This window comes from Nitrospiraceae bacterium, from assembly GCA_035623075.1.
Taxonomy (GTDB): domain Bacteria; phylum Nitrospirota; class Nitrospiria; order Nitrospirales; family Nitrospiraceae; genus DASPUC01.
Genome location: DASPUC010000020.1, coordinates 1 through 115,343, shown reverse-complemented (window position 1 = coordinate 115,343; position 115,343 = coordinate 1). Strand labels below are relative to the sequence as shown.

General features: G+C 55.3%; 108 protein-coding genes and 1 pseudogene (1 of these 109 running past the window's edge). 13 read left to right on the top strand and 96 right to left on the bottom strand.

The genetic code is table 11. The annotated features are described in order from the left end of the window. On the top strand, positions 1 to 555 hold the 3' portion of the coding sequence (locus tag VEI50_04350; protein ID HXX74335.1) for a 3-deoxy-7-phosphoheptulonate synthase. The gene continues 504 nt to the left of window position 1, outside the view; 555 of the gene's 1,059 nt are visible here — the last part of the coding sequence; its start codon lies beyond the left edge, outside the window; its stop codon occupies positions 553 to 555. A gap of 49 nt (positions 556 to 604) precedes the next feature. Then, a complete protein-coding gene (locus tag VEI50_04345) occupies positions 605 to 1,384 on the top strand; it encodes a TatD family hydrolase (GenBank protein HXX74334.1) in 780 nt (259 codons plus the stop codon). On the opposite strand, the gene VEI50_04340 is transcribed toward VEI50_04345, so the two are convergent. Then, entirely contained in the window at positions 1,371 to 1,901 is a 531-nt protein-coding gene (locus VEI50_04340; protein HXX74333.1) for an NYN domain-containing protein, read from the bottom strand. The genes VEI50_04345 and VEI50_04340 overlap by 14 nt on opposite strands. Positions 1,902 to 2,026: 125 nt before the next feature. Between VEI50_04340 and VEI50_04335 the strand changes: the two genes are divergently transcribed. From VEI50_04335 to VEI50_04325, 3 genes are all read left to right on the top strand, one after another. Then, the gene (locus VEI50_04335) at positions 2,027 to 3,298 is read left to right on the top strand and encodes an N-acetylmuramoyl-L-alanine amidase (protein ID HXX74332.1); all 1,272 of its coding nucleotides are present in this window, start codon (positions 2,027 to 2,029) and stop codon (positions 3,296 to 3,298) included. A gap of 28 nt (positions 3,299 to 3,326) precedes the next feature. Further along, positions 3,327 to 4,064, top strand: a complete 738-nt coding sequence (gene truA, locus VEI50_04330) for a tRNA pseudouridine(38-40) synthase TruA (GenBank protein HXX74331.1) — start codon at positions 3,327 to 3,329, stop codon at positions 4,062 to 4,064. 91 nt (positions 4,065 to 4,155) lie between these two features. Beyond that, positions 4,156 to 4,470 (top strand): PsiF family protein, encoded by a 315-nt coding sequence (locus VEI50_04325; GenBank protein HXX74330.1) that lies wholly within the window; start codon positions 4,156 to 4,158, stop codon positions 4,468 to 4,470. A 136-nt stretch (positions 4,471 to 4,606) separates the two neighbouring features. On the opposite strand, the gene cysE is transcribed toward VEI50_04325, so the two are convergent. From cysE to VEI50_03920, 81 genes and pseudogenes are all read right to left on the bottom strand, one after another. Next, positions 4,607 to 5,257 carry a serine O-acetyltransferase gene (gene cysE, locus VEI50_04320; protein ID HXX74329.1) on the bottom strand — a complete coding sequence of 217 codons (651 nt, stop codon included), beginning with the start codon at positions 5,255 to 5,257 and terminating at the stop codon, positions 4,607 to 4,609. Positions 5,258 to 5,272: 15 nt separating this feature from the next. After that, positions 5,273 to 5,767, bottom strand: coding sequence for a 2-C-methyl-D-erythritol 2,4-cyclodiphosphate synthase (gene ispF, locus VEI50_04315; protein ID HXX74328.1), 495 nt, complete (start codon positions 5,765 to 5,767; stop codon positions 5,273 to 5,275). Positions 5,768 to 5,769: 2 nt separating this feature from the next. Next, positions 5,770 to 6,483, bottom strand: a complete 714-nt coding sequence (ispD, locus tag VEI50_04310) for a 2-C-methyl-D-erythritol 4-phosphate cytidylyltransferase (protein ID HXX74327.1) — start codon at positions 6,481 to 6,483, stop codon at positions 5,770 to 5,772. Further along, positions 6,476 to 7,501, bottom strand: coding sequence for a PIN domain-containing protein (locus VEI50_04305; GenBank protein ID HXX74326.1), 1,026 nt, complete (start codon positions 7,499 to 7,501; stop codon positions 6,476 to 6,478). The genes ispD and VEI50_04305 overlap by 8 nt, the downstream gene beginning before the upstream one ends. Before the next feature lie 49 nt (positions 7,502 to 7,550). Further along, complete coding sequence (locus tag VEI50_04300; protein HXX74325.1) at positions 7,551 to 9,089, bottom strand: DegQ family serine endoprotease; 1,539 nt, start codon at positions 9,087 to 9,089, stop codon at positions 7,551 to 7,553. 103 nt (positions 9,090 to 9,192) lie between these two features. After that, positions 9,193 to 10,062, bottom strand: a complete 870-nt coding sequence (locus tag VEI50_04295; protein ID HXX74324.1) for a class I fructose-bisphosphate aldolase — start codon at positions 10,060 to 10,062, stop codon at positions 9,193 to 9,195. Between the two features lie 38 nt (positions 10,063 to 10,100). Further along, positions 10,101 to 11,105: a class 1 fructose-bisphosphatase gene (gene fbp, locus VEI50_04290; GenBank protein HXX74323.1), complete on the bottom strand. Its 1,005-nt coding sequence runs from the start codon at positions 11,103 to 11,105 to the stop codon at positions 10,101 to 10,103. A 143-nt stretch (positions 11,106 to 11,248) separates the two neighbouring features. Continuing rightward, a complete protein-coding gene (locus VEI50_04285) occupies positions 11,249 to 12,040 on the bottom strand; it encodes a DUF3108 domain-containing protein (GenBank protein HXX74322.1) in 792 nt (263 codons plus the stop codon). 19 nt (positions 12,041 to 12,059) lie between these two features. Further along, positions 12,060 to 13,460 carry a phosphomannomutase/phosphoglucomutase gene (locus tag VEI50_04280; GenBank protein HXX74321.1) on the bottom strand — a complete coding sequence of 467 codons (1,401 nt, stop codon included), beginning with the start codon at positions 13,458 to 13,460 and terminating at the stop codon, positions 12,060 to 12,062. Between the two features lie 105 nt (positions 13,461 to 13,565). Beyond that, the gene (locus VEI50_04275) at positions 13,566 to 15,077 is read right to left on the bottom strand and encodes a mannose-1-phosphate guanylyltransferase/mannose-6-phosphate isomerase (protein ID HXX74320.1); all 1,512 of its coding nucleotides are present in this window, start codon (positions 15,075 to 15,077) and stop codon (positions 13,566 to 13,568) included. Further along, complete coding sequence (locus VEI50_04270; GenBank protein HXX74319.1) at positions 15,074 to 15,628, bottom strand: HAD hydrolase family protein; 555 nt, start codon at positions 15,626 to 15,628, stop codon at positions 15,074 to 15,076. The genes VEI50_04275 and VEI50_04270 overlap by 4 nt, the downstream gene beginning before the upstream one ends. A gap of 202 nt (positions 15,629 to 15,830) precedes the next feature. Beyond that, positions 15,831 to 17,750 (bottom strand): nucleoside-diphosphate sugar epimerase/dehydratase, encoded by a 1,920-nt coding sequence (locus VEI50_04265; GenBank protein HXX74318.1) that lies wholly within the window; start codon positions 17,748 to 17,750, stop codon positions 15,831 to 15,833. An 84-nt stretch (positions 17,751 to 17,834) separates the two neighbouring features. Further along, positions 17,835 to 18,968 (bottom strand): glycosyltransferase family 9 protein, encoded by a 1,134-nt coding sequence (locus VEI50_04260; protein HXX74317.1) that lies wholly within the window; start codon positions 18,966 to 18,968, stop codon positions 17,835 to 17,837. A 543-nt stretch (positions 18,969 to 19,511) separates the two neighbouring features. Further along, positions 19,512 to 20,114, bottom strand: a complete 603-nt coding sequence (locus VEI50_04255; GenBank protein ID HXX74316.1) for a class I SAM-dependent methyltransferase — start codon at positions 20,112 to 20,114, stop codon at positions 19,512 to 19,514. Further along, positions 20,045 to 20,194 (bottom strand): hypothetical protein, encoded by a 150-nt coding sequence (locus VEI50_04250; protein HXX74315.1) that lies wholly within the window; start codon positions 20,192 to 20,194, stop codon positions 20,045 to 20,047. Before VEI50_04250 ends, VEI50_04255 begins: the two co-directional genes overlap by 70 nt. A gap of 235 nt (positions 20,195 to 20,429) precedes the next feature. Continuing rightward, positions 20,430 to 21,539 (bottom strand): hypothetical protein, encoded by a 1,110-nt coding sequence (locus VEI50_04245; protein ID HXX74314.1) that lies wholly within the window; start codon positions 21,537 to 21,539, stop codon positions 20,430 to 20,432. 78 nt (positions 21,540 to 21,617) lie between these two features. Then, positions 21,618 to 22,409: a glycosyltransferase family 2 protein gene (locus tag VEI50_04240; protein ID HXX74313.1), complete on the bottom strand. Its 792-nt coding sequence runs from the start codon at positions 22,407 to 22,409 to the stop codon at positions 21,618 to 21,620. Positions 22,410 to 22,482: 73 nt separating this feature from the next. Next, positions 22,483 to 23,772 (bottom strand): O-antigen ligase family protein, encoded by a 1,290-nt coding sequence (locus VEI50_04235; protein HXX74312.1) that lies wholly within the window; start codon positions 23,770 to 23,772, stop codon positions 22,483 to 22,485. Beyond that, complete coding sequence (locus VEI50_04230; protein ID HXX74311.1) at positions 23,763 to 24,512, bottom strand: glycosyltransferase family 25 protein; 750 nt, start codon at positions 24,510 to 24,512, stop codon at positions 23,763 to 23,765. The genes VEI50_04235 and VEI50_04230 overlap by 10 nt, the downstream gene beginning before the upstream one ends. Positions 24,513 to 24,598: 86 nt before the next feature. Beyond that, positions 24,599 to 25,666 (bottom strand): glycosyltransferase family 4 protein, encoded by a 1,068-nt coding sequence (locus VEI50_04225; GenBank protein ID HXX74310.1) that lies wholly within the window; start codon positions 25,664 to 25,666, stop codon positions 24,599 to 24,601. Continuing rightward, positions 25,666 to 26,655, bottom strand: coding sequence for an NAD-dependent epimerase/dehydratase family protein (locus VEI50_04220; GenBank protein ID HXX74309.1), 990 nt, complete (start codon positions 26,653 to 26,655; stop codon positions 25,666 to 25,668). Before VEI50_04220 ends, VEI50_04225 begins: the two co-directional genes overlap by 1 nt. Beyond that, positions 26,652 to 27,821, bottom strand: a complete 1,170-nt coding sequence (locus VEI50_04215) for a glycosyltransferase family 4 protein (protein HXX74308.1) — start codon at positions 27,819 to 27,821, stop codon at positions 26,652 to 26,654. Before VEI50_04215 ends, VEI50_04220 begins: the two co-directional genes overlap by 4 nt. Continuing rightward, the gene (gene asnB, locus VEI50_04210; GenBank protein ID HXX74307.1) at positions 27,818 to 29,815 is read right to left on the bottom strand and encodes an asparagine synthase (glutamine-hydrolyzing); all 1,998 of its coding nucleotides are present in this window, start codon (positions 29,813 to 29,815) and stop codon (positions 27,818 to 27,820) included. The genes VEI50_04215 and asnB (VEI50_04210) overlap by 4 nt, the downstream gene beginning before the upstream one ends. Next, on the bottom strand, positions 29,791 to 30,621 hold the full coding sequence (locus VEI50_04205; protein ID HXX74306.1) for a class I SAM-dependent methyltransferase: 831 nt from the start codon (positions 30,619 to 30,621) through the stop codon (positions 29,791 to 29,793). Before VEI50_04205 ends, asnB (VEI50_04210) begins: the two co-directional genes overlap by 25 nt. 111 nt (positions 30,622 to 30,732) lie before the next feature. Then, positions 30,733 to 31,887 carry a glycosyltransferase gene (locus VEI50_04200; protein HXX74305.1) on the bottom strand — a complete coding sequence of 385 codons (1,155 nt, stop codon included), beginning with the start codon at positions 31,885 to 31,887 and terminating at the stop codon, positions 30,733 to 30,735. 16 nt (positions 31,888 to 31,903) lie between these two features. After that, positions 31,904 to 33,820, bottom strand: a complete 1,917-nt coding sequence (asnB, locus tag VEI50_04195; protein HXX74304.1) for an asparagine synthase (glutamine-hydrolyzing) — start codon at positions 33,818 to 33,820, stop codon at positions 31,904 to 31,906. 118 nt (positions 33,821 to 33,938) lie between these two features. After that, a complete protein-coding gene (locus VEI50_04190) occupies positions 33,939 to 34,706 on the bottom strand; it encodes a class I SAM-dependent methyltransferase (GenBank protein HXX74303.1) in 768 nt (255 codons plus the stop codon). Next, positions 34,699 to 35,220, bottom strand: a complete 522-nt coding sequence (locus tag VEI50_04185; GenBank protein ID HXX74302.1) for a hypothetical protein — start codon at positions 35,218 to 35,220, stop codon at positions 34,699 to 34,701. Before VEI50_04185 ends, VEI50_04190 begins: the two co-directional genes overlap by 8 nt. Positions 35,221 to 35,639: 419 nt before the next feature. Then, positions 35,640 to 36,743 (bottom strand): glycosyltransferase family 4 protein, encoded by a 1,104-nt coding sequence (locus VEI50_04180; GenBank protein ID HXX74301.1) that lies wholly within the window; start codon positions 36,741 to 36,743, stop codon positions 35,640 to 35,642. Between the two features lie 86 nt (positions 36,744 to 36,829). Further along, positions 36,830 to 37,882, bottom strand: coding sequence for an acyltransferase (locus VEI50_04175; GenBank protein HXX74300.1), 1,053 nt, complete (start codon positions 37,880 to 37,882; stop codon positions 36,830 to 36,832). A gap of 24 nt (positions 37,883 to 37,906) precedes the next feature. Beyond that, positions 37,907 to 39,667, bottom strand: coding sequence for a carbamoyltransferase C-terminal domain-containing protein (locus VEI50_04170; GenBank protein HXX74299.1), 1,761 nt, complete (start codon positions 39,665 to 39,667; stop codon positions 37,907 to 37,909). After that, a complete protein-coding gene (locus VEI50_04165) occupies positions 39,664 to 41,010 on the bottom strand; it encodes a hypothetical protein (protein ID HXX74298.1) in 1,347 nt (448 codons plus the stop codon). Before VEI50_04165 ends, VEI50_04170 begins: the two co-directional genes overlap by 4 nt. A gap of 49 nt (positions 41,011 to 41,059) precedes the next feature. Next, a complete protein-coding gene (locus VEI50_04160; GenBank protein ID HXX74297.1) occupies positions 41,060 to 41,944 on the bottom strand; it encodes a class I SAM-dependent methyltransferase in 885 nt (294 codons plus the stop codon). Positions 41,945 to 41,951: 7 nt separating this feature from the next. Next, positions 41,952 to 42,569: a class I SAM-dependent methyltransferase gene (locus VEI50_04155; protein ID HXX74296.1), complete on the bottom strand. Its 618-nt coding sequence runs from the start codon at positions 42,567 to 42,569 to the stop codon at positions 41,952 to 41,954. Between the two features lie 199 nt (positions 42,570 to 42,768). Next, positions 42,769 to 43,566, bottom strand: a complete 798-nt coding sequence (locus tag VEI50_04150; protein ID HXX74295.1) for a class I SAM-dependent methyltransferase — start codon at positions 43,564 to 43,566, stop codon at positions 42,769 to 42,771. A 9-nt stretch (positions 43,567 to 43,575) separates the two neighbouring features. Next, positions 43,576 to 45,435, bottom strand: coding sequence for an asparagine synthase (glutamine-hydrolyzing) (asnB, locus tag VEI50_04145; protein ID HXX74294.1), 1,860 nt, complete (start codon positions 45,433 to 45,435; stop codon positions 43,576 to 43,578). 88 nt (positions 45,436 to 45,523) lie between these two features. Further along, a complete protein-coding gene (locus tag VEI50_04140; protein ID HXX74293.1) occupies positions 45,524 to 45,652 on the bottom strand; it encodes a hypothetical protein in 129 nt (42 codons plus the stop codon). A gap of 55 nt (positions 45,653 to 45,707) precedes the next feature. Then, positions 45,708 to 46,574 carry a glycosyltransferase gene (locus VEI50_04135; GenBank protein ID HXX74292.1) on the bottom strand — a complete coding sequence of 289 codons (867 nt, stop codon included), beginning with the start codon at positions 46,572 to 46,574 and terminating at the stop codon, positions 45,708 to 45,710. A 30-nt stretch (positions 46,575 to 46,604) separates the two neighbouring features. Next, the gene (locus VEI50_04130; protein HXX74291.1) at positions 46,605 to 47,810 is read right to left on the bottom strand and encodes a glycosyltransferase; all 1,206 of its coding nucleotides are present in this window, start codon (positions 47,808 to 47,810) and stop codon (positions 46,605 to 46,607) included. Then, the gene (locus tag VEI50_04125; GenBank protein HXX74290.1) at positions 47,807 to 48,562 is read right to left on the bottom strand and encodes a class I SAM-dependent methyltransferase; all 756 of its coding nucleotides are present in this window, start codon (positions 48,560 to 48,562) and stop codon (positions 47,807 to 47,809) included. The genes VEI50_04130 and VEI50_04125 overlap by 4 nt, the downstream gene beginning before the upstream one ends. Further along, positions 48,555 to 49,316 (bottom strand): DUF268 domain-containing protein, encoded by a 762-nt coding sequence (locus VEI50_04120; GenBank protein HXX74289.1) that lies wholly within the window; start codon positions 49,314 to 49,316, stop codon positions 48,555 to 48,557. The genes VEI50_04125 and VEI50_04120 overlap by 8 nt, the downstream gene beginning before the upstream one ends. After that, complete coding sequence (locus VEI50_04115) at positions 49,313 to 50,176, bottom strand: glycosyltransferase family 2 protein (GenBank protein ID HXX74288.1); 864 nt, start codon at positions 50,174 to 50,176, stop codon at positions 49,313 to 49,315. The genes VEI50_04120 and VEI50_04115 overlap by 4 nt, the downstream gene beginning before the upstream one ends. Further along, positions 50,173 to 51,333 carry a glycosyltransferase family 1 protein gene (locus VEI50_04110; protein HXX74287.1) on the bottom strand — a complete coding sequence of 387 codons (1,161 nt, stop codon included), beginning with the start codon at positions 51,331 to 51,333 and terminating at the stop codon, positions 50,173 to 50,175. The genes VEI50_04115 and VEI50_04110 overlap by 4 nt, the downstream gene beginning before the upstream one ends. Beyond that, on the bottom strand, positions 51,330 to 52,250 hold the full coding sequence (locus tag VEI50_04105; protein ID HXX74286.1) for an NAD(P)-dependent oxidoreductase: 921 nt from the start codon (positions 52,248 to 52,250) through the stop codon (positions 51,330 to 51,332). Before VEI50_04105 ends, VEI50_04110 begins: the two co-directional genes overlap by 4 nt. Next, positions 52,247 to 53,131 carry a hypothetical protein gene (locus tag VEI50_04100; GenBank protein HXX74285.1) on the bottom strand — a complete coding sequence of 295 codons (885 nt, stop codon included), beginning with the start codon at positions 53,129 to 53,131 and terminating at the stop codon, positions 52,247 to 52,249. Before VEI50_04100 ends, VEI50_04105 begins: the two co-directional genes overlap by 4 nt. Positions 53,132 to 53,161: 30 nt before the next feature. Next, positions 53,162 to 53,629 carry an acyltransferase gene (locus tag VEI50_04095; protein HXX74284.1) on the bottom strand — a complete coding sequence of 156 codons (468 nt, stop codon included), beginning with the start codon at positions 53,627 to 53,629 and terminating at the stop codon, positions 53,162 to 53,164. Positions 53,630 to 53,776: 147 nt separating this feature from the next. Next, positions 53,777 to 54,466, bottom strand: coding sequence for a class I SAM-dependent methyltransferase (locus VEI50_04090; GenBank protein ID HXX74283.1), 690 nt, complete (start codon positions 54,464 to 54,466; stop codon positions 53,777 to 53,779). Further along, a complete protein-coding gene (locus tag VEI50_04085) occupies positions 54,463 to 55,437 on the bottom strand; it encodes a hypothetical protein (protein HXX74282.1) in 975 nt (324 codons plus the stop codon). The genes VEI50_04090 and VEI50_04085 overlap by 4 nt, the downstream gene beginning before the upstream one ends. Then, the gene (locus VEI50_04080) at positions 55,407 to 56,102 is read right to left on the bottom strand and encodes a class I SAM-dependent methyltransferase (protein HXX74281.1); all 696 of its coding nucleotides are present in this window, start codon (positions 56,100 to 56,102) and stop codon (positions 55,407 to 55,409) included. The genes VEI50_04085 and VEI50_04080 overlap by 31 nt, the downstream gene beginning before the upstream one ends. Before the next feature lie 22 nt (positions 56,103 to 56,124). Next, complete coding sequence (locus VEI50_04075; GenBank protein ID HXX74280.1) at positions 56,125 to 57,102, bottom strand: acyltransferase; 978 nt, start codon at positions 57,100 to 57,102, stop codon at positions 56,125 to 56,127. Positions 57,103 to 57,111: 9 nt separating this feature from the next. Continuing rightward, on the bottom strand, positions 57,112 to 58,137 hold the full coding sequence (locus VEI50_04070; GenBank protein ID HXX74279.1) for a hypothetical protein: 1,026 nt from the start codon (positions 58,135 to 58,137) through the stop codon (positions 57,112 to 57,114). A 755-nt stretch (positions 58,138 to 58,892) separates the two neighbouring features. Further along, positions 58,893 to 60,704, bottom strand: coding sequence for an ABC transporter ATP-binding protein (locus VEI50_04065; protein HXX74278.1), 1,812 nt, complete (start codon positions 60,702 to 60,704; stop codon positions 58,893 to 58,895). 46 nt (positions 60,705 to 60,750) lie between these two features. After that, positions 60,751 to 61,791 carry a hypothetical protein gene (locus VEI50_04060; GenBank protein ID HXX74277.1) on the bottom strand — a complete coding sequence of 347 codons (1,041 nt, stop codon included), beginning with the start codon at positions 61,789 to 61,791 and terminating at the stop codon, positions 60,751 to 60,753. Next, the gene (locus VEI50_04055; GenBank protein ID HXX74276.1) at positions 61,791 to 63,635 is read right to left on the bottom strand and encodes an asparagine synthase-related protein; all 1,845 of its coding nucleotides are present in this window, start codon (positions 63,633 to 63,635) and stop codon (positions 61,791 to 61,793) included. The genes VEI50_04060 and VEI50_04055 overlap by 1 nt, the downstream gene beginning before the upstream one ends. Positions 63,636 to 63,705: 70 nt before the next feature. Next, positions 63,706 to 64,386, bottom strand: coding sequence for a methyltransferase (locus VEI50_04050; GenBank protein HXX74275.1), 681 nt, complete (start codon positions 64,384 to 64,386; stop codon positions 63,706 to 63,708). Then, on the bottom strand, positions 64,383 to 65,297 hold the full coding sequence (locus tag VEI50_04045) for a class I SAM-dependent methyltransferase (GenBank protein HXX74274.1): 915 nt from the start codon (positions 65,295 to 65,297) through the stop codon (positions 64,383 to 64,385). The genes VEI50_04050 and VEI50_04045 overlap by 4 nt, the downstream gene beginning before the upstream one ends. Further along, positions 65,287 to 66,342 carry a class I SAM-dependent methyltransferase gene (locus VEI50_04040; protein ID HXX74273.1) on the bottom strand — a complete coding sequence of 352 codons (1,056 nt, stop codon included), beginning with the start codon at positions 66,340 to 66,342 and terminating at the stop codon, positions 65,287 to 65,289. The genes VEI50_04045 and VEI50_04040 overlap by 11 nt, the downstream gene beginning before the upstream one ends. Further along, a complete protein-coding gene (locus tag VEI50_04035) occupies positions 66,339 to 68,435 on the bottom strand; it encodes an N-acetyl sugar amidotransferase (GenBank protein HXX74272.1) in 2,097 nt (698 codons plus the stop codon). The genes VEI50_04040 and VEI50_04035 overlap by 4 nt, the downstream gene beginning before the upstream one ends. A gap of 10 nt (positions 68,436 to 68,445) precedes the next feature. Continuing rightward, positions 68,446 to 69,078 carry an imidazole glycerol phosphate synthase subunit HisH gene (gene hisH, locus VEI50_04030; GenBank protein ID HXX74271.1) on the bottom strand — a complete coding sequence of 211 codons (633 nt, stop codon included), beginning with the start codon at positions 69,076 to 69,078 and terminating at the stop codon, positions 68,446 to 68,448. Then, positions 69,075 to 70,457, bottom strand: coding sequence for a DUF4910 domain-containing protein (locus tag VEI50_04025; protein ID HXX74270.1), 1,383 nt, complete (start codon positions 70,455 to 70,457; stop codon positions 69,075 to 69,077). The genes hisH and VEI50_04025 overlap by 4 nt, the downstream gene beginning before the upstream one ends. Before the next feature lie 40 nt (positions 70,458 to 70,497). Further along, complete coding sequence (locus tag VEI50_04020; GenBank protein ID HXX74269.1) at positions 70,498 to 71,106, bottom strand: hypothetical protein; 609 nt, start codon at positions 71,104 to 71,106, stop codon at positions 70,498 to 70,500. Beyond that, the gene (locus VEI50_04015; GenBank protein ID HXX74268.1) at positions 71,084 to 71,968 is read right to left on the bottom strand and encodes an AAC(3) family N-acetyltransferase; all 885 of its coding nucleotides are present in this window, start codon (positions 71,966 to 71,968) and stop codon (positions 71,084 to 71,086) included. Before VEI50_04015 ends, VEI50_04020 begins: the two co-directional genes overlap by 23 nt. Before the next feature lie 37 nt (positions 71,969 to 72,005). Continuing rightward, positions 72,006 to 72,254 (bottom strand): hypothetical protein, encoded by a 249-nt coding sequence (locus tag VEI50_04010; protein HXX74267.1) that lies wholly within the window; start codon positions 72,252 to 72,254, stop codon positions 72,006 to 72,008. Positions 72,255 to 72,263: 9 nt separating this feature from the next. After that, positions 72,264 to 73,253: a ketoacyl-ACP synthase III gene (locus tag VEI50_04005; protein HXX74266.1), complete on the bottom strand. Its 990-nt coding sequence runs from the start codon at positions 73,251 to 73,253 to the stop codon at positions 72,264 to 72,266. Further along, positions 73,250 to 74,089, bottom strand: a complete 840-nt coding sequence (locus tag VEI50_04000; protein HXX74265.1) for a class I SAM-dependent methyltransferase — start codon at positions 74,087 to 74,089, stop codon at positions 73,250 to 73,252. The genes VEI50_04005 and VEI50_04000 overlap by 4 nt, the downstream gene beginning before the upstream one ends. 3 nt (positions 74,090 to 74,092) lie before the next feature. Next, a complete protein-coding gene (locus tag VEI50_03995; GenBank protein HXX74264.1) occupies positions 74,093 to 74,473 on the bottom strand; it encodes a hypothetical protein in 381 nt (126 codons plus the stop codon). Next, positions 74,470 to 75,648 carry an N-acetyl sugar amidotransferase gene (locus VEI50_03990; GenBank protein ID HXX74263.1) on the bottom strand — a complete coding sequence of 393 codons (1,179 nt, stop codon included), beginning with the start codon at positions 75,646 to 75,648 and terminating at the stop codon, positions 74,470 to 74,472. The genes VEI50_03995 and VEI50_03990 overlap by 4 nt, the downstream gene beginning before the upstream one ends. Further along, positions 75,645 to 77,474, bottom strand: coding sequence for an asparagine synthase (glutamine-hydrolyzing) (gene asnB, locus VEI50_03985; GenBank protein HXX74262.1), 1,830 nt, complete (start codon positions 77,472 to 77,474; stop codon positions 75,645 to 75,647). The genes VEI50_03990 and asnB (VEI50_03985) overlap by 4 nt, the downstream gene beginning before the upstream one ends. 63 nt (positions 77,475 to 77,537) lie before the next feature. Continuing rightward, complete coding sequence (locus VEI50_03980) at positions 77,538 to 78,296, bottom strand: GNAT family N-acetyltransferase (protein HXX74261.1); 759 nt, start codon at positions 78,294 to 78,296, stop codon at positions 77,538 to 77,540. Continuing rightward, positions 78,289 to 79,293, bottom strand: coding sequence for a Gfo/Idh/MocA family oxidoreductase (locus VEI50_03975; protein HXX74260.1), 1,005 nt, complete (start codon positions 79,291 to 79,293; stop codon positions 78,289 to 78,291). Before VEI50_03975 ends, VEI50_03980 begins: the two co-directional genes overlap by 8 nt. A 10-nt stretch (positions 79,294 to 79,303) precedes the next feature. Next, positions 79,304 to 80,320, bottom strand: a complete 1,017-nt coding sequence (locus VEI50_03970; GenBank protein HXX74259.1) for an N-acetylneuraminate synthase family protein — start codon at positions 80,318 to 80,320, stop codon at positions 79,304 to 79,306. Between the two features lie 18 nt (positions 80,321 to 80,338). Continuing rightward, positions 80,339 to 81,382 carry an NAD(P)-dependent oxidoreductase gene (locus tag VEI50_03965; GenBank protein ID HXX74258.1) on the bottom strand — a complete coding sequence of 348 codons (1,044 nt, stop codon included), beginning with the start codon at positions 81,380 to 81,382 and terminating at the stop codon, positions 80,339 to 80,341. 16 nt (positions 81,383 to 81,398) lie between these two features. Further along, positions 81,399 to 82,556 carry a DegT/DnrJ/EryC1/StrS family aminotransferase gene (locus tag VEI50_03960; GenBank protein HXX74257.1) on the bottom strand — a complete coding sequence of 386 codons (1,158 nt, stop codon included), beginning with the start codon at positions 82,554 to 82,556 and terminating at the stop codon, positions 81,399 to 81,401. A gap of 28 nt (positions 82,557 to 82,584) precedes the next feature. Beyond that, positions 82,585 to 83,262, bottom strand: coding sequence for an NTP transferase domain-containing protein (locus VEI50_03955; GenBank protein ID HXX74256.1), 678 nt, complete (start codon positions 83,260 to 83,262; stop codon positions 82,585 to 82,587). A 402-nt stretch (positions 83,263 to 83,664) separates the two neighbouring features. Further along, on the bottom strand, positions 83,665 to 84,801 hold the full coding sequence (locus VEI50_03950; protein HXX74255.1) for a DegT/DnrJ/EryC1/StrS family aminotransferase: 1,137 nt from the start codon (positions 84,799 to 84,801) through the stop codon (positions 83,665 to 83,667). Between the two features lie 20 nt (positions 84,802 to 84,821). After that, a complete protein-coding gene (locus tag VEI50_03945) occupies positions 84,822 to 86,411 on the bottom strand; it encodes a Gfo/Idh/MocA family oxidoreductase (protein HXX74254.1) in 1,590 nt (529 codons plus the stop codon). A gap of 169 nt (positions 86,412 to 86,580) precedes the next feature. Beyond that, positions 86,581 to 87,102: a UpxY family transcription antiterminator gene (locus VEI50_03940; GenBank protein HXX74253.1), complete on the bottom strand. Its 522-nt coding sequence runs from the start codon at positions 87,100 to 87,102 to the stop codon at positions 86,581 to 86,583. Beyond that, entirely contained in the window at positions 87,099 to 87,491 is a 393-nt protein-coding gene (locus VEI50_03935) for a four helix bundle protein (GenBank protein ID HXX74252.1), read from the bottom strand. The genes VEI50_03940 and VEI50_03935 overlap by 4 nt, the downstream gene beginning before the upstream one ends. 143 nt (positions 87,492 to 87,634) lie before the next feature. Then, positions 87,635 to 88,222, bottom strand: coding sequence for a winged helix-turn-helix transcriptional regulator (locus VEI50_03930; protein HXX74251.1), 588 nt, complete (start codon positions 88,220 to 88,222; stop codon positions 87,635 to 87,637). Between the two features lie 844 nt (positions 88,223 to 89,066). After that, a complete protein-coding gene (locus VEI50_03925; GenBank protein ID HXX74250.1) occupies positions 89,067 to 90,167 on the bottom strand; it encodes an SGNH/GDSL hydrolase family protein in 1,101 nt (366 codons plus the stop codon). 166 nt (positions 90,168 to 90,333) lie between these two features. Then, a pseudogene (locus VEI50_03920) lies at positions 90,334 to 90,522 on the bottom strand (integrase core domain-containing protein). Positions 90,523 to 90,981: 459 nt separating this feature from the next. Here VEI50_03920 and VEI50_03915 point away from each other — a divergent pair. After that, entirely contained in the window at positions 90,982 to 92,082 is a 1,101-nt protein-coding gene (locus VEI50_03915) for a glycosyltransferase family 4 protein (protein ID HXX74249.1), read from the top strand. A 68-nt stretch (positions 92,083 to 92,150) separates the two neighbouring features. On the opposite strand, the gene waaF is transcribed toward VEI50_03915, so the two are convergent. The 13 genes from waaF to bamA form a co-directional block, all read right to left on the bottom strand. Further along, positions 92,151 to 93,845, bottom strand: coding sequence for a lipopolysaccharide heptosyltransferase II (gene waaF / locus VEI50_03910; protein HXX74248.1), 1,695 nt, complete (start codon positions 93,843 to 93,845; stop codon positions 92,151 to 92,153). After that, complete coding sequence (gene lpxK, locus VEI50_03905) at positions 93,829 to 94,911, bottom strand: tetraacyldisaccharide 4'-kinase (protein ID HXX74247.1); 1,083 nt, start codon at positions 94,909 to 94,911, stop codon at positions 93,829 to 93,831. Before lpxK ends, waaF begins: the two co-directional genes overlap by 17 nt. Positions 94,912 to 94,917: 6 nt before the next feature. Then, on the bottom strand, positions 94,918 to 96,327 hold the full coding sequence (locus VEI50_03900; GenBank protein ID HXX74246.1) for a 3-deoxy-D-manno-octulosonic acid transferase: 1,410 nt from the start codon (positions 96,325 to 96,327) through the stop codon (positions 94,918 to 94,920). Positions 96,328 to 96,580: 253 nt separating this feature from the next. Beyond that, the gene (locus VEI50_03895; GenBank protein ID HXX74245.1) at positions 96,581 to 97,237 is read right to left on the bottom strand and encodes a lysophospholipid acyltransferase family protein; all 657 of its coding nucleotides are present in this window, start codon (positions 97,235 to 97,237) and stop codon (positions 96,581 to 96,583) included. After that, a complete protein-coding gene (gene msbA / locus VEI50_03890) occupies positions 97,224 to 98,966 on the bottom strand; it encodes a lipid A export permease/ATP-binding protein MsbA (GenBank protein ID HXX74244.1) in 1,743 nt (580 codons plus the stop codon). The genes VEI50_03895 and msbA overlap by 14 nt, the downstream gene beginning before the upstream one ends. Beyond that, the gene (gene lpxB, locus VEI50_03885; GenBank protein HXX74243.1) at positions 98,954 to 100,183 is read right to left on the bottom strand and encodes a lipid-A-disaccharide synthase; all 1,230 of its coding nucleotides are present in this window, start codon (positions 100,181 to 100,183) and stop codon (positions 98,954 to 98,956) included. The genes msbA and lpxB overlap by 13 nt, the downstream gene beginning before the upstream one ends. Next, positions 100,122 to 101,123 (bottom strand): Gfo/Idh/MocA family oxidoreductase, encoded by a 1,002-nt coding sequence (locus VEI50_03880; GenBank protein HXX74242.1) that lies wholly within the window; start codon positions 101,121 to 101,123, stop codon positions 100,122 to 100,124. Before VEI50_03880 ends, lpxB begins: the two co-directional genes overlap by 62 nt. 10 nt (positions 101,124 to 101,133) lie before the next feature. Continuing rightward, positions 101,134 to 101,985 carry a UDP-2,3-diacylglucosamine diphosphatase LpxI gene (gene lpxI / locus VEI50_03875; protein HXX74241.1) on the bottom strand — a complete coding sequence of 284 codons (852 nt, stop codon included), beginning with the start codon at positions 101,983 to 101,985 and terminating at the stop codon, positions 101,134 to 101,136. Positions 101,986 to 101,990: 5 nt separating this feature from the next. Further along, a complete protein-coding gene (gene lpxA / locus VEI50_03870; GenBank protein ID HXX74240.1) occupies positions 101,991 to 102,827 on the bottom strand; it encodes an acyl-ACP--UDP-N-acetylglucosamine O-acyltransferase in 837 nt (278 codons plus the stop codon). A 56-nt stretch (positions 102,828 to 102,883) separates the two neighbouring features. Next, positions 102,884 to 103,342, bottom strand: a complete 459-nt coding sequence (gene fabZ / locus VEI50_03865) for a 3-hydroxyacyl-ACP dehydratase FabZ (GenBank protein ID HXX74239.1) — start codon at positions 103,340 to 103,342, stop codon at positions 102,884 to 102,886. Between the two features lie 136 nt (positions 103,343 to 103,478). Continuing rightward, complete coding sequence (locus tag VEI50_03860) at positions 103,479 to 104,018, bottom strand: OmpH family outer membrane protein (protein HXX74238.1); 540 nt, start codon at positions 104,016 to 104,018, stop codon at positions 103,479 to 103,481. Positions 104,019 to 104,062: 44 nt separating this feature from the next. Continuing rightward, positions 104,063 to 104,656 (bottom strand): OmpH family outer membrane protein, encoded by a 594-nt coding sequence (locus VEI50_03855; GenBank protein ID HXX74237.1) that lies wholly within the window; start codon positions 104,654 to 104,656, stop codon positions 104,063 to 104,065. Between the two features lies 1 nt (position 104,657). After that, positions 104,658 to 107,150 (bottom strand): outer membrane protein assembly factor BamA, encoded by a 2,493-nt coding sequence (bamA, locus tag VEI50_03850; GenBank protein ID HXX74236.1) that lies wholly within the window; start codon positions 107,148 to 107,150, stop codon positions 104,658 to 104,660. A 173-nt stretch (positions 107,151 to 107,323) separates the two neighbouring features. On the opposite strand from bamA, the gene galU reads away from it, so the two are divergent. The 7 genes from galU to VEI50_03815 all read left to right on the top strand — a co-directional run bounded on the left by galU (position 107,324) and on the right by VEI50_03815 (position 114,343). Further along, on the top strand, positions 107,324 to 108,223 hold the full coding sequence (gene galU, locus VEI50_03845; protein HXX74235.1) for a UTP--glucose-1-phosphate uridylyltransferase GalU: 900 nt from the start codon (positions 107,324 to 107,326) through the stop codon (positions 108,221 to 108,223). Positions 108,224 to 108,307: 84 nt separating this feature from the next. Continuing rightward, the gene (gene lon, locus VEI50_03840) at positions 108,308 to 110,812 is read left to right on the top strand and encodes an endopeptidase La (GenBank protein ID HXX74234.1); all 2,505 of its coding nucleotides are present in this window, start codon (positions 108,308 to 108,310) and stop codon (positions 110,810 to 110,812) included. 37 nt (positions 110,813 to 110,849) lie between these two features. Next, entirely contained in the window at positions 110,850 to 111,869 is a 1,020-nt protein-coding gene (thiL, locus tag VEI50_03835) for a thiamine-phosphate kinase (GenBank protein ID HXX74233.1), read from the top strand. 18 nt (positions 111,870 to 111,887) lie between these two features. Next, entirely contained in the window at positions 111,888 to 112,376 is a 489-nt protein-coding gene (locus tag VEI50_03830) for a DUF2062 domain-containing protein (GenBank protein ID HXX74232.1), read from the top strand. Between the two features lie 5 nt (positions 112,377 to 112,381). Then, a complete protein-coding gene (locus tag VEI50_03825; protein HXX74231.1) occupies positions 112,382 to 113,818 on the top strand; it encodes an HD domain-containing protein in 1,437 nt (478 codons plus the stop codon). A gap of 156 nt (positions 113,819 to 113,974) precedes the next feature. Further along, positions 113,975 to 114,175 carry a hypothetical protein gene (locus VEI50_03820; protein ID HXX74230.1) on the top strand — a complete coding sequence of 67 codons (201 nt, stop codon included), beginning with the start codon at positions 113,975 to 113,977 and terminating at the stop codon, positions 114,173 to 114,175. Positions 114,176 to 114,193: 18 nt separating this feature from the next. Then, positions 114,194 to 114,343, top strand: coding sequence for a hypothetical protein (locus tag VEI50_03815; GenBank protein HXX74229.1), 150 nt, complete (start codon positions 114,194 to 114,196; stop codon positions 114,341 to 114,343). An 11-nt stretch (positions 114,344 to 114,354) separates the two neighbouring features. On the opposite strand, the gene VEI50_03810 is transcribed toward VEI50_03815, so the two are convergent. Beyond that, positions 114,355 to 115,092: an SIMPL domain-containing protein gene (locus VEI50_03810; GenBank protein HXX74228.1), complete on the bottom strand. Its 738-nt coding sequence runs from the start codon at positions 115,090 to 115,092 to the stop codon at positions 114,355 to 114,357. Positions 115,093 to 115,343: the final 251 nt, after the last annotated feature.

The window sequence follows — 115,343 nt, the reverse complement described above, 5'->3', positions numbered from 1 at the left end:
GAGAGTCAGACTCACCGAGAGATGGCGAGCGGCGTATCAATGCCGGTCGCGTTTAAAAACGGCACGGAAGGCAGCCTGCAAGTCGCCGTCAACGCCATGACTGCCGCACGATCTCCTCACCATTTTGTCGGCATCAACGCTGATGGACAGACGTCGATCATTAAAACGATGGGCAACCCGGACCGACATATCGTGCTCCGCGGGGGCGGGGGTAAAACCAACTATGACGAGGAACATGTCGCGCGGGCTGAATCGGCGGTTGCCGGGGAAAACATCGCACGCCCCATTATGATCGATTGTTCCCATGATAATTCCAGCAAGGACCATCGACGCCAGGGCGTCGTCGCTCGTGAAGTCCTTCGCCAATTCCGCGAGGGGCGCCAGTCCATCATGGGTCTGATGCTCGAGAGTAATTTGTCTCCAGGCAAACAAACCTGGCAGCAAGGAAAAGCGCTGGTCCACGGTGTTTCCATCACCGACGCCTGCCTTGGTTGGGATGAAACGCACACCCTCCTCAGCGAATTGGCTGATTTAATCGTCACCAGACCCGCCTAGGCGTTCAGTCTCGCATTATTGGGTTCCGTGGAGTGAGACGCGGTCTCTTATGCTCATCGATACGCACACCCATCTCGATGATGCCCGCTACGACAGCGACCGTGAGGCGATGATCGCACGTGCACGAGAAGCCGGCGTCGAGGCTTTCGTCACGATTGGATGCGACCTCTCCACTAGTCAGGCAGCAATCGCACTGGCTGACCGCTACCCCTTCGTGTACGCATCCGTCGGCGTGCATCCGCACGAAGTGAAACACATGGGCGACGAGTGGTATGACGGGCTCCGACGCCTCGCGACGCACAAGAAGGTGGTAGCCTACGGCGAGATCGGCCTTGATTATCACTACAATCATTCGTCACCGAAAGAGCAGCGTAACCGCTTCCGGGAGCAGGTGGCCCTGGCCCGAGAGCTGAACCTCCCGGTGATTATTCACACTCGGGAGGCTCAGGAAGACACGATGACGATACTACGAGAAGAGAAGGCGTCAGACGTAGGCGGGGTGTTTCACTGCTTCTCGGGAGATGCCTGGCTGGCGAAGGATGCGCTGGATCTGGGATTCTACCTTTCTTTCTCCGGAATCCTGACGTTCCAGAACGCGAGCATGCTTCGCGACATCGCGAAAACTGTGCCCTTGGACCGTCTCTTGATCGAAACCGATTGTCCTTATCTCACTCCGGTTCCACACAGAGGAAAACGAAACGAACCAGCCTTTGTGTCTTTGGTGGCCCGACAGCTGGCACAAATCCTTGCAAGTGACCCCACGCTCTCAACCGACGCAATCGGCCGCATCACGACCGAGAACGCCAAGCGTCTGTTCAAAATTGCCTGAGCTGTCGATTTCGCCGCCTCTGTGCCTTCGGGAGCTTCCGGGGGTTGCCTCGCTTATCCGAGGTCCGTACGGGCTCGGACTCGTCTCCCGTATCGAGCTCTTTGAACGCAACTCGTCTAGTCATCGGCCCTCCACGAAGCTTCTCCGAAAACTCACCCGCCTCGATTGCTAACGCTCCCTGCGCCCTTGCGTAATGTGCGACCTCTCTGTCGGAACTCACGACGGCACAGTCGCTGCCGAATTCAGAAGCCAGGCGTTGAATCACCTGATCCGCCTTTTCGCCGCGTCGGGAATAGATGACCTCGAGGCCGGATCGATGTTCGCGCCGTTCCGTGACGAACCCCTGCTGCCATCCGTCGAACACAACCGTCACGGGGTGGGCTTTCCTGTGGCGATAAGCCGCCAATTCTTGGATCAACGATTCGCGCGCCATGTCGGAGTGAAGCGGAATGCGCCCGCTCGCACGGTCGAGCAACGCCAGAAGATTATAGCCGTCGATGACCAGATGCAGCGCCATAACGAAACCCTACGCTCGGCTGAATACCCTGTCAATTCGTCAGACCCTGTCTGTTCCCGTAATCCCCTTGACAAGCACGAGAACATCTGAGAAAAACTCTTGAACCCTTCAGCTTCTGGAACACCATGCCTTCAGCCCTCGGGCGCATTGTTATAGCCTTCGTTGCGGTCCAGTTTATTGGCCTCCACAGCCTCGTCGCTCCTTGTCTATTCGACAGTCAGGCTTTCGCCGCCTCCAGCGAGGTACGACAGGAGAAACCCAGAAAGACCCGAGGCACTCACGCGAATACATCTTCCGTTTCACTCGTTCCTGCGATCATTCAGAATCTTCGCAGCACGACGTCGCCAGGTTTGAATCGACTCGTACTGGACTTGGACCGAAGAACCCGCGTCAAGAAGCATTACGCTCCAAAACCCAACGGAGTCATCGCCGAAATTCCCAACGCCACCCTGAGCAAATCAGCCCAAACCAAACTTGCACGTGGTTCGATCGCCAAACCGTTTGTGATCACCCAGGTTTCTTCGCATTCCGTGGCCGTTTCCCTCCCGAATGGATCGTTTCAGCGCTATCACCTGCTCAGCCTCACTAACCCTCCGCGCCTTGTCGTGGATGTCGTGCCCTCCAACCAGCTGGGCGTGACGCAACCGACCGAAGCACCAGACCCATCGCTCCCTCCGAGTCCGCCCTCTCAACCGGTACCACCTCCCACGAAATCATTCCGAACGATTGTGGTCGATCCCGGCCACGGCGGGAGAGATCCGGGAGCCAAAGGGTTACGGGGGACAGAGGAAAAAGACATCACCCTCAAGGTGGGACTGAAGCTTCGCGACCTCCTGAAAAGGCAACCAGGGGTGCGTGTCATGATGACGAGGGACCGCGATGTATTTGTCGAGCTCGAGGACCGTGCCAAGTACGCCAACAATCTCGAGGCTGACCTGTTTGTCTCAATCCACGTGAACTCGCATCCCCAACGGACGGTCAAAGGAATCGAGATTTATCACTTCGGAGAAGCCAAGGATCAGCGCGCTCTTGAAGTCGCAGCCCGTGAAAACGGCACCCCGCTCAGCAGCACCGGTGTTGGCTGGGAATATCTCGTCGCCGACCTCCTGACGACGAAGAAAATCGAAGAATCATTGGAACTGGCCTGGACAACAAAAGAAGCCATGGTGGCCCATATGAATGGACACTATGCCACGGTCGATCATGGAGTGAAGACCGCCCCGTTCTATGTCCTGCGCTTCACCAGCATGCCCAGCATTTTGGCAGAAATCGCCTACGTGTCGAATCCCAGTGAAGAAACTCTCCTTCGCACCGACACCTTCGTGAACCGCGTCGCTGAATCACTCAACGACGGTGTCAAAGCGTTCCTCAGCTCGGCCAAGCAGCCGGCTCGATGACCTTCATCCCCGTTGACGCACATTCCCCATGCCGACCTTCAAATTAATGTTGGAGTACGACGGCACCGGCTACGCAGGCTGGCAACGGCAACCCAACCAGCCTACGATTCAAGAAGCGGTTGAGCGGGCCATCGTGCAAGTGAGCCAATCCCCTGTGTCCGTCATCGCAGCCGGTCGCACTGATGCGGGCGTGCACGCGCTGGGCCAAGTGGCGAGTTTTCGAACCGACCGAACATGGGCACCCGCAGACTGGACACGCGCCTTGAATGCCGTGCTCCCCGAAGATATCTCGGTTCGGTCGACCGAGCTCGTGCCCGACGCGTTTCATGCCCAGCATGATGCGCGCGGCAAACTCTACGAGTACCGTATCCTCAACAGACCGGAGCGACCCACGACCGAGCGCCGGTACGTGTGGCATATCTACCGATCCCTCGATGATGCAGCGATGCAGCAAGCTGCGTCCACCCTGATCGGTTTTCACGACTTCTCATCGTTCGAGGGGAGCCTCACGGACAACGATGAGCCTCGATGCAATCTCCAACGGCTGACCCTGACTCGCCGGGGTGATCATCTTTCCATCGAAGCCTACGGCGATCGGTTTCTCAAACACATGGTCCGTTCCATCGTCGGGACTCTGGTTGAAGTGGGGGCCGGGAAACGATCTCCTACGAGCCTGACGAACGTGTTGAATGCCCGCGACCGATCGGCGGCGGGGCAGACCGCTCCGCCGCACGGATTATTTCTTGTCCATGTCGCCTACGAATGAGCCTGGGCTGATAGGCTACAGAGACAACCGCGACAGCTTTTGCTATCATGCTTCCATATCGAATCCTTCCCCTTCACGAAAGGAGGCACATATGAAAAGGACAGCGACCATCCCAGTGATCTGCCTGTTTACGGTCGGTCTGTGCATCGCGCCAATGGCCATCGCTGCACCCGAGCAACAAAATAAGATGAAGGTATGCAACGAGCAGGCGAATGCCAAAGGTCTCGGCGAAGGGAAGGGTGAGGAACGGAAGGCGTTTATGAAGCAATGTCTCTCCGCCAAGCCGGTGAAGACCGGGAAAACGGCTCAGCAGGAGAAGATGAAGGCGTGCAACAAAGAGGCGAGCGAGAAGCAACTGAAGGGCGATGAGCGGAAGAAATTTATGAGCACCTGCTTATCCAACTAATCTCATGCGCTGACGCGGCCCGATCGGGCCGCGTCGCCTCCCACCGGACTTGCCAAGAGTTCCCCGGCAGTCATCGGTGCAACAATTTCCAGTTTCAGAAAGACCGGATTTCGGTTAGAAAAATGGTGCGCCCGACCTAGCGGACGGGATTATCGTCTCGGTTTTCCAGCTTCTTGCGGAGTTCGATCAATTCCTGCTCGAGGGCGGTGAATCGGTCACTGATGGGGTCGGGAATATTGGTATGGTCCATCGTGGCATCGGGCATCCGCTCACCCTCCGTTTTGATGATTCTGGCCGGCACCCCGATGACGGTGGAATTCGGCGGAACTGACTTGAGCACGACCGAGTTGGCGCCGATCTTGACGTTATCCCCGATCTTGATGCCGCCGAGAATCTTGGCTCCCGCGCCCACCACCACATGATTGCCGAGTGTGGGATGCCGTTTACCACGTTCCTTTCCGGTCCCGCCGAGCGTGACACCTTGGAAGAGAGTCACATAGTCGCCGATTTCTGCCGTTTCGCCAATCACGACCCCCATGCCGTGATCGATGAAGAACCCCGTCCCGATCTGGGCGGCTGGATGGATTTCAATCCCTGTCAGCCATCGGGCGAGTTGCGAAATGGCTCGTGGAATGAACGGCACTCGGTGAACTTTCAACCAGTGGGAGACTCGATAGGCCAGCAAGGCATGAAAACCCGCATAGGTCAGAATCACCTCAAACTGGCTGGTCGCGGCCGGATCCCGGTCGAAGACTGCCTGAAGATCCTGTCGTATTGCGTCCAACATGGTACAGGACACATCCTACGATGACGATGCCGACTCAATCAAACAGATGGCATGGGCCATCATTCCCTCTTCCCGACCTACGGCATCCAACCCTTCTCCGCTCTTCACTTTGACGTTGATAAGATCGGGGTCCGTTCCCAGGACCTCTGCTATGCGCTTTTGCATGGCAGCCAGAAAAGTGCTTAATCGAGGCGCCTGCGCCACAATCACCGTGTCGATGTTGACGATGCGATATCCCTTCTTCTTGAGTTTAGCCGCCACATCCTCCAGGAATTTCAGACTGGACATGTTTTTGAACTTCGGATCCGAGCTCGGGAAATGCTGGCCAAGATCTCCTTCTCCCATCGCTCCCAACAGGGCGTCGCACACGGCATGAACGAGGACATCGGAGTCAGAATGACCCAGGAGCCCTTTGGAGTGGGGAATTTCGATCCCACCCAGAATGAGCGCTCGACCTGCGCCGAGTGGATGCACATCGTAACCATATCCAATCCGCATCTTGGTCGCCATATTCAGCTCGCTTGTCGCACTACTGTTCGAGAAGCCAGAATCGCTTCCCCGATTACCATGTCTTCCGGCCTGGTCACTTTAATATTCTCTCCGCTTCCTTCTACGACCATGACCGAATGCCCGAGCCATTCGACGAGGTATGCATCGTCAGTCGCGTGGATCCCTTTGGCATGAGCTTTCCCATGGGCCTCTTGGAGCCACTGTCGTCTGAATGCCTGCGGTGTCTGAGCCAGCCAGAGAGGACAGCGGTCAACAGTACGCTGGATCACGTGATTCGAATCAACCTGCTTGACTGTGTCGCGCACCGGGATGGCGATGATCGCGGCTCCGTGTTTATCGGCCATTGCGATGACCTCGTGGACCATTTGCACGGTAAGAAAAGGCCGGACCGCATCGTGCACCAGTACAATTTCCGTCTCCTCCGTCACATGCCCGAGCGCATGCCGGACAGAATCCTGGCGTTTACTTCCACCGGCAACCACCTTCATGACCTTGGAGAACCCGTGCTGCTTCACCAAATCATTGGTGGCGTAGTCAAGGTCCGCCGAAGGAACAGCAAGGATAATCTCGTCGACGCGGCTGGCTGTTTGAAGAATTCGCAAGGAGTGGACGACAAGTGGTTCGCCGCCCAGGGAAAGAAACTGCTTCGGGACCGAGCCACCCATCCGCAGTCCTCGGCCTGCAGCCGGAACAATCGCGACAACTCGCCTATCCACGGGCGACTTGCAGCTCCTCTCGCTCGGTGTCTTCCTTCAGACGGGTAAAGATCATTCGACCGGCCGTGGTTTGTAACACGCTGGTCACCACGACGTCGACGTTTCGTCCGATACAGCGCCGTGCGTTATCGACAACGATCATCGTTCCGTCATCCAAATAGGCCACGCCCTGCCCGGCTTCCTTGCCTTCTTTCAGCACAAAGACGCGGATTGCCTCACCAGGGAGCACAACCGGCCGGAGCGCATTACAGAGTTCGTTGATGTTCAAGACTCGCACCCCCTGCAATTCGGCGACCTTGTTCAAATTAAGATCGTTTGTGATGATCTTGGCGTGCATCTGTTTCGCCAACACGACCAGTTTCGCGTCCACTTCCTTCACCTGTGGGAAATCTTCTTCGACGATTCGAACATCCACATCCGCCATCTTCTGAATCTTGTTGAGGATATCAAGTCCTCGTCGTCCTCGCGCCCGCTTCAACGAATCGGATGAATCGGCGATGTGTTGAAGCTCGTCCAGGATGAAATGCGGCACAAGGAAAATACCTTCGAGAAATCCGGTTTCGCACAAATCCGCCACACGCCCGTCGATGATGACGCTGGTATCGAGCACCTTCGGGCAGCCTGCTGATCCGTTCACCTCAAAAAACTTCTGTGGGGAACTCGGAAACTTCTCTTTTCCGAACCGTGCGCCTAGAACCAGTCCCAGGTAGGGTAGACCGAGAAGAAAGACGAGCCCTCCGATATGGAACAGGAACGTTTGAACGTCAAAGATTTCGCCTCCAACCCACTCGACCAGACCGGTTAAAAGCAGCCCCACCGCCAACCCTGCTGTCCCACCCACGATGATGCCGAATGAAAGGTTACGCAACGTGTATTCGCCGGCAACGATCAACCCTCCAGTCGCCGCTCCGATCCCAAAACCATACAGCCAATAGGACGAGCTCGCACCGTCAGCTTTGAGAAAGAGCGCCATGCCGGCCAATGCACTGAGAAGGACGAATATGGCTCGCGATACCATACCTTTACCTCCCCTCTAAATCCTGTCGTCCAGACAGGTTGAGTAGCCCCTACGGTCGCAGTGTTAAGTACATCGTTCGGCCCTGTCGCTTCAACAGCAAAAGGACCGCTTGGTCTTTGGCCAATCCAGAGACAAGCCGTTCGTAACTTTTGAGCGACGTCACCGGCTTACGATTCACCTCGAGGACAATGTCGCCTTCGCGCACACCCATCTCTTCAGCGGTACTGCCTGGTTTCACCCGTGTGATGACTACGCCGCGCTCGGTCGATTTCAGCCCATACCGGCCTGCTAATTCTTCGGTTAACTCGCGAACCTCGAGATCAGAGAGCACCCCCGTCGGCGCGGTGACGTCTCCGTTGTCCTCCGAGCCGGCTTGCGCGACTGATTTGGGCTGTTCGGCAATTATCACATCCAGAGTCTTCGGTTTCTTGTCGCGAATGACCTTGAGCGACACTTTCTTGCCGATCGGGGTCTGCGCAACGGCGTTGCGGAGATGCGTCGGTGAATCCATGGGTTTGCCGTCGAATTCCACGATGACATCAGCCCGTTCAACCCCGGCTTTTTTGGCCGGACTGTCGTCCATAATATCGCTCACCAGAACGCCCTTCGTGTCGCTGATGCCAAATTGCGTCGCCAACTCCGGCGTGAGTTCCTGGATCGACACCCCCAACCAACCACGTACCACCTTCCCGGTCTTGACCAGCTGCTCCATCATCGAACGGGCAAGATTGCTCGGCACGGCGAATCCGATTCCCATATTGCCGCCGCTCTGGCTGAAGATTGCGGTATTGATCCCGACCAATTCGCCCCGTATGTTCACTAACGCACCACCGGAATTTCCTGGATTAATCGCCGCATCCGTTTGGATAAAATCCTCATACTCCGCGATACCCATACTGGCCCGTCCGACCGCACTCACAATCCCCATGGTCACGGTTTGAGTAAGGCCGAACGGATTGCCGACCGCAAGGACGAATTCCCCTACTTCCAGCTGATCGGAATCGGCCCAAGGAATAACCGGCAGTCCCGACGCCTCGATTTTCACGATGGCCACGTCCGTCTTGGCATCAGTCCCGATTAATTTGGCTTTGAACTCCCGTTTGTCGGACAAGAACACCCTGATCTCGTCGGCCTTATTCACAACGTGATTGTTCGTGATGATCAATCCGTTGGCGTCCACAATCACGCCGGACCCCTGTCCCCGCTCCTTTCGCTCTTTCGGCGGCTCGCGTTTGAAGAATTCTTCGCCGAAGAATCGACGAAAAAATGGGTCATCGAAGGGTGACCCCTGAAATCCTTCTCCACCACGACCGCTGCGTGTGGCGGCGATGCTCACCACGGTAGGTTTGACCAGTTTGGCAATGTCCACAAAGTTACGTGCGCTTCCACCCGTGATTGGCGATTGCGGCGCTGTGGCAACAGGACGTACCGCCACGCTGGACTTTGGCTCCGGCCCCGCCGTCCCCGAAGGAAGCCAGCCGAGATCGGACGCGACCACAACCCCGATCACGATGCCGATCCCCACGAGCAACCCGGGAACTACCCATGCCCGACGAGAGACAACGGGATTCTGTGACCATTCATTCATTGGTACTCTACATCCTGAGCAAACGATTATCTCGCCCGAACATCACTGAATCTCGCCGGCATAGATCCCCATAATAGTCTGAAGAAATTTAAGTGCCTCGGCTTTAGGCCGCTGGAACGAGTTTCGCCCGATGATGGAACCAAACCCTCCACCGGCACGGATGGCGCGAGCCTCCTCGAACACGTTCTGATCTTCGATCTTCGCTCTTCGCCCCTCCGGAGAAGATGACAATCCGCCGCCCGTCGAAGACGCTTTGGACCACATGCTCGACCCGCTCCGCGAGGGTTTTGATCGGGATTTGCGTCGTCTCATACACTTTTTTCGCCGCGGCCTGTTCAAGATGTGCCGTAGGAAGCTTCACCTTGATGAAATGGGCACCCAGTTGAGCGGCAATCTGCGCGGCATAGGCAACCACATCCATCGCTGTCTCCCCTTCCTTGCTCAATGCCGAACCGCGTGGATACGACCACACGACCACGGCCAGCCCGCTGGCTTTGGCCTCTTCGGCGATGGCTCGCAACTGCTCATACATGGCATTGCAATGAGCTGAGCCTGGATAGATCGTGAACCCCACGACCGAACAGCCGAGCCTGAGCGCCTCGCCTACGCTTCCGGTAACCGACGGCAACGGATCCTTGTCGTCGTGAAGGACGTCATGGTTGTTCAGCTTGAGAATCAGGGGAATCCGTCCTGCAAACTCCGCCGCCCCGGCCTCAAGAAATCCGAGCGGCGCGGCGTAGGCATTGCATCCGGCATCGATCGCCAATTGAAAATGATAGTGCGGATTATAGCCCGGCGGGTTTGGCGCAAAACTTCTCGCCGGGCCATGCTCAAACCCTTGATCCACCGGCAAAATGACCAGTTTCCCGGTCCCAGTCAGCCTGCCTGACCTCAGTAGACGCGCGATGTTGGTTTTGGTCCCTGCATTGTCGCTGCTATACCAACTCAGAATTTCTTGAACTCGATCAGTCATGTGATTCGTCCACAACCGCTCATACCCCCATCTGTAATCTACGCCCTTCCTTGAATACAGGCTTCGGCTTCTTGCACATCCTCGACACTTCCGATGATCAACGGGACCCGCTGATGGAGCATCTTGGCCTCAACATCCATGATACGCATGGTGCCGGTGCTGGCTGCGCCCCCTGCCTGTTCGACCACCATCGCCAGTGGATTCGCCTCATACAATAACCGTAGCTTTCCCTCTGGCTTATCGATCTCTCCCGGGTAGAGATAGACCCCTCCGTTCAGCAACAGACGATGAATATCCGCGACCATACACCCGGAATAGCGCCCACTGTAGGGGCGCCCAGCGGTCTTATCCCGTACTTTCAGTCGGTCGATATACTGCTTCATCCCACTCGTCCATTTCAGATAATTCCCTTCATTCGCCGCATAGACCTTCCCTCTCGTCGGGATCCTGATCGATTTGTGCGACAACAGATAGTCTCCCGTCTCCGGCTCAAGCGTAAACCCCACGACACCCTGCCCGATCGTCAATACCAGCATCGTGCTGGGACCATAGCACAGGTAGCCGGCAGCGATCTGTTCCGTACCCTTTCGCACGAGATCGTCTCCGCTGGGAGGCTGGTCTTTGCGGCGGCACGTCAGGATGGAGAAGATTGAACCGAGCGGCATGTTGACATCTGTGTTCGAGGAGCCGTCTAACGGATCGATCAATACAACGTACGGTCCGTTCGGCCAATGCTCCGGCATGAGGAGGGGTTTTTCCATCTCCTCCGATCCCAACGCACAGACAACCTTGCTCTGCTGAAAGCTCTCAACAAAGGTATCGTTCGCGATTTGATCAAGCTTCTTAACGGCCTCCCCCTGTACATTGGTTTCACCGGTGGTTCCGAGAATATTCAGAAGACCGGCTCGCCGGAGGTCCTGTGCCAAACGTTTCCCCGCCAGCCCTATGGAGGCGAAGAGATGTCTCAACGACCATGCATCAGCTGAAGGCGCGGGTCTATGCGTGCAGAGAAACTGATCAAGGGTCAAGGAAGGGGGCACCATACAAACGATCTCGTGTGCGCCGGGCGCTGATCCGGTCGAGGAATTAATCGTATTAATCAGACGGCGGATACCCGCCTCTTGCCATGATGGCTCGCCTCATTATAACGTCTCTCGAATGGAGCGGCAATGAATGTTCCGCTCTTTCATCTGGGATAGACGAGTCCTGGAATCCCCCCCACAAGATCCGCCACAACCGATCCGATAATGACCTTTGCTTTCATTCTGAGGGGGATTTTACGGTCGTCGGTGGTAAACCAAACCTTGATGTTCCCCTGGTTGAGAAAGATCCCTTGGAAGGGCATGATCACGAGTACTCGTGCCGTCTCGGTTTTCCCCCAGGAACCTTCAATGCTTTCCACCTCTTCCACACGAACGTTCAATTGATAGTTTTTCTTGTCATGGTGGACATTCATCGCCAGAGAAGAGCCTGGTTTCAGAGGCAAGGCATTCCGTACGTGATAGAGACAGGAGATGATGTCCAATGTATCAGGAGGGATCGCCAAGGTTTCGGTCACTCCATCTTTGGTAACGGTCACGGTTCCGTCTCGATGATGAAAGGTGTATTCGAAATTGTTCTTTCGTTTGCCTTCTCGACGCCGGAACGTCAGCCGGTCGGACTGCAACGTCGTGGGATCGACCAAGGACTCCACCCGATTATCAACCGGATAGAATTTCGTGAGCATGGGGCTCGACTGAGCGGTCGTCACAAGTTTGGCCAACGGACGATCTCCCGTCATTCCTGCATCTCCAACTTCCATCACCGCAATGCCCGCCAGAATGTTCAGCCATGTAATTTCATAGGTCAGCCGTTCGCCGACCTGGAATGATCGTATTCCATCACCGGATGCGTCCTGTGCAAGAAAGGTCCCAACAAAGGTGAGTGAACATGAAAAGAAGGATGCCAGTAACAGGAATCGGGCGAGAACTCGTCGCATCAAGAGGAAGGACGGAAGTCTAATGTCCGAGGGCCCGTTTCGCCATCGTAAGCTCCCCTTCAACAACGGCGCGGATGGCTTCAAGATGCTGGGCAGATGTGGCTTCGAACCGTAAGACCAGCGCTGGTTGCGTATTTGAGGCACGGATGAGACCCCACCCCTCGTCAAAGACGGCCCGGACTCCATCGATAGTGACGACGTCCCTTAGCATGAGCTTGGTTGGACCGAGGACCTGGCGGTTTCGCCAATAATCCGCGAAGCGCTGCTGAACCTGTTTCACTAGATCGAATTTGACCGCATCGGGCGTATCCACACGAATCTCCGGAGTGACGGAAGTGCGTGGGAGATCAGAGACTAACGTAGAGAGGGGCCGTTTGACCTTCGCAAGGATCTCAACGAGTCTGCAGGAGGCATAAATCGCATCGTCATAGCCGAAGTAGCGATCGGCAAAGAACATGTGTCCTGACATTTCACCAGCCAGCACGGCCCGCTCGCTCTTCATTTTTGACTTGATCAAGGAATGCCCGGTTTTCCACATGACCGGCCTGCCACCGTGCTTGGCAATATCATCGTAGAGACTCTGCGAGGCTTTGACTTCTGAAATGATCGTACTACCCGGCTTCGTCGCAAGAATGTCTCGCGAATAGATGACCATCAGCCGATCGCCCCAGAGGACTTGACCCTGTTCATCGATCGCGCCGATCCGATCCGCATCCCCGTCGTATCCGATGCCGACATCTGCCTTGTGCCCCTTCACCGCACGCACAAGGTCCTCAAGATTCTCCAGCACGGTCGGATCGGGATGATGGTTCGGGAAGCGGCCATCCAGGTCGCAATGGAGCCCTGTGACTCGGCACCCCAAAAGTTCCAGTGATTGTTTCGCGACCAACGCGGCGGCACCATTCCCGCAGTCGATGACCACATGAAGCCGGTCGGCTTTCAGCCCGTCAAAACTCTTCTTAATGTAGGCAAGATAGTCCGGAATAATTGGATGTTCTGAGAGACGTCCCGCCCCCGAAACATATTGTCCCGTCTCGACGACCTGTCGGAACGTTTGAATCTCCTCGCCATGAATGGCTTCCTTCCCCACACAGACTTTAAACCCGTTGTACTCGGCCGCATTGTGGCTTCCGGTGATCATGATGCCGCCGTCGACCGGAAGCATAAACAATGAAAAATACACCAGCGGAGATGGACAAATTCCGATATCGATAACGTTGATCCCGCCTTCAAGCAGTCCTCGGACCAAGGCTTTGTGCAATCCCGGTGAGCTGAGCCGACCGTCTCGTCCGACCGAAATGGTTTTGATCCCTCGATCTTTCACATAGGTGCAATATCCTCGGCCGATTCGTTCGGCCATCTCTTCGGTCAATTCCTCGCCGACAATGCCGCGGAGATCGTATTCTCGAAAGAGACCCATTCTTCCCTCGTTATGCGTGAAGCGTCATGCGCGAAGAGCAGTCACCACATGCCACTTGTACTGGAGTCTTTCCGTCTCCCGCCTGCTCGGAATTCTCATCACGCATCACCCATCACGCTTCACGTTCCTGCCGTAATCATCTTTGAACCGGACGATGTCGTCCTCGCCCAGATAGGGGCCGTCCTGGACCTCGATGATGTGGAGGGTTTCCTGACCGGGGTTTTCCAATCGATGGCGAGTTTCGACAGGAATGCCCGTGCTCTGCCCCACCTGCAGGTCAAACACTTCATCGCCTCGCGTGACGCGCGCCGTGCCTGAGATTACTACCCAATGTTCGCTCCGTTGGTGATGCAACTGCAGAGAGAGCCTCCCACCAGGCTTCACCGTGACCCGTTTGACCTTGTACCCAGGCCCTTCCTCCAGCACGGTATAGGATCCCCAGGGCCGATAGACTGTGAGGTGTTCCAGATGCTCGGGAGCTCCTTGCTGCTTCAAAATTTCGACGACCTTCTTCACATCCTGAGCACGCGACTTCGGACAGACCAACGTCGCATCGGGAGTATCGACGACAACCATGTCGGTCAGTCCGATCGTCGCCACGACACGACGGTCTCCGTAGATGATGGATCTGGTACTATCGATATCGACCACGCGCCCATCAATTACATTACCCGCCTTGTTTTTTGGTGCCACTTCATCGAGACTGCCCCAACTCCCGACATCGGACCAATGGAAAGCCACGGGAACCACCGCGGCTTTCGATGATCGTTCCATGACGCCGGTATCGATCGAAATCGGCGTGAGTTTTCGATATTCTTCGTCGATGGCAGCGCGCGTCGCCCCCGCGTCGATCAATTGGCGAATACGATCGAGACCTCGAGCAAGCCCCGGTTGGTGCCGGCGAATCTCGTCAAGAATAGTCGCCGCGCGCCAGATGAACATGCCGCTATTCCAATAGTATTCACCGGATTTCAGATACTGGATAGCCTTCTTGGTGTCGGGCTTTTCCACGAACTGTTTGACAGCGTGTCCCTTTAGCCCCCCCCACTTTACTAAATCAACCTTTCGATTGGGTCTGATGTAGCCATATCCAGTCTCAGGTCGAGTCGGCTTGACGCCGAACGTGGCCAGATAGCCCTGAGCTGCCAGTTGCACGGCAAACGCCACAGCCCTGTCGAATGCCTGCTGTCCCTTCACGACATGATCAGCCGGAACCACCAACATAATGGCTTCCGGATTTCGTCGCATGAGTTCCAGAGCAACAAGTCCGATGGCCGGAGCTGTGTTGCGGCCTTCCGGTTCAAGCACGAAATTGTCTTTCAATGCGTCTTTCCATTCGCTCAGCTGGACGCGAATCGAGTCGGCTTGCGCTGGATTGGTGGAGATCAGCACCCGATCTGCAGCAGCCGTGTTGAGCACCCGACGCACCGTCTGTTGGATGAGCGTCTCATCTCCAATAATGCGGAGAAGTTGTTTTGGAAACAGGTGTCGGCTGAGCGGCCAGAATCTCGTCCCACTCCCACCAGCCATAATCACGGGGTAAAGATGGTCCCCGAGGCGAGGGGCACGAGGCGAGCGGCTATCGGTAATCTTCGTCTTCTTGGTCTTCGCATTCATTTGGTCTCTAGCCCCTTGCCTCGAACCCCTTGTCCCGATCCCTGAGCTTCCAGAATCATGTCAACTATCTCTCGGACCGCTCCCTCCCCGCCTTTTTTCCGACAGACATAATCGACGACGGCCAAGACCGGGGGGAGTCCATCGGCAGGAGAAGCGGAAAAACCGACAGACTTCAGCGTTTCCATATCGTTGATGTCATCGCCGATGTAGGCCACTTCCTCAAGCGTGACCCCATAGCGGCCCGCCATCTCACGGACGACCGACAACTTATCCATCGCTCCTTGATGAACTTCGGGTATGGCGAGTTTTTCCGCACGGCGAGCAACCAACTTGGTTCGCTCTTGGGTCACAATGGCAGTGATCAGCCCGGCTTTCTGCAGGAGTTTGATCCCCATCCCGTCGCGTGTATTGAATTTCTTCCACTCATCTCCGGATTCGGCATAGTACATGCCGGCGTCGGTCAGGACACCATCCACGTCCGTGGCAACCAACCGGATTCGTTCAAGCTTGATTCGCGAGACGCCTTGAGAACGTGATGCTGATCGTTTCATCGCAAGAGAAGATTCGCTAGGTCCATCTCAGGAAAAGCAAGTGTTATCTTACCCATTCGGACGGACACTGAATACAAAAATTTGAGACTGATGAACCCCATCTCTCCTGTGACCCCCGCTTCATCCTTCGAGCATCGCGACGCCTACACCAAGAGTAAATTCCGTCTCAGACATTCTCAGCTTCATCGAAAGCAAGGTTCCGCTATGCAGGCTGACGAGTCGGCGGCTTGGCGTGAGGAGAGGGAAGAGGAGTATAGGTCGTGACTACCTCGCCGAGACGGCGAGCTAGTTCTTCATCGTCACCGTGATTCAGCGCCTCCTCGAGATCCCTGAGCGATTGCGCGAGCCGATCTGAGCCAAGTCGGGCTGTCTTCACCGCCCGCCGAATCTTGCTATGCTCGGTGGGTTCGACTTGTTCCGATTCTTCAAACAGCTCTTCGTACAATTTTTCTCCAGGACGCAATCCGGTATAGGCAATGTGAACATCCCGATCGGGAACCAGTCCTGACAGGACGATCATGTTCCTCGCCAGATCGGCGACGCGAATCTGCTCTCCCATGTCCAAAACAAAGACATCGCCGCCTTGTCCGAGCACACTCGCCAGCAGGACCAATTGCACTGCTTCGGGAATCGTCATGAAAAATCGTTTGATATCGGGATGGGTCACTGTCACAGGACCACCCTTGCGGATTTGTTCTGCGAAGAGTGGCACGACACTTCCGTTACTTCCCAATACATTTCCGAAACGAACGACGCTGCACTTTGTCCGACCGCTCTCATTCAGATTCTGAATCAACTCTTCAGCAATCCGTTTCGTCGCCCCCATGACGCTGGTGGGGTTCACCGCCTTATCCGTGGAAATCAACACAAACCGATCGACCCCGGCAGCCAGCGATGCCTCTACCACCACCTTCGTTCCGAACACATTGTTACGCACTGCTTCTTTGGGGTTCAGTTCCATGAGAGGAACATGCTTGTGCGCCGCCGCATGAAACACGAGGTCCGGATTGGTCTGCCGTAAGACCTCCGACACCCGATCAGGCACCGTGACATCTCCCACTGCGGGAACAATGTTGAGATAGGGAAACCGTGCGCGCAATTCAAGATCCAGCGCATGCAAGCCGTTTTCGTACCGTTCAAATAGCACCAAGGAGGCTGGTTTGTAGTGGGCAATCTGACGGCAGAGCTCGGAGCCTATTGATCCTCCGGCACCGGTCACAAGCACCCGCTTGCTTTCCAAAAGAGGGTGCAACTCCTGCCGATCCATCTGCACCGGTTCCCGTTGGAGCAGATCCTCCAGGCTCATGGGTCGGACTTGTCGAAGCGCGGCTGGGTCGCTGAGAAGTTGTTTCACGTTCGGCAGAAGCTTGATCGGGACTTTACACCCCTCTGAGGCAGCAAGGATGCGTTGTTTCACCATGGTCGAGGCAGAAGGCAGCGCCACAATAATCTCGTGCACGATGAGGCGACTGGTCAAAGCGGGAATATCAGCGATCGTACCAACCACCGGTACACCGTGAACTCTCATCCGTTGCTTCAGAGGATCATCATCAACGAGACCGACTGGCCGATAGCGAGACTCTGCATCGCTCTGCATGTCCCTGATAAGGAGTTCACCGGCATTCCCTGCTCCCACCACAAGCACGCGCCTAGCCGTAGGGTTCAACACCTGAAGCCATTCACGAAACCATCGGACTGCGAGTCGAATTCCCGCCAGATACATACCGACAAACAGGCCGGTCATGATAATCACTGATCGAGGATAAGAGGTCCATCTGAAAGCGAAGTGAACCAATCCATAGAGCACGAGAGTGCTTGTCACAGAGGCCCAAAGAATGCGACCAAGGTCATGAAGCCCGACATAGCGCCATAACCCTCGTTGAATGCCAAAGGCCCACAGCCCCGTCCCAAATACGGTGACCACCAGGGGTAATCCGAGCAGCATATTTCGATCATATGGAGCGGGAATCTCGCCGTCGAACCGGAGAAGAAAGGCCGTCAAATTGGCCAATACGATAAGAAGGAATTGAGTAGCAAGAACCAGGAGTGCTCGATGGTCGATCAGCGCCTGGCCGTAGCGACCAGCAATGGCTGAGTATATCTTCAGGACCGGTTGCCTCATGTGGTACCTTCCTCCTCCAATCCGGATAACGCTCGCATGGAGGCGGAAGAGCCTTCTCTCAAATAGCAGATCATATCGGGAAACTCAATAAACACTGGGAGCAAGCCGACTCTCGGAGCGAAGTAGTTGCTCCGCTGCCGCGACGACACGATGAGCCTGAAGGTGCTGGAGACAATCACTCAGGCTATTGATATGGCGATCACACCCTTCATGAAGACACGGCACGCAGTCCCCTTCGCCCTGTATAAGGATGACGTTTCCTTGTCGTTGTGATCCCTTGAATTGCCACGGACTTTGCTCCGATGCAGACCATTCTTTGGGCCACGGCCCCCATTTGATCGGGTTGGAAGGTCCGAACATCGCCACGGTCGGGGTTCCGAGCGCTGCGGCCATGTGCGTGACGGCGGTATCCGTCCCAACATAGAGCGCCGCCCGACTGAGTAAGTATCCCAGCATGGGCAAAGAAAGCTTTCCGGCAAGATTGATGCAGTCGCTCGGAAAGTTGGAAAGCAGAGTCGACACATAGGCCTGGTCTGTCTCAGAATCTCCTGCTGTCACGACGATCTTCAGTCCTCGGTCGGCCAGCCGCTGGGCCAATTCCACCCAGCCGGATACTGTCCATTGCTTGTACGAAAACTTCGGAGATACATGAAGCACGACATAGCCGATTTGGTCACCAGTGGACGCGAAATTGCTGTTGACCATCTCTTCGTCTGATTTCCTCCAGCCTATGACCGGCGTCGCAAGAGGCGTGACCCGGAGCAACTCGAGGAGCCGAAGGTTCATCGAGACCGTATGGGTCATGAGGTTATCAAGCGGCACCCATCCGGTCAGGAGCTGTCGTTTCCACCATGCATTTGGCTCATTGACCAGGATCCCTACACTCACTTTCGCCGATGCCCACGCATAGAGAGTCGATCGATCGCTCGCCTGCACCGAAACCCCAAGATCGTATCGTCGCCAGATCTCCCTGTAGAGGGACAGATGCTCCTTCAATCCGGGACGGGGTGAGATTGTCAGGACCTTTCTCACATCGGGGTTCGCCGAGACTATTCCTTCCGTACCTTCGAACACAAGCATATCGATTGCCGCACCAGGATAGGCATTCTTCAACGAGCAAACGACAGGAGTGGTGAACAGGACGTCGCCGATACGACGGGGACATACGACCAGGGCGGAATTTACTGAGACAGGTCGCTGTACTTTGTTCGTAGCCATCGGAAAATCTTCCGACCTACGGAGTCTTGAGGAGAAGGTGAGTTTCTTCGAGTATCACAGACGCGACATGCTGGCCCACGTTCAATTCGTATCTAGGGCACCGACTACCCTGTTGGTTCTTCAGGAACTTCCGCCGCTCCCGACAGATCAGCCCTTGCCCCCATGCTTCGAGTATAATCGGAGCCATAACCTTTTCGTGTCTGTAGCAGTCCGGCAAGCTGTCGTGGAGGTCTGCTTCGTTCAAAATCAACTGAATGCACGGTGAGGAACTGCACAAGACAACCGTTTTGCGGCTGTGATTGTCTCTCGTTCGACCCCTGCTGGGTCCCCGCGAGCGTCGTTCCACAGAAATTCCTCAGAATTGGATGAAACATTTTCGATTAACTCAGAGACCGCTGTCGACCAATAGAAAACCATTGGGGCTTTAGAAACCACACATTGAAGATATCAGTGCACCCGGCGCGACAACGGATGCACCCTCCATAGCGCCGTTGTTAAGCGATTCCTCATGCGCTCGATTTAAGGCCGACTTCCCACCTTGCGTTACTTCACTCGCCGCAGAAAAACGAGTAGATCATGTCCCTGTCCAACTAGGCGGGTGGGAAGCGCAAGGAGTTCCGCTGCGATCTTTGCGATTCGATATCCTACAGGATGACATTGGCCTTTTTCATAGAAGCAAACGTTTCGCGTCTCAATCCGGACGACAGCTAGACCCGACGCGCGAGCAAGCACGCGGATGGACGATGGGGAAAAAAAGCTGACGTGGCCTCCCTTTATAGTGAGATTAAAGTTCTCCCATCGTTCCCCCATGAACCTGGCGGTCCAACTATCGGCGTTTGGTGTATTAATAACTAGTGTGCCAGCGGGCTTCAAAATACGGCGGCATTCTATCAGTAGGTCGAGAGGGTCACTGACGTGCTCGACGACCTCGAACAATGTGATTACATCAAACGCCATATCAGGAAAGCAGGCCTCATTGAGTAAACCAGCAAATACCTCGAAGCCAGCGAGCTGGGCCGTCTGAGCAGCTTTGCTGGCTTTTTCCACACCGGCCACTGAGAATCCCAAATTGGAGGCTACTTCAAGAAGCGACCCGCTCGAACAACCAACGTCGAGTAGGCGAGGAGGAGTGCTTCGTGGACCCAATAGTTTAAGGGCATGACGCAATCGCCGCTCAATAACGTGGCGATAACGGGAGACTGATCGACGAATAGGTTGAGTGCCATTTGGAGTATCCCACATGCTTAGCGCTCGCTGATGTTGTTCGTAAGTGCAACTGCTCAACAGCTGCTCGCATGAAGGACAGCGAAGAAGTGGCCCCTCAGCCAAGTTAATTGCACTTATCTGTAATTCAGCCTTACAGCCGAGCGGGCACCGCTGAAACAGCTGATCTTGAGGGATTTGCGCAGAAATAAAATGTCGGTCAATCATTTCTTTGTGCTGTTGAGAAAACTCATTGAATCATCTGTCATATCTCTGCCCTACTTGACCCTTCAGCATATCTATCAGTGACGCCCACTGATCCTGTTTTTTGAGCAAGCGACCAGCCTTTGCAGAATTGCCAGAATAATGTTCATATTTGTCACAAACGACCTGAATCGCACGATAAAGGGCTTCACTTGTAGGTTCCTCTAGCGTGATCCCCGCATCAAACTGCTCCACCATCTTGGCCATCCATGTGCGGGACAGCGTAACGACCGGTGCCCCCGCAGTGAGCGCATCCAGTGTGATGCCACTCAGCTTATTCGCATATTCCGTACGGTCATAGGGCTGCAAGCAAATCGCTCCGCGAAAAAGGTTGACATAATCAGGACGCGTTAATGTATCCGGCAAAATCGTCAGTTGGCTGTACCGCATTTTTTCCAGCTGCGCGAGTGCCGCCTGCGTTGCCTCATCGTATCGGCCGTAATGATCCCCTGACGTCTGCATCGCCACGGGTACGGTAGCCCCTGTAGCGGCGAGGTAACGAATGAAATCCACCGCGATGCTAAAGCCCTTGTCCGACCGAGCCGCGCCAGCAACCAGCACATGCCGAAAGCGAGGCGATGGTTCTGTTACGTTGCCATACGTGGATTGAATCGGAAGAGGGAGGATGACCATGGTGTTGTGAAATCCACAATGTCGCACGGCCTTTTCGAACTCGTCGGTGGTGCACATCATGATCAGATTGGGTTGCTGGATGGCAATCCGACGCATCGCCGCCTCTTTTTGCGGATCCAATCGCAGTTGATGAATGTATAAGAACACCCTTCCTGGCGGGATCGGCTTCGGTCCGACCAAGTTGAGCAACACCAGATCGGTCCTTCCGGCTGTCGTGATCACAAGTCGAGCACCGCTTCGCAATAGGCGCCAATAGAGCCAAGCCGCCTGGATCCGACGAAGGCGCCTCGAAAAGTACGGCTTGATCTCGACGTCGGGATTCTGAGTCCAGCCCAGCCGTGCCCCACGCCCGACCCAGACACAAAAGCGAAGTCCTTGGCCAGCGGCACAGAGGCTCTGCACGACGCTGCCGCAATGACCGGCGTCACTGATGAGCGTCGGCTCAATAATGTGGACTACCTTGTCACCCATGAACCCTGAGTGGGGTTTTGAACTCGTTGACTCGACTGCCTGGCCGTCCGTAGATTGCATTGGCTGCCTGATTGCCCCCTATTCTTTCTGGCGGGTTAGAGGCAGAGACGGCGGTAACTCCCAACTGTTATTTGCCTCTACTCGTTTCGCATAACGATAGAACGCCCCTTCCGAATGGCCTATGGCAATCACAAAGCCTGCCCATCCGTCCAGAAATCCACGTTGCAAGATGTAATGTTTGCAGAACGCCCACATCGCATGTGTCAATGCCATACCCATCGTAGCCCGGTGTCCTTGGAGTTTCTGTGCGCCGAGCGTCGAATACCGGGTCATTTTGCGATTCACCTCTTCCAGATTGCGAAAGGGGCACTGCCAGATATCGTTGACCAGTTTTCCCGGAGCTTGTCCGTTACGCAAAAGGTACCCTTCATGGACCACATCCTGCGTGTAACTCATGCACCCTTTTCTAAACAGTTGCGGCTGGCGATAGTTGGGATACCAGCCTGAATGCCAAATCCAACGACCCATGAAATAGTTTCGCCTCGGGATGAGATACGCATTGTGTGCCGGAATTCCGGAGAGGAGTTGGAGAATTTCATCACGAACCTCCGGCGTACAGCGCTCATCAGCATCAATACTCAGGATCCATTCATGTGTGCACGCCGCCACCGCCTTGTTTCGAAGATCCCCGAATCCTTCGAAAGGAATTTGTATGACCCGTGCCCTCATCCGTTCAGCGATTGCTGCGGTTTCATCGATACTGCCGGAATCCGCAACAATGACTTCATCAGTCCAGAGCACGCTCCCGATCGCCTGCTCGATCTTCTCGGCTTCATTAAAAGCGATGATATATGCAGAGATTTTGTTCATCCAATCCAGCTTCTTTCCGAATCCTCCACGTGTCGGCTCCGGCTCATTTACTAAACCTCAAGCGTATGTGTGTTCACGAAGAAGGCTGTGCGGAGCTATCCCCGACAACCTCGGCCCGATCCTGACGCGGCACCACTGCCAGGAGCGCGCCAAGAAACGTCATGAGCAGGTGCCCTTCTGCGAAGGTTCTGAAATGAGAACTGAGTAAGCTCGTCACACACCATCCACAAAGGATGGCGAGCGCGAGCTTGCGGTAGGCCGGAAGACCAGCCTTATCACGCGCGATGGCAACGATCCATGCTAAGAATGCAGCCAATCCGCCGATCCCGTGCTGGGCGAGCACTGCCAAGTATTGATTATGTGGATCACCGGTCGCGACAGTTCGCCAGTCTGTAGGGTCATACTTCGTGTTGACCTGATCCGTGTATGCCTGTCTGAAACCACCTGTGCCCACGCCGAGCAACCAATGGTCCTGGAGGATTTCAAGGGTATTCACATAGAACACCCGCCTTGAGCCCATGTCAGTAAGTGTGGTCGATTCAGGTTCGTGTGTCCATTGATCAACACCGATGGCGATGTTTTGATTCACACGGGGGGATAAGGTAACTGCGAGTACTGAAGCAAGCGAAAGCCCTATTATGACCATGAGTCGCTGTAAAGGTCGGGCATTCCATAGAAGGAGCACACCGACACCAATCCCCAAAATGACATACCCACTGCGCCCGTTCGTAATGAAAACGATATTGGCCACGAACAACGGCCCGAGCAGCATAGCGGTCCAGCGCGTTTTCCCTTGAAATGTGTTCTCCATGATCAGCCATAAACACACCACAGCTGCCACAGCAAACCCAATGCTTTGCGTCACCGAATTTCGCAAAAAATTATCAGGATTCCGCCATAGAGTAATCCATCCCGTGGCCGTGACATACGATGCGATCAACCCTACTGCCACGATTAAGATAAACGCAACCATCAAGCGTATCTTCCATCGCTCCTCGTCGAAGATCGACAAGACGACGACAAACCACAGGATGGTCCGCCATTTATAGAAATCGATCCACCGGTCGGCCCACGGAACTGAAGCGTACGTCATCCCGAGCAACACGATACCGAGAAATATCAACCCCCAATAGCCTGCGGGACGCTGGAATACTTTCCTCAGACGGACAACCGCTTGTCCGCTTGCCACAAATGCCACATAGGTTGTGATCAGGGCTACACTCGCGACAGTTGGAGAGTAGAGAACTCCTATGGCAGCGATGATTGTCCATATTCGAGCGATGCTTATCCACAAGGCTGCTTTGTCATCACAAGCTGCCTTGAAACGATCGACGACCAAGCTGGCGCCCTGCGCTACCGCCATAACTGATAGATGTGCTTGCGACGCATCTTTTCCCACCAGAACCTAACACGCTGGATCACATTCGGGGGGGCCGACTGAATCGCCGACCGAAACGTCCCGTTCTTGCTGCCTTGTTCGACCACGGGATCCTCGAGCCAGTACCACTCAATCCCCAGCTTGGGATCGGTAGCATCGAAATGCACATCGATTGCTCCTGCTATTCCATGCTGCTCCATCCAGTCCACTCGAAGCCTGGCGGTATCAGCTCCAAGGAAGTAGGAATCCGTAAATCGCCCCTTCGAAGCCTTGTACAACCGTTGACCAGGAACACGTAGACTCTTAGGCGTGTAAAAATTTCCTCCGCTCCCGATGTACACAACATGGGAACGAGCGATGGCGCTTGCTTCGTTGACCGCATCTCGGACTCCTTGGAGAAAATCGCGACCAAGGATCACATCATCCTCCAAAATCAACGCTCTCTCCCAATTCCGCTCGACCACGAGACGCAGGGCTGCAAGGTGTTTCATGGCACAGGACTGATGCCCGAGATGAGGGTAAGGAGGCCTGAAGTACCGTTGTGTGGTGGCTGGATCGAGATCACAGGCGTCGTAGACATGAATGAACTCGTACTTCAAGCCTAACGACCGCAACTGTCTCTCGATGTTTTCCCTACGATCAATAAAATTCCTAGGGTTGATGATAAGAATACCGTCAATGGGCAGAATGCTCTCCGAAACAGCTGGGTGCCGAGTCATAGCCATGATCTCAAGATCAATTCATTATTGTTAACGACTGCCTGCATCCGTACTCAGCCAGACCCCACCGATAAGAATTCGTACACTCAACCTTAATTCTCTGTTCTAAGCTGCCCTACCGAACGTTCTGCCAGATGAACAGCCCACATCGCCGACAACATAAGCAATCCCCAGGAGCCAAGGATGAACGGACGAACTGAATCATCGGCGGTCTGATAGGCCCACGCGAGGACGCCACACAGAACCATCAGACCATATTCCACAAGAACGGTCTTCCGGTGTCCCCACCCAAGCAAGACCAGCCGTTGATAGTAATGTGTCCGGTGGGCGATCCATACTTGCTCACCGTGTGCCGCCCGTCGAATCAGCGTAGCAGTCGCATCCACGATAAAGGGGGAAAACAGCATGAGTGGCACCCATACCGTAAAGAGCCCATCCCGACATCCTAAGAGAATCAGGGCTCCAATCAGGAACCCTGTTGGGACGCTCCCGACATCTCCCATGAAGATCTTCGCCGGAGGAAAATTATGCGCTAAGAATCCCAGAGCAGCGACGGCCAGGAGTAATGACAACACCAAGATCAGCCGGTGCTCAGCGCGCCAGGCCAGCGAGGCAAGAAAACCACCTCCTAGTAGTGTCATCCCGGCAGCGAAGCCATCCATGCCATCCATAAAATTGTAAAGATTCGTCATCCACACGAGAAAGGCGATCGAAACGATCAGTGAAAGCCAACCGAGCTCGAAAGTGCCGATGTGAGGCATATCGACCCGTGACACGGTGAGCTGAGCACCGACAGTCAGCATCACGGCTGCGGCAAGGTGGACCCCAAAACGGACCACAATTGGGAGCCCCCTCCGATCATCCCAAAACGACACCACTGCCAAGCTCGATGTCAATCCGACGATCCAGACCGACGTCGGCCAGCCATACAATCCTGTTGGACCCTGGCCCGTTGGCCACGCTCCTCCAACAGCAAGGGCGACGAGTCCGACCAACACACCTCCCATGATGGCAAGACCACCGGTTCGTGGAGTGGGGGTCTGATGCAAAGATCGTTCGTTCGGGAGATCTAATAATCTAAACCTTGCATCTCGATGAGCCAGCCACCCGGTGCACCACCAAGTCAGTCCCCCGACCGCGACGAGGATCACGAGAAGCATCACGTTGTCGACATTCGATAAAAGTTTACGATCTCGGGAACCGCATCATCAAACGAATAGAAAGGAGAGTACCCACAATCTCGCGCGATCGCAGCAGGGCTATACCAGGCCGACTCGATCAGTTTCCCCAACGTCGAAGTCGTCAATGCGAATGTCCGTCCTGTTCCTATCTGAACCAGATCACCGAATCGGGCAGCAGCTTTCAGCAAACCGAGCGGCACTCGCCAGGATGGAAGCCGTTTTCCTAATCCACGGCACAAGCTTTCGTACAGATGGGTAGTCGAATAGGGCTGTGCATCGGCGACGATATAGGCAGACAACCGTGTTCGTGTCTGCCGAAGACAACACAGCATCGCCTGAGCAACGTTGCGAACGTGCACGAGGCTTCGTTGGTTGTCGATCTTCGGGAAAGGAGGAAATCGCCCATGGTCGATGGCTGAGATCATTCGATAGAGATTTCCCTTCTCAGTCGGACCGTAGACCATCGGCAGTCGGAGGGAGACTGCGACTGTGCCGGTGCGTTTCCCATATTCCGATACCAACTTTTCAGCCTGCCATTTCGAACGCGCATACGCCGTCTGGGGAGTGGGTGAGGCCGTCTCGTCAACACAGCCCTCTGTCGACTTTCCGAACACCTTCACGGAACTGGCAAAGATGACTCGCTGCACATGCGCTGTTGCGGCACCTTCCAGGACATGCCTCGTCCCCTCCACATTGGTCTGGTAATAGTCACCCTCATTTCCTTCACGCTCGTCTATTGCGTGGACTTTTCCAGCGAGATGAATGATGCCCTCACAGCCAGCCGCAACCTGCTTCGTGACGACTGCATCTCGAATATCCCCGGTCACAACCTCCACATCGGCAGGAAACTTCACTGTATTCGAGAGGGAACGCACCAGCGCTCGCACCTCATATCCAGCCTGACTGAGTTCTTTCACCACTACGGCGCCAAGAAAACCATTGGCTCCTGTCACCAGCACCTTGGTCATGCATGCCCAGGAGCGGAAAGATCCACTCCTCGAGTTTTGAGCGACTCCCGGTAAAGCGCGTTGATCTGAGCTGTAATCTTCGGTATGGCGAATTCTCGGACAATGAGTTCGCGCCCGGCCTTCCCCATTCTGTCGCAAGTTGGTCCGTCAGCCAGCAAGGCCTCAATAGCCTGGGCCAATGCGGGCGCATCACGTACAGGAATCAACAGTCCATTCACCTGATGGCGTACCGCTTCCCGACAACCTGGTACATCCGTCGCAACGAGCGCTTTGCCGCAGGCAGCTGCCTCCAGTAAGACTTTCGGAAGTCCTTCCCGGTAGGATGGCAACACCACAATTGAGGCTTCTGCATAGACTTTGGCCATATCCTCTCGATGCCCCAACCATTCGACCGTCCCTTCACGTACCCAGTCGTGGATTTGACTCCGCGGAATTGCGGCAGGATTGTCGTCGTCACAACGGCCGACCAGCACAAACTTGGCTCGAACCCCCTTTGCCTGCAGCAGCCGCGCCGCGCTTATGAATTCGGCGACTCCCTTATCCCATAACATGCGGGCCGGGAGAAGAACGATGGGAACCCCTACTGGAGTATCTGCCATCCGAAAGGCCTCGGTATCCACACCGGAGCCAGCCACGATCCGGGCGTGATCTGATCGGACGATGCCTCGTTCAACCAGTCGGTCCCGATCGTCAGCATTCTGACAGAGCACCACGGAGTGGCTCAGACGAATCGCTGCTTTGAGACTCCATGTGATGACGTGTTGTAGTGGACCTGATCGATCATGCCGATCTGTATATGTATAACCAAGACCGGCAAAGGCACTGATGACCACCGGAATTTTTGCCCACCAGGCAGCCACAGCTCCATACAGAATCGGTTTTAACGCGACATGATGGACGATATGGGGACGTTCCCGTCGGTAGAGGCTGATGAGTTCCCGAATCGAGGCACATTCGCGTATTGGATTGCGGCTACGCCGGGCCAGGCTAATGGGCAGGAGTCGAAACCCCGCTCGTTGAATCAGATCTCCATGATCGGTCGCCCGGGTCGCGATGGCGACGTCGAATCCTGCCGCTCGAGCGGCTTTCGCCAAGTCCAAACGGTGAGACCAGAAATACCAGTCTTCGGTGATCAGAAAGAGGAGGCGCGGTTGGACCTCCGTCACTGCTCAAGCCACGATTGGAACATCAAGACGTTCCATAGTAAGTACGGCCAGTTTCGTTTCCTGGAAAGATGTTCCGCCCATTTCTCACGAATCAGCTGAGGATGCAAATACCCTTGCTGTCTCAGGCGGTTTTCGTTCAGGAGATCTTCAGCCCATTCACGTAACGGTCCCCGCAGCCAGTGTTCGATCGGAACGCCAAAGCCCATCTTTGGCCGCTCGAGCAGTTCTGAGGGAACATACCGATACAGCAGTTGACGCAAGATCCACTTGCCGGTTCCCTTCTCGCGGATTTTCATGCGCATCGGCAACCGCCATGCGAACTCGACGACTCGATGGTCGAGCAGCGGGACACGCGCTTCCAGACTGACCGCCATACTGGCGCGATCCACTTTCGTCAAGATGTCGTCCGGTAAATACGTGAGTAGATCGAGAAACATCATGCGGTGGATAAAATCTGGAACATTGGCCCACCGGCTGGAATCTGTGACTGGTGTAAGCGGCTCGTAGCCGTCGACGACGATGCTGGTCGGTGTCGCCCACTGCGACACAAGACCAAGGTACATGCCTTCCGGGTCTTTCATCATCAACAGTTCTGATAAGCGATGCATTTTGTGCCCAGGGTTCGACAACGCCGGCAACAGGAACTGGAACCGAGAAAATGTCGTCGTCCAACTTTCCGGGGAAACCCTCGAAAGGCTTTTGGACAAGACTTTCCGCAGCGACAGTGGGATCCGGGACACATTGCTCCAAATTCTTTGCGCCCAAAAATAGCGATAGTACCCGGCAAAGAGTTCATCTCCTCCGTCTCCGGACAGGGCGACTGTAACATGTCGCTTGGCCAGTTGTGAGACAAGAAATGTCGGAATCTGCGACGAATCGCCAAACGGTTCGTCATACATGACAGGCAAGCGGGGAATAACGGCCATCGCAGCTTGCGCTGTGAGATACAATTCGGTGTGGTCCGTCCCCAGATGCTGCGCAACCACCTTGGCATGCTTGGCCTCATTGTAATCATCTTCTTGGAATCCGATGCTAAAGGTCCGAACGGGTTGAGCGCTCTGTGCCTGCATCAATGCAACCACCGTCGACGAATCGATCCCGCCGGACAAGAACGCCCCAAGCGGAACGTCTGCCACCATCCGAAGGCGTACTGCCTCCAGTAGCAATGACTGCAATTCGTCAATCGCCTCATCGTCAGATCCACCATACCGAGCGGCACAGCCCTGCTCGACGACCTGTTTTGCCGACCAGTATCGAATCGGTTTCCAACTGGCCGCCGGATCATCAGGGTCCGGAACAAATCGCTCAGGACTGTGTGCCTGATCAATCCCTATTGTTAGCCAGCATCCGGGAGGCAACTTGAAAACGTGTCGGTAGATCGAGCGTGGCGCCGGAACGTAGGCGTATCGCATATAGAGTGCGAGCGCGCTCCGATCGATCTCGGGGCGCTCGGTCGCGACCAGCATACTTTTCAGTTCAGATGCGAATCGAAAGGTCTTTCCGACCCAGCCGAAATAGAGAGGTTTTATACCGACTCGATCGCGAACGAGATGCAGTTGACGCAATTCTCGATCCCAGAGGGCAAATGCGAACATTCCCACAAAGCGACCGATCGCCTTCTCGATCCCCCAATATTCGAAGGCCGCCAGCATGACTTCTGTGTCCGAATGACCACGAAAACGAGCTCCTTCACCTTCGAGTTCCTTGGAGAGCGCGGCAAAATTAAAGACTTCACCATTATAAGTGATGACGTAGCGCCCACCCGATGACACCATCGGCTGATGACCCTCGGGAGAGAGATCAAGAATCGAGAGTCTGGCATGCCCGATCGCGAGACCCAGCGCGGGATCAGACCATACACCCGAATCGTCGGGACCGCGATAGCGAATGGCCTCGACCATCATCTGAACGACAGCATCCATTCCCGAGGAGCCATTTCCAAGTATGCCGGCTATCCCGCACATCAGAGTTACTTTTTCAACCCGACCGCGCACCAGAACGGCACTGAACCACTGAATGTAATTCGTTCGAGACCTGCCCGTTCCATCATCCCACGGATCTGAGCGGCGGTAAAACGCTGTTCGAGCTTGGTTCCAAAGCGGTCGAGCGCGTCGGTCCGCATAACATAGAACGAGTGCGCGCGATATGATGACAACGGGACACAGTCGACATTCACTCCAACCCGTTCAAGAAGAAAGGACAGTCTCGCCAAAGGATAATAGACGATCCCCGCTATCATCTGACTGATGGCATACCGTAGCCTCATCGGCGAGCGTGAAATAACCCGCCTTCCAAGATCACTAATCCTCCAGAGAAGACGAAACCACCAAGGTCGGTTGTCGAAGGCATAATAGAGATACAGAAGAAAGGGCGCGCCAGGCTTCAGAGCATTGACACAGGCGCGTAAGCCTGCCTCTGTGTCAGGCACGTGGTGCAGCACTCCAAGCGAGTAACCAAAATCCATAGAATCGGCGTCGAGAGGGAGCTGATCCACCGACGCAACATGGAATTCACAATTAGGAAGGCTCGCAAGATTCCGACGCGCCACGGCCACTGACGACTCGCTGGCATCGATACAATGGAGTCGACGAATCCGCGGAGCGACCAGAGCAGCCCAGCGGCCGCTCCCGCATCCAAGATCGAATCCAACAGCGCCGGCCGGCAGAAGCTGCCACGGAAAAATGTGGAAGTATCTATTAAACAGCTCCTCGCGTTCATGCTCAGCAAGTCCTTTTTGATCAAACCGTGTCCACTCGTCTCCGAACCCTTGTACGGTTTGCGCATCAAGATTGCGGGTCATTCGTGCTAACTAACAAAACGGTTCTCATACACCTAGACCAACGTCACAATCCCCTTAGTTAGAGCTACATTGAAACAGCTAGGAAATCCGAGTGGCTTGCGCAAATGACCTTTACACCTGAGTTGGTCCGTTCCTCACCAGCGATGTATAGAGCGTCTCGTAGCAAGCAGTCACAGCGCGAATATCGTAATGCTCTTCCATCCTCGCTCGTGCGAGTCCGCCTAATGCCCGGCGACCAGCTGCGCCCAACTCGACCAGCTCCAAACAGGCGTGGGCCAATGCGTCCGGATTCTTAGGTAGTACAATGCGCCCTGTCTCACCAACAATCCTTGCCGAATCACCTACATCAGTCACGACACAAGGCACCCCGCAGGCCATAGCCTCACCGACGGCATTAGAGAATCCTTCGCCGAAGGCGGACGCGGAGCATGCGATGTCCAACCCCGCCGTGATACGAAGAGCATCCTCTCGCTGGCCGAGCAGATGGGTCGCATCCATCAAGTCATGTTCGGCTAGTAACGTCCGCAGTTCGTCATCTGCACCATCGACTCCGCGGCCGACTAGGACGAAGTGAACATCCGGAAGCTTCTCATGAATGATACCGGCTGCCATTAAGAAGGTTGGATGGTCTTTCATCGCGTCACGTCGTGCAACGAGGCCAATGAGAAGGCAGTCCTCAGCAATCTTGCATTCTTGCCTAAGCCAGATCCGCGCCGAAAGGTCGGGGCGAGCCTGGTCGAGATCGACCCCATTTGGAATGATCTGCCACATTTTTGGGTGATACCCTAACTGCTCATGAACGAGCTTTCCCGCGTGAGAATTTACAACGACCCCATCAGGGATACCGGAACAAACACTGAGGAGATTCACCACCCACTTCGACAAGAAGCGATAATGGGTCATATCTACATCGGAGCAACGGATGTTCCACACTAACTTCCTTGTACCCTTGGCTCTCCCAAAAAGCGCGAGGAGATCAGCATGGTACATCCAAGACTGAAGAACCTGAGGCTGTAGGCCCTTGAGAATTTTCCAGAGCTCCCACACGGCCTGAGGTGATGGGACTCCTCGTAGCATATTCAATCCACCGACCGACACGCCTAACTGACGGATATGATCACCAATAAGGCCTATGGAGGTCAGGGAAAGAACGGAATGGTCGAAACGATCGCGGTTGCTGTGGGACAGGAGACTCAACAGTTGAGTCTCAGCACCTCCCACGTCTAACGAACTAATCAGATGAAGAACCCTAATCCGGTTCGGCATAGGCAATCCAACATACTCAGGTCCACGATTGTTCCAACCATTGAGTGAACATCAGTACGGTCCAGAGCTGCGCGAGCCGATCTTGGCCAGCCAGGTGTTCCTGCCATACCTCACGGACTAGGACAGGATTGAGAATCTCTTGCTTCCGCATGCGATCAGAGTTCAGTAGACCATCAGCCCATGGCTTAAGTTCGTTCCGAAGCCATTGACCGAGCGGCATGCCAAAGCCCATCTTCGGCCGATCCGTGAGATGCACCGGAACATAACGCGAGAGCACTTCGCGCAACAGCAGCTTGCCGCGGTCGCCACGAGAGGCCAGCTTGAACGATCGAGGAATTCGCCAACTCCACTCGACAATACGATGATCGAGCAACGGCACTCTCACCTCCAGTGACATGGCCATTGAGGCTCGATCGACTTTTGTCAAGAAATCATCGGGCAACTGATTTGATTGATCCACAGCCATCATTCGTTCCGGCCAATCCAAATCAGGAAAGTGACACGGATGAGGTCCAAGTTCGTTCGGAATCGTACCTCCAAGAAGTCTTGCAACATCAGGCCACGCCGCGATGACCTCCTCATAGACGGAGTCAGGATCTGTCGCGAGATAGCGCCCCAACCGTCGAACGCGAGCCGATAGACCCTCGCTCCCCGCCCATCGGTTACCACCAAAAAGCGCTCCCGGATAATCAATAAGACCAGCCGGCATCTTGCCTAATGCGCGACCGAAATATTGGGCCCCAATCGGAGTCAGGCGCGCACGCCATGCAGCAATGCGAGAGGCCCAAAAATATCGGGGATAGCCCCCAAACATCTCGTCGCCACCGTCTCCTGACAACGCCACCGTCACATACTGTCGAGCGAATCGGCTCACAAGGAAGGTTGGCACGCTGCTGCTATCACCAAAGGGCTCGTCATAACGTGTCGCAATCTCGGGAATCAGTTTCAGAACATCAGACGCTACCAAACGCTCTTCATGGTGCTGCGTACCCAGATACGAGGCCACCGTTCGGGCAAAGGTCGATTCGTCATGCGACCGTTCCGAAAAACCGATGGAAAAGGTATGAACGGGCCTGTCACTTTGAGCTTGCATGAGCGCGACGACCGTCGAAGAATCAATACCGCCGGAGAGAAACGCACCGAGTGGAACATCTGCCTCCATCTGAAGTCGAATTGCGTCGCGCAAAAGCTTGTCGAGTTCATCAGCCGTTTCGGAAAACGTTGTTTCTACAGGATGATGAATCCCTTCGTGGGCTACTTCTGAGAGATTCCAGTAACGCCGTTCTTCAAGCTGTTGCCCGTCCCACCGGAGACATGTGCCCGGTAACAGTTTACGCACACCAGAGAAGATCGTGGCGGGAGCCGGAACATACAAATATCGAAAGTAGGCCGCAAGCGCTTCATGATCGAGTGTCGTATCGACCCAAGGTAACAGTCGAAGCGGCCGTAGCTCGGACGCAAAAGCGAAGGACTTGCCACTTTGGGCGTAGTAGATCGGTTTAATGCCCATACGATCGCGCACAAGCCAGAGGCAGTCCTCGGTGCGGTCGTACAGGCCAAAGGCAAACATACCGATAAACCGCCCCAAGGCCTCGTCAATTCCCCACGCTTCAATTGCAGCAACGACAACCTCCGTATCAGAATGACCTCTGAATTGGTATCCGAGCCGCTGCAACTCTGCCCGAAGCAACTTATGATTGACGACCTCTCCATTATAAGTAATGACATACCGCCCGCTTGGAGATGCCATGGGTTGATGTCCCTCGGTTGAGAGATCCAGGACCGAGAGACGGCGATGCCCTAACCACACAGTAGAAGACGGATCGCACCACTCCCCTTCGTCATCAGGGCCTCGATGTGTCAGGCAAGCCCTCATCCGCCTAGCCAACTCCCTGTCGAGAGACCGGTCTATCCAGCCAATCACACCGCACATAGCCTCTTCCTCAATCCTCGTGCATTTGAACATTCGTGAGAGAAACGTGGGATGCTTAGCGTTCGACACATATAGAAGGAGCGGTGTTCACTACCCTACGCATGACGATTATGCGGAATCAAATCGCTACTCCCTTTCGCTGCTCGAGATAAGTTCTCCAGGCAGGATGTCGATGGGCCAGAACGGCATAGTGCGTTGCCATAAATTGTCCATATAAGGAGATCCCCAACATATGCAATGCTGCGCGTTCCAGGATTCGTTTAAATAGATTGTTGAATTGTGAAAACGGCGCCGACGCATAATGGAAATCGCGAACAACGAAGAGGCCACAGGATTGTAAGAAAGAGCGGAACTTTTTCTTTGTCCAGAAGTTCACGTGCCCCACAGGATTGCTTAATCTATTTCTCCCGCACGCGCTCAAACATTTCTGCACGACACACTCTTCGAGAGGGACCTCTAAGACAAACCACTCCGAAAGCGGAATCATTTGTGCCAGCGAACTCTCTGGATGAGCGACATGCTCCAAAACATGGGAACTGACAACCACGTCGAAACACCCCAGATGATCCAATGCCTCTCCAGGCTGGAAAGTTTTGAATACAACTTCACTTTTACCAAAGGTCCTTGCCGCGTATTTGACACCGGCCTGACTGATATCGATACCCACTAGCTCGTTTCCAAATCCATTCGCGTACATCCAAGATGTAAGCACACCATTACCGGATCCATAATCCAGAACTCGATGAGGAGAACGAAGTTGTCCCCACACTTGCAAGATAGCTGGAAACCGGTCACGCACTGCCGAATCAAACGCATAGGCGAGTTGGTAATCCTCCTTTTCCCAAAACCGCTCGTAGAATTCGGCTGTTTGCTTCACCTCATCCATACTGCCTGATAAGTCCCTTCCGTTTAGCGTGCTTCACGATCCAGGCGGCGCTCTCTTGGCCCACGAGGAGAACACTGAAGACCCCCAGCGTTTCCAGCATACAGGTCCAATGGGCGCTTTTCAGCCATGCTGGCCAAGCGCCTTTTTCTCCAGCGAGTCTCAGGTAGACCGCATAGCGGAGTAGCTTTGTTCGATATGTCCGTGGCGCCAACTTCTTGTAACTGTCACCAAACCGGTCAAATAAGACTTGATAGCACTGTACAGTCTCTCTTGCCTTTTCCGCCGTCGTCCAGTTGCTCGTGACAGATCCGCCCTCACGTTCTTTGTAGATTCGCATGACTTTCGGCGTAGCCCAAATTGGGGCATCTTGAGCGAAGCAAAGGTATGAAAGAATCCCGCAGGACTTCCGTAATCCCAGATCCACATACTTTCTCTTCCGAACATAGGCACCCCGAAACATGGGAAGGTATTCCCCGGAGTGGTATTCATTGAGGAGATCCTCAAACGTGATCATCCCGGAAAAGTTTGGGTCACTTACCGTACTTCGGCCATCTGGTGTCCGACAGGCGCTAAAGCATACATTGAGATGATGAGGCCATTCCTCAAGGATCTCACCGAGGACAGTAGGCCATTCAAGAACGAGTTCATCGTCAGCGTCCAAAACGACGACCACGTCACCCTGGCTTTCATGGATTCCCGTGTTCCTGCTCGCACACATCCCTCTATTAACCGGGTGTCTGAATAGTCGTGCGTTCGGAAACTGCTGAACAATACCAGCCAGGACATCGTGATCACGGCTCCCGTCGTCAACGACTAGCGCCTCGATTTCGAAGGACGTCGAAGAGCTTTGGATCGGGGAAAAGACCGATCTGAGAGTGGCTCGGATAGTCTCAGAAGCCTGAAATGCGGGAATGACAAAAGACAGCAGCATGGTCACCTAGTATCAGATCCCGAAAACTTGTCTAGGAACAGCTTTCGACTGGCAGCTCTAAATCGACCACGGATAGCCACGTCATGTGCGAGCCGCAGCATGGCAACTGTGAGGTCATGTTCAAATTGCCCCGTGTCCGTATCCGCGATACACGACTTGATGACTTCTAGTTTTAAGTAATACTTTGAGGGTTGAAATCCATCCCAAATAGAGAGCGGTGGCTTGAGCAGTGCTCCATTGACTCCATCCTGAACCATCTCATGGATCGCATAGACATCGGTCGCGATAATCGCGAGCCCATGAGCCAGTGCTTCAAGCACGACCATTCCGAAAGACTCCACATAGGTGGGATGCACCAGGACATCCGCCTGGCACATGAATCGATCCCATATTTCTTGGCGTGAGAATCGTGCCTCGTGAACGGTAATCCCAGAACAATCAGCGACCTCACGGGAAAATTCTGGTGGAAGGTGCGTAATCATATCGAGATGAGCTGATGGAACTTGCTCATACACGCGGCGAAAGGCCCGTACGAGCGCTGCCCCACCCTTAATTTCAAACTGAGTCCCTACAAACAAGAAGCGACATTCCACTCCTGTTTTGATGGAGACTTGATCGACGACATGGAGAATCCTCGGGTAATGGATAGATGCTTTCGCGGCAACGGCCTCCCCGAACAAAAGCCGTACAGTTTCCTTACAGGCCTGACTCAAGCAGCGAATGTCGAGACACCGGGAGCTTTTCAGAAATCTGTTCAACAGCCCGCGATACAGCGACATGGCTTTGATGTTATAGCCCGTCAAAGCATAAGGGTTATCCAACTCCACAATGAACGGACCCCACACCAGCACACCACCCCACACATAGACCACAGCATCGGATGGTAGTCTCTTCGGACGAAGCTTCAGGTTCACCAGAGGAAGGCACTGCTTCCAGGTGACGTGTAAGGTCTTTGCGAGCGACTGTGTGGAAGTAACCTGCGCGCCTCGCCGCTCCTCCGACAACTGGGGATTCAGCACCTGCTCTAGAGGCCAATTCCGGATCGTATCCAACTGGCGATCGCGCAGGTAGGCGTGAGGATAAAAGTAGATTGGGTAATTAAACATCGCCTGGGAACAGCACGGAGGTTGACGCGTGAATCACTGCCACCCAGATAGGAAGAAATAGGAACTAGATCTCGGTTGCGATCCAATCAACTTGCTATCCGCTTCGCGTCATTCAAACCGTGTGATGCAAGAAACTTATGACTCCACCGATGCCCATGACGAATCCCGGGGAGTTCAATGTACTTATAGGTCATGAAACACACCGCAAACAGTGCAGAAAGCATCATGACCAACTTCACCGGGGGCGCGACCAGATCAATCTGCCTAGTTAACTCGATCACTGGTATATGGAGGAGATAGATTGAATAGCTTGTCAATCCAGCGAATCCTAGCAGCATTCTGACCACCTTGGGTCGATCCAGACTCGCATAGCTGTACACCATCGCGGCGAGAAGAAAGTAACTAAGATAGAGTTGCAGCGTAAACGGTTTTACAAGGTAGGGAAGCGCAAGCAGCGAAACAAGACTGGCCCCAAATAGATATTGTGGTTGCCGTAGCGGCGGCCTACGCAGAGCATCAGCCAAGAACATTCCGAGTACAAAGAAGCAAAGTTGAGCCGTCGGCATATTATAGAAGAAGGTTCGCGTGAGAACATCCGTCTCCTTCAAGTACACAAACCCCGTTTGAAGCGCAGATATGCCTAGCGTCGTCAGCGCAGTCACGTACGGCCATTTCCGAAACAGGAGAACCAATGCCGGGAATAGAACATAAAACCAACACTCGACAAACACACTCCACTCTACTCCAACAATTCCGTTGAGAAATTTCGGGTTGAAGCCGAATGACAGGAGAGAAAGATGCGTGATGATATTCGCGGGAGCATCGATCACTCGCGAAGGGAATAGTCCCACACATAGAAACACGGCCACATAGAACATTGGCGCAATTCTGAAGAACCTCCTGATTAGAAAAGCCCAGTAGCCTTGCAATTCCGTCACCTTCTCCTGATAAAGCTGATAAAGGATAAGCCCGCTCAAGAGGTAAAAGAGCTGAACACCTCGCGGGAAAACGTCCAGGAATGTCAGTGTCATTGAAGAATCTTGGAAGAGAAGACGGCAGTGTCCTCCCAATACTGAAAGCGCCGCGACTCCTCGCAGTTCATCAATCCAGTCCAGCCTTCCCTCAGATGGTTTTTCCATTGTTCCTCTTCAAGACGACACCCGTCAGCACGACTTGCTTATCAAAAAGCTCCCGAGCGCGAGGTGACGGAGTCCAGAATTCTCAAATGTCATGAGCGCTTGTTCAGGCGTCGCAGCGAGTGGATAGCCGTGAAGATTCAAACTTGTATTCAGCACGGCTCCCACTCCAGTCCGTCGCTCAAATGCTTGTATCAGTCGATAGTATTCCGGATTTACATCTTCAACGAGTACTTGCGGACGTATGGTGTGATCACCTTGATGCATCGCGGCACGCAAGTGCTTAATACCTAGAGCAGTGGCTTTGAAGGCGGTAATCATGTAAGGGGCCTCAGCCTTTTTGGGATTGTAATCCTCTAAGTAGCGATACGCGGCTGCGTCCAGCACCGTTGGTGCAAATGGCATCCAGAAGTCTCGAGCTTTGATAAGATCATTGACCGTATAGAAACTTTCCAGATGGCTCGGGTGGGCAAGTATGGCTCGATTGCCGAGCGATCGTGCTCCCCATTCGCAGCGGCCAGCAAATCGTCCCACGACTTGTTGATCTGCTAGTAGCTCTGCGATGGCTTCCTCAACGTTGTCTGGCCTCACAATCCGATGACGATTCTGAAGACCATTGTGCTCAATGAACGCTTGGAGTGAGCAATCGCTGTATTCCAAGCCCAAGTAGATGTCTCGAAGGGGCTGGACCGGAATGCCCTGTTGAACCGCCAACGCATAGGCCGCCCCAATCGGGTTGCACTCATCACCACACGACGGCATAAAGAAAGCCTGATCCACCTCCTTCATTTCTTGAACGCGATGATTCAACTTCACATTCATAAACACGCCACCACTCGTAAAAATTCGCCTGATCCCGGTTTTTTTGATTGCTTCACGAATCCACTCGGTTGCCCGCTCTTCTAATAGATGCTGTAAAGCACCAGCAATATTGTCGAATCGTTCCCCCATAGCCTGTTCAGCGAGATAGTCAAAGAACAACGAGGTGTCAACTGCCGAATGAAAACGAAGCGGATCAACAGGATCAAGAGTGAGAATGTCCTTGAAAATGCGTTCGTAGGTTTCTTTGTAGTAGGTCTTACTATACGGAGCCAGGCCCATGACCTTATATTCGTGCTCAAGAATCTTCATCCCGAGGAACCGGGTCGTATTTGAATAAATCCCTCCCAAGGATGATCGCGCGGGGGTCGCTGCTAAACGCTCCCATCGTCCGTTGGCTCCTGCTCGCGTGACAGTGGCACATAGTCCATCACCGCTCCCATCCAAGGTGAAAATGAGGGCATCCTCGCACCCCCTGCTTGGGTCAAGTCCATGATACGCAGCTCTGGCGTGACAGGTGTGATGCTCGATGTGAGTCCGCGGCTTGTCACCGAGCGCCATTTCGGCTAAACGCTGGTCAAGTTGCCGCTGGCCAACCAGCATGAGGTTTTTCTGTCGCATCTCTCTCAACTGGGTAAAGACCCAGGGAAACGCCCGACCAGTGAGTCCCTTTTCGAGTCTCTTGGCAAATCGAAGCGCTTTGGAACGATCTTCGATGTAATTATATCGATTGAACAGATAATCAAAACAATGTTGGGGATAGACGACGAGACTGGCTACTGCTATCTGTTGAATATCAGCGGTGCTCAGTTTCTCTTGATCCAGCACAGCTTGAATGGCTTGCTGTGGAAACACGGCTGAATTCTTGATGTTATCCAGTTTTTCCTGGCTGAGAACTGACGTAATCACGCCGTCTTTGAGCAAGGCAATCGTGGCATTGTGTCCAGTCTGAATCGCAAGGATATTCATGTTCGCCCCTTGCTATAGGTTCCTAACCGAAGATACATCCAGAATGCTCCAAAGAAATGCACCAGGCTTATTGCGATAAAGAAGGCCGTATAACCCAGTTTTGGAAACAGCATGAGGGCAATCGTTAATTTTCCAACAACCTCAAGCCCAGCAACCCAATTGAGCTGCCTGAGCCTAACCGTCGCATGAGCAAATCCAGCTGGCCAACGGACCGCGCACAACCAAAACATCGCGAGCGCCGCAAAAACATAAGCCAACTGGCTAGACGGTGCCTGTGCAGTTCCAACCCAAAGCATGACGAACGGGTGGCCGAGAAGGGCATACATGACACTGGCGAGGACACTTGCTCCGAGCATCCATCCCAATCCCTGCTTGTAGATATCTTGGATGCGCTCGTACCGACCCAGCGTGTCCAGTCGGATGATATAGGGTTCAAGGGCACCGGGTATCCTCCATATCAGCTGAATAATCACCTCCGGTATCTTCCACACAAGAGTGAATTCCGCAGCGAGTGCAGATCCTCCCAACCAACCAACAACCATTGTATCGGCTTGCATGGCCAGCAACGTGACGCCGTAAATGAAGTACCCACCGGACGTGATCCCAACGAGCTTTTTCCAAGAATCCATACCCCCGTAACGCGAGAGGGAGGGGAGAATATGCAACCCAGTTTGCTTCATATAACGCCAACTCCCGATTCTCGCCATCAACGTACCGAGCAAATACCCCCCTAATACACCGGCCATTCCACCGCCATTTACCAACCATGTCGTCACGAATAGCGCGGTCACACAGAGCCCGACCATTTGGATCAAATCGGCAGCTGGCTGTCTCGTCATCGCCACCAAAGTAATCCGGTCAATCGCAAAGTCATACTGTGCGATGAAGTATAGAGCCGCAATTCCTATGCTGAGCCAGACAGAATCGTCCCACTTCAAAGAAGCTGGCCCTTCACCCGACAAGACAAAGGATATTGCCCCGATGACGCCAAGTAACAAAACGACGACGACCGCATAACCTACATACAACACCTTTGCTGTGATGTACGTTTTTGCTAATTGTTCATGGTCCTGCCTTGCGGCATGCTCCCCCAGAAGACGCGCAATTCCTCCAGACAGCCAACCGACACCGAGTGCCGCAAAATTCATGAAGGAAAAGATGATCATCAGCATGCCAAACTGGACTTTTCCCAACTTTTGAATGTAGAGGGGTACAAGACCGAGCTGAATGAGGAGGTTGAGCCCCATCAGCGCGTAACCGGTCGTAATCGCAAAAGAGAATTGAGGAGCGAGTCCCCCTAGTTTTATGAAGGAAGCGACCCTCTCCAACGAGATCACGCGCACGTGACGGATTTCCGAATGGTAGAGAAAAGACTGGGAAAGACTCCAGTCCTTATGGTGGAGATTCCTGCCGGCGAACAGTGTAGAGCACGCTCGGATACACTCCCGTGCCAATGACAGCATTCGCAATAGCGGGCACAACACCAAGCGTGTTCACGAATCGGAGTGCTACCCCTATCCCGTGATACTCCTTGACCAAATCCTTCTCACCCGATGCAGCCCTTAAGATCTTACGCCGCACTCTGTTTTCCCAGATCAGGCCATTGTCTCGAAAGAGACGCTCTAACCAATTGGGATTCACGAGCTGCAGGTGATCAATATAATAGAGATGATTGCGCTTTCCTTGAAGGGCAGCCGACACCCTCATCCATTTTTTCCCCAATATCGGAACGCACCATATTCCTAGATGAGGTTCCCTCGGCCATCGATAATTGGGCGCTTCCAGATGGATGACTCCCCGACGGGATAGGACTCGCGCCATCTCGGCGATCACGCGTGGGACGCTCTGCACATGCTCAATCACGGTGTGGCACACGATGAGATCGAAGGTCTCGAGCTTGAACGGCAAGGCTTCGCCGACACCGTGAATAAATTGAACCCGGTTGGCGTCTCTCGCAGAAGCCATGGCTGCGGCAACCCTCGCAGCATCCACATCGGGCTCGATACCCACGACATGTGCAGACGGAAACCGTTCAGCCAGAGCTAGACAGTTGAATCCTACGGAGCAGCCAACTTCCAGGATTGTGTTGGGAGAAGAGCCTTCAATATCTCGGGCCACGCGCGCGGCAGTTTGCCCAGCGCTTGCGCCGCAAACAGTGAGATGAGTCGCGAGATCATCGCCTTCGAGCTTGAAATGGAGATGACATCGCTCTCGTGTGACGGCGAGCCACCGCTTCCAAGCGTCTTGAACACAGCTCCAGTCTGCGAGATTCGTCATCCTGGTATTAGCGTTTGCTCGGTTCGACAATTGCTAGATACCATCCATTCAGGCGTTTCATTTGCCTCCCGATTAGCAAGCTCACATACGATTTGAAATGCATGCTCAGGGTTCTCCGATCGATATGTCCAAAGAAATACACGGCCGCCAAGTTGTATCCAAATCGGTTACACATGGCCTGAATATGTTCAGGCAAGAAACACCCAACATGATCATAGTAGACATTCTGGGGCCGTCCGAGTATTGCTCGAACAATGGTGGCGTAGTGAGTTGGATTTGGCGTCGTGATCAGAAGACGTCCGGATGCCCTAAGATGCGACATGAGCGTCTGCAACGCCAAGCCCGGTGCATTTACATGTTCGATGACATCGGACATGACAATCACGTCGAATTGGCGTCCGAGATTCATCGATTCGCAGTTTGCTTCAACGATAGTCACACCATGTTGAGCGGCCCAACCGATGCCGTTTCTGTCGATATCAATTCCCACCAGCTCCTTGGCCACTTTGCCAAGCCGATGATGCAGCCAGTTCTCTCGGTGAGCCGGTAAGTACCCTTCGACTCCTCCGGCTGCGCCCACATTCAAGACCGTCTTTCCCGCTGCCTCTCCCAGTATGCACGACACCACATCTGGTACAACTCGGACGGGACATGACAACATTGCCGTACCTAACTTTGATGGATCTGGCGTCATCAGAAGAGCTGGTGTTTCACCGCGAGACTAGTGTGTCTCTGTGGGTTGCACGATCCGATTAAATCCGTGTCAGCCAAAAATATCATTGAGGCTACACAGCGCAGGCCAAACCTCTTTCCTGTCATGGAGGTCAGAACGCCCTGAGTTCCTCTTCGAGCATGATGGGGAAGACCCCTTTTCTGACCTTGTAGAGCCCCTTCGCGATCTGGATGACATTGTGGGGGTGAATACCGCACTGATTGAATAGTCTGCGAATCTGCCGGTCCGTAAAATAGTATTGAAATTCGTGAGAGCCGAACCAGTCATAGGCGGTATGCATTGCAGTTTTGTAGCCACTCTCTCTTCCCGCCCACCGGACCATGAAAAGGGGGGCCAACAGAGGTGTGAGAGACCACAGCATACGCTTCGGCAATCGTGACAACACAAGCCGAAGCGGTTGAAGCATCTGCGTGGCCATGGTCCTCAAATAAAACGAGATAAACAGCTCGCCTCCTTCGGTTAGGTTATCGATCAGATTGCTCAACGTAACGAATGGGTCTCTCGTATGCTGAATGACTCCCGCTGCGTGGATCACATCAGCCTTAAACTTCACTATCGCTAAATCGGCTTGCAGAAACTTCACTCGCGGGTCTGTGATATACGTGCGTTGCTTGGCAACCGACATGGGAGACAACTCCACCGAAATAATTTCCCGTGCCCGGGTCAGCTCTGCCAACGCCCACGTCAGCCGCCCCATCCCTGATCCCACGTCGGCAACAATTTTGCCGTCATAGTGGTCATACCAGACCCCTCTCGACTCAAACAGCTTTCGATACAACGTGCTCTTGCTGTCCAACACCGTTTGCTGCGTCCACTGCCATTCAAACGATGCGCAACTGTCTTCGGTCTGCACATTGACTAGCGCAGGCCTCGTCGGCTTGTCACTCATGTGGGGTTATCAGTTGAGGCTGGCACGCCATACCTGTATCGCGAGAAGCTTTGCAACCAAACTGGAACTGACCCTGTCATTTGTTTCATGCGAGTGCCATAGTTCGCTGATCTTCGGTGTGACAAAGAGCCCCTCACAATCATCAGGCTGCGCAAATATCTCGTCAGCAAAACGCTTCCATGGCCCTTCCAGAACCATTCGCTCCTGAATTCCCATGCCAAATCCTCTCTTCGGCGCATACAAGAGTTCGGGCGGTACTATATCCGCCACCGCCGTTTTCAGTACCTGCTTGAGACGGCTGGCGTCCGTCACACTCGGCACTTTCTCATGAAAGTGCGTGGCTAAGGCAAACGAAACCATTCGTTGATCCAAGAACGGAGCGCGCATCTCAATAGAAGCCATCATCGCTGGCAGATCACTGGCAATCTGAACCGAATGCGTATTCTCGATCATGAGGGCAACAAAATTGGACTCATCGATATATGGACCGGGTGGAATCAATGAACCCCAATATTCCATTTCTTCAGCCGCCAAGTTGCTCAGGTCATGCCTCACATCCGGGGTAATGAGCTGATCCCACACCTCCGATTCGCTCACACGATAGAGGGCTGCCTTTCTGGCTCCAGCTTTTGCAGACAGCACCGCGATCAACTCATTGATTCGTCCTTTGGGTAGCAATCGCGCGAGTGGAGATAATGGCGCTAGCCACGGGAGACAGATGGACAGCAGTGTCGTCCGAAGATGACCGGTGTATCCATAGAAGAGCTCATCTGCTCCATGCCCGCACAGCACCACTTTCATTCCGTCGTCATGAATAGCCCGACAAAGCTCGTGGGTATGAATCAGCGGAAGAAGCATAATCGGTTCGCCATATGTCTCCAACATCCTCTGAAAGACGGTCAGCTGACGATCCGGCTCAAAATAGAATTCTTTATGGATGCAACCCAGCGTGCCGGCCATCAGTCGAGCCCGCTTGAGGTCTTCATCTCCCCTATCAAAGCCGAGTGCATAGGTCCTGATCGGCTCCTTCGTTCCCCGTTGCATCAGATGAACCACCGCCGAGCTGTCTACTCCTCCCGAAAGCAGTGCGCCAACCGGTACGTCTGCGACCATTCGCAATGCCACAGACTCTTCCAGCAATTCGCGCAGCCGTCTTGTCGTTGTCGGTCCACTATCTGGCCGGGGCGTCCAATACCGCCATATCCGATCCACCTTTCCATCCTTCAGAAGCATTGCATGACCTGGGCGTAAGCGCTTAAGCCCACAGTACGCCGTGTGTGGGTCCGGGATATGTCGCAGGTTATGCAACAACATGGAGGCTACGGCAGCACGGTGGATCGTTGTATCGCAGGCTGGCATGGCGAGCAGCGCCGGAATCTCTGAGGCAAACGCGACGCCGTGCTGAGTTTCCGCATACACAAATGGTTTCTTCCCCACCGGATCTCTGGCGCATAAGACTGTTCCAGTCCGATGATCGAGCAAGGCAAACGCGAACATCCCTCTTAATTCCTGTACGACATCCAGACCGAAGTATCGATACGCCTCGAGAAGCACTTCAGTATCACTCTGAGAGTAGAACTGCACACCATGAGCTTCCAATTTCTGCCTTATCTCACGCCAGTTATAAATCTCTCCGTTAAAGACCACCATCAGCATCCCGTCTTTGGTCTGCATCGGTTGTTGCCCGGCCGAAGAGAGATCCAGAATGGCCAGACGTGTATGACAGAGGCCGATCCTGCGTGCCGGGTCATACCACATTCCCTGGCTATCCGGTCCGCGATGGTGTTGCCGCTCTTGCATCACCTCCAACACCCCGGGAACATCAATGTGCCCATCCGCGCGGAGGAACACTCCCCCTATTCCACACATCTCCTCATCCCTCTTCGCAGGATATGTCAATGAGCCCAGAGAGGTTTCGACAACCGCTTATTCTCGTGATGCGCACGTGGATTTCGGATTAGGAAAGGAGGGACCGGACTTTTTCGACGACCACGACGTGTAGTTGCGATATTTTTTTATAGAACGGCATCATGGATGCCACAGCGATTCCCACCGCCACCGGATGGAACAGGTAAACTCCGATCACGAGGAGTGGCGTACATCGCGAGCAGACCGAAAACAACACCCTTCCATGATGAGACTCACCGGTTGACAGGCTCCTCGACGTAGGCCTCTGGTGAAGAAATGTGACTCCATACCGCGTGCCAATGCGCGCATACTTGGTCGTTCGCGGGCCGAAAGGATTGGCGGGACCGCTGGGTTATACCTCCCGTCACATCCAGCAGCACATCACGACTTAGTGCAATGCCATGAATGAGGATGCCTCGGGCCGCCATGATGGCTGACGGAATATCGTAAGCCCGCCTCACGAGCTGACGGCAATAGGTCACACGACCTCTCCCCGATTTCTTGATCGAGATCCCTTTCATTCGATATCCGAGCAGAATGTCTGGTAGCGCCGCGAAGCGGCTGGTCCGATAACTCCGCAGGAGCAACTCCTGATCCTGGCTCAGGATCAGTAAGTCTTTATAGCGGTGGCGAGAAAACCACGACCGCGTCCCCATCCACGTTGGATGAGCGAGAGGGAATCCCCACCAAGGACGACGACAGATCTCATCGTGCTCGCAGGCAGTAGGATAGACCCCGATGATTTGCCCATCTCCCTTGAACATAACAGCCCCGTGTCCAAGCAAATCGATGTCGGGATGAGCCTCAAGATATTGCACCTGGCGTTCCAAGCGCTCAGGAAATGCAACATCATCGGCATCCATCCTTGAGATAAATTTTCCACGGGCCTTATCCACACATTGATTCAGGCGTGCAGCCAGTCCGATCTGCTCACGTTCTCTGATCACCCGGATTCTGGGATCGCAAAACCGGTGCAGAATCTCTTGCGTGGCATCGGTGGAGCCATCGTCTACAATAATAAATTCCCAATCGGGGAATGTTTGCCAGAGAATAGAGCGGATTGCTGTATCCAGGGTACTCGCCCCATTACGCACCGACATCGCTATCGTAACTAAAGGATCCGTCACTGCTCAGCTTTCTCGATAGAACATACGCCCAGGCCAACCTGCAGCGGTATAGGTATGCGATCCTAAGAAGCGCCAGGATAGTTCAAATGCAATCCGGCGTGCAGCTCGTGGTGCTCGGCGTCTCCCCCAGAACAGCATCGTGCATACCACTAAAAAGGCTCTGAACATTTTCAAAGCAGGACCAAACGTATGACGACATGCAGCGGCTTCAAATTCCGGCCACTCGATGGATCGGCGGGACCGTTGAGCAACTCGTCGTGCCAATTCTCCGAGGAGATCAGCAAACCGTCGGTCGTACGTGTGTTCGTTGCGAACACGTTCAAATCCCCGTCGAGCGACGGCATCCCGACGCTCAGGGTTGGCTAGGAGTGACTTGATCGTCCGAACCAGTTCCTCACATCCTTCGAATGTAAGGATTTCTTCTCCCACCTGGAAATACTTGTCCAGTTGCGGAACTTGTTCGGTCAACAGAAGCCCGCCATATCCCGGCACTTCGAAAACCCGGGCTTTGATTTGCCGGCCCATGCTACTCCCTAACCCCTGCCGAGATGCAAGACTAAAATTCAAGCTAATTTGAGAGTCACGCACAATTTCGGGAATTCGCTTTGCCTCTATGGGTCCTGCCGGCCATCCGTGCCCGAAACACACCACATCAATTCCCTCCCGGCGGAGCCTGTCGACCATGTCACGACGGTGACCATACAGGGCTCCGATGAAGCTGACAGGATAACGGCAATCCCGCGCGGGAATGGGTGGAGCAAGTGCTTCCGCATTCGCCGCCCATTGAGAAAGATAGACGCTCCCGATTCCGTCGCGCTGGTATTGGGCAACCCTGTTGGAATAGGTCGTGGCATAGAGATCGAACTCGCAGCCGATCAGCCTTGAGAACATCTCATATTTCCACGAATCATCGGTCGACCAGTTGACCAGGAGCGGGCCGCTCTTTCGGATCAGCCGCATGGTTTCAATCCAGACCTCGTACTGCATCAAGACACAGAGAACCAGGTCGGGAGACGTTTCCTCAACCCGCTGTAAGAGCGCACGGTTCAGCTCAGCGAAATCGGCGTAGGGGGCGCGAGAAAACGATTCGAAGAAGCTCACTTGATGTCCAAGCCTTCGTAGAGCTGGAAGAAAATTCACAGCTTCATAGGCCTCACCCCGAGCAGGATCGCCATAGGCATGTTCGCCGAACACGCAAAGTATCTTCATGAAGATACCGTGGAAGAGTCACGACGGGCGGTCACGTGGTATCCCACGGTAAACCGCCGCTCGCGGTCGAACCGGTCCAGGAGCTTACAAAGAATTGGGACCCCAAGGCCGAGCAGCGGGAGAAGAAATATCCAGACCGGAAACCAGAGAAGGCGTAGTGCGAAAGGAAGGTCCATCTTGACCGGGTTCGTCGTCAGCACAAACCTTAGCGCTTCCTGTCCGAAAAAACGCAATGATCCCTCATTTGGCTCGATGCTAATATCCTTGAACCCAGCAGCCCCCAAGAACCGCTCATACCACCAGGGAGTGTACCCACCATAATAATGGTAGGGCTCCTGGTGAATACCGGATCCTAGCGGCGCGGTCAGGATAAGCTTCCCGCCGGGCTCGAGAATTCTAGCCAACTCCTTCACGACGCGGATTGGTTCGGGATGGTGCTCCAAGACTTCCGTGCAGAGCACAGCTCCAAAGCTCCCATCAGGTACCGGGATCGCAGCAAGATCGGACACATAGTCGATCTGTCCGTAACTCCCATGCCTCAGCTGGTCACCGCGCAGAGTCACAAAGTCCTGAGTATGGTATGCACAGTGCGTAAAGCGGTCCCGATAAGGACAGGAGCCGGCCCCGACATCGAGCACCTTCGTTCCGGCTGGAAGTCGCTTTGCTTGCGCCGCAATCCAATGATCCCGCCTGACAAGGTTGAATGAAAACAGCTCGCTCTGAGCCAAACGGCCACGTATCCAACTACTCACGGGCTTTTACGAACTCAAACATCCCGCACCCGTAGTCGAGCCCGCTTGCGGATTCGAGAGAAACCTGCTCATTGAACCGTCCGGCATCATCGACGAGAGAAAACGATTTCAAGCGCAAAGCGGGAACAAATGACTGGATGGCGCGAGGAGCAAAGACCCGATGCGCGTTGAAGTAGACCTTCTGGCGCCCAACAGGCACGGAAAGATAGAGCTGTCCGCCAGGCTTGAGCACGCGCTGGAGTTCGGAGGCCCCTTTCGTACTACCCTGGGGATCCAAAGGATCACCATAGCGTCCTAACCCCACATGCTCAAGGACATGCAGGCACGATAGGGAGGGAATACTTGCGTCAGCAAAAGGCAGTCGCGTGATGTCCCCTGCGATCGGGTGCAAATGTGAGAGCTGAACTCGCAACGGGCGATAGTCCACGAACACCGTCTTCGTTATCGCACTCAATACGTTGACCATCATGACACTGGAGCCCACATCGATGTGCCAAGGAGCAGAAACCTCGCGAATGCGGCGCGCGAGCCAAGCGGCCTGGTAGAAATAATGAGGATCAAAGGGTGTCTGTGCGAGCCGATCGGACAGGCACGGGTAAGTATCGCCCCAGGCAACGGATTCTCCGGACGCGAATGAACGATAACGTGAGAAATCAATCAGGAACCGTGGCAGGGATCCAATCGCGACGAGTTGGCGAGGATTGGCGAAGGGCAACACCCAACGACGCACAAGGAGCTTGAACGCGGTCGTCATCCCACGCCGGCTTCGATCGGCCAATATTGCCGACACGGCATTGTGGTGACGGGCCGACCGATAAGATCGTCTCGTCGCCACCGTCGCTGCGAAACGTAGATCCGCCAACGAATCGCCACCTCATGCCAGATGCGACACAGCAACTTCCGCATCGCAGCCTCTGGAGACCGAGCAATCTCTCGGCGTCGCACCTCTGCCTTTTCCATGCGATAGGCCTCGGAATTGACAATCGATTTTTGTCCAGGATGCTGACGAAACGAACTAAAAGTAATGGGGACATATCGGCATGTTCCGCGGAGCGCCATCCGAAGAAAAAGGTCATAGTCTGCGGCGTGACGAAGTGTTGGATCAATACCGCCCACCCGCTTGTAGAGATCGCGTGTCCAAAAACAGGCATCCTGCAGAGGAGTCCACCCGCCATAGAGCATGGCGGAAGACAAATTCTGAACGTATCCTCGGCTTAGGAAAATAATCCGACCTTCTTCATCTATATAAAAATCGTCTCCCCAGATCATGTCCGCTCCTGTTTCAGGGATCGCCTTTCGCGCTGCGTCAAGAGCTCCCGTCAACAGCAAGTCTCCCGCATTGATCCAACAAAGGATGTCACCCGTCGCTTGCGCGAACCCTTTGGCCAGAGCATCGGCATAACCGCGATCCGGCTCGCTGATCCAGCCGGTCAGATGTTTTTCAAAACCTCGTATGATATGCACGCTGTTATCTTTTGACGCACCATCAATGACAAAGTACTCATCCACAGGCCGAAGGTTGGACAACACGGACTCAATCGTCGGAGCGAGCCAGCGGCCCATATTCATGGTCGGGGTTACTATTGTGACGGTGCCAGAACCCGCACAACTCATACGGCCTGCTCCAATACAATATCTTCATACTCTCGGGCGAACACCCGAAGTCGATCGGGTAGAGCCTCCTGAGCAGCTTGAATCATTTGCTGATCCACGGCATCGTCATGACCGCTCTGAGCTTCCTCCATCAGCTTCGCGAGCCCCTCGGCATCATCTGGAGAGAAATATCGGCCGTGCCCTGGAGCTTGTTCACGATGCACGCCGATGTCTGAAAGCAGAACGAGCTTGCCCATCGATTTGGCTTCTTCCACTGTCGTACTCCACCCCTCGAAAAGAGATGGGTTAATCACTGCAATCGCCCCAGCCATGAGAGCCAGAAGATCTGAGTAAGGGACTGTCCCCACGGGAACGAATCGATTTTCCACCCCCGCTTCCCTCACTTGGCTCATCAACTCATTGAAATAGCCCGGTTGGCGATGATCCGTGACATTGCCGGATGCGATCACGCATGCAGAGATTCCTCGATCCTTCAAAATGCAAAGGGCATTTACCACCACCCTATGATTCTTGTGCTTCCAGAATTGGTTGGGCAGATAAAAGTACGGCCTGTCAACTCCTAGCCGTTGTACAACTTTCACGACATCTTCCTTGCGCGGAGCAGGCGCATTGGCTACAAACCGAAGTACTTTGGCCTTCTTCGCACAACACTTGTCCAACTCATTCAAATCACGCTGAGCCTCGAAGCTCGACAAGATCACGCATGAGCATGTCCTACAGACGAGGGAGCGCTTTCTCGCGCGCGCAAGAATCTCCGCCCTCGAAAAAAATTCCGGGAGATGGTGCTCCTGAAAATCGGGAATCCATCCGAGAATAGGAATTTTTCCCAGCCCACCAAGAAAGCCTTGGTGAGAAAGAACTTGAACGTTATGCCGACGAATAATTCTCTCAAGCCCAATATCCCTCCCCAGGAGCTTTGCAATGAACCGCCGTACGACCCAGGCGGGACTTTCCGCGTCCAGGAGAGACGACCGTATGAGAGGCAACGCAGGAAACTGGGCAAGCGGTCCGGCATCGCTCTGAGTACCGGCAAGGATTACAGGAGCAATGCGTGGCTGAGGGAGAGAGACCAGCGCGCCTAATAGATTTCGAAAGTAGCTAATACCCCCGAGCCAACCTGTAGCATTAAACGTCAGAATAAAACCGACGCGAATCACGATCCTCTTGCCTTGAACCAACCAGCATACGCGCTCACTCCCTCGCGCCAACCCACCTTAGGTAGCCATCCCCATTTACGGGCGACAGAAATATCGGCCCTGTAATGCTTGGGGTCGCCCGGTCGAACGACTCCTGAAAACGTCGGCGTTCCTTGAATGTCCAAGCTACGAAACAATTCTTCGAGTACGGCTCGAATCGATGGCGCTACTCCCGTACCTCCATTCGCAACCGGACGATCAGGAGAAGCATGTTCCACTGCTCTATAAATCAAGTCCGACGCATCGTGAATGTTCAACCAATCACGTGTTTCGTCCCCGGTTCCATCAAACAAGAAATCTCCGGCAGATACTTTAATGCAGGCATCCCAAAGAAGTTGTTTCTGTAGCTCATGTCCATACACTGAGAAAAGCCGGACAATCGCGGAGGATAGTTTATATTGCGTCCCGTACATTCGGCACAATGATTCTCCGATCAATTTGTGCACTCCATAAGGGGAGACTGGCGAGAGCGTTGCGTCCTCTCGGATCATCGCTTCTCCGGTGTATCCATATACTGCAGGACTGGAAAGATAGACTAGACGAGCCTGCGAAGCCCGGAGTCGCATATACTCGAGCGTCGCCGCTACCGTCCCCGCACTTCGATTGAAGTCTTGGAAAGGGTGCGTGAGAGAGTATCCCACCGACCCACTTCCGGCGCAATGAATGATCGCGTCCGGCGAGGGCCCCGAGTTTGAAAGAGCATCAAACGAAATATCCGCAGCATGCCATTCCCGCAAACCCCACAAGCCGGCTTCTTTTTGAGACCATGTTCCATGTCCTACCCCTACGACTGACCAATCGGCCTCGGCAAATCGGCGCGCCACGTGCCGACCGATGAACCCTGCGGCCCCAGTTACAAGTACCCGCTTGGCCGTCATCCAGGAACCTCCACGAGAGGAAGCTCCTTCAGAATGCGTTGCTCTTCGTCATTCGTCAGAAACACCAGGTGGCCGTTCTTCGCACGAGACTCTCGAAACTGGGATGCCACGAAGCCCTCAGTTGCCGTCAGGACTGGCAGGAATGAAGGCCGCAGGTCCTGTCGGACAAAGAAGGCATTGTTCCCTGCTGAATTAGCGCCGACAAAGTCGTACCCTTTCCGAACGCCAAGGGATACAAGTGCGGCCAGCGAGGCACCGTAGTAGACCATTGAGTAGTGTGCACGGACACGACTGAATTCCGCATCGTAGGGTATGGTGACTGCTCGATCTACGCCAAAACGAGCATTATACTCCACCACCACAATGCGCGGCCTGACCACTTCGATGGCTTCCCAAACCCAGTAATCGTTTCCATCAATATCGATGGACAGCAGTCCGATGTCACCCACGACTCCGTTATTTTTCAATAACTCATTGATGTTGTCCCGTTTCACAAAAGCACACTCGGCCTTGAGATTGTATCGCCAGAAAATCTCATCATGCCTGATCCTGTCAATGTTTCCCTGGTCACCATCGATTACCATACCAGCCCAGTTGTCACGAACTAGCAAGAACCGTGTATTGGATTCCTGGTAGTCCTGGACCCCGAATTCAACAAATATGCGGCGATCAATGGGAACTTCATGGATCAGACGTTGGATGATCCCGTCTTCTCCCCATTGTGAGAAAACCCGAAATTCTGACTGCGAAAGATTTGAGATCGGAGCGTCCGACAATTGTCGAGCTTCAACCCGCCCAAGAGCCTCCTGAATGCTGCGAACGCGAGCCGAGACATCGTCCAACTGGCGGAGTTTCTTCAAGAGAGAGAAAATCGATCGCATGCGAATTACGCGGGGCGGGATTCCTGGAGGCTACGGCTGAGATTCACCGATGACAACGGCGGGATTGCCCGCCACAATGGCATAGGCCGGCACGTCACGTGTGACCACCGTACAGGCTCCAATAATGGCACCTTTCCCTATCGTCGCTCCCTTGAGAACGCAGCTATTGAAGCCGATCCACACGTCATCCTCAATGTAAATCGGGCGCACGCTGATGTCCTCTACAAAGGACGGTACACCTGTTGTCACCATCTCGCGGAAATGCTGATGACGCTGCTTGGCTGAAACTGAATGGGAATCATTGTCATGGATATTCACGCCGTGAGCGATAAATACACGATCCCCGATGATGACCTCTGCAGCAGACCAGACCCGAGCAGACTCGCCGATATAGCAGTAGTCTCCAATCCTGATACGCCCGGCATGCGAAAAAACGAGCAATTGTCCGGCGATCCAAGTACAGCTTCCGATCGTGATCGCTTGTTGAACATTCTGCAAGTTAACGATATTGCCACCTGGAAGTATCCGTGTTTCAACTCCAATGCGGCTGTTTCGCCTCGCGGAAGTTTCCCGGCAACGAGCCGAAAGCTCAGAATAAAGTCGCGCAAGATAGTTCACCATGCCGGCAACACGTGCTTAGGTCCTTCAACGTTTCATGCAGACGAGCCACTTCCCAAGCGAGAAGTTATCCGACCAGCTTGAGTCAAGGGCATGTACAGTGGGATATGTGCGCCGGCACCTCTCCACCCACCAGCCGACGCCATTATTATGGTAACTTTGAAATGTCTTGATCCATCCCTCGTCACGTCCGCTCCGCGCAACGGGCACCATGTGAAAAGTGGCTCCCTTCACCACGCGAGAGCACTCCCCAAGAAATTTCGCGATACCATCCTCAGTGAAATGCTCAAGCGATCCGATTGAATAACCCCAATCGAAGGCCCCTTCGGTATACTTCATGCTAGTGGCATCTGTGACAGCAAGCCGCTCCCGTGGGATACCCCGTTCAATGGCCTTCGCGATCAGCATGTCCGAGATGTCGCAACCATACACTTCCAATTCCGAGAAATGGGAAAGCAGGCTCATGGTCTTACCTGTCCCGCACGCAATATCGAGGACCGTTCCTTTCCGATTCACCATAAGCAACTGAATCTCATTCCACGCGTTGCCTTCACCCCAATGCTCGAGCATTTCCGCCATCTTGGGATCCCAATACACATCTAGATCTTGACGCCCGGACCTGGGACTCGATGAAGACCGAAGTGTGATGCGGCTCTTCATGGATCGAAGACTGCGCAACAAGAAGGGCGGACATAGGTCCTTGATGACGTCCTTCATCCTACCAGCTTTCTAAGCAAGCGAGTCATGATTCCCGAGTTGGCAGCCCGAAGAGTCCTTCGCACCTGTTCCATCGCGGCAACATCTAGCTCAATTTCATCGGGCAGGTGAGGCTGTGAATACCGGGAATCAGGGGGACCGAGTTCGGACTGAAGCGAAGCCACTCCAATACCATGGGTACCGGAACCATCCACGCCGGCATTTTTCACCAATGACTGGCGCGGATAGAGTACAAGCCCTTTTGCCAAAAAGACACTTAAGAGCCACCGGATGCCCCAAGAATCGATTTCTCCGCGCATCTGCTGCTCGAGCATGTGGAAGTAATCATACGCACCACCGAGATTGAACTGCCGTTTCAGACTAGCATCATGTTGCAATCGCACGAACCCTGAGGCGTGGGCATCATAATGCTTCCAGGCCCGTTTCCAAGTTCCCCATCCCCAACAGCTAATCAAGGATAAGAACAAGGCATCGGATGACGGATCATACTTGCCCGGAAACATGTATCCTGAAACTTGCATGACTCGACTTTCGTCCTGATAGCGATCAAGGGCGGCATTGACAAACGAAAGGAAATACGGCGACAGAACGAGGTCATCCTCTATGACGATGACCTTCCCCTGTTCATCGCATATCCTTTCCACCCCATCTTGAATTGAAGCGGCAAGGCCCCAGTTACGCTCACGCTCGATCACCTGTACAGATTTAAACCGATCGACTCGGCAGACCACCGCCCGAACAGCAGTCACTTTGTCTTTATGCTCAGATGTGCGAGGGGCATCGGAAAAAATGACGAGATCACTCTGGCTTGCCAGCGTATTCTGGCTAAGAGATTCTAATATGCGAAGACTGTGCTCCGGGCGGTCGTAGACGAACAAAGCAACAGGAGCGAGATTCATGACTACTTGAAGGATCAGCCTATAGGAAGAAAAGGATGCGGTTAGCTGACTTTTTTGAAGAGCCCCACCCACCCATCCGACTCGCCGATAATTCCTCCCGAGGCCCGGAACAGAAGCGCGCTAAGGAATTCGAGTACCTGGCGTGGACGCGCCTTGATCGAGTGCAGGTAACGTCCGCGGGTATGTGGAGGTCGCAGAGGACTGCGACGAATCCAGATATCCTCCAGGGTGAGCTTATTGCGGGAGTAGTATTGAACTTGGGCCTGCTCCGTGCCAAACACCATTAAGATCCCGATGGGGTGATAAGGTTTTACATGATCGAAGTCATCGTAGAAGTACGGCGTTAGGAGTGGAGTTGCGATGATCAACTGCCCTCCAACCTTGAGTCGGTCGAGGTAACTATCTAAGAAAGGGACGAGATCATTTGGTGGAAAATGTTCAATCACATGGGACATGAGAACGGCGTCGTATGAATCGTGCGTCCGTGCAAACTCATCGGCTGTGAGACAATGCAGTCCGGCCTTCTGATTGGCCTTCACTAGCTCGGGATTGGTATCGACTCCGGTTACCTCGTAACCACGCGCGTTCAGGTCTCGCAAATAGCGCCCGTACCCGCACCCGACATCGAGAATTCTTCGCCTCGGAAGAGATTTGGGTGCTTCCCGTCCAGCAAATTCACAGACTTTCTTAAATTCACCATCAAATGTAACCACACCACGGTATATTGCCTTCAACAATGCTGAACTTCCTCGGAGTTACCTAAGTGACTCGTGCGCTCGCCACGCAAACGGGCCAGCGGTCTCGTCCTTCTGAGAGGACTGTAAACTCGAGAGGCTTTTCACTGTCGATGGAGAATTGTATGGTCGCAATCTCTTTCCCGATCTTCATGCTCTTTTCATAAAAGCCGATTGCACATGGAGCTGTGGTCAACGATCGGATTTCCAAAATGATGCCATTTACACCTTCCATATCCATCATTAACTGAAATCGACGGCCGGCCAAGATTCCTCCTTGTCGCCGCCCTTCTTCTACTTCCTTGTTCGAAAGGGCAAACCCTGAATAGAAATATGGAAGGTCATGAGACGAAACGCTGGTGAGCTTCTTTGGAGGGGCAAACTCAAGACGCCTTTTAATCACCCTGGCCGGAGCTCCGGCAACAACAGTATAGGGTGGGACATCCGAGCTAACGACAGAGTTGGCTCCTACGATCGCTCCCTTTCCAATTGTAGTACCAGGCAATATCACGGAATTGATGCCAAGCCAGCAGTCGTCTTCGATCCTAATCCCCTTGCTATATCGCATGACAAGTTCAGGCCGGCTCACCCAGATCAAATCCTGATCCTTCATAAACATTTCAGGATAAAGGTCAAAACAGTGTGTACCAGAAGAAATGAACACATTGAGAGAAAGCGAACAAAACCTCCCTATCGAAACATCTCCGTGGATCATGCATCTATCCTGAATCGACGTAACATCCCCGATATCGACAAGTGACCGCGGGACAATTTCACACTCGCGTCCAATATGAACGCTCTCGCCAACCCTGAAATTGCTATCTTTTCCAATCAGTATTCTCGCTCTTTCACTTATACTTGCCCCCGAACCATAGATAAATTGTCCCGCGACTTCCAACCTAGCGTCTTCGGAAAGGGAGAGACCCGGAAAGAGGAGTCTGTTTCTGAGCTTGCGGTAAACCCGCGTGTCAGCAACAAGGTGTTTAAACAACCGCCGTACCACCAAAGAACCTTATGATTCGACGAAGCTGACTAAACGTTGGTGAAGAGTGTGCGAGATAGGCAATCTCGACTGCTCACCGTAGAGCGCAGAGACGAGACGGCCAATCTGATTTTTCAACGCCCTGGTTTCTACTTCATCGGAAACGCGCTCATGCTGACTAGGCTCCAATATATCAAGCACGGAATCTCGTCCCTCGGTCACAATACGGTTAATGAGGGGTGCACTAATCATTCTCGTCGCCCGATGCTTGCAATCCCTTCGCTGCTGGAAATGCGGAGAGAGTTCGCGGCAAATACGACCAAACACCCTTTGCCAGATCGGTCGCGAAGCATGTTCCTTGTACGCATAGCTGTCTGAGATATCTAGCCGAGAGTATTGATCTTCCAGGGCAAGCCATCGGTATGTCCGGCGAATGCGCTCGTGAGACCAACCGTCCTTGAGTGCCTGCTCAATTTGCCCAAAGTAGCTCTCCATCGTTTCACCAAGGTAATTCAGATCAGGGGGATAAAACACCAGATTCGAGGAGTAGATGACGACCGGGATGCCGAGCAGGCTCAGTTCTTTCCCTGCACTTGACCATCCGTTCAGACACACATCAGTGATGTCGGCAAGATCATATAGCGAAATGCCATCCGCCGGCCAATTGACTGCTGTGTTTCTCGGGAGATCACGGAAAGTTTCTTCGAGTTGCCTGGCATGTTCGGACTTAACGATCTCCCTCTTGTTCGGAAACTCGCGGGGATGAACCCGTATGATTAAAAAGAGATCAGGCCGCAATCTAATGAAATTCAACATCGCTCGTAGCCAATCCACCTGAAGCGGAAACAGAAAATGTAAATCGGACGGAAACAATCCGGTCACCTGGGCTGCAAACAATTCGTCATAGCTACTGAGAGTGGCTACCAGCACCTTTTGATCTGGGCGAATGCCGAATCGATGCCTTAGGTCAATGCCTTCCACGCTTTTGGGGACCGAATACACAAAACTATGGCGCCCTTTGAGCAGCTCAAGAAAATGGTCGGTCACGTAGGCCATTGTGTTCGGTGGGCATGGAATCGTTTTGTACTGATCCCAGTAACTGAGAAGCCTTCGTTGCAATGAATGACCTCGAGAAAGCACTACCTTCTGTAGCCGGTCAGAGAGATTACTTCCAGCGTTCATGTAATAAAAGAGGATCCCTCGTTTCTGCGCAAGATGACACCAAACAAGATTCACGGAGTATCCGGATGAATAGAGAATAACTCGGTCCGGTCGTTCGCGATCTAATACTTTCCGGCAGCCGAAGAATGAGCGTAGCGTATTGACAAGTTCTATCTTGAATATAAGCCATTCCTCTGAGGAAAACGTGAGGCTCACACGCTTGTAAGTCAAGAGGAAGGTACTCAGCGCCGCGCGACCAACTTCGACGCCATCGATGGTCAGATCAAGAAGGTCTTCAGGGGTGACGCTATCACCGATCCGCTCGACCTCTCTCAAATCCTCTGAGGTAAGAACCGATGCAAGGTCATACCCGGAAAGAGCAAACTCGTGTCGGATAATGTTTTTGTACTCATGGCAGAGGCCGCACACGGCTTTCCGATCCTCTTCAGATGCGTCGATAGGAATTCGATGGGCGCTCATACATACACAGAAGCGACTAAATAGCTCGCCACATGTGATGTATACGATCTCATGCCCTCCTTGTTTGAGAACGTCAGCGACTAGCGCTTCCGGGAAAGCATGAACCCAAATGGCTGAGTGTGGCGCGAAGAATAGAATTTTCATGATTACATTTCAGAGTGTAAAGCGATTCAGACCTTAGCCATTGCTCGAAATTGCTCACTGCGTACGATCAGTTCGTCGTAGGAGCCTTGATCGATGAGACGACCTCTATCGAGCATATAGATGATGTCGCAGTCCTGAACCGTGGCAAACCGATGAGCGATGAGGATAATCGTTTTCCGATGTGCAAGCGCATGAATGGCATCGATGATGGCATCCTCCGTAATGCCGTCGAGGGCACTCGTCGCCTCATCCATGACCAAGACAGACGGATCATGATACAGGGCCCGAGCGATCCCGATGCGCTGCCGCTGTCCACCGCTCAATCGTACCCCTCGTTCACCCACAGGAGTATCGTATCCTTGAGGCAACTGGCTGACGATAAAGTCATGTATGTTGGCGATCCTTCCCACCTCTTCTACCCGTGCTCGGTTAATTGCCGATTGCGGCACTCCGAACGCGATGTTGCGAGCAACCGTATCGTCGCTCAGGAAAATCTGCTGCGGCACATACCCGAGATTCCTGCGCCACGCGCGGACATTCCCAGCAGTGATGGGGCTGCCATCGACGAGCAACTTGCCATCTACCGGCTCCAGGAGTCCCAAAATAATGTCGACAAGGGTCGTCTTCCCCGAGCCTGTTTCACCGACCAAACCCACCGTCGTATTCTTCTTGATGGCAAAGCTGATCGCTTGCAGTACAGGACTCTCACGCCCCTCGTACCGATAGATGACTCGCTCAAGCGCAATTTCCCGGTCGAACGCAAGCGCCCGGGGAGCAATTTTTCCGACCGGGGTCTCGTCCTGTTCCTTGGAGTGTCGCAACTCCTTAAGTTCTCGCGTAACAACATCCAGGGAGGGCAGATTGAAACGGATATGCGTCAAGCTTGAGAACACCTGCTGAAATGCGGGCAACAATCGGTAGGACGCAAAGGCATACAGTGTTAAAAGTGGCACCATGCGCGACACGTCGCGTTCGACCGCCAGCAGGAAGAGCACCAACATAAGGACTGCACCGAAGGCAATCGCTTCCAATGCATAGCGCGGCGCCATCGCGATTAACTCCGTGGCGCTCTGATTGACGGCATATTCTCGAGAGGCCTGCCTTATGCGATCAAAGTATTCCATCTCGCGAGCCAACAGCCGCAGATCCTTGATTCCCGCGAACACCTCGGTCGTCAGCCGATACCGCTCACGGTTCGCGTCCTGGCTACGTGCTCCAAGCCGGGTAACCCTCTTACGCACGAAGGCAAAGAGGACCACATAAGCGCCGCCCAGAACCGCTGCGAAGCCTAATGCCAAACCGGGCTGCATGAGCACCACAAACGTCAGCACACACATTGCCACAACGCATTTGGCCACTACCTGCATGCCGGGGAACAGGATCCCCTGGACAACTCCGGTAACCTCCCCCATGACATTGAGCATGAGAGAAGAACTATTGCGCATCAAGAAGAACTCATACGGCCTGGAGAGATATCCCCGCAACATTCGCTCGGAGAGGGCATGCCCTGTGAGATAGCAAAATCGTAGGATCGCCCTGGATACGAATAAGGTGAACAGATTCGTTAAGGTGATCGTCACGAGCGCAATAAGGCCCAGAAAGAAAAGAAATCGGTTGGGACTTACAAATCCCCACCGGTCATAGATTGTGTGGAGCACCGGGGCGGTCTGGATCACATCCGGTTTCGCCAGCACAGCCATGAACGGGAGAACCGAGGAAATCCCGATTACGTCAATCAGGCCCATCAGGGTGATCGCACCAAGCAGAACGTACAATTGGCGCCGCTCTCCAATCTCAAGCAGGTCAATTATCTGTTTCGTGTACGACCAGGGCTTCATGACCTCAGCTCATCCGCGATTGTTGACCAGAGCGGACCATCTACCTCTACAGCCAACGCTCATAAACGCGTGAATGAGTCCGAATGAAGTGCTCAATGTCCTGCCCGTGAAACGTCCCAAAACGACTAACCTTGTGAGGAGTGCCGCCGAACAAGCTGTTCGAGAACTCAAATTCAAGGATCAACCGATGACCTCTTAAGATCGGCCGTCCTTTGTGAAGCCCACGCGTGTCTTCGGCAATGATGGTGCCCCGCGGGCCGGTGAATTCGATCAGGCGGTCGTGCGAAAATGCAGCCTGTATTTCTTGATCGCTAATACGCACATAACCGCGCTTGAGAAAATCCTGTGGAATTCCGCCCGTTCTATGGGTGCCTTCCACAAAGCAGTGAGGGCCGTTTTGTGGCTCGACATCGGTCAAGTAGATGAAGAACTTGAGCCACCTGATCCGATCCATATCGAAGTGATAGAGCTGCGCCGCGCTGGCATCGGCATTCGCTCTGTACGCAGTACTCCACCAAAGATTGACCTCATCGAGCACCGGCTTTGAACCGATGTAACCCTGCGCAACCGACAAGATCGAGCGATCGGTCATGAGAATCTGAATATCGTTCTGATTGATGAGGACCTCGGGGTCGAACTCATAGATAATTCCTTGGGGAGCCACTGGGTTATACACCGCCTTGCGAGTGCCATACTGCCGGGCGGACTCCTGATCCATCTGCCGGATAATCGCTTCTTGTTTCAGGGCAAACGCTTCGAGTCGATCACAGATCGTGGCTGGAAGCTTTTCGCTGAACACATGGAAGCCATGCTCCTTGATGTCCTCCACGACGTTTGTCACGTCACGCCGAGTCAACTTTCCCAAGATACCTTCAGCGGACCCTAGGTCATACGTTGGATACCTCAACGCCATTGCTCTGGCCATTAGGTCGTTCGACCGTCCCCCCGTCAAACAGAACAACTGAACGAGACTTTGATACGCATAGTTGGGAGTCGTCCGGTTTTTGGAAAACTGCCATGCTCCGGCCGCCATTCTCAGCGATGCCTTGGCACCTTGAATCATTTTTGAGGCCATCGAAAGAGCCATTACCTTCCTCCTTCCCGGCCTGTGGTGGAAACTTTTACCGCTGCAGCTCTCGTCGTTTGCAACTCATCCACGTGCTGCAACCACAGCTCCATATTGACCAACTGCCAGAGGAACATCATGTGGTTCTCGCGGGCCGCGCCGGACTCCACAATCTCGACATGCTCGTCCAAGAGCCGCTGGACCTCCGCGAAATCGTACAAACCCCTCTCGATGAAGCGCCGCGAATGCATCAGATCCTGAAGCTCCGTCAACGCCGTTTTTGAAAACCACAGATGGGCCGGCGCGTTCCAGCCCGTCTTCTTAATTCTCGTACGCGTTTCCTCCGGAAGGATCCCTTTCATGGCCTCACGCAACAGGCGCTTCGTGATGCCGTCCCTGATTTTCATATGGCTGGGAACACGGAACATAAACTCCACCAGCCGGTGATCGAAGAATGGATCGGCATGGTCGAGATCGAACGCCGCACAGTCCCGATCCTCGGCCCTCAAACAGCAGGGAGCTGTTTCACGAAAGATGTCCTGATAGGTCCGGTTCTTGAGCCACGACGTGAACGGATGGTCGAGCACCGGCTGAAATGTGCGGAGATCGTAATAGTCCTTCGACACTGCCGGGTAATACCTGGTCAGACGGCGCCCGTCAGGGATCACAACGCCGGACTGCGTCTCATTGGTCATACGTCGAATCGCTTCTTCCGCCGCCACCCGATTCTTGCGGTAGATCGGATGGTCGTGGTGCCGCGCCCACTGTTCGATCTCATGTGTCAGCTCGTCGTGACGGCCGGCTCGGGCGAGATCGGCAAAGTGAAAGATAAAGTATTCGTACTCACCCGCGTTCAGTTCATCGCCGCCCAGGCCTCCAAAGAGCGCGTTGAATCCCGCTTCACGAACAGCTTGACACAGCAGAAAGTGAGACAGCCAGGTAGCAGTCGCAACCGGCTCGTCATGAGCGGCCACCATCCTGCGCACTGTGGCGAACAGATCGAATCCCTCGATCGGGATCGGATGCCAGACGTCGACTTTGTAGTCGAGAAAGGATCGAATGTCTCCGCTTTCATCATAGGTCTTATCGCTATGGACGGATGAAAAGGCGTGGAGCTTTCGCCCTGTAACCTCGACTGCACAAGACAGGACGGACGAGCTGTCCATACCTCCGGAGAGTGTGAAGGCCGGGTTGTCGAAGCAGGCAAGCCTCCGCTGAACCGCGTCCATCAGGAGGTCCCGGTACCAAACGGCGAGTTCTGGCTCGCTCTCTGAAAACTCCGGCTGTTCGGTCAGCCGCCAATACCGGGTGGCGCGGCCCGTCCCGTTGGTGAAACAGACTATCGTGGCCGCCGGCACCTGGCGTATACCGGCATAGGGAGACTCGTCGGGGACATTGTCGATGTACCGGTAATGGGAGCCGGCAAAGACCGCCGCAAACCGGCGGTTCGGCTCGGCCGGCACATCCGGAATCGACAAAAGCGCTCCGGGACGCGAGGCAAAGGCAATCCCGAGCGGAGTCTCCGCATAGTACAGCGGCCGATGGCCCACGCGATCGCGCACCAGCCACAGCTGTCCCGATCCGGCATCGTACAACGCCACGGCGACGTCGCCGGCCAGTTTCTCCATAGTCTTCTCGAAGCCGAAAGCGCGATAGAGGCAGATCAGCCATTCGGCCGTCGACGCTCCTGGCCCGACACCCGACTCGCCGATCTCCTGCCGATTGAACACGTGGCCATCCACTACCGCTATTACGTCGCCAACCTTCGCCAGATTCGGGCACTTCGAACCACACCAGGACATCGACGCTAAACCAGTCGCTTCGGATACAGATCGCCAGGCGGGATGCACTGACACCTCAGCCATACGGCGGCATCGCTGCCGAGCCTGGTCGAGATCAACGGAGGACAAAAAACCTGTGATTCGAGACATGGTGTCAGAGATGGCGGTCCGCGACGAGGAAGGTCCAATAATGGGGATAGCCGATCACATCTTCCGGTTTGCCGCCCGTCCGCTCATCGACAACCTCCCGCACGTCGAACCCGTATCCCCGGATGAAGTCGCACACCTCTCCGACGTCGTAGTGATTGACGTGCACTTTCAGCGTCACGCCGGGATCGAGAAACCTGTCCTCGACGTAGCGATACTCCGCCTCAGTCTTGAGAGACTCGCGCAGGATGAGGCTTCGTTTCGTCATTTTGAGCAGTCGTTCGAGCGGGCGATGGTAGTTGTCGATGTTGCTCAACACGTTGAGGCACACTGTGTGGTCCACACGCCCATCCAGATCCTCGATGCGCCACGGCAACAGCCGCTCGGCCGGCAGGCCGTAGGCGGGCAACTCGGCTTGCCCGATGTGAATCAGGGTGGACGCTGCGTCCACGCCCCAATACTCGGCTGGAAGTTTCCGGGACGACAAGGAATGGTAGAAGTAACCACTCCCGCATCCAGCATCGAGCAGGCTTTCGCCCGGTCTGATGCGGGAAACAAGCAACTCGGCGGCTTGCTTGTGAGACGTCATTTCTTCGGCTTCACGACGGCATCGCCGTCGGTAGAGATCCCGAACAGTGGCGCTGTGCTCCCAGATACAATAGGCCTCCCAGCCGTCCTTCCGTATCATGCTCGAACGCCCGTGACCACGAAGGCCGACGCCATGAAGTAGCCCCGCCAATCCTCCGGATTCTCCATCGCCAGACTTCGTCGGCGGAACAGATCAGGGACCGTCTGCTCGCAGAGAGGCGGGAGGCAATGGTAGTGGTAAAAAAGGACCCGGACATCCCTAAACCCGACGGCGGCAAACTGCTCTCGAAATACCAGCGGATTGTGCGTCCGGGATAACACTTCGTCATAGCCGGGTTCGCCAGCCTTACCTCCGCGCACCGGTGGAAGATCGAGCCGGAACCGTTGCCCGAGTTCGTCGAGCACCTGGCGATGGCCGGCCTCGTCCTCGCCTTGGAACAACTCCTCGTCGCGTACCAGTTCGTCCAGGAAAAACCGGTACGAATACCGGTTGAGCGTGAAGAGAGCGAAGAGTTGATTGCGCGCCTCGATCACGACCAACCCACCCGGCCGCACGGCAGAGTGAAGATTGGTCAGAGCGGCTGCTTCCAACTCGGCCGGCACGTGAGGGAACACGCCGACGCAGATAGCGGCGTCGAATCCGGCCCGCCCGTCGGCAGGCACACGGAAGGCGGCCGTGTCCGCCACGCTCCCCTCCCAGATGTGCCCCTCGGGTACGCCAAACGGAGCCATCACTCGGCGCGCTTCCTTGACCATCTCCGGAGTGAGATCGAACCCGAACAGCTCGAACCCCGATCCTGCCAACCCTCTCAACATCGATGCGGGGCCACAGCCAGCATCGAGGACGGTCTTGACACTGGCGTCGAGGAGCAACTTTCTGATCAAGTCTTGGTGAACCGGAGGATACGCAGCCTTTTCGGTATAGTAATCCCGATGGTAGTTGTCGGCCCAGGTCGAATAGCAGTGCTTGACCGCGGCTTCGACAGAGAGCCGATTCGGATTATTCGCCATGCGCCTCTTTCTCCAGCCTGCGCGCAACGATCCAGAGGTGCGAGGACAGCCCGTTCGCCGCCAGGAACTGCTGAAATGGCCACCCCAGGCGGTCCCATTCCTCCAACAAAACCCGTCTTAGAAACGGATCGCGCGACAGGTCGCACTCACCTTTCAAGGCGGCCTCTCGAACGAACTCGGCATCCAGGCGACCGGGTGTCGACGCCTCCAGTACCTCGAAACCGCTGCGCCGGAGCAATCCCGACAATGATTCGGGGTTGAACAGATTGACATGCTCCGCATCGACTGCCAAGGCATGGGCCCCGAGCAACGCGATATCGAATCCCAGTCCGTTGGGACAGGACACCACTAGGAGGCCACCCGGGGGAAGCAGTTTGGCACACCGAGCGATGAACCGCCTCGGTTCAAAGAGGTGTTCAATCACCTCGAATGCCACCAGGACATCGATACCTTCCACTTCGTCGGTCACTTCTTCGATTCGGCGCTCGATGACTGCTACGCCACGCTCGCGACATGCCGCCGCCAGTTCGGGGGTCGGCTCCACTGCCAGCACTCGCTGGAACCGTCCGGACTCCGTTACCACCGCCGCAAAGGTTCCGAATCCGGGCCCCACTTCCACCAAGGTGCCCCGCGGTATGTCGAACCGGTCGCAATAGCCGACGACCCGTTCGAGCCAAGGCTTATGGATCTTTTCCCGCCGTGACGCCTCGGAAGCCGGAAAAATATGTTTGGCCCAATAGGCGTAGTTTTCAGAATGAGCATAGTAGTCCGCCATGAGCGCTTCGGAGGGTCGCGGACTCATATAGATGGTCCGGCACTTCGGACAAGCCTGAAACTGAAACCCGAATTTTGCGAACGCCGGGACGTCTCTACCCTCGCCACAGGCAGGGCAGGGCACCGTCACGAATTCTGCCGATCGCGCATGCAGCCGGGCGATGTCGCGCTGAAAGGCCGCTTCCTGTCCCGCCAACAGCTCGTCGGGACAGAGCTCTTTCTCGCTCAGACGTTCACTGATCGCTGCGGCCCGGTTCGCGTCGACGGTCATCGTTGTTTCACCATCGCGTCCGACTGCTTGTATGAGGTGCAGGCTTCCGGCTCGTCTTTGGTCCAGCGGGCCTGTTCCATACGCCACACGCGAGGATCCCGGAACGTATCGGCGATCGAATCGAACTCTTCCTCCGTCATGCCGACATAGTCCAACCATCGATTCAGATCGCTCGACTTCACAGGATCCATTCGCCTCACCAACGCCAATCCTTCTGCACGGGTCATCAAACCCGCACGGATGTCCTTGCAGACGTGATCGGTACACCGGCCATAGCCGAACTTGATGTATTTCAGGTAGTCGTGCACACCGTTCTCATGCATATCGTCCAGATTGGACATGCGGCGGTAGGTCCGCTCGAACGCGATGTCGCTGACCTCGAACCCGTACTTATCCACGACCATCTTGCCGTGCTCGTTGGCCTCCCAATAAACGTAATTGCCGAGATAGATGCCCCGGATGTCCAAATCGAACAACTCCCGATCACTGGGATACTTCCACCAGATCATGTCCTGGCTCGTCAGACCTTCTTTGCCAACGAAATAATTCCACTCATACCCCCGAGCGAAGTGCTCGAGCCGATCGCGGTAACTCATTTCAGGAAAATCGTCCATCGAGAACTGGCCGCACAGATCCAAATAGCCGTGCTCCCCCCAAATCACAAGCGGAATCCGGTGCTCCGCCGCCACCCGGACCGGCGCCGTCGTGATCCCGACGTGCGCGTGCCAGTTCATGTCGCCCATGACAATAAACGCGAGACGGTTGAGCTTTTTCAACACTTCCACGGAAGGGCGGCAGACGACGTGATCGCAACCGAAGACCTCCCGCATCCGGATCATGTTCCGCCAGCCGGGTGGCGTCCAGTTGTTGCCGTCATACGTCACGAGAAGCGGATTCAGCCCGAATTCGTGTTTGATCACGTGGGTCTGGAACCAGCTGTCCTTGCCGCCGCTGACTGCAATGACACAATCGTGGCGGCTACCGTCTCGGCATCGATACCGTTCCAGAATCTCGCGCAAGAGCTCCCTGCGTCGCTTCCATTCTGACGGAGTGATCGCCGTCTTGACCTCTGCCATACGGCATCCCATGCACACGCCGGCCTCGTCGAACTCCGTGGGTGCCGCGCTGATAGATGGATAGAGGCATCGCGTGCACCAACGAATCCGCTGCTTCACGGCCCTCGGCTGCCCAGCGACATAGTCATGTTCGCGCGCCCGTCTGAGACGGTCTTCGATGCGCCGGTTTTCGAACGCGTCGTCGTACTCGGGTTCCCGACGCTGCCAACGGCTGTCCAGTTTAACCGGCCTCATCGGCACACCCGCCTCGATGCATGCCTCCTTCGCAAGCGGATAAGAGGATTCGAAAAAGTGAAAAATGTTCGCGGCGGCGACGGCGGCGGCGCCACCCTGCAAAATGCCGGGAGCGAAGTCCGCGTACTTTCCGACCCCACCGCACGCGATGACCGGAATGCGGACGGCGGCGGCGACGCGACGAACAAGCTCGAGATCGAACCCTTTTGCGGAACCGTCGCGATCGACTGAGTTGAGGAATATTTCTCCCGCTCCAAGGTCCTGCACTTGGCGGGCCCATTCCTGAGGCTTCAGACCGGTCGCCCGCTGTCCGTCCTCCGCCATGACTTCATAGCACCCGGCCAGCCGATGGACGGCGTCGATTGAGACCACGATACATTGCGCCCCGAAACGGGCCGAGGCTTCGCGGACGAAGGCCGGTTTATCGAGCGCCGCCGTGTTGATCACCACTTTGTCGGCACCTGCTTCGAGCCGGGAGCGGATGTCCTCCAGCGTGCGCACGCGCCCGCCGAAGGTCAACGGCATGAAGCACACCTTGGCGACTTCGCGCAGCACGTCCAGCGCCGATGTCCCCTGGTAGCGCTGCTGAAGGTCGTCGCGCCGGAGATCATGGAAGTCGTTCTTGCTGATATCGAGCAGGATCAGCTCGTCGACGTTCCAATTGGACAACCGTTGCACCGTGCTCATCGGATTCCCGATGACCTGATGCACCTTGAACAATTGACTTCTCACGATCACTCCGTGCTTCAGCAGGAGCACGGGAATGAGTCTCGGTCGCGTCATGCGGAACGTCTCACCGGCTGTGAACGGGAGCGGCGGCGTGGCGGACAAACCGGGCCAGAAAATCAAGGCCGTCGTCCTGGCTTTTCTCCGGATGGAACTGAACGCCGAAGATATTCTCCTGCTCCACTGCCACTACAATTTCCTGACCGCTGTAGTCGATGGCGGCGGCGATCACTCTCCGGTCCTTCGGAACGAGGTGGTAACTGTGCACGTGATAGAAACAACCGCCGGGCTGGTCGCCGAACAAGACGCCGGAACGGATGCTCCGGACGTCGCACCAGCCGATATTGGGGACACGGAACCGGGGGTCGGTCGGAGCGAGGGTGACCACCCGCCCTTCGAGTAACCCCAACCCTTCGTGACGCCCGTGCTCGTCGCTTTCGAATGCCAACAGCTGCATACCGAGGCAAATTCCAAATAGGGGCATGCCTTCCTGCGCCGCGCGCCGGATCGGTTCGACGAGGCCTTGCTCCCGCAAGCTGGCCATGCCGTCCCCGAAGGAACCGACGCCCGGAATGATCAGCGCGGAGGCGCGGGGAACGGAGGCGGCCGTGGCTTCTACGGTGTCAGGGCAGCCGACCCGCGCAAGCGCGTGCCGAATGGATCCAACGTTGCTGATTCTCAGATCGACCAGGGCGATCATCGTCTCGTCCCGTCCATTGGATGCGGCATGGCGCGAGACATCGGCACGAACTCGGTCCGGACCAACCCCTTTTCCTCGAAACGACGCACATAGGCCAGGACTCGTTCGAACGGCAGATCGTGCTTCTCCGCGATGTCGAGCACGGTCATCGATCCATCGAAATAGCGGAGGATGCAATCCAACAGATACCCCCACTTCTCGGAATCGTCGGGGAGATTTTTCGCGATCGCGGGATCCTTTCGTTCCATGTACAGGTCGTACGCGGGATTCGAGAGACAGATGAGCCCGTCGAACGTGCGATGCATCCTGGCATTCCCTTCCAGCACTTCTACCACTCTTTTCAACACGTCGAGCAGCTCCTCCAGCTGAAGCGGATTCATTAGCTCCGGTGAGTCCATGCTGGTGTGATACTCGAGATAAGGCTGCATCAGCGCTTCGGATCTCGTGACCTCGACGAAGGGAACTTCATAGCCAGGCGCCTCCCATACCGTTTCGTCATTTCCGGCGCCCTGCCGCCAGGGCACCAGCGCGTACGCTTTGGCGTGATGGCGGACCACATTGGCGAAGGCCCGGTCGAGGATATGCCCGCCTGCGAAGGTCGAGGTGACCTTGATCGGCCCCATCGTGCCAGGCATCTCTTCGAAGACGCCACAGACGATCCTCTGCAACTCGGACCTCGGCATGTCCCGCAGGTAGAAAATCGTTCCCACGTGCTCCGGCCCGATAACCAATCGATAGGTGTAGTAGGTGTCCTGGCCGGCAAGCCATTGAAATAGTCGGATCAACAACGCCGTCCCCGCAAACCCGTCGTTCGCCATGTGCGGGTGACAGGAATTCGAGTGGAATACGATGACTTTGTCGCTCCGCCCTTTTTTGTTGTGTTCAGCAACCAGCATCTCCCCTTGGCTATATTCAGTCTGAAGATCGACTTCATAACGACCGGGTCCGAATTCTCGATGTATGTAGTAGGGAACCGACAGGGCCCAATCTGCCGCCCAAGGGCGGTACTGCCACATGCAGTGGAAAACGTAGGCGCCGGGCAGGTCCGGACGCGTGACCAATCGCGGCTTCAACTCTTCCCACGACAGGACTCCCTTGAAATTTTTGGAATAACGGGCCACGCCGAGTGTATGGACAGTTCCATCGAAGAGCACCTTGCCGTCCCGCCGGATTTCCGCCTTCATCACACGCCAATTCTTCGGAACAACCCAACCGTTGTAGGTATCGTCGGACTTGTAGCGGTGCAGCTTCAGTTGCAGCTCCTTCCCGATGCGGGCAAACAGTTTTTCATTGTCGTCGGCGACAACACCGGTGGCAAACGCGCACAGATCCCTTGTCAAGTCAAGCATCGCCGAACCGCAGATTTGAGGCGTGATCATCACCGTTTACTCTATTGTGATCATGTTCGTCAGCCTGCACTCAAGCCACCCATGAATAGTAGAGATGCCCGCATGAAACGTGATCTCGCAGGATTACACTTCTGGCTAAAACACTTCCCAGAACAGCGTCGAGTCGCAAGCCCAGTCGTCCCTGCTTCTCTGGGTGGCCTTCTAAATCCAAGCGCGTAAACATCCACTGGCCAGGCACATTCATCGGATGCTCCCGCTTGAGCAATACTTTGAACATGGGAATGAGTGTGGCGATAAGGGTGAACGGAGAAGGCCCTTCAAACCACAACTCGTTTTTCCCACCTGTCGCCCTACTTATTATCACCGACTCATCGTAGGCCTGTCTCTCAATCGGAGGGAGAAGTTCCAACGGCTGTGCGACAAGAATTTGTGGCCCCTTCGCCGAACGAAATACAAGAGACGCTGCCCACTCGTCCTTCTGCTGGACCAAATCAGTCACAAGACTGATTCTCACCCGATTACTTTCTATCCTGCGGGCGATCTTGAATGTTATCGGGCCATCCGACGACAGATGACTGCGCATCGATTCGAAGAGAGTGGTCCCATGCAGGTAGGTTCGATTCCCCAGAAAGGGGAGCGTGAGTTCGGCGACGACGTCAACCGGGTGGGAGTGGTTCATCGTGCCTTCCGGCTGCAGACTTGTCGTAATATACCCGCATATCTCCGGTGACTCCGTCCATGGGGATTTCCCCAGGGCGGAACTTGGGCGGCTCCTGGAGCATCACCCATCTGTTCTCATCGAACATTTGCATCATACGAGCAACGATAGCGTGAGTCCTGGCACACCAGCTCGATACATAGCCGGTTCTTACCTCTTTAGCTTCCCCCAAATCCACCATGCGTTTCTTGACCCGCACCGGTGTATTGACGATTCCATAGTCTAAGTACCGCACCGACATAGTGAAGGGGCCTTCGACGAGTCGACCATTCGAATAAACTTCATAGGGGAACAGTTTCGTATACTGGTAGGGAACACCATAGAGCTTTTCCACATAATGGAAAAAGGTGGTGCCTCCGCCCATGGAATCCATCCCTAGCGTAAGAATCCACGCATTTAATTGATGAAGGCGCCCCCATGGAGATGCATATCCGAACCCATCGAAATGATGCCCCCCGCAGAGTTCAGTCGCCCGACGACCTACAGCCGTCACCGACACGATCGGATGCATCGAGCGAACAGCCCCTGGTCGAGTTCGAATATATTCGCTGAACGCTCCTAAACGAGAGGGGGATTCTTCCCTAACGAAAGGCGTTCCGTAACGGCCGTAGTCTTCGAAGGCCGTACAGGTCGTTAACGTTCCTTCAGTCCCAAGCAATTCTTGAAACGCCTCAAGATAAAAACAGAGAGGCGCCTCCCGACCCGGTCCGCAATTGACGGGCCCTATACGTAATAGATCGCTCTGCACATGAACGACGTCGCCGCGCGCTATTCCAGCCGCTCGCAGGGCTTGGATCAACTCCCCCTTCTCCAACTTTTTCATATTTGCGCCTGTTTGAAGCCGAACAGCACCGAGCCCTTTATCCGATAGAGTCCGTTAGAAACTCGACCAGTTTTCTGACCCTGAAAAATCCAAGTTTTACCAGATCGCTCTCGGGAAATTTCTTATCTGTCACACCGGAAAGCTCGAGAAGAAACATCATGCCGTCTAACGAATCGACAATCTTCTCTTCCACAAGATCAGTTTCTATCGTCACAGAAATATCCGCTCGATCCAAAGTTTTTCTCAACGCGGCATGAATAGCTTCGAGAGCTTGCTGTTGATTCATGAGTCTCCTTCAATATTGGATGACGTTGGTCGCCCAGGACAGTCCGACGCCGAACCCACACACCAATATCCGTTTTCCGGCCAAACCTTCCTTGGTTTGCAACTGTGCCAGAAGAAGAGGAATGGAAGAAGACACCGTGTTGCCAACATCCCTAATGTTGCAGGGAACCTTTTCCGGAGCAAGCCCTAGTTTCTTTCGCAACTGCTGGAGTAAATACTGGCTCGCCTGATGAAACACAAAAGAGTCTATGTCCGATAGCTCGAGGCCGTTCTTTTTCAGGCAGCGTGACACTGTCCGCGGCACCTCCTGCATCATGAACTCAAGAATTCCGCGCCCATTCATGTGGAGCCGATATCCTTCTGCGGAACCCGCCTCCTTCGCTTCACCATCGATCGACATAACGGGATACGCGCTCCCACCCAGTTTGACCATCAAATTTTCTGCACCGGCTCCATTGGTACCAAAATCCGGTTTCCCCAAATCACCTCCGGCTTCAGCTGAGAGCCAACTTGCGGTCGCCGCATCGCCGAATAGAGCCACGGTATCCCGATCCATTCTTCCGATGATCCGAGAATAGGGATCGCAGGTCACGAGAAGCGCGTCCGTCAAAGATTCTGCCAGCATGAGGCTCTTCACAACTGATAGGCCGTATACAAAGCCGGAACAGCCCAAGTTTAAATCGAAGCAGGCGACAGTCTTCCCTAAGCCAAGCGCATGGTGAAGAAGCGCAGAGGAATGCGGGATCTTATAATCGGGATTCTGAGTGACCACGACCAAAAGGCCGATTCTGGCAAGATCCAGCTCATGACACTCGGACAACAGATTTCGGCACGCCGCATGAGCCAAATCGATCGGTTGCTCCTCGCGACCAAGAAACCGGCGAGACTCGATACCGATCTTTTCCGTTAGGAACTGCAAATCAAGCCCGGTCCACTGTGAGATGACCGCGCTTTCCACTCGCCGATCCGGTATCGCGTAGGCAATATGGCGGAGCTTCATTTTTGAGGAATCTCTGGCAGCGGGGCCTGCAAAAAAGCACGTATCGTGTACTTCGTACTCGGTTCGCGCAACCGTTCGAGTGCTACGACTCGGAATCCCGCACGCACAATCATCATCGCCAAGGAGCTCGGACTGAAGACATGATTATGCTCGATGAAAAACTCCTCGCGTTCAGGCCCTTCGACTGCGGCCGCCTCCGCGTCGGGGACTTCCACATAGACAAACCCGCCCGGGTTCAGATGGCGCGACGCTTTCAACAGCATGACAACCGGGTCTTCCACGTGTTCGAGCACCTTGTTGAATGTGATGACGTCAAATGCACCCAGTTGATCGGGCCCTATCGAGAGAAAATCTCCCGCCACAGCCTGTACACCGACTAATTCCTTAGCATGAGCCGCTGCGCGCGGATCGGGGTCCAAAGCGGTACACTTCCAACCGGCCTCTTTCATACGATAGGGAAACACTCCCAACCCCGACCCGACATCCAGGAGCCGGGGCTTTTTCCCGTGGGGGAAAAAAGACCGGGCGAAGGAAAGAATCCTGGCCACTCGTCCGGCGTTATCAGACTTTTCTTCCGGCAGCGCCAGAATACGATCGAATGTCTGACGCATTCGGTGCCCATAGGTACTTTCGGCATAGGCGCCGTCGTAGAGATTGGTCAGGTCCATTTTATGATCGGAGTACCAGTGGCCGCATAATCCACAACGAAAGTAGGCGCGGCAATACGCCTGCCCCCCCAGCTCAAATCGGGTTTCACCAGCGGGTGGTGCATCATATTTGAATGCAGGTTCATCGAACCGGCGGTCACAGGGACACTGAATCGTGGGACGTCCCATACGTTAGGGACCGATCTTTTCCGCTAGCGCATCGAGGACTTGTGTGTTGTCGAGCCAGGAGATCACGGCCAGATTCTCCTGGTCGCAGTACGCGTCGAATGATGGTTCATGTCCTCGTTCGACCAACAGAACAAAGTAGCGTCCTGTCCCACGATTCTTAATCAGCACCGCGCGCAATCCGAATTGCTCCAGCCGCCCGTTTAACGACGGCGTGGCATAGAAGCCCCAGTCTTTGCGCGCCACGTCATACTCAGCACCATTGTCGGTCACCAATGTAATCTGTTCGTCCGGAGTCAGCGCGAGGGTTCCACAGTCTTTCATGTCAAACTTTACGCTATTACCCACGGTAAACCGTCGTGGAGGATTTTTCGGCAGGAACTTCACGACCACCTCCAGTCCGGGATCAGGAAACCTGGGATATACCATGACCCGTCCGGACGACGTTGCCATATCGCATGATTTCTGAATCTTTCGCAGATTCCAAAAAACCGCTCGCGCGTGATGCCTGTGAAAGCACAAAACTTTTCAATGTCCTGCGCGGGAATTTGATCGGCGGTCTTCCGGATGATTTCAATCGCGCACTCGCGGGTCATACGTCCGTTGCGTATCTCCAGCGAGAGATTATCGAATAGCCTGGTGAAGCCGAACTTATACCATTTCAACCAGTGATGAATGGAGATGAAGTCGTCGTCGATGTCCGCATAATCATAGTAGCCAGTGCGGGCACCGCCTGGATCTGACTGGAAACCATGAGCACGAGCAACCTGCAGACTCGTGACGGGATCCCATGGAAAGTAATATCCGAGAAATATCGCGTGGACACCGCAGGCTTCCAGTTCGTCTGGATCCGGCCCGAAATACGCGACCAGTTCTTTCGCTGTCAATCCATCTCCGACCCAATCCGCCGCCGTAGTTCCATGGGTTACCCCGTACGTCTTATACCAGGCCCCGTCAAGCTTGAACCCGGTGTGGCTCTCGTTGACACTGCCGTATTCAAACGCAGAGTTCTCCCCCCAAACAACCAATGGAATCTTGAATTTGACGGCGATCGTAAGTGGAATATTGAACAGAGCCAAATGCATGGGAATAGCCGTACTGCCAAACCGCTCCAACGCTTTCAGCATAAAGCGGCTTTCGACTTTTGGATTGATTTGGTAGTCGATATGATCGACGCCCAGCCTCACAAGGTTCTCGAGATTGCTTTGTCCTATGCGCGTGCGTGCCGGTGTCTTCCAGGTGACCGCCAGCGGCGTCAGACCATACTCCAGGCATTTCACGACTTGCCAGGTGCTGTCCTTGCCCCCGCTCACCGGAATGAGGCAATCGTATCCATTCGATCTCGTCTTGACCCTGTCCGCCAGTTTGCGGAAATCCTGTTGGCGGGCACTCCAATCGATCGTCGGCTTCGTCCGGTGCACCAAGCAAGCGTTGCAGATCCCTTCCCCATCCAGGGCCAGATTCGGCCGTGTGTTGGGAAGAACACAGGATCTGCAGTACCGCAACGGCGCCGACGCAGCGCTGGTCGTGTGTCCCTCATCCTGCCGGACCGAGAGTGTCATGCCGCGAACTCTTCGAGAAAGGCTTTGGTGTTCACGAAATAAAACAGAAATTTACTTTCACTGTTTGGTAGATCGCGCTTCGTCAGCAAGTCGCCGATCTTGTCGCGTCGAATGAGATCAAATACAGGACTGTCCTCCAGCAATTGAGCACGAATTGCGGGATCGCCGGTATCCAGGAAAGACAGCACGGGCGCATTGAAACCTACCTTCTTTCGTTGATCCAACACGCAATTCGGTGCAATCCCACGGACCGCATCGCGCAGCACAATTTTATTGAACCCGTCGCGGATAAGATGCACTGTCGGAATGGAGTAACAGAACTCGAAGAGTTCACGATCGAGGAAGGGGGAGCGGTTCTCAATGGAGTAGTACATCGCGTTGAGATCGTCTTCGTGCAGAATAACGCGCACGGCCTCATGAAACATCTCGTTGAGCATGCGATTACGCAGCAACGACGTTGTATAGCGTTCTTCGGTGAACGGCTCTAGAAACGGTCTGGTCAAATAAGCGGCGAATCCCTCGTTGTTGAGGAAAATATGGTCGCGGAACTCCGGATCTTCGACGAACAGGTCCGGATTGCTGAGAAACGGGTTGCGTACCTCCGGTTGAACGTACCGTCGCCAAGCCTCGACCGTCGCGTGATAACGCGCAGTCCCCTTGATCTCCGCCAAATGCATGAGGTGGTGGTCATAGTATCCGGTGAACAACTCATCCGCACCTGTGCCGCTGACGGAAATCTTGTACCCATGGCTGTGGACCTGCCGCATGAGCAGCCATTGCACGTAATAGGTGATCGTGAAAACCGGAGCGTCGTGGTAGCGAACCAGTTCGCGCAATCGTTCTAGGAAACGGTCTTGTGTAATCGACACCGGCGTATGACGGAGGCCGAGTTCTCGGACCGATTGTTCGACGACCTCGCGCTCGTCATAGCGCTCGTCGGTATTCATGATCGTGAACCCGTGCACATCGTAATCGCACATGCGCTTGGCAATACTGATAAGGGTGTTCGAGTCCACCCCGCCGCTCATGAGAAACGCCAACGGCACATCGCTTCGTAAGCGAAGCCGCAGGGACCGAATCAGCCGTTCCCGTACACCCGCTACAGCCTCCTCATAGGTCATGGATTCCTGCGGCCGATAATTCGGCATCCAGTAGCACGTCTCCGTCTCATGTCCATGTCGGTCCACCTGCAACAGACCCGCAGGCGGCAACTCCTGCAACCCTTGAAAGAAACTTTCCTTGGTCTTGTAGATCGACTTATAGCCGTTGACGAGATATCGGCAGAGATGCTCCCGGTTCACCGGAAGCCGACGGCTCATTAACTCGAACAGAAACTTCGGCTCGGAACCGAAATAGATCCCTTCCGGCGCACGCACGATGTACAACGGCTTTTCGCCGAAGCGGTCCCGACAAAGGGTGAGGCTACCGTCGGCTTCGTCGTAGACCGCCAGAGCCCACATGCCCTCTGCCCGGTCAAGGGTGTCCCATCCTTCACGGTCGATGGCAGTCAAAAACACCTCCGTGTCCGAGCTGGTTCGAAACTGGGCGCCATCGGCCGATAACTGTTCCTTCAATTCGACGTAGTTGTACAGTTCCCCGTTCAGCGCCATCCATCGGCGCCCTATGTTGAATGGTTGATCCGACCGGGAATCCAGGTCAATGATCGATAGCCGGCTGTGCAAGAGCAGCACTTGACGACCGGCGGACGCGGCAAAGCGCCGAACCCCAGTCGCGTCAGGACCGCGCCGCCCCATGAGCTTGAGACAGGATTGCACTGCTTCGTCCGGAATTTGACGCGTGCCGACAAATCCTGCAATCCCGCACATAATCAACAGGCTCCTCGACGAGGCGGATTCCGCACCGGTTCCATAGGAATACGGCCTGGGCAATTAGCCGATAACAAGATGGTGATGAAACACATAATCGGACGAAACAATACGGAAGCCGATGTCCTGGTAGACTCCTAAGGACACCGTGTTGGCGATCTGGGTCCCCGCCCGCATGATCCGGGGATGCCCGCAGGACATGTAGGAAAAACGGATCATTTCTTTTGACAAACCCTGCCCGCGATGAGTTTTTTCCACGGCGATGAGATCGATGACGAGCACGTTTCCGGAAGGTTTGAGAAGTTGGGCGAACCCCACAATCTCGCCAGCCTTTTCTGCGACAACCATCTGGTCGCCCCGCTTCCCAAGAAAGAAATTACCCGCCCACTGCGCTTTGATTTCGTCGGCAAGCGACTTCGGAATGGCCGGATCAAGATGAAAGCGTGAACAGGTGAAACTGCGCCGCGCAATCCCCTCAACCGCCTTGCGATCCTCAGGACGCGCGAGGCGTACATTACCGCTCCCTGCACTCGAGGCAGACAATCCAGAAACTTCCAACGTTACTGCCGTGTCAACAAGATGAAACCCGCAGCGCTCAAGCATCTGAGTCGTCCGCACATCATCAGTTCGCACTCGCGCGAAGGAAAACCCGGGAAGGTGAGCGATCTGCTGCACAGCACGCTGCGCTTCATCCTCTTCCTCGACCTTGCCGCTCACACGATGGACTTCCCGCGACATGACCTCGGAGAGCCATGAATCGTACACAATCGACAGGCCACCTGCCGTGATGACCTGTCGGACACTCGATGAGACGCTAGACATACTCGACCTTGACTGGAGACCCTACATGCACGCTGCGCTCGATCGCAAAACACACGGACAGACCGGCAAATACGTCTTCTTCCGTCACCTCTGCATCGCTGCGATCGACGATCGCTTTCGCAAAACCAGCGATGAGCGCCCCTTTGTGCACGCCCGGGTAGGCGGTGTCGATCCGAACAGGAGGCACATTCGCATCGCGCGACGTGAAGAGCCACGCACACTCCCGCCCATTCACGAATGTCGCCTTGGTACCATAGAACTCAACCGAGTGAAAATGGGGCGCGACGCACCCGAAGTTCGCCCCGACTTTCCCGATTGCGCCGCCCGCGAACCGCACCAACGCGACCACATTGTCAAAATTCTTGAATCCCGACCCCTCGCTGGCAATCGCATTCCCTACCGCCGACACTTCGACGATCCGGTCGCCCGTAAGCCACATCAGCAGGTCCACCACGTGGACACCCCCGCCATGCACCGCGGAATAGAAGTCCAACTGCCCACGCCATCCCTCGGTAATCTTCTGGAGCCGGCCATAGTTATAGCCCGCCTCCACATGGTAAAGCCGGCCCAATTCACCGTTCTGAATTCGCCGTCGCAAATCCAGAAACCGCGGCGAGCGGCGGAGAATCAAATTGGACGATAGCCGCAGCTGCCTGTTCTTCCGAAGCGCCTCTCGTACCATTCGGGCTTCCTGTTCATGCATCACGAAGGGCTTCTCTACAAACACATGCTTGCCGTTCTCCAACGCGCGCAGTGTCTGAGAGAAATGATCGCTGTCATAGCTTGCGATACAAACCAGATCGATCGTCGGATCGTCGAGAATGTCACGATCGACGTCGACCGCCCGCACACCGGGAAATCGCGACGCCACCTGCTTCAGTTTCAGTTGATCCCGGTCGCAAACTGCCACCAGTTTACACTCCGTGATCGCCGCCAGTGCTTCCGCATGTTGCTCGCCTACCCCGAGGCCGATGATGCCTGCCCGCAAACAATCCATCGTTTCGACCTCAGGCCTCCTCCACGCCGGCACGTGGAATCACGTCGCCTCGTCGAAGCGCCACTTTCAACCGCCGGCCCAAGAGCAGCGGAAGCTCCGCAGCGGGAAACTCGCTCGCGGGTCTGGCATACATAAGATCGTCTTTCGTGAGAAGCACCCCGGGACGCAGGTCTCGGGCAGCCACGACTCCTTTTCTCATAGCGGTGCGAATCTCAGTTTCGGCAGGCTGGGGCCGTTTCTCAGCTTTACCAAGGCTCGCGCTGACTTTTCTGATACTCTCGATAAGCTGCACCAACTCCTTTGGTTCAAAAGACAGGTGATGATCCCTGAACTCTCGACCTTCACGCCGGTCCGTCACATGCACTTCTATAATCCTGGCACCAAGCGCTACGGCCGCCAACACCACTTCTGTTCCCAATACGTGATTGGAATAGCCGGTGACCAAACCGTACCGATCGCGAAGAAACGGTATGCTTAGAAGATTGGCCTGTTCGATTGGGACTGGATAAGCCGATACGCAGTGCAGCAATGCAACATGATCGCGCATTGCCTCCTCACCGATTTCCGACCGGCACCACTCTATCGCCTGGTCGATTTCTTCGACCGTACTGTTTCCTGTTGAAAGAATGATGATTCTTCCTGTCACAGCAGCACCGCGCACGATCGGTTCGAAGTTCAGATCCCCGCTGGCAACTTTGATGACTGGAAAGAGCTCCGCGAGCAGCGGGATAACATCCTCTGTGATCGCTGCGGAGAACAGATTCGCACCAAGCCTCCTGGCTTCTTCAGCCAAACGGACATGAGCAGCTCGATCGAGGCAGAATTGTCGGACGCGCTGAAAACGAATAGGGTCAGCCGTTGAGGCGAGCCGTTCAGGCGTATAGCTTTGAAGCTTGACGGCATCGACTCCGGCCTCGTGTGCCAGCCGAATTAACTTGGCCGCCGCCTCGACGTCGCCCTCGTGATTGACGCCGATTTCGCCGACCACAAGGACCTCGTGATCCAAATCCTTTCCGAATAACTTCATAAATAAACTTTGGTGCTCTTAATTTTTTGACGCGGCCGGAGAGAAAAATCGGGGTTGTTCCTCTGCCAATTTCTTGTACCATTCGATATAGCGCCGGAACCCCTTTTCAAGCGGGAACTGCGGTTCATACCCAAGCAACCGCTTGGCCTTTTCGATCGATAAGGTTCCGCGCTCGGGCATCAATTTGTCTCGCGGCTGGTAATTGACCGGCACGTCGGGAAACTCGGCCCGGACGATATCGATCATCTGTTTCAGGGTCCTCGATCCGCCAAATGTGAGATTGAAAATTTGGTTCCGAGCCTCATCCTTCACCATGCAGAGCACTAGTCCCTGAATTAAATCCTCGATGTACGTGAAATCTAGCGCGTCTCCGCCATCTCCATTAACGCTGAGCGGGAGTCCACGTAAAACATTTTCAATAAATGCCTGCCCGACTCGCCGACTCACGCAACGCTCCCCATAGAGAGCGGATGGACGGACAATGGTGTAAGAGAGTCCAAATACCTGATTATACGCGATGACCAATTTTTCACCCCCGTACTTCAGAGCACCATAGATGCCGAGCGGCTCACACCGTTGATCTTCGGAAACCGCGCCGCCGTCGAAATTTCCATAAACCATAGAGGATGAAAAATAAATGAAATGCCGATCCTGTCCGCGCGCGCAGTCCAGGGCATTCTCTAACGTCCGGAAACTGTGATCGAAGGTATTGAACGGATCCTTGTTTGCTCGATTAGCATGGGCAATGGCCGCCAGTTGCACAATCGTTTCTGGCTTCATGTCGCTCAGGCAACGAGATAACACTTGGTAATCACGGGCGTCGACCACATGCAATGGGATTGCGGCCTCTGTGAGCAGTCGCAACCGTTCGTTAATAAGGTGCAGGTAAAGTGACTTGTTCTGATCATCATGCGAATTAGAAAACGCTCCCAGATTATTAACTTGGAGGCTATCGACTACGTGCACTTCGGCGCCTAATCTGGAGAGAGTCAACGCTAGGTTGTGTCCGATAAAACCAGCTCCACCAATCAAGGCAATCTTTCGTCCCCGTAACTCAATCACGTCTGCCCTCCTTCAGTCAGCTGGGCGATTTCAAGATCTCCGCCAGGGTCGCGATAATCATATCGACATCCGCATTCTCGACATGCATCCCCAGGGGCAGTGCCACGGAATGGTCGCTGAGTTGAGAGGCGATCGAGTACTTCGATGGCTCGATGCCATACTTCTTCCTGTAGAACGTCATTCTCGGAACTGGCTGGGGATAGTAAATACTCGTTCCAATTCCGGCCGCATTGAGCCGCATGACAATCTCGTCACGCTTCACCGCGTAGGGTGGTTCGAATACCAGACTGACGCAATAGTGGCTCGAGGCGGCTTTAGGGTCGACTGAATCGATCAATCGGACTCCCTTAATCGGCTCCAATAACCGCCGATACCGTTCAAACAGCGCGGCTCGTTTTTCCAGCCCGATCTTCATGCGCTGCAATTGGGAACGTCCAAGGGCGGCCTGCATTTCGCTCATCCGATAGTTCAGCCCCAGCGACGGCACGTCGTACATTCCCGGCAGCGACCGCTCACTATGCGTCCGATCGACCCCGAACGCGCGGAGGCGGCCGACGGCCTGCGCTACGGCTCCGTGACGAGTCACAAACATCCCTCCCTCGGCCGTAGTCATATGCTTCACCGGATAGAACGAAAAACAACCGACATCGCCGAACAGCCCCACATGCTGCCCCGCGTAGTGCGCCCCAAGCGCGATCGCGCAGTCTTCGATCACCTTCAGATCACGCCCCGCGGCAATTTTCATGATTGCCGGCATCTCACAGGGAATCCCGGCGAAGTGAACGACTGAGAGCGCTTTCGTCTTGGACGTGACCGAGGCTGCGACCGCCGCAGCCGTGACATTGCCCGTGCGTGGATCACAGTCCACGAACACCGGTTTGGCTCCTACCCATTCGACTGCGTGCACGGTCGCGGTATGTGTTTGCGCCGGCACGATCACTTCGTCCCCCGGTCCGATACCGAAGTGAAGGTAAGCCAGGTGGAGTGCCGCCATGCAGGAACTCACCGAGATGCAATGAGCCCCGTGACCCACAAATTCCGCGAATTCCTGCTCGAACGACTTGCACTGGGGACCATGGGTTAGAATATGGCCATTGAGGACTTCCATCACGGCTTTTCTGTCCTCGTCTGTGATCCATGGCCTGGCGAACGGAATCTGTCGTGGTACGTTCATCGGCTAGCGTTCCCAGCCATGGTGGTGTTCATGAGAGTACTCGTGACGAAAGAACAGGTGGCAAGAGGTGCTGGAGATCACTCGTCGTCAGCGCGCCCAACCGTCGGAAGTCTTCGATCGTATCCACTGCTAGGCTAGTTTCGCTCAGCCGCGCGTCACCAGATTCAATGTTGGTAATCCTGTACCGCTCGGGATGACGATAGACATAAGGTGTGACATGTTCTAAATCTTCCGAAGTCAGTGGTTCCCCGGCAAGCTCTCTTAAGACGTGGGCGCCGATCAGTTCCAAGTTTTGTCCCCTTGGAAAAGTTCGCGGGAAGATCGTCGTCATGACATCCCCGCTGAACTGCTCAGCCTCTCGCATAAAAATCTGAATTAACTCTGGCCACAGCAAGGGACTATCACCGTTGATCCGGAACACCCAGTCACATGGATGGTCGCGCAGACACAGGAGAAATCGCTGCAGCACATTGTCGAGCGGGCCTCGAAATACTTGCACACCAACCGATTGTAGATAGGAGGCTAGCGGATCGTCCGTTACATGCGTGCTCGTCACGACCACCACATTGCGGCGGAGGAGCACTGCTTCCGCTGCCCGGACAACGTGGCGAATCAACGGTTCTTCTCGAAACGGGGCCAGTACTTTCCCCGGATATCGCTTCGAGGACATGCGGGCCTGAATAAATGCTTTAACAGAAGGTCTCATATCGGCACTACGTCACGGACGTCGATTGCGACCATGGCAGCCTATTGATTGAGACGAACACCAAGCACCAGATGATCTCGATTCTCTTTCTGTTGAAGAATACCCCCTCGCCTCTTTCGGACCGCGAATGACTGGGACCATCATGCTCTCGTGGAAATAAGGATGGGAATCGTGCGGCAGGACTCTGATCATCAACGTCTGGAGCGGGGGGCGATCTCTTCGTCTGGGATCGGTTCAGGCCACCGTCCACCACTAATCACTCCAACAACACCGATGGAGGATTACCGTCTTGTGCCTCTTTAGACATTTTCATGGTGAGCCGTTCTGATCCAATCTCTAGGTGGGAGAAGCATAGACAAACGCTCCTTGACTCGCAGGTATTCATACACCGCAAACCTGCTTTCACGCATAGAATTTGCTCGTCGCTGCCACAACCTCTTCCTGCTGCGCCGCAGTCAGTTCGGGATAGATCGGGATGGCCAAGGTTTCTTTGGCTGCATGTTCCGATTCCGTAAAGTCTCCTTCCTTATGCCCCAGGTATCGGAAACACTCTTGCAAATGAAACGGAACCGGGTAATAGATTTCTGTTCCGATCCCGTTCTGCTTGAGGAATGCCATCAAGTCGTCCCGTTTGTCGACCCGCAGCACGAATTGATTGTAGATGTGGTAGTGCTTGCTGCCCGAATCTCGATAGACAGGCACCGGCAGTCGCACTTTTCCCTTTTGCACTAATCCACTCTGCTGGAACAGTGTTTCATAGCGTCGGGCATTCTCCTGACGCATTCTCGTCCACTCATCCAAATAATTCAGTTTCACGTTGAGCACGGCGGCCTGGATCGTATCGATCCGGAAGTTGCCTCCAATCACCTTGTGGTAGTATTTCGGCTTTCCTCCGTGAACGCGCAGCACTCTCATTCGCTCCGAGAGATCGGGATCATTCGTCACGACCATCCCCCCATCTCCTAGACATCCAAGGTTCTTGCTCGGGAAAAAGGAGAGACATCCGACCGTCCCCATGCTGCCGGCTCGCCGACCGTCGCGGTATTCCGCCCCGATGGCTTGGGCCGCATCTTCGATGACTTTCAGGTTGTGCCGCTGAGCGATGTCGAGAATCGGCGCCATATCGGCACATTGCCCATAGAGGTGGACCGGAATTACGGCTTTGGTCTTGGATGTGATCACGCCGCGAATCTTCGCTGGATCAATGTTGTATGTCTTTGGGTCAATGTCGATGAGGACCGGTTTGGCGCCAAGGCGAGCAACCGCTCCTGCTGTCGCAAAGAAGGAGTATGGTGTCGTGATCACTTCGTCCCCATGACCCACCCCGATCGCCATCAGCGCGAGAAGGAGCGCATCTGTCCCGGACGACACTCCGATGCCGTATCCAGCTTGGGAATAGGTCGCCACTCGTTCTTCCAGCTTTGTCACCTCCGGCCCCAGAATGAACGCCTGGCTCCGAAAAACCTGCTCCAAGGCATCCATGATTTCTTTATGGAGCGGCTCGTGATGTGCCTTCAAATCGAGAAGCGGAACTCCCATGAAGCTCTCCTTCTTTTTTGTTAGACCGCCTTCATCCCCGTCTTGCCGGATAGGTAATGCTTCCCACAGGTCGGACAGCTCGCCTTCTTCCCCTTCACCAGAAGCTTCACCCCACAGTTACACATCCAACCAGTCACTCGGCCTGGGTTCCCGACGACGAGTGCATGATCGGGTACATCTTTCGTGACGACGGCTCCTGCTCCGATGAATGCGTATTGACCGATTGTAATTCCGCACAGAATGGTTGAATTTGCGCCCAGCGTGGTTCCACGTTTGACGAGCGTCGGCCTGAGCTCCGTCATACGCGGAATTTCGCTGCGGGGATTGAAGACGTTGGTAAAGACCATCGAGGGACCGCAGAAAACGAAGTCTTCGAGCGTCACTCCCTCGTACACGGATACATTGTTTTGAATCTTGACGCCGTTGCCGATCCTTACCTTCGGGCCAATAACGACGTTTTGGCCTATCTTGCAATGCTTCCCGATCTGCGACCCTTTGAGCACATGAGAAAAGTGCCAGATGCTGGTCCCTTCGCCGATTTCCACTCCGTCGTCCACGCAGGCCGAGTCGTGAATGAAATAGAGCTGCTGACGCGATCGCGCTTCCGTTTTGGCCAGTCGGGTCGCTTCTTTCTCCAGTGCTTCCTGGCAACGTTGAAGTACAGACAACACTCTCAGTCCCTCTTCCCCATCTGTTCTGGGGCGTGATCGGGACACCACGCAGTCCAGGAAATGCTGGCACTCGGCTTGAAGAGGCTCCTGCGTATCGAGCTCGACCGGTTGAGCATCGGCCTTGTTGGGGATTGGAATATAATTCTTCCAATCGATCGAATGGGGATACAAGACAAGCTTGTCCTTTTTTTCAAGATCATCGAACACCGCCATTTTTCGATCCCCGACCACCACCAACATTTGCTCTTTGAACGGATGCAGCCAGGAGACGAAGATATGAGCCTTCACTCCGCTTGGAAAAGACAGCAGGCTGATCGTCACATCGGCGATCTGTTGGTGGAGGTAGTTTCCGCCTTGCGCGCGGATTCCGTCCGGCGTTTCATTGAGGAGACCGAGAATGACCGAAATATCATGAGGAGCAAACGACCACAGAATATTTTCTTCGCGGCGAATCTTCCCGAGATTCAAGCGATTGGAGTAGATGTACTGGATTCTTCCCAACTCTCCCGCAGCAATGAGCTCCTTCAACTTCAGCACGGCCGGGTGATACCAGAGCAGGTGTCCGACCATCAGAATCCGACCCCTCTTTTTCGCCAGACCGACGAGTTCTTCCCCTTCTTCGACAGAGAGGCAAAGCGGCTTTTCAACGAAGACATCTTTCCCGGCCAGCAATGCTTCTCTCACCGCTCGTGTATGTGCTTCAGCAGGCGTCGCGATCGCCACGGCCCGAATCGTCTCATCTCGCAACACATCTGAATAGGCGCTGAACATGCTTGCCGACGAATACTGTTGCTTGAAAGATTCCAACCGCTCCGGATCGCTGTCACAAACCGCACCCAAAGCATGTAAACTCTGAAAATTGCGGACGAGATTCTTGCCCCAGTAGCCGGCCCCGACAACCGCCACACGAGGCACACTTCCGCTATGCGCACTACTCATGATCAAACCCCCGGCGAATGTTGGACATCGTAGCGGTTGGTCCCCACCGGGATATCTGGACCTCAAGGATTGACACCATCAGTCCAACTTGCCTCTGGTCCGGATTTTTCGCCAGAACAATGAAAGAATCGACTGTCAACGTTTGAGGGGGGTGAGTTGAATTGGTTGCCTAGATAGGCCGGACATCGTTCACGTCGATTTCTACCGCCGCAGCCTGTTGAATCAGCCGAACACCCAACACGAGCCGGTGGCGCTTCTCCTTGCGCAAGAGAATCCCATGCACTCCTTGAAGCGGCCCTCGGACGACTTCGACCATCATGCCTTCATGCAGGTACGGATGCGGATCATAGGGAAGGACGCTGGTCATGAGCGTCTGGAGCGCGGCGATCTCTTCGTCCGGGATCGGTTCAGGCCGCTTCCCACCGCCGACGACCTCGACGACGCCGATGGTTTTGAGAACCGGCAGCTTCTGCTGAGACCCAAACCGCACGAAGCAATAGCCGGAGAAGAGCGGGACCTCGATTTCCTTCTTCCGATCTTTCCACTGGCTGAGGCGCTTGACCGTCGGCAGGAGGGGTTCGATCCCCTGCTTCTCCAGCCGATCACGCACCAATTTTTCATGCCGCGACTTGGTCCGCAATGCATACCAGCGGAGATGGTTTGATTGGTTTATCTGGTTTATCTGGTTCATCTGGCTTGTTTGGTTGGTTTGGCCTGCTTGATGCGAAGGTACTTGATGAGGCCGGAAATAATTCTTGAGGTTCGGCCGGCCTGCCCGTAGATCGACTCAAAAGAATCCTTTGACAGATACCCCTGATCAAGCGCGATGTACAGATGGCTTTGAACTTTGGCACATGAAGACATGCCGATGAACAGAAACTGCACAAATTCCTTGTTAAACCGACGAACGAGCCCTTCTGCTATATTGGCCATTACTGACCCCACAGCACTTTGAATTTTCCCACAAAACCGGAACTCTTTTTGCCAGCGAGGATTCTGTTCGATTGCCTCATACACCTGTCGGGTGAGTAGCCTGGCTTCTTTCCAACAATCAAGATCTTCGAACCGCGTTATCTTCATAGGACTGGTTTTTCTGGTTTGTTTGGTTTTGCGTTATGAACCAGAACAACTAGACAAACCAGCAACCAGATAAACCTGATTCAGATATAGCTTCGCCCTTTCACTTACAGTGATCACAAAAACCGGGGCGACTCTCGCTCCGCTCAGGCGACAAGACTCAGCGTGAGGATCTTTTTCTCGGGCTCAAGGTACCGCCCGAGGATCTCACGATGTTTCTCGCCGTTTTCCAAATCCGTCAACAACACCGCATCGAAATCCCACCTGCCGACCAGGTCAGGGGCGCAGACCGGGTAGGACAGGAACTTGTCTTGCCCCTTGTCGTCGATGAATCCGACAAGGGTCAGATTCATTTCTTTCAGCGAGAGATAGGCCATTTCCGCCAGCTCACCCGTCCCATAGATGACGACACGTGCGACACCATCTCCTATGGCATCTGTCAGCGTGCCGCGAAGCCTCGTCCTCATATCGCGATAGTGGGTAATTGAATACTGCATATATTGGTAGGTCAGGCGCGACTTCTCAGCCATGCCTTGCGGTGTCAGGAGATACCGGATGCGGTGCGGAGGGATTGTGGAAATCTTAATATAGCCCTTATGGGCCAGCCGCTTGAGATAGAGGTTGGTCAGACCAAGGGCTACACCCAATTTTGACGCGAGCGAGCGCTGCGTCACATGCGCATCCCGTTCAACTTCTGAAAGCAGGAGGAGGTCTCGCTGCCCCTGCAGATTCATGATTTTTCCGATAGTTGCATGGGATGTTCAGAATATGAACATACAATGAGCTACGAGTCAAGGAAAATTCTTTCGCCGGCCGAGGGCAACGAAAGCTAGATCTCTAAACGGAAGGGATGAAAGCAGCTCAAGTACGCCACATTGAATTTTGCGTCATAGGGCTAATTAAAACCTGGAAAATCAAAGAGGTTTTTGCCCTTCCAAACTGTTTTACCGAAAATGTCAACCCTCTCAGAAAGATATCTTCTGTAGGCGCTCCTTGCGACCCGACGAATAAACTCCTGTCGAGAGTGGTAATGCATTGAGCGGTACGGGGTGAAATGAGTGACCTAGCCCCCTAAATAGGTCCCCATTCTCTGTGGGGGTCGGGCCGAAAGGAGGGGCGTACGCCACGACCGTGTCCTACTGTCGAACAGATTCTTGCCAAATTACGTGAAGCCGAAGTGGCCCTGACAAGGGCCACTTCGGCGTCCAAGTTTACCAGACCCTTGACAACACCGAACAAGATTAAGGGATGAACTGTTGGATCGAGAGCTCGTTGATGCACTGTCGGAGGTCTAGGTGCTTGTCGAAGGATGGCGACACACGTTTAACCGGATTCGGAGGCATGGTACCTTGGACCATAATCCGTCGGCACCCGTGGGGCCTACGGAGCGGGGCACCTAGATCACATTGAAGATTGTACAACTACAGGGGGCAGGTCACACTCCATACAATGTTAACATCTTGAACTTCATGTGGAGCAGGGCAGAAAAGTTTTGACCCAATCCCCGGAAACTTGATTGAGGATTAAGATGAACTGTCGGAGAGATCAAAGACAACTCGTTTTGAACTAAGAGCTCCCTTATAGACCGCGATCCAACAGCTTCATGATGGCTCGGGCCACGACGGCATGCCCTTCATTATTCAGATGACAGTCAGGAACGCCATTATAGTGATGGTCTGATAGCTCCACATACACCGGCTGGAACTCTCTCAGGGCGTCACGCTGTACTTCCAGACTGAAATCTTTTGACGTAAGACAGCCCTCACCCAGCGCAGGAATCACAAGGGTATAGTAACGGGCGCCGAGCTTCTCAGCGAGATTTCGAATCTTGCCGAGTTCAATATAGCTGTGTGCATACCGTATTAACGGATGCGCATCGGGAGGACTGAGCGTTTGGAACACCATAGTGACAGATGCGGCTTGCCCCTTGTAAGTCCATGTCATTATACGCCGCACCATCTTCAAAACTAATGTCCCTGTTGCAGTTTCTCGCAAAAGCCGACGCGCCCTTCCAAATTTATTGTGATAGTACTCATAGGCTGATTCAACGTCTTCTATATACTCGCCGTTCTCGTCAAACGGTGTGATCCAATCCCCATTTTCAATCACATAATAGAGCGGTCGACCAGGAGGTGGTTCCCACTGTGTAGTCAAGATGTCATTGCCGAGATACAGCGCCACGACTACCACGTCTGGCTTCAGTCGCGGCAGATATACGTCAGCCATGCTGCGGTACTGAAGAGGGCCAGTACCAGGAATGCCAAGGTTATGAATTATGTAGCCTTCGGTACGAAGCATGTCCGGAAATGATCGCGAAAGCGGGACAGCCGTTGCACCCCAGGTGAACGAGTCGCCGAGAATTACCACCGATGTTTCCTGCTGTCCAGCAAGCTGGGCCGCGTCGAATTCAGGGGAACGAAACCCGTCTTTGTTGATCTCGATACCGGAACGCTTAAACTCCGCAGACGCAGGGTTGGCCACGAATAGCCCATGCTCATTTACGTGAAAGGTGTCTGCCACCACCAGACCGTCAGGTTTTTTAGTATAGCTAAAGGCAAGCCCTCGCAAGCTAAACTCGACCCCAAGGGCAAGAAACATGAGGAGCACGCCATTGATCAGCAGCATACTTAAGTGAGGATGGCGGCACAGCCAGTTTGTCAGGTTCTTAGAGAGATGCACGACATTCTCCGTAGGTAGCAAATTGCTTTCCCTTTGGACCGGCTCTAAGTCCCTTGAAATCAAAGAATTGATCTCCTGTATCAAGCTCAGGCAACTTGAACATGCCACTATTATTCTCGTCGGTTGAAACGCCGAGACGCATACGTCTCTTGACTCCCTCCAGTTGTTAGGCCACCCTCTCAGTTAGTCGTGCACACACCACTTGCGGAACGATGGTGTCAGGCGCCGGAGGCCGATAGCCCAAGGCACTGTGGAGCTGGACCTGATTATACGCCGGCCGCGAGCAGCCAATGACAACCTGCGCTCCCCGCAACGTATAGAAGAATTCCCCGTTAAGCAACTCGTCCCGGAACTTTGTTCCGTTATCCTGAGTTTCCGACAGACATCGCGCACCGCTACCCCCTTGCCCATCTCAATCTTGAATGTGTGCAGATGCCCAACGATCTCTTCCACGGTGTACAGTTTCCGTACCATCGCTCCTCCCTTGTCTGGCCAGCGAGCCTAGTTCCGCCGCTGGCCTGGTTTAAAGGAGGAAGGTCAACGGCAATTTCCCATGTCATTTCCGTTTATTGACTCCCTTCAATCCCAACAGATAAAGTGAGATCGATCGGTTCTAAATTCAAGTTGAACACGATATCGTAAACCTCGAGGTTGAGTGCACAGCTTCATCATCGACTCTCCACCAGTCAGAACACGCACGACTACGCCAATCCTAGGAAATCGACGGTAAAGCCGAAGGAGATGGCAGGAGTGTAATGATGAGCATCGCCCGGTTCTATGCATTAACTGATCGAATGATTGGAAGCCTAGCTCGATGAAGATTGTGATGTCGGAGTCCTCACCCGGGAAAGGCGGCCAGGAACTTGCCATTGTAAGGCAGGCAGTGGGCCTGAAAAAACGGGGGCACGATGTGCTGTTGCTGGTTCATCCTGGGTCCTCGATCGAACAACTTGCAGCGCGGTGGGGCTTACGCTCGACGTCTCTGCCGATGCGGAGGCTCACTTTTGCTGGGCTGCTCGGCTTTCGCAAGGTCCTTCGAAAGGAACGGCCGGATATCCTCCACGTGAACAGCTCACGGGATAGTTGGCTGGGCGCCGTGTCAGCACGATTGGTGTACCCTCGCATCAGGGTTATCAAGAGCCGGCATATATCATCACCATTGAACCGTAACCTTCCGACTCGCATCCTCTATCGGCACCTCTTTGACCATGTCATCGGAACCGGGGGACAAACGACCTATCGAGATCTCGTGGAGCGGGATGGCCTGGAGCCGGAGCGAGTCGACGCGTTCCCGATCGGGATCGACCTCGCACGCCATGTACCAGGTCCCCCTGAACGGGATTTACGAACCGAGTTGGGGTTATCCTCCAGTCACCGCCTCATCGGCATCGTCTCCTACCTTCGTTCCTATAAAGGACATCGCTATTTGATCGAAGCCGCGGCCCAGCTGATTCCACGCGTGAAGGACGTGACATTCCTCATCGTCGGCGAAGGCCCGGAAGAAGACACCTTGAGAAACCAGATAGCGCAGGCGCACGTGGAGGGTCACGTCAGAATGCTTGGATTTCGCCCCGACCTGCTCAATGTGCTCCGATCGCTCGATCTCTTCGTCATCCCGTCGGTCGAGGGAGATACCATTCCGCAGGTTTTGATCGAAGCAATGGCGGTGGGATTGCCCGTCATTTCGACTACAGCAGGGTCGATCCCGGACGTCGTCATCGATCGACAAACCGGTTTGCTTGTTCCCCCACGGGATAGCGATGCCCTTGCCAAGCGCATCGAAGAACTCCTCGACAATGGTCCCTTATGCCGTACGCTCGGTGCAAACGCTCATCGCCACATTACGGAACATTATTCGATCGACCGGATGCTTGATCGCCTCGATCAGGTTTATCGGCGGGCCCTTTCAGAATAAGCTGCAGGCTAAACGTGTTCTCAGAGAAGAAATTTCAGAAGCGTTGTTATGGAGCACGTGTCTCGGGATCAAGACGCCGTGGCGTCAGCGAGAATCCATTCGGTCGCGTCGGCCATCGAGGCCACGATGACATCCGGCTCTGCCCCTTCTGCCTTCAGAATCTCCAATGCTTGGGTATCGACCTGCCCTGATGCAAGAAGGACGGCCGTGGCACCGATATTCCGTGCCAACTGCACATCCCGTATATGGTCGCCGACGACGTACGACCGCTTGAGATCGAGCTGTAGCTCCGAAACCGCCCGCTCCACCATCGCAGTACCGGGCTTTCGGCATCGGCATCCGTCGTCAGGATGATGGGGACAAAAATAGATGGCATCGAGCGCTGCGTCTTCTTGCTCCAAGATCCCTTGCAATCGTGCATGAATCGCTTCCAAATCTTTCAACGTCAGGAAGCCTCGACTGATCCCCGATTGATTTGTGACAACGACGAGGCGGGCGCCGGCCGCCTTCAAACGTGCCAACGCTGCCGTGACACCGGGTAATAACCGCAGTTCCGCGGCTGATTTGAGATATCCAGGATCATAGTTCAGTGTCCCGTCACGATCGAAAAAGACGGTCACTCCTTGAAGGACCGAGTGATGCGTGACGCGTGACGCGGGATGTGTATCCTCCGACGGCTGATGGCTGGTAGCTGATAGCTGATGGCTAGGCGTTAGCTGTTTCACCGCCGCCTCATACACTTGATCCACCGTCACCCCGGTCATGCAGCGATGATCGATCGGACACTCCCGCAACAAACACGGAGCACAATCGACGGGGTGGCGAACAATCGTATGAGCCATGCTGTCAGGCGACGTGGTTCGCCAATCCGTCGAGCCAAAGATCGCCACAACCGGTACCTGCATGGCCGACGCAATATGCATCGGCCCCGTGTCATTCGTCAGCAGGAGGCTGCAGCGTTTCGCGGCCGCCATCAGTTCGCGGATGGTCGTGGCACCGGACAGGACGACCGTTCGATGAGTCAGGCGCGAAGCGATTTCATTGCCCAGCGCCTCCTCTCCTTTGGCCCCGACAATCATCACCGCCACATCCCTCGCATGGGATTGGTGAACCGTCTGACCAAGGCGCTCCGTTGTATCGGCGAAACGATCCGGCAGCCACCGTTTGGCCCCCCCATATATGGATCCGGGATTGATGCCGATCACAAACGTGGACTTGTCAATGCCATGCTCACCGAGTCGTCGGGCCATGGCATCTTGTTCCGTCTCCGAAACGAACAGTTCCGGCGCAGGAGGATCACCGTGGAGCCCCAGCGGTCGTAAAAGATTCCAATAGTAGTGAACTTGATGAAGGTGCGCTCGTGTGTCCGGTGCTGCAATCGGTTCAGTCAGCAGGACACTCCTGCCGTCGGTCGCATAGCCGTATCGACGGGGAATTCCGGCGAGCCACACGAGCAGCGCCGCTTCGAACGCGTTTTGGAAGAGGACCGCCAGGTCGAACCGCTGCCGACGTAGTTGGCCGGCTAACGCCCATTTACCCGAGAACCCGGCATGTTTCCCCTTCTCGTCGTAGACCAGAATCTGATTCACAGCTGGATGGCCGATCAGAAGTTCCGCAACGCCCGGCTTGACGAGCAACGAGATATCGGCGTCGGGGAACATCCTCCGCAACCCTCGCAGCGCCGGCTCGCACATCACCGCATCGCCGAGCCAATTGGGCCCGCGCACGAGCAGTCGTTGAACCCTCTCATGACGCACAGGCATTCACCCGATTCGGTTTGGTACAGTTCAAGATTCGCTGACGAAGTTTTTCTTCTCCCACCGACACCTGTGTGGAGAGCCGCACCGCCCACCAAGCATCTCCCGGCTTCAAGAGAGCCGCGAGCTTGCCGGCGTCTTTTTCAGTCGTGACGATGAGTTCAGCTTGCGCAGTCTGCGCGGTGATGCGAACCCTTTGCACCTCAGCCGCCGTATAAGCGTGATGGTCCGGGAACAGGACCTCCTCAAGAACTCGCAAGCCCATCGTCTCTGCAACAGACCGGAACGATCGGGCGTGTCCGACCCCACTGCACAAGACCGCGGTCTTTCCGGTACACCAATAACCATCACGCCATTCCTGCGTCGTCACGGACGTGAGCCCCTCAGGTTTGAACACAATATGTGCCACGTCCGGCAACGGCCGTCTTAACTTGCGCAGGTGCGCGAGCACCCCGTCGACATCGGCCTGGTGATCGGCTCTGGTTATCAGCACCGCCATCGCGCGACCGACTGCACCCAACGGCTCCCGCAACCGGCCGGCCGGTACGACCGCTTGTAACCCCTGGGCATCCGTCGCATCGATCAACAAGATGTTTTCATCCCGAACGAGCTTCAGATGCTGAAACCCGTCGTCGAGCAGGAAACAGTCGACAGAAAGTCGATCCGATACCCATCGTCCCAACGCATAGCGATCGGCCCCGACCGCAACGATCGCCTTGGGACAACGTCGTGCGATCAGGAACGGTTCGTCACCCGCCTCGAGCGGCCCCGCCAACAGCCGCGCCCCGTCAGAAACCAAAAGAAACGGCTGCCGGCTCGCCCGCCGATATCCACGGCTGAGGATAGCCACACGCCGGCCTTGAGCCAGCAGCCATTCGGTCAGCAGGATCACGACCGGCGTTTTTCCCGTTCCACCCAAGGTCAGGTTGCCGACGCTGATGACCGGGATCGGAAGCTTTCGCTGGACGAACCAGCCATGTTCGTAACAGCGGGCGCGTAGCCACATCACAAACCCGTATGGTATCGCAGCCCAGAGCAGCCACCATCGGACTTCTGTACCAGGCGTGAACACCGTTCGCTAACGTCCCACCATGAGAGGAACCGTCCGGCGTTCGAGAGAGGATCCGTCGTGTGCTTGATCCGGCGCGAGCAGAGTTTCGATGGCATCGAGGCTACGCTGTAACGCACCTTGGTTTTGTCGAATCACGTGCTGCGCCAATTGCCCCATCTGCGTTCCGTCATCGGGATGGTTGAGAATTCGTATGACCTGCTGAGCCAATGTCGCCGCATCAATCACGCGCACCCCACCTCCACCCCGGCTGAGCAAGTCGGCGATCTCAGCGCAGTTGTCCGTGTAGGGTCCAAAAAGCACAGGCTTGGCCCACACCGCCGGTTCCAATAAATTATGCCCACCGATTGGAACCAGAGTCCCGCCAACGAACGCTACGGCCGCTTCCCGATACAGCGACGCGAGTTCACCTCTCGTATCGAGAATCACCGCGCGCGGGCCGCTGGCCACTGCGCTGCCCTTGAGAACGGCACTGCGCCGCTGCACCGTCGTCCCCTGCGATCGGAGCATCGCCTCGACTTGTTCTACACGTTCGATATGGCGCGGTGCCAGCAAGAGCACCGCGGATGGACAGACTTTCACAATCTGATGGTAGGCGGTGACAATCGCCTCTTCTTCGCCCGGATGCGTGCTGCCGGCGACCAGGAGCTGCTCATGCTCCCCTACTCCAATATCGGACCGCGTGATTGCAGACCCCGATGGCTCTGTCGCCGGCTGATCGAACTTGATATTCCCCGTCCGTCGAACGAACCGGGAATCGGCTCCTAGCGAAATCACCCGCTCGACATCACGGTCCGATTGCATGAGAAAAAGGCTGACCATCCGGAGCATCGCCCGGTAGAACGATCGTACCGGTCCCCATTGTTGACGCGCATAGGATCGTGTGGAGAGGCGCCCGTTGACCAGAACCGTCGGCACGCCTCGGCGCCGCAACGCCCGGAGTAGATTGGGCCAGAATTCCGTCTCCACGAAAACATAGAGGCTCGGTTGCCAGCGATGAATGACTCGCTCCACGATCCAGGGAAAATCCAACGGCGCGTACCGATGTTCTGCGACGGCCGCCAATCGCTGCTCGACGGCTTCTCGCCCCGTTTCCGTGAATGTCGACACGATCAATCGATAGGTCGGATGGCGCCGGCGCAATTCCTTCACCAGCGGCACTACGGCCACTACTTCGCCGAGAGACACAGCATGAACCCAAATAAGCGGTTGATCGGATTGATCTGGTTTGTTTGGTTGATTTGGTTTGTTAGGTTCTCGGAGTTTCAGCCAATGAAATAAACCAGACAAACCAAACAAACCGTTTTCATACCCCAGCCGTTGCAGCAGGCCGCGACGGCAGCGTTTTTTCGCCAACAGGATCCCAAGGATGATTGGTGATCCGACCAGCAACAGAAGGTTATAGAGGAAGTACCACATGATTGCGGTCTAGCAGGCTGTTGAAAAAGTCCTCCAGCGTTGTTCTCGCATCGCTCAGACCCTTAACGTACCCCAGAGGGTACGCCTCGGCCCTTCGCTCGCTGCGGCCTTGCTGGACGGCCTTTTTGAACAGCCTGCCTCCTCTACCTGGTTCATTGTTGATCGTATCCAAGTCGAAAGAGGGCGAGCGGCAAACTCTTTTCAACATCTTGCTAGAGCTCCAGGGCGTGATCCGCTTGCATCGTCAGTTGGTTCAGTGAGGCTTCGAGTTCCCGGCGCGCCGTTTCCAGCGCTGTGCCATCGGCGTCTCGCGACACCCAGATGGGAGCGCCCCAGCAATATACCCCCCGGGAGAATGGATACGGGACCATGAACCGATCCCAGCTTGCGAAGAGTTTTTTTTTGAGCAGCTGAAGGCCAAGGGAATGATCGGCAGGCCGGTCGCCTTCGCAAGCTGGACGACGCCTACTTTGGCAACCTCTCTCGGTCCTTTCGGTCCATCCGGCGTCACGACCAGATCCACACCCGATCGGCCCAATCGAATCAATTCTCTCATGGCCCTCGCTCCGCCCCTGGTACTCGATCCCCGGACTGACTGGTGACCGAATCGGGCGATAATGCGAGCAATGATTTCTCCGTCCCGGTGCTGACTGATCAACACATGAGAGCCCGTTCCACGATACCCGAATGGGATCATCAATTGCTGCGCGTGCCAAAACGCCAGAATGATGTGCCGCCCTTCTCGATAGAGCGCATCCACGTGTTCATGACCCTGCTGGTCAAGGCGCATGGTCCGTCCGATCCCACGGATGATGGACGCCCCGACCGGAGGAAGGACGGACAGTTTCAGCCAGGCCGTGAATCGGCGCATCGCATCCTGAATCCCCACGCCGGTCTTACTCCACCACATCCTGAAATTGCATCGCATGAAGCCGCTTGTAGGGGCCGTCCCGACGCAAGAGTTCCTCATGGGTGCCGATTTCCGCGATCGTGCCGCGATGAAGCACAACAATTCGGTCGGCCCGCTGGATCGTCGACAACCGGTGTGCAATCACGACGGTCGTGCGGCCTTTCATCAGATTGCCCAGCGCTTGCTGCACGACCCGTTCGGACTCCGTATCCAACGCCGACGTCGCCTCGTCGAGAATCAGCAGCGGCGGATCCCTCAAGATCGCTCGGGCAATGGCGATACGTTGGCGCTCCCCGCCCGACAGTTTCACGCCACGCTCGCCGACCAGTGTCCGGTAGCCTTGCGGCAGTCGTTCGATAAACTCGTGCGCATAGGCCAGGCGAGCCGCCTGCAGAATCTCCTCGTCCGTCGCCCCCGGTCGCCCGAAAGCAATATTGTTGCGAACCATGTCGTCGAAGAGCACCACCTCTTGGGACACAATCCCGATCTTCGCCCGGAGGGATTGGAGCGAGTAGGACTGGATGTCCACTTCGTCGATAAGGATTCGCCCAAGTGTTGGCTCATAGAACCGCGGCAGGAGATTGACCAGCGTCGTTTTTCCACTCCCGCTGCTGCCGACGAGCGCAACGATTTCGCCGGCGCGAATCGACAAATCAATGTCGGACACCGCCGGAATTCCATGCCCCTCGTAGTGGAACGTCACATCTTGAAACTCGATTGATCGTGTGATTCGCGGCAATTCCAACCGCCCGCGCTCCGCATCCTGTTCCGTGGGGAGATCCAGGACGTCAAAGACCCGTTCCGCCGCCGCCACCGCCTGCTGAATCGAATTGTTCGAGCCGGACAACTTGCGGATCGGCGTGAAGGCCATGAACATCGCCGTCAGGAATGAGAAGAAGGCCCCCGGCGTCATGGTTCCTTGAATCACCAGGTAGCCCCCGTACCAGACAATCACGGCGACGCCGAGCACTGCGATCACTTCCATGTAGGAGGAACCGATCGACCACACTTGATTGGATTTCAACGTCGTGGAGAGGAACGCTTGATTATTCGCCCTGAACCGCTCCGACTCGGCATCCTCACGGCAAAAGGCTTTGACGATGCGGATCCCGGCCAATGATTCCTGGATAGTGGACGCCATATCCCCCATCCGCTCCTGACCGCGGGTGGCAAGGTTGCGAAGCCGTTTCCCCACCCGAACCATCGTAAACGCCGCGAGCGGAATTACGATCAGCGACAACCCGGCCATCTGCCAATTCTGATAAAAGATCACCCCAAGCATCGCCAGAAACGTCAACCCGTTCAGAAACATATCTTTAAGCACGTTGGATACCGCATTGGCCATCACACTGACATCGCTTACCACACGGGAAACCAAGCGCCCGGACGTATTCGAGTCGTGGAACCCGATCGGCAATCGCATCAACCGATCAAACAGTCCCTGCCGAATATCGGTGATCACCTGGTTGCCAACATAGCTGATCAGATACGTTTGTCCGTAACTGAAGAGCGCTTTCAACACAGCGACACCGAACAGGGCGAGGGGCAACACCAACAGCAGCGTCTCATTTTTGTCGATGAAAATTCCGTCGAGGACGGGCCGAACGAGCCAGGCATAGGCAGCCGAAAGGGCTGCGACGAGTCCGGAGCAGAGGAAAGCTCCGATGAACCGGCCTCGATAAGGCCTCACGTAGCGAAGCAGTCGGAAAAAATGATCTACGCTCGACATTCTGCCAACACCACCTGCGCCGTTCGATGTGACGCGCCCGGCTCTCCGAGTGATTCTCGGACCTCCCGCAATCCCCGCTTCATCTCATCATAGACCGCCCGATCCCGCAAGAGACGAAGCGCCTCCTCCGTGATACGTTCGGCCGTCGCCTCACTCTGAATGAATTCCCGAACGACGGACCGGCCAGCTACAAGGTTCACCAATCCGATCCACTGCACCGTAATCAGCAGGCGACCAAGCCAGTACGTCAGCCACGGAACTTTGTACAGCAGGACCATCGGAGTCCCCACCACAGCTGCTTGCAGAGTCGCAGTACCCGAGGCCACGAGGAGCACATCAGAAGCGGCCATCACCTCGCTCGCCTGATCGGATGCAACCTGCACCGGCACGGGGCTGTGACGAAGATGCATCTGGAGCAGATTATCGTCAATCGACGAGGCCTGTGCCAGGAGAAATTGTGTTTTCGGGTTCGCCGCCATGAGTCGCTGTGCCGAATCCAGCAGAACCGGGAGCAAGCTTCTGACTTCACCGGCCCGACTTCCCGGAAGCAATCCGACGACAGGGCCGGCCTCATGCAGCCCGAACTTTGTCCGGAGCGCAGCTCGATCGTACTGAGGCGCCACCGCATCGAGCAGCGGATGGCCGACGAAGGTACAACGGACTCCCGCCCGGCGATACAGGTCGTGCTCGAACGGGAGAATGACCACGACATGATCGACACGTCGCTGTATCCACTTTATCCGGCGAGGCCGCCAGGCCCAGATTTGCGGCGCAATATAATAGAGTACCCGGTGACCGGCGGCCTTGGCCACCCGGGCGAAGTGAAAATTGAGTCCCGGGTTGTCGATCAACACCACGAGATCCCATGGCTGCGATTTGAGCACCGTCCTGATCGCGCGAATGCGCCGGAGAACGGCGCCCAAGGCCGAAACCCCGATGAGACCCACCAAGTCCAGCTGCGGAACCCCCGGGACTAGGGCCACACCGGCAGCCCGCATCGCAGCCCCCCCGACGCCGACGAGTTCCGCCGTCGAATTCATCGCCATAATCGCTTTCGCCAAATTGGCCCCGTGAAGGTCTCCGCTGGCTTCGCCCGTCACAATCAGGATTCGTGGCATAAGGGCAACGGCCTCGCCGTGATCAGCTCCAGCGGATTCATCTTCGACCGGAAGGGTTGGCGTCGTCTGCAGATCCCAAAGTTCGATCCGGATTTCCATGACGTGAGGCAAAGGTCGCGATCGCCTGCAACACATCGTGCGCTACGTCGACAGCGGCCGCTCCGTCCTCGCCGGAGATCACCGGCTTCTTCCCTGTCCGAACGGCGTCCAGGAACGATTCGAGCTGGAGTTTCAACGGCTCTTCGTCCCCGCCTTGCACTTGTTCGATGACCACGGTCGGACGCTCGCCAGCCTTCGTCTGGCGCCTGCAAATCATCCCCTGACGTGTTTGAAAGTCCAGCGAGAGATACTGATCCGGCTGAAACACCCGCAGGCGGCGCATTTTATTGGTTGAGACCCGGCTCGCGGTAAAATTGGCGACGCAGCCGCTCCCGAACTGGATGCGCGCATTGGCGATGTCGACGGAGGCCGACAGCACCGCCACCCCGGCCGCGCGAATTTCTTCGACCGGCCCGGGATCGAAGGACAGGACGAGATCCAGGTCGTGAATCATCAAATCCAGCACTACGTCGACGTCCGTCCCCCGCTCACTGAACGAGCTGAGACGATGGCATTCGATGAAGACCGGCCGCCCGATGTGCGGCCGCATCACCTGCATCACAGGATTGAATCGTTCGCTATGCCCGACTTGCAGTCGGCAGCTGCGCCCCTTCGCGAGTTCCACGAGCTCGCGGGCTTCTTTGGGCATCACGGCGAGCGGCTTTTCGACCAACACATGTTTTCCCGCCAGCAGACACCGGCGTGCCACTTCATAATGTGCCGAGGTGGGAACCGCGATGCTCACGAGGTCAACCTGAGGCAACAATTCCTCGAGGTTCCGGAACAGACGCACGCCGTGGCGCTCCGCGACCACCTGCGCTCGTTCCGGCAACTGATCGACCACTCCGATCAGTTGGGACCCGGGAAGCGACGCATAAAGACGCGCATGATGCTGGCCCAGATGGCCGATTCCGACGACGCCCGCTCGTAACGGTGTCATATTCGGTCGCTCACTCGGGACTCGCGTCGAGCGATGCGATCCCGATGACGGTGATACCGGCCTGGCGCGCTTTCTCGAGCATGACCTCACGATCCAATAGCACGGTCTTGCCCGCCTCCAGCGCCAGCACCGACGCCTTGACCGACTGCATCACCTCGATCGTACGCGGCCCGACGGCGGGAAGATCAAAGCGTAAATCCTGTTGTGGCTTGGAACGTTTGACGACCACCGCTCCATCCTGTGCTAGTTCTCCGCCGCGCTTGATGGCTGCATCGGTACCTTCCACCGCTTCAACCGCCACCACGACACGGTCCTTGATCACCACACATTGCCCGATGTCGAGGCGTCCGATCTCGTGAGCGACTTCCCACCCGTAACGAATGTCGTCCCATTCCTTCTTCGTGGGGCCTTTCCTGGTCAAGGTTCCTTCTTCGACCAAGATCCCTTGAAGGCCGAACGTGGACTCGCGGATCGTGATCCCTTCCCGTTCCAATTCGGCGGCAATCTCGCGAAGGATGTCATCGTCTTTCCACAACGCCAGCTTGGCAGCCAGTGCCAGTGCTCGAAAATCCGGCCGCACCGTCGTAAAGACGTGCGTCTTCTTGATACCGCCCAACATGACGGCCTGGCTGATGTCGTCCTCCTTGAAGGCTTGAATGAGTTTGTTGAGTTGGCCGATCTTGATCCACTGAATCCGATCGACGTGATTGGCCAGCTCCGGCTCGGTTTCGCCTTCATGGGCGACCGCCGACACATGATAGCCGAGTTGTCTGGCGTTGGTGGCGAAGATGATGGGAAACCGGCCGTTGCCGGCGATGAGCCCGATGCGTTGCCCGCTGTTCGCGTAAGGCGGTCGAGACACCCCGCTTAATCCTCCTCATCCTCCCGATCACGCTCGACGGACCGGCAGATTCCGCGCTTGGTACCCTCCATGAACGCGACGACTGTCATGACGTCGGGTTGATCGACGAATTCCACCCTTGCCAATTTTGCGGCTTCCGCTGTCCGGTGCCCCGAGCGGAAGAGCAGATCGTACGCCCGTTTCAAGACTGCTACACGATCGGGAGAAAACCCGTGCCGGCGCAATCCAACAGAATTCAGGCCGTACATCCGTGCACGGTACCCTCCGGCCGCACGCATATAAGGAGGGAGATCCTGCCCGAGGGCACAACAACCGCCGACCATCGAATAGGCACCGACGCGGACGTATTGGTGAATCCCGCTCAGGCCTCCGATTATAGCGTGATCTCCGATCGTGATATGCCCTGCCAAACTGGCCGCGTTCGCCATGATGAGATGATTGCCGAGCCGACAGTCGTGAGCCACATGGACATAGGCCATCAAAAAATTCTTGTTTCCGACGGAGGTCACACCGCCTCCCTGTATCGTCCCTCGGTTGACCGTGACATATTCGCGGAAGATATTGTCGTCGCCGATCACAACCTTGGTCGGTTCGCCCTTATAACCCAAATGCTGCGGCGGTCCCCCGATCGACGCAAAAGGATAGATTTCGCAGCGTTCTCCGATCTCCGTCCATCCATCCAGACTCACGTGAGAGATCAGCCTCGTTCCCTTCCCGATCTTGACGTGCTCGCCGACGTGACAAAACGGTCCCACGACCACGTCGGCGGCTAATTCCGCCTTCGGATGCACGATGGCACTCGGATGAATCTGCACTCGATACCTCCCGTTCACGTTAATCATTATTCATTATTCGACGGTCGCCGATGTGTCGTGTACTTTCTCTTCACGATTTACGTTTAACGATTCACGTCACCAGCCTTCTCCTCCGTCACCATAGCCGTGATGCCCGCTTCGCACACCAGCTCCGTGCCGACAAATGCCTTTCCCTGCATCTTCCAAAATGGGACACGTTTTTTGACGAGGTCGATTTCAAACCGAATCTGGTCGCCGGGAACCACCGGCCTGCGAAATTTCGCGTTGTCGACCCCCGTCAAATACACCACCGGCCGGGCCACGTTCCCGAGTGATTTGAATGCGAGAATCCCACCGACCTGGGCCATCGCTTCAATGATCAAGACTCCCGGCATCACTGGACGCCCCGGGAAATGGCCTTGAAAGAACGGCTCATTGATCGTGACGTTCTTCATGCCCACAATGCGCCGATCGGGGTCCAACTCGTGGATTCGATCGACCAGCAAAAACGGAAACCGGTGCGGCAAGAGCGATTGGATTTCTGCCTGCTCCATCACAGCCATCGACAACGCCTCCTCACATGAATCAGTTCAACACGGTGTGATCAGCTTGCTTGGTTAGTTTCGTGAGCAACCGATAAGGCCACTCCAGACAACCAAACAAACCGGATAAACCAGATAGACCAAAGGGACCGTAGCCCTACTTGTTCTGTCGATCGAACTCCTTGATCACTTGCTCTGTAATATCGAGGCCCGGCTGGTGATAGATCACGATCCTGATCATGGCGTCGTTTCCGCGATCGATGATGGCGGTGTATCCCTCCCGTTGGGAGACGACCTGCGCCGCATCACTCACCTTCTTCGCGTATTCGGCGACCATCTCGCGCTGTTTCTGTTGAATCTCGCGGTTAAAGTCGGCCAACCGGCGTTGATAGGCTTCCAGCTTGGCTTGAAACTGGCCCTGCTTTTCCTGCTTGGCGGCGTCGCTCAGCTTGCTGTCCTGTATCGACTGTTCTAGTTCTTTCAACTCCTGATCGTCGGCATTGATGATTTTCTGCCTGGTCGAGGCGTAGGACTTGAGCTCTTCCAACGCACGTTTGCCGGCTTTCGATTTTTCGATCACAAGCTGTTGATCGATGATCGCAACCCTGATGGCCTCGGCCGCGACCGCCTGCGACATAATCACCAGCCACCATCCAATGACACCCAGCAACCAACCTCCCAGCCGTCGCCCCTTCATAGTCACTCCCTCCTTCAACTTCATGCCCCCGAGCCGGCTCTCCATCACGGATACTCGCGGTTGAATTCTTCGAGTACCTGCCCCGTAATGTCGATCGTCTCATCGTTGTAAAGGGTCGGTCCGCCCTTCCCCTTGTCGATCACCACCTGTAGACCAAGCCGTTTGGAGACCCTCCCGACAACGAGCTCCAGCTTGTCGCGAAATCCGTCCAGCACGTCTTTCTGTTTCTCCTGTACTTCACGGTTCAGTTCACTGACCTTACGTTCGTATTCGCCCATCCGCCGACGAAACTGATCCTCTCGTTCTTTCTTCGCCGTCGGACTCAGCACACTGGCCTGTTTGACGAAGTCCTCCTCCATGCGGCGGAGCTCTTTCTCCTCCAGCTCGATGAGGGCCTGCCGATTTTTCGAAAAGGCCGCCAAGGTATCCTTCACCCTTTTCCCCGCAGTGGTATCGTTAAACGCTCTTCCGGGGTCGACCACACCGATCTTTCCTTCAATGCGTGGCCCAGTACCGGCACATCCAGGCAGGGTCAATAGCCAGAACGCCAGGAGACAACCGGTCGCGAATCCTGTCGCGATCCCCTTGTTGCGTTGCCACAAGTCTCTGCACTCCACGAGTGTCAACTCCTTCGTCATCTTAGAACATCTGTCCCATCGTGAACTCGAAGACGCCTTTTCGCTCACCGGTGCGCGGCTCCAGATTGATACCGTAGGCTACCCGCAGCGGACCGAAGGGAGAGATCCATCGTCCTTCGATACCGGCCGCTTTTCGCAAATTGAGCGTGACCGACTCATCCTGGGCAAACCCTTTGCCATAGTCGAAGAAAATCACTCCGTTGAGCTTCGCCTCCGACGAAATCGTGAAGATGAAATCGTTATTGAAGATCAGCTGTTTGTTCGCCCCGAGCAGGGAGTATGTGGTCGGATTGACCGGTCCGGCTCGACCGAATGCGAATCCGCGCATGGTATTGATGCCTCCGACAAAAAAGAGCTCGGTGAGAGGAACAGGCTTATCCTTAATGCCTTCCGCATCCCCGTATCTTACTCGCAGCGAAAACCGCGTGTCGTACGGGAGGGGAGTATACTTGATTGCATCAAAGTAGTATTTGTAAAAATTGTTCGTCCCACCAAGATATGGCGTGCCGTAATCGACACCTCCGCCGATCCTCGTTCCCCTTCGGGGATCCAGGTAATAATCCCGGGTATCGCGAAACACCGAGGTGCGGAATCCGGTCGTAGTCTGATATCCCAGCTGCCGGCAGACAAAATTATTAAAAGTAACAGTACTAAGGCAGTAGTTGTTCGGATCTTGGTAGTCCAACTCCTCCGCCACGAGACTAATGCTGCCCGACACATACTCCGAGAGCCAGCGGCCAAAGGTAAGGCTCGCACCGAACTTCTTCTCGTAATAGGTGTTGTAGTTGGTATTACTTTTGTAGACGTCGATCTGCATCGAAGTTAACGAGTCGTTCAGATAGGGATTGCGGAACGTAATCAAACCCAACGTCCGCTGCTGACCCAACTGACCTCGGATACGCCCGAGGTAGCCGTTCCCGCCAAGATTTCCTTCCGTGATGTCGGCGATCGCCATCAATTTGTCGAGGGTGCTGAACCCGCCGCCGATGCTGAACTGTCCAGTCGCCTTTTCCTTGACGCGCACGTTGAGATCCACCTTGTCGGGCTCCACCTGCTGCGGAAGGATTTCCACCGTCTCGAAGAAATTCAGGTTGTTGAGTCGCTGAAAGCTCCGTTTGAGCGATGGCGTGTCGATCACGTCCTGCTCATCGACACGTATTTCACGCCGAATGACGTTGTCCTTCGTCTTGTCGTTACCGTTGATGTTGATTTGACGGATCCGCATCATCTCCCCTTCCTTAATATTAAAGATGATGCTGGCGGTCCGTTCTTCGGCGTTCTGGTTGACGTTGGGAACTACCTCTGCGAATGCATAGCCTTTGGCTCCGTAGAGATCGGTAATGCGCGTGATTTCATCGCGGATCTTGACCCGCTGAAAAATTTCACCCTCTTTAATGCTCAACCCATCGCGCAAGTCCGGCACTTCAAAGACCGTGTTCCCGCGAAAACCGACCTCGGACACGGTGAAGGGTTCGCCCTCCGAAATGGCAAATCTGACGGAGAACCATTTCTTATCCTCGCTGAGTTCGACCGAGGGGAGGCCGATCTGCGCGTTCAGGAACCCCTTGTTCAGCAGCACCTCGCGGACCCGCTCGACGTCATTCGTCAACTCCTCCCGCTTCAGAATACCGGCATCGGACACGAACGACGGCAACTTGAGCTGAGTAAAAAGCCCGTACCACGGAATCCATTCGCGCGTTGCCGTCACCTTGAACATTTCTTCTTTCGTCGCGGAATGCAATCCGTCGAACGTCACGGTCTTAATCCGAGCTTTATCGTTCTCTTTCACGAAGAACGTGAGTCGCTTCCGATCCTCGTCCAGAGTCTGAACGATGGGAATCACCCGTGCGTCATAGTATCCGTCTTCCTGGTACGCGAGACGGATTTTTTCAGCGCTCTCTTTCGCCTGCTGCTGATCCAGAAACGATTGGCTCTTGATGGTAATCTTTTCTTTCAACTTCTCGTCGCTCAACTCCTCATTTCCGTCGAACACGATTTCCGTGATGAAGGGTTTTTCATGGACCAGAAACGTGACCGCCATGCCGCCGGGCACGGATTCGGTTTCCACCTGCACGTCTTCAAAATAGCCCATGTCGTACAGGATTTTGATCTGCCCGCGGACGCGTTCCGGCGTGTAGAGATCCCCCGCTTTGAGCGTCAGTCGCCCGGTGATCGCCGGCAATTCGATCCGTTTATTCCCGCGAATCTCAATCGATTTGACGGTCGTGCCGGTTTGCTGTGCCCCCGCGTGAAGTACAAATCCGATCATGCAGACTGTCGTCATCACGACCAGGAGCCACCCGGGACCGAACGCATGCACTAGCTCCTTCACAGAGTCCCGTTCTCCCAGATCATCCAACACGACGAGCGCGATAGCATGGTTGAGCCTGTGCGAGCGAGACACCACCCCCTGCGTCGGCCGTCCGGCTGCCGGCACAGGGGACCGGGAGCGTACGATGAGGGCCCGAACGGAGGTTGCGGACGTGAGATCCATACGAGCTAAACGCACTCGCGCCAGCGACGGATCAGAGCGTGTCAAACTCTTAAATTATATGAAGGGGGTTTTTCAATGTAAAGGTGTTTTGGTCTGCGATGACGTTCGGCTTCACGTCACGACGACTTCGTGCATTCCTTGACTTCCCCTACCCCATCACATAGTATCGCATCATGTCTTTGCTCAACGTCCGCAAGGCCGTCTTACCCGCCGCCGGGCTCGGTACGCGCTTTCTCCCTGCCACCAAGGCGTCTCCCAAAGAAATGCTGCCGCTCGTCGACAAACCACTGATCCAATATGCGGTTGAGGAAGCCGTCGCCTCCGGGATCGAGGACATCATCATCGTCACCGGGCGAGGCAAGCGCGCGATCGAAGACCACTTCGATCGGTCGGTGGAGCTGGAAGAAAATCTCAAAGGCAACGGAAAAGCCCAACTCCTCAGTCAGATCCGTCACATATCGAGCCTCGCGAACTTCTGTTACGTCCGTCAAACGGAAGCCCTCGGGCTCGGCCATGCGGTTCTCTGCGCACAACATCTGATTGGTGACGAACCGTTCGCCGTCATTCTGGGCGATGAAATTATCGATGCCCCGGTGCCGGGCCTCGCTCAGCTGATTCATACCTACAAGAAGAAAAACGGCGCGGTACTGGGGGTGCAGGAAGTCCCGCTCCATGACGTGAATCACTATGGAATCGTGTCGCCGAAGACCTTGCGGGAAGGACTCTATCAGGTGCAGGATCTCGTGGAGAAGCCGGCCCCGGCTGACGCTCCTTCAAATCTGGCGGTGATCGGCCGGTACGTGCTGCCGCCGGAGATTTTCCCCATTCTCAGGAAAACGAAACCGGGCAAGGGGGGAGAGATTCAATTGACCGACGCGCTCAAGGAACTTGCCAGAAAATCTCCTATGTATGCGCTGGAAATCAAGGGACAGCGCTATGACGCAGGCAACAAGCTCGGATTTCTCATCGCAACGGTCGAGTTCGCCTTGAAAAATCCTTCCCTAGGACACGATTTCGGCGACTATCTGCGGGAACGGCTTCGGTCAGACGGAACGCGGCGCCGGGCGCGGTGATATCACGCATCTTCTGCACCTCTTCACGCATGACGGACACTCCAGTCAACGTGATTCAACCGTCGTAACAGGAACAGATTTTCCATGAGCGAATCCATCGAACAAGATTTGCAGCCTCCGCAAAACATCGAGATCCCAGAGCAGCTTCCGCTCCTGCCCGTCCGCGATATCGTGGTCTTCCCTTACATGGTGCTGCCGCTGTTCGTCGGCCGCGAGATGTCGATCAAGGCCATCGAGGCTGCGCTCGCCGGGAACCGGATGATTTTTCTGGCGACGCAAAAGGCCCTGGACGTGGAGAATCCCCAGCCGAGCGACATCCATACGATCGGCACCGTCGGCATCATCATGCGGATGCTGAAATTGCCGGATGAGCGGATCAAGATTCTGGTGCAGGGTCTCTCCAAAGCCAAGATCGCCGACTACATCCAAACCGACCCCTACTACTCGGTCCGCATCGACAAGATCACGGAGGGCAAGGCCACCGGGTCGACCCTCGAGACTGAGGCCGTCATGCGGACGGTCAAAGAACAGATCGAGCGGATCGTGAGCCTCGGCAAGGTCCTGATCCCGGACGTCATGGTGGTGATCGAGAACCTTGAAGAGCCAGGCCGTCTGGCCGACATGGTGGCGTCCAATCTCGGCCTGAAGGTCGAAGTGACGCAGTCGGTGCTGGAGATCACGGATCCGATCAAACGGCTCCGTCAGGTCAGTGAAATCCTCGCGAAGGAAATCGACGTCCTCTCCATGCAGCAAAAGATCCAGGCCCAGGCGAAGGGCGAGATGGACAAGACCCAGCGAGAATACTTCCTTCGTGAGCAGCTCAAAGCGATTCAGAAGGAACTCGGCGATCTCGACGAACGGGCGGAGGAAGTTGCGGAATTCCGCAAGCGTATCAAAGACGCCAAAATGCCGGAGAAAGTGCTGAAAGAGACGGAGAAGCAGATCAAGCGACTCGAAAAGATGCATCCGGACACGGCCGAATCGGCGACCGTCCGCACGTATCTTGAGTGGATGGTGGAACTCCCCTGGTCGAAAAAGTCCAAGGACAATCTCGACCTGAAGGCCGCGCACAAGGTGCTGAACGAAGACCACTACGATCTCGAAAAGGTCAAGGAGCGGATTCTCGAGTACCTCGCCGTCCGGAAGCTGAAAGAAAAGATGAAAGGTCCGATTCTCTGCTTCGTCGGCCCCCCCGGCGTCGGCAAGACGTCACTGGGGAAATCGATCGCGCGGGCACTCGGACGTGAATTCGTCCGCATCAGCCTCGGCGGCGTCCGAGACGAGGCGGAAATCCGCGGCCACCGACGCACTTACGTCGGGGCCCTCCCGGGCCGGATCATCCAAGGGATCAAACAAGCGGGCACTCACAACCCGGTCTTCATGCTCGATGAAGTCGACAAGGTGGGCATGGACTTCCGCGGAGACCCATCGGCGGCGTTGCTCGAAGTGCTCGACCCGGAGCAGAACAATTCCTTCACCGATCATTATCTGGGGGTCCCGTTCGACCTCACGGAAGTCATGTTCATCACGACGGCCAACCTGATCGATCCCATTCTGCCCGCGTTACGCGACCGGATGGAGATCATCGAAATCCCCGGCTACACGGAAGAAGAAAAACTGGGCATCGCACAGAAGTACCTGATTCCCCGTCAGCTGGAGGAACACGGGATCACGCAGAAACATGTCCAGATTGCCGAGCAGGCGATCCGCCAGATCATCGCCCACTACACCAGAGAAGCCGGCGTGCGGAATCTGGAGCGGGAAATTGCCAATATCATGCGCAAGGTCGCGAAAAAAGTCGCCGAGGGCAAGGGCCTCGGTTTCCCGGTCAACCAGGCCAATCTGCACAAGTACCTCGGCGTGCCGAAGTTCGTGCCCGAATCGGAACTGGAGAAAGACGAGATCGGCGTGGCCACGGGACTCGCATGGACGGAGTCTGGAGGCGACGTCCTCTATATCGAAGCGACCGGCATGAAGGGGAAGGGGCAATTGACCCTCACGGGCCATCTCGGGGACGTGATGAAGGAATCGGCCCAAGCTGCCTTGAGCTACGTCCGGTCACGAGAAAAATCTCTCGGCATCAATCCGGACATGTTTACGAAGCAAGATCTGCACATTCACGTGCCGGCCGGCGCGATTCCGAAAGACGGCCCGTCCGCCGGCATTACCATGGCAACAGCCATCGCCTCGGCCCTGTCGCAGATCCCTGCCCGGCGTGACCTGGCCATGACCGGTGAGATCACGCTCAGGGGCCGCGTCCTTCCCATCGGAGGCCTGAAAGAAAAAATCCTGGCCGCGAAACGCGCGAAGCTGTCCATAGTCATTCTGCCGAAACGAAACAAGAAGGATCTCGATGAGATTCCCAAACATCTGCTGAAAGGCATCCAGCTGGCCTTCGCCGACACCATGGACGACGTGATGAAGATCGCACTCCGGCGACCTTCCAAAGCCAGTCGCTCAGGGAAGAAGACCCAGGCCCCGCAGCACGCACGCCAGCCCGGGCCTCCCGCCAAACGTCCCGGCCGTGCCGCCAGACCGGCGCAGACACAGGCCACGATCACGGCCGCGCCGATTTCACGTCTACGCTAGAATGTATTCCCCGAGCGGGCGGAAGGCTCCTCGCACCATGCGCGAATTCTCCCTTATCGCGGAGTTGCATCGTCGCTACGGCAAGGGACATTCCTCCATCATCCGCGGTATCGGCGACGATACCGCCGTCGTGCGCGCTGCCTCGGGATCGTGGAGTCTGCTCACCACCGACCTCCTGGTTGAAGGTATCCACTTCGACCGTCACACCGCTTCGTTCTCCGAGATCGGCTATCGGGCTGCTGTGGCCAACCTCAGCGACATCGCCGCAATGGGCGGGACACCGCAATATCTGCTGATCGCCCTTGCCGTTCCCTCAGGTGGGACCAGGGCGCAGGTGCATCAACTCTATCGCGGCATGATGGCGGCCTGCCGGCCTCATGGAGTCCGCCTCATCGGCGGAGACACTTCGGCCTCGAAAAGCGGATGGTTCCTGAGTCTCGCTCTTATCGGAACGGTCGCGCCTCGCCGGGCGTTACTTCGAAAGGGAGCACAAGCCGGCGATCTGCTCTATGTCACCGGCACTCTCGGCGATGCGTCGATCGGGCTCACGCTCTTGAACGAAGCGGCCTCGCGCCGGTACCGGCGCGGCAAGCGCGGCACTCTGTCCCGAACACACAAACAGTTCTTGATCCAGCGGCATCTGCACCCGACCGCCCGCGTGAAGGAAGGACGATGGCTCAGTGCGGGACGACTGGCGACGGCGGCGATCGATCTTTCCGACGGATTATCCGGCGATCTCCACCATCTGTGTGACGAAAGCCGCGTGGGAGTCGAGGTGAATCTCGCAGCCATTCCCTTGTCGCCAGCCTGCCGAGCCTACGCGCAGGGTCGACGGCTCAATCCGACCGCGGTCGCCTTAGCCGGCGGTGAGGATTACGAGCTCCTCTTCACTGTCGCACCACGGCATCAGGCGAGGCTCGAGCGCGAAGCGAAGCGGCTGGGATTTCGCATCACCAACATCGGGACGATTCGACCGGCACGGCTGGGCATGCACGCACGGTCTTCGAAGAGAGGGTCCCGCCCCTTGCCGGTCACCAGTTACGAACACTTCATATAAACCAGTCCCAGATTGACCGTGGCTGCCATTCCATCAATTCGCACCTTGCTCCGGCACATCCTCCATCTCCGCGAATCACCGCAGCGGACCGCGGTGGCCTTCGCGGTCGGAGTCTGGATCGCCTTCTGTCCGCTTTACGGATTCCATACGATCCTCGTCGGTCTTTGCACGTTCGTCTTTGGCCTCAACTTTCTCGCCTTGTTTGCCGGTGCATCCATCAACAATCCCTGGACCCTTGTCCCGTTCCTCGGCGCCACGTACTGGACCGGTGCAGTCCTCTTGGGCCGGTCTGACACCCCGGCTTTCGATTGGCACGACCTGAGTTTTTCCGCCATCTACGAGCAGGTCATGCCCTATGCGGTCCCCTTCGCCGTCGGCGGATTCGTCCTCAGCTTCATCGGGGCAGCCCTCTCCTATCCAGTGGCCCACTATCTCATCAGCAAGTATCGCCACGCACATCCGATTCCTCCGGAAGAGCCATTGCCGCCTCATGATCCGCTGGGCTAAGATGGATGTGCGGCATCGGTATGCAGCCATCCGATCATCCATCCAACGCGCCCTATGACGGCTCGGCGCTCATCGCCGATCCGATTCACCACTACGTCTCGTTCACCGTCCCCTACGCCAACCCGGACCAGCATGAACAGACCGAAAAAGATCTGATCGATTCGCCTTGGGTGCAGCGACTCCGCTACATCTATCAACTCCAAAGCGCCCGCTGGGTCTATCCCTCGGCGGAACACAGCCGCTTCGTCCATTCACTCGGCACCATGCACGTGGCGGGCCGGTTCGCCCGCCATCTCTATCCCTTCCTCAAAAAGGCGGCCAAGGACGTCCCCTCCGCCAACTATGTCGAAGAATTCCTCCGCATCACCGCGCTCGTGCACGACATCGGCCACGGCCCCTTTTGTCACTTTTTCGACGACAACTATCTGCACGCGCTGCACTCCAGCCATGAAAAACTCGGGCAGATCATCATCCGCGAGCATCTCGGATCGACCATTCGCAAGATTCGGCGCAGTCCCTCAGGCCCCTTCGCGAAGGGCGAGGAATTAGACCCTGATCAGATCGCCCACGTGATCCTGAAGGAAAAGAGCAAAGACAACTCGCGCATCCCCCGCTGGCTGAACATGCTCCAGCCGGTGATTTCCGGAAGCTACACCGCGGACAACCTCGACTATGTCCTGCGCGATTCCTACATGTGCGGCGTCGCCGTCGGTCCCGTGGATCTCAGCCGCCTCATTCACTACACGATCATCACCGACAAGGGCTTCACGATTCACAAGACCGGCCTCCCCGCGCTGCAGATGTTTCTCAACACCCGCATGTATCTGTACTCGAACGTCTATTTCCACCGGACGACGAGGGCTATCGACATTCACTTGCGCGACATCTTCGGCGACACGATGAAGCTGCTCTTCCCCCACGACCCACGCAAGAAGATGGATGAGTACATCACGCTGACCGACTGGTCGCTCCTGGAACAGGTGCGGAACTGGAAGACCTCGCGCCATGCGGCGGAACGGCGGTTGGGCGACGAATGGTCGCGCATCCTCGGCCGCGACATCAAATGGAAGATGGCCTACAGTACGGTGCTCAAGGAAAAGGGGCAGGAGCGGGGGATGGATTTCCCCAGCCACGAGCATTTTGAAAAGCAGATCAGGAAGGAACTGTCGGCTCCGTTGCAGAAGACCGCCTTCCGCGTCGACATGGCACCGCTCGATCCCCGACCGGACCCGAAGGATCGCCGCGGCAATCCTCTTTACGTCTACGACCCAGGGACCAAAGGAGTCTCGACCGATCCGCTCGAAGAATTTCTGGATCTTCTTCCCACCAGGCTCATCCAGTTCCGCATCTATACCCTCGGCCACGAACAGGACGCCGCCCTCTCCCGCGCTGCCGCCACTGTCCTCAATAAAACGCCCTCAAGTCTCGAGACGAACTTCTAGCGAACGCGGCGCGCTGTGCCGGAACGCCTCGCTTCCGGGCTTCTCGCTCTTCCTCTGATAAATTGAGAATAAGCTGACAATCGGAAAAGTCGTTGAGATACTGGTGGGAGCCATGTGGGCTCACGACACCACGCCGCACGGCCATAGGAGGGGATCATGAAGACCTGGACCTTGCTCCTGTTCCTCACACTCTGGTGCTCCTGGCAGCCCTCTGTCCTGGCGCAAACGCCGATCGGCGCACAGAAGCAGGCCGACATCCTAAAATTGATGAGCGAGCTGCCGCCGGATGTGATGGTGAAAATTCAGCAGCTCGGAAAGATTCTGCAACAAGACCTGAAAGAAGGGAAGCTGACATAGGAGCAGATCCAGGAGGAATTGACGGCGGGCAATCTGGAGCAAAAGTTACGAGCCCTCAACCCCGAGGCCGGTCCCCTGCTCGACGATATTGCCCAGACGATGAAAAACCACCCCAACGCCGAAAACCTGCCGCATATCCTCGACGGCCTGACGGGACCTGCCAGGTAAGACCGGCCCGACTACCGCGCGATCTCATAAATTAATGTGACCGTCGCCTCAACCCTCATCTCCCCGGATGAGATGGGGACTTCACCGCCCGCCCCTTCCATGGCAGCCATGGCTCGGCCGACACGAGGCATGGGGGCGACGACGTGGGTGCCTTCCGTCACGTTCACGAGCCGGCCGAGTTTCACATTCACCGCTTCGCTCAACGCCGTCGCCTTCTCGCGCGCCTTGCCGGCTGCGATCTTCAGCGCGTTGAGGCGCGCCTGTTGTTCATCCCGCAAGGCCCATCGCAATCCTTGAAAGTGGTTGGCGCCAGCTGACAAGGATTCTTCGATCACGGACGCCACCTTGTCGATTTCGCGCACTTCGACCGTCAAGGTGTTACTGACGGTGTACCCGACGATCTCCGGCGGCGCTGGGGAAGCGTCGGCAGACCGTCGGGATGTCGACTTGTACTGAGGTGACACGGTAAATGCGGAGGTTTGGATGCGTTCCTTCTCAATCTTCAACTCTTTGAGACGCTCCAAGACTTTTTGGATCACGGCAGAGTTCTGGCGCTGCGCCTCCGCCAGCGACCTGCCCGCCGAATCCATCCCCACAGTCACGAACGCCGAATCAGGAGCAGCCGTCACGCTGCCGGTCCCAACCACGGTCAGAGTCGGTATCTCCGGTGTTGTGCTGTCAGCACTCCACACGCCGCCCGGCACAGCTAGGAGAGCAATGACGAAAGCAATCAATGGCATGCGCGGCATGGTCGTCCCCCCCATAGGCTAAAACCACTTACTCTCTCTTTTCACAGTCTTAGTATTGCCGAAGGCTAGGCTGTCCGCTGGGAGGTGTCAAGAAGGAAGGCGAGAGGGAGGGAAGGCAAACTGTGTTCGACGCGCGCATTCGAGGATCAACCAGGCGGCCCTGCAAAGAGATAATTAGGCAGGCTTGGAAGGACTATAAGCGGTGTTTGTGCGGGAAAAGGCGCATCTCTTGGTTCACCAGGGTTGGGATG

What these genes read in the sequence shown, in the direction of transcription:
- VEI50_04345 (HXX74334.1), top strand. Translation starts at nt 605, where the DNA reads ATGCTCATCGATACGCACACCCATCTCGATGATGCCCGCTACGACAGC.
- VEI50_04340 (HXX74333.1), bottom strand. Translation starts at nt 1,901, where the DNA reads ATGGCGCTGCATCTGGTCATCGACGGCTATAATCTTCTGGCGTTGCTC.
- VEI50_04335 (HXX74332.1), top strand. Translation starts at nt 2,027, where the DNA reads ATGCCTTCAGCCCTCGGGCGCATTGTTATAGCCTTCGTTGCGGTCCAG.
- truA (HXX74331.1), top strand. Translation starts at nt 3,327, where the DNA reads ATGCCGACCTTCAAATTAATGTTGGAGTACGACGGCACCGGCTACGCA.
- VEI50_04325 (HXX74330.1), top strand. Translation starts at nt 4,156, where the DNA reads ATGAAAAGGACAGCGACCATCCCAGTGATCTGCCTGTTTACGGTCGGT.
- cysE (HXX74329.1), bottom strand. Translation starts at nt 5,257, where the DNA reads ATGTTGGACGCAATACGACAGGATCTTCAGGCAGTCTTCGACCGGGAT.
- ispF (HXX74328.1), bottom strand. Translation starts at nt 5,767, where the DNA reads ATGGCGACCAAGATGCGGATTGGATATGGTTACGATGTGCATCCACTC.
- VEI50_04305 (HXX74326.1), bottom strand. Translation starts at nt 7,501, where the DNA reads ATGGTATCGCGAGCCATATTCGTCCTTCTCAGTGCATTGGCCGGCATG.
- VEI50_04300 (HXX74325.1), bottom strand. Translation starts at nt 9,089, where the DNA reads ATGAATGAATGGTCACAGAATCCCGTTGTCTCTCGTCGGGCATGGGTA.
- VEI50_04295 (HXX74324.1), bottom strand. Translation starts at nt 10,062, where the DNA reads ATGACTGATCGAGTTCAAGAAATTCTGAGTTGGTATAGCAGCGACAAT.
- fbp (HXX74323.1), bottom strand. Translation starts at nt 11,105, where the DNA reads ATGGTGCCCCCTTCCTTGACCCTTGATCAGTTTCTCTGCACGCATAGA.
- VEI50_04285 (HXX74322.1), bottom strand. Translation starts at nt 12,040, where the DNA reads ATGCGACGAGTTCTCGCCCGATTCCTGTTACTGGCATCCTTCTTTTCA.
- VEI50_04280 (HXX74321.1), bottom strand. Translation starts at nt 13,460, where the DNA reads ATGGGTCTCTTTCGAGAATACGATCTCCGCGGCATTGTCGGCGAGGAA.
- VEI50_04275 (HXX74320.1), bottom strand. Translation starts at nt 15,077, where the DNA reads ATGAATGCGAAGACCAAGAAGACGAAGATTACCGATAGCCGCTCGCCT.
- VEI50_04270 (HXX74319.1), bottom strand. Translation starts at nt 15,628, where the DNA reads ATGAAACGATCAGCATCACGTTCTCAAGGCGTCTCGCGAATCAAGCTT.
- VEI50_04265 (HXX74318.1), bottom strand. Translation starts at nt 17,750, where the DNA reads ATGAGGCAACCGGTCCTGAAGATATACTCAGCCATTGCTGGTCGCTAC.
- VEI50_04260 (HXX74317.1), bottom strand. Translation starts at nt 18,968, where the DNA reads ATGGCTACGAACAAAGTACAGCGACCTGTCTCAGTAAATTCCGCCCTG.
- VEI50_04250 (HXX74315.1), bottom strand. Translation starts at nt 20,194, where the DNA reads ATGGCACTCAACCTATTCGTCGATCAGTCTCCCGTTATCGCCACGTTA.
- VEI50_04245 (HXX74314.1), bottom strand. Translation starts at nt 21,539, where the DNA reads ATGGGTGACAAGGTAGTCCACATTATTGAGCCGACGCTCATCAGTGAC.
- VEI50_04240 (HXX74313.1), bottom strand. Translation starts at nt 22,409, where the DNA reads ATGAACAAAATCTCTGCATATATCATCGCTTTTAATGAAGCCGAGAAG.
- VEI50_04235 (HXX74312.1), bottom strand. Translation starts at nt 23,772, where the DNA reads ATGGCGGTAGCGCAGGGCGCCAGCTTGGTCGTCGATCGTTTCAAGGCA.
- VEI50_04230 (HXX74311.1), bottom strand. Translation starts at nt 24,512, where the DNA reads ATGGCTATGACTCGGCACCCAGCTGTTTCGGAGAGCATTCTGCCCATT.
- VEI50_04225 (HXX74310.1), bottom strand. Translation starts at nt 25,666, where the DNA reads ATGCTTCTCGTGATCCTCGTCGCGGTCGGGGGACTGACTTGGTGGTGC.
- VEI50_04220 (HXX74309.1), bottom strand. Translation starts at nt 26,655, where the DNA reads ATGACCAAGGTGCTGGTGACAGGAGCCAATGGTTTTCTTGGCGCCGTA.
- VEI50_04205 (HXX74306.1), bottom strand. Translation starts at nt 30,621, where the DNA reads ATGACCCGCAATCTTGATGCGCAAACCGTACAAGGGTTCGGAGACGAG.
- VEI50_04200 (HXX74305.1), bottom strand. Translation starts at nt 31,887, where the DNA reads ATGCCGAACCGGATTAGGGTTCTTCATCTGATTAGTTCGTTAGACGTG.
- asnB (HXX74304.1), bottom strand. Translation starts at nt 33,820, where the DNA reads ATGTGCGGTGTGATTGGCTGGATAGACCGGTCTCTCGACAGGGAGTTG.
- VEI50_04190 (HXX74303.1), bottom strand. Translation starts at nt 34,706, where the DNA reads ATGGATGAGGTGAAGCAAACAGCCGAATTCTACGAGCGGTTTTGGGAA.
- VEI50_04185 (HXX74302.1), bottom strand. Translation starts at nt 35,220, where the DNA reads ATGATCACGTTTGAGGATCTCCTCAATGAATACCACTCCGGGGAATAC.
- VEI50_04180 (HXX74301.1), bottom strand. Translation starts at nt 36,743, where the DNA reads ATGTTTAATTACCCAATCTACTTTTATCCTCACGCCTACCTGCGCGAT.
- VEI50_04175 (HXX74300.1), bottom strand. Translation starts at nt 37,882, where the DNA reads ATGGAAAAACCATCTGAGGGAAGGCTGGACTGGATTGATGAACTGCGA.
- VEI50_04170 (HXX74299.1), bottom strand. Translation starts at nt 39,667, where the DNA reads ATGAATATCCTTGCGATTCAGACTGGACACAATGCCACGATTGCCTTG.
- VEI50_04160 (HXX74297.1), bottom strand. Translation starts at nt 41,944, where the DNA reads ATGACGAATCTCGCAGACTGGAGCTGTGTTCAAGACGCTTGGAAGCGG.
- VEI50_04150 (HXX74295.1), bottom strand. Translation starts at nt 43,566, where the DNA reads ATGAGTGACAAGCCGACGAGGCCTGCGCTAGTCAATGTGCAGACCGAA.
- asnB (HXX74294.1), bottom strand. Translation starts at nt 45,435, where the DNA reads ATGTGTGGAATAGGGGGAGTGTTCCTCCGCGCGGATGGGCACATTGAT.
- VEI50_04135 (HXX74292.1), bottom strand. Translation starts at nt 46,574, where the DNA reads ATGTCGGTGCGTAATGGGGCGAGTACCCTGGATACAGCAATCCGCTCT.
- VEI50_04130 (HXX74291.1), bottom strand. Translation starts at nt 47,810, where the DNA reads ATGAAGATACTTTGCGTGTTCGGCGAACATGCCTATGGCGATCCTGCT.
- VEI50_04120 (HXX74289.1), bottom strand. Translation starts at nt 49,316, where the DNA reads ATGACGACCGCGTTCAAGCTCCTTGTGCGTCGTTGGGTGTTGCCCTTC.
- VEI50_04115 (HXX74288.1), bottom strand. Translation starts at nt 50,176, where the DNA reads ATGAGTTGTGCGGGTTCTGGCACCGTCACAATAGTAACCCCGACCATG.
- VEI50_04105 (HXX74286.1), bottom strand. Translation starts at nt 52,250, where the DNA reads ATGACGGCCAAGCGGGTACTTGTAACTGGGGCCGCAGGGTTCATCGGT.
- VEI50_04100 (HXX74285.1), bottom strand. Translation starts at nt 53,131, where the DNA reads ATGCGATCGATTTTCTCTCTCTTGAAGAAACTCCGCCAGTTGGACGAT.
- VEI50_04090 (HXX74283.1), bottom strand. Translation starts at nt 54,466, where the DNA reads ATGAAGGACGTCATCAAGGACCTATGTCCGCCCTTCTTGTTGCGCAGT.
- VEI50_04070 (HXX74279.1), bottom strand. Translation starts at nt 58,137, where the DNA reads ATGGCCTACGTGACCGACCATTTTCTTGAGCTGCTCAAAGGGCGCCAT.
- VEI50_04065 (HXX74278.1), bottom strand. Translation starts at nt 60,704, where the DNA reads ATGAAGCCCTGGTCGTACACGAAACAGATAATTGACCTGCTTGAGATT.
- VEI50_04060 (HXX74277.1), bottom strand. Translation starts at nt 61,791, where the DNA reads ATGGCTCTTTCGATGGCCTCAAAAATGATTCAAGGTGCCAAGGCATCG.
- VEI50_04055 (HXX74276.1), bottom strand. Translation starts at nt 63,635, where the DNA reads ATGGCTGAGGTGTCAGTGCATCCCGCCTGGCGATCTGTATCCGAAGCG.
- VEI50_04050 (HXX74275.1), bottom strand. Translation starts at nt 64,386, where the DNA reads ATGATACGGAAGGACGGCTGGGAGGCCTATTGTATCTGGGAGCACAGC.
- VEI50_04045 (HXX74274.1), bottom strand. Translation starts at nt 65,297, where the DNA reads ATGGCGAATAATCCGAATCGGCTCTCTGTCGAAGCCGCGGTCAAGCAC.
- VEI50_04040 (HXX74273.1), bottom strand. Translation starts at nt 66,342, where the DNA reads ATGACCGTCGACGCGAACCGGGCCGCAGCGATCAGTGAACGTCTGAGC.
- VEI50_04035 (HXX74272.1), bottom strand. Translation starts at nt 68,435, where the DNA reads ATGACGCGACCGAGACTCATTCCCGTGCTCCTGCTGAAGCACGGAGTG.
- hisH (HXX74271.1), bottom strand. Translation starts at nt 69,078, where the DNA reads ATGATCGCCCTGGTCGATCTGAGAATCAGCAACGTTGGATCCATTCGG.
- VEI50_04025 (HXX74270.1), bottom strand. Translation starts at nt 70,457, where the DNA reads ATGATCACGCCTCAAATCTGCGGTTCGGCGATGCTTGACTTGACAAGG.
- VEI50_04020 (HXX74269.1), bottom strand. Translation starts at nt 71,106, where the DNA reads ATGAACCACTCCCACCCGGTTGACGTCGTCGCCGAACTCACGCTCCCC.
- VEI50_04015 (HXX74268.1), bottom strand. Translation starts at nt 71,968, where the DNA reads ATGAAAAAGTTGGAGAAGGGGGAGTTGATCCAAGCCCTGCGAGCGGCT.
- VEI50_04010 (HXX74267.1), bottom strand. Translation starts at nt 72,254, where the DNA reads ATGAATCAACAGCAAGCTCTCGAAGCTATTCATGCCGCGTTGAGAAAA.
- VEI50_04005 (HXX74266.1), bottom strand. Translation starts at nt 73,253, where the DNA reads ATGAAGCTCCGCCATATTGCCTACGCGATACCGGATCGGCGAGTGGAA.
- VEI50_04000 (HXX74265.1), bottom strand. Translation starts at nt 74,089, where the DNA reads ATGGGACGTCCCACGATTCAGTGTCCCTGTGACCGCCGGTTCGATGAA.
- VEI50_03990 (HXX74263.1), bottom strand. Translation starts at nt 75,648, where the DNA reads ATGACACTCTCGGTCCGGCAGGATGAGGGACACACGACCAGCGCTGCG.
- asnB (HXX74262.1), bottom strand. Translation starts at nt 77,474, where the DNA reads ATGTGCGGGATTGCAGGATTTGTCGGCACGCGTCAAATTCCGGACGAA.
- VEI50_03980 (HXX74261.1), bottom strand. Translation starts at nt 78,296, where the DNA reads ATGTCTAGCGTCTCATCGAGTGTCCGACAGGTCATCACGGCAGGTGGC.
- VEI50_03975 (HXX74260.1), bottom strand. Translation starts at nt 79,293, where the DNA reads ATGGATTGTTTGCGGGCAGGCATCATCGGCCTCGGGGTAGGCGAGCAA.
- VEI50_03970 (HXX74259.1), bottom strand. Translation starts at nt 80,320, where the DNA reads ATGAAGTTATTCGGAAAGGATTTGGATCACGAGGTCCTTGTGGTCGGC.
- VEI50_03960 (HXX74257.1), bottom strand. Translation starts at nt 82,556, where the DNA reads ATGAACGTACCACGACAGATTCCGTTCGCCAGGCCATGGATCACAGAC.
- VEI50_03955 (HXX74256.1), bottom strand. Translation starts at nt 83,262, where the DNA reads ATGAGACCTTCTGTTAAAGCATTTATTCAGGCCCGCATGTCCTCGAAG.
- VEI50_03950 (HXX74255.1), bottom strand. Translation starts at nt 84,801, where the DNA reads ATGGGAGTTCCGCTTCTCGATTTGAAGGCACATCACGAGCCGCTCCAT.
- VEI50_03945 (HXX74254.1), bottom strand. Translation starts at nt 86,411, where the DNA reads ATGAGTAGTGCGCATAGCGGAAGTGTGCCTCGTGTGGCGGTTGTCGGG.
- VEI50_03940 (HXX74253.1), bottom strand. Translation starts at nt 87,102, where the DNA reads ATGAACCAGATAAACCAGATAAACCAATCAAACCATCTCCGCTGGTAT.
- VEI50_03935 (HXX74252.1), bottom strand. Translation starts at nt 87,491, where the DNA reads ATGAAGATAACGCGGTTCGAAGATCTTGATTGTTGGAAAGAAGCCAGG.
- VEI50_03930 (HXX74251.1), bottom strand. Translation starts at nt 88,222, where the DNA reads ATGAATCTGCAGGGGCAGCGAGACCTCCTCCTGCTTTCAGAAGTTGAA.
- VEI50_03915 (HXX74249.1), top strand. Translation starts at nt 90,982, where the DNA reads ATGAAGATTGTGATGTCGGAGTCCTCACCCGGGAAAGGCGGCCAGGAA.
- waaF (HXX74248.1), bottom strand. Translation starts at nt 93,845, where the DNA reads ATGCCTGTGCGTCATGAGAGGGTTCAACGACTGCTCGTGCGCGGGCCC.
- VEI50_03900 (HXX74246.1), bottom strand. Translation starts at nt 96,327, where the DNA reads ATGTGGTACTTCCTCTATAACCTTCTGTTGCTGGTCGGATCACCAATC.
- VEI50_03895 (HXX74245.1), bottom strand. Translation starts at nt 97,237, where the DNA reads ATGTGGTGGAGTAAGACCGGCGTGGGGATTCAGGATGCGATGCGCCGA.
- msbA (HXX74244.1), bottom strand. Translation starts at nt 98,966, where the DNA reads ATGTCGAGCGTAGATCATTTTTTCCGACTGCTTCGCTACGTGAGGCCT.
- lpxB (HXX74243.1), bottom strand. Translation starts at nt 100,183, where the DNA reads ATGGAAATCCGGATCGAACTTTGGGATCTGCAGACGACGCCAACCCTT.
- VEI50_03880 (HXX74242.1), bottom strand. Translation starts at nt 101,123, where the DNA reads ATGACACCGTTACGAGCGGGCGTCGTCGGAATCGGCCATCTGGGCCAG.
- lpxA (HXX74240.1), bottom strand. Translation starts at nt 102,827, where the DNA reads ATGATTAACGTGAACGGGAGGTATCGAGTGCAGATTCATCCGAGTGCC.
- fabZ (HXX74239.1), bottom strand. Translation starts at nt 103,342, where the DNA reads ATGGCTGTGATGGAGCAGGCAGAAATCCAATCGCTCTTGCCGCACCGG.
- VEI50_03860 (HXX74238.1), bottom strand. Translation starts at nt 104,018, where the DNA reads ATGAAGGGGCGACGGCTGGGAGGTTGGTTGCTGGGTGTCATTGGATGG.
- VEI50_03855 (HXX74237.1), bottom strand. Translation starts at nt 104,656, where the DNA reads ATGACGAAGGAGTTGACACTCGTGGAGTGCAGAGACTTGTGGCAACGC.
- bamA (HXX74236.1), bottom strand. Translation starts at nt 107,150, where the DNA reads ATGGATCTCACGTCCGCAACCTCCGTTCGGGCCCTCATCGTACGCTCC.
- galU (HXX74235.1), top strand. Translation starts at nt 107,324, where the DNA reads ATGTCTTTGCTCAACGTCCGCAAGGCCGTCTTACCCGCCGCCGGGCTC.
- lon (HXX74234.1), top strand. Translation starts at nt 108,308, where the DNA reads ATGAGCGAATCCATCGAACAAGATTTGCAGCCTCCGCAAAACATCGAG.
- thiL (HXX74233.1), top strand. Translation starts at nt 110,850, where the DNA reads ATGCGCGAATTCTCCCTTATCGCGGAGTTGCATCGTCGCTACGGCAAG.
- VEI50_03825 (HXX74231.1), top strand. Translation starts at nt 112,382, where the DNA reads ATGTGCGGCATCGGTATGCAGCCATCCGATCATCCATCCAACGCGCCC.
- VEI50_03820 (HXX74230.1), top strand. Translation starts at nt 113,975, where the DNA reads ATGAAGACCTGGACCTTGCTCCTGTTCCTCACACTCTGGTGCTCCTGG.
- VEI50_03810 (HXX74228.1), bottom strand. Translation starts at nt 115,092, where the DNA reads ATGCCGCGCATGCCATTGATTGCTTTCGTCATTGCTCTCCTAGCTGTG.